At 43.5% G+C, this 85090-nt stretch carries 79 protein-coding genes and 8 pseudogenes; 63 read left to right on the top strand and 24 right to left on the bottom strand.

Going from position 1 to position 85090, the window contains the following annotated elements:
- The first annotated feature begins 440 nt into the window (after positions 1–440).
- From AC3WU2_RS27305 to AC3WU2_RS27280, 6 genes are all read left to right on the top strand, one after another.
- Positions 441–1217 carry a class I SAM-dependent methyltransferase gene (locus AC3WU2_RS27305; protein ID WP_492458097.1) on the top strand — a complete coding sequence of 259 codons (777 nt, stop codon included), beginning with the start codon at positions 441–443 and terminating at the stop codon, positions 1215–1217.
- Between the two features lie 107 nt (positions 1218–1324).
- Positions 1325–2671 carry an MATE family efflux transporter gene (locus tag AC3WU2_RS27300; protein ID WP_492458096.1) on the top strand — a complete coding sequence of 449 codons (1347 nt, stop codon included), beginning with the start codon at positions 1325–1327 and terminating at the stop codon, positions 2669–2671.
- A 170-nt stretch (positions 2672–2841) separates the two neighbouring features.
- Positions 2842–3291 carry a MarR family winged helix-turn-helix transcriptional regulator gene (locus AC3WU2_RS27295; protein WP_492458095.1) on the top strand — a complete coding sequence of 150 codons (450 nt, stop codon included), beginning with the start codon at positions 2842–2844 and terminating at the stop codon, positions 3289–3291.
- 18 nt (positions 3292–3309) lie between these two features.
- A complete protein-coding gene (locus tag AC3WU2_RS27290; RefSeq protein ID WP_492458094.1) occupies positions 3310–4503 on the top strand; it encodes an MFS transporter in 1194 nt (397 codons plus the stop codon).
- A complete protein-coding gene (locus tag AC3WU2_RS27285) occupies positions 4500–5057 on the top strand; it encodes a GNAT family N-acetyltransferase (protein ID WP_492458093.1) in 558 nt (185 codons plus the stop codon). The genes AC3WU2_RS27290 and AC3WU2_RS27285 overlap by 4 nt, the downstream gene beginning before the upstream one ends.
- A 117-nt stretch (positions 5058–5174) precedes the next feature.
- Positions 5175–6176, top strand: a complete 1002-nt coding sequence (locus tag AC3WU2_RS27280) for a protoglobin domain-containing protein (protein WP_492458092.1) — start codon at positions 5175–5177, stop codon at positions 6174–6176.
- A gap of 54 nt (positions 6177–6230) precedes the next feature.
- On the opposite strand, the gene AC3WU2_RS27275 is transcribed toward AC3WU2_RS27280, so the two are convergent.
- A complete protein-coding gene (locus tag AC3WU2_RS27275; RefSeq protein WP_492458091.1) occupies positions 6231–7067 on the bottom strand; it encodes a protein phosphatase 2C domain-containing protein in 837 nt (278 codons plus the stop codon).
- 160 nt (positions 7068–7227) lie between these two features.
- On the opposite strand from AC3WU2_RS27275, the gene AC3WU2_RS27270 reads away from it, so the two are divergent.
- Both AC3WU2_RS27270 and AC3WU2_RS27265 read left to right on the top strand, forming a co-directional pair.
- Positions 7228–7677 (top strand): DUF3939 domain-containing protein, encoded by a 450-nt coding sequence (locus AC3WU2_RS27270; RefSeq protein ID WP_492458090.1) that lies wholly within the window; start codon positions 7228–7230, stop codon positions 7675–7677.
- A 159-nt stretch (positions 7678–7836) separates the two neighbouring features.
- Positions 7837–8262 (top strand): Rrf2 family transcriptional regulator, encoded by a 426-nt coding sequence (locus AC3WU2_RS27265; RefSeq protein ID WP_492458089.1) that lies wholly within the window; start codon positions 7837–7839, stop codon positions 8260–8262.
- A 1-nt stretch (position 8263) separates the two neighbouring features.
- Here the strand turns inward: AC3WU2_RS27265 and AC3WU2_RS27260 are convergent, their stop codons facing one another.
- Positions 8264–9061, bottom strand: a complete 798-nt coding sequence (locus AC3WU2_RS27260; RefSeq protein ID WP_492458088.1) for a helix-turn-helix domain-containing protein — start codon at positions 9059–9061, stop codon at positions 8264–8266.
- A 176-nt stretch (positions 9062–9237) separates the two neighbouring features.
- On the opposite strand from AC3WU2_RS27260, the gene AC3WU2_RS27255 reads away from it, so the two are divergent.
- Positions 9238–10047, top strand: a complete 810-nt coding sequence (locus AC3WU2_RS27255) for a phytanoyl-CoA dioxygenase family protein (RefSeq protein WP_492458099.1) — start codon at positions 9238–9240, stop codon at positions 10045–10047.
- 158 nt (positions 10048–10205) lie between these two features.
- Positions 10206–11807 carry an ATP-binding protein gene (locus AC3WU2_RS27250; RefSeq protein ID WP_492458087.1) on the top strand — a complete coding sequence of 534 codons (1602 nt, stop codon included), beginning with the start codon at positions 10206–10208 and terminating at the stop codon, positions 11805–11807.
- Positions 11808–11852: 45 nt separating this feature from the next.
- Here AC3WU2_RS27250 and AC3WU2_RS27245 read toward each other — a convergent pair whose 3' ends face one another.
- From AC3WU2_RS27245 to AC3WU2_RS27235, 3 genes and pseudogenes are all read right to left on the bottom strand, one after another.
- On the bottom strand, positions 11853–13454 hold the full coding sequence (locus tag AC3WU2_RS27245; RefSeq protein WP_492458086.1) for an ATP-binding protein: 1602 nt from the start codon (positions 13452–13454) through the stop codon (positions 11853–11855).
- 147 nt (positions 13455–13601) lie between these two features.
- Positions 13602–14240 (bottom strand): annotated as a pseudogene (locus AC3WU2_RS27240) (SpoVR family protein); the annotation flags it as partial.
- A 131-nt stretch (positions 14241–14371) separates the two neighbouring features.
- A complete protein-coding gene (locus AC3WU2_RS27235) occupies positions 14372–14617 on the bottom strand; it encodes a hypothetical protein (RefSeq protein WP_492458085.1) in 246 nt (81 codons plus the stop codon).
- A gap of 106 nt (positions 14618–14723) precedes the next feature.
- Between AC3WU2_RS27235 and AC3WU2_RS27230 the strand changes: the two genes are divergently transcribed.
- The gene (locus tag AC3WU2_RS27230; RefSeq protein WP_492458084.1) at positions 14724–16202 is read left to right on the top strand and encodes a recombinase family protein; all 1479 of its coding nucleotides are present in this window, start codon (positions 14724–14726) and stop codon (positions 16200–16202) included.
- A 77-nt stretch (positions 16203–16279) separates the two neighbouring features.
- Here AC3WU2_RS27230 and AC3WU2_RS27225 read toward each other — a convergent pair.
- The 4 genes and pseudogenes from AC3WU2_RS27225 to AC3WU2_RS27210 all read right to left on the bottom strand — a co-directional run.
- Positions 16280–16414 (bottom strand): annotated as a pseudogene (locus tag AC3WU2_RS27225) (SpoVR family protein); the annotation flags it as partial.
- Positions 16415–16444: 30 nt separating this feature from the next.
- Positions 16445–17251, bottom strand: a complete 807-nt coding sequence (locus tag AC3WU2_RS27220; RefSeq protein WP_492458083.1) for a recombinase zinc beta ribbon domain-containing protein — start codon at positions 17249–17251, stop codon at positions 16445–16447.
- Entirely contained in the window at positions 17223–17693 is a 471-nt protein-coding gene (locus AC3WU2_RS27215) for a recombinase family protein (RefSeq protein WP_492458082.1), read from the bottom strand. Before AC3WU2_RS27215 ends, AC3WU2_RS27220 begins: the two co-directional genes overlap by 29 nt.
- Positions 17694–17740: 47 nt before the next feature.
- A complete protein-coding gene (locus tag AC3WU2_RS27210; protein WP_492458081.1) occupies positions 17741–17884 on the bottom strand; it encodes a recombinase family protein in 144 nt (47 codons plus the stop codon).
- Positions 17885–18069: 185 nt separating this feature from the next.
- On the opposite strand from AC3WU2_RS27210, the gene AC3WU2_RS27205 reads away from it, so the two are divergent.
- Both AC3WU2_RS27205 and AC3WU2_RS27200 read left to right on the top strand, forming a co-directional pair.
- Positions 18070–18252: a hypothetical protein gene (locus AC3WU2_RS27205; protein WP_492458080.1), complete on the top strand. Its 183-nt coding sequence runs from the start codon at positions 18070–18072 to the stop codon at positions 18250–18252.
- A gap of 453 nt (positions 18253–18705) precedes the next feature.
- Positions 18706–20853 carry a hypothetical protein gene (locus tag AC3WU2_RS27200; RefSeq protein ID WP_492458079.1) on the top strand — a complete coding sequence of 716 codons (2148 nt, stop codon included), beginning with the start codon at positions 18706–18708 and terminating at the stop codon, positions 20851–20853.
- A gap of 323 nt (positions 20854–21176) precedes the next feature.
- Here AC3WU2_RS27200 and AC3WU2_RS27195 read toward each other — a convergent pair whose 3' ends face one another.
- Both AC3WU2_RS27195 and AC3WU2_RS27190 read right to left on the bottom strand, forming a co-directional pair.
- On the bottom strand, positions 21177–21965 hold the full coding sequence (locus tag AC3WU2_RS27195) for a relaxase/mobilization nuclease domain-containing protein (RefSeq protein WP_492458078.1): 789 nt from the start codon (positions 21963–21965) through the stop codon (positions 21177–21179).
- Positions 21966–22219: 254 nt separating this feature from the next.
- Positions 22220–22728, bottom strand: a pseudogene (locus AC3WU2_RS27190) (DDE-type integrase/transposase/recombinase); the annotation flags it as partial.
- Between the two features lie 208 nt (positions 22729–22936).
- Between AC3WU2_RS27190 and AC3WU2_RS27185 the strand changes: the two are divergent.
- From AC3WU2_RS27185 to AC3WU2_RS27170, 4 genes are all read left to right on the top strand, one after another.
- Positions 22937–23542 carry a DUF6932 family protein gene (locus tag AC3WU2_RS27185; RefSeq protein ID WP_492458077.1) on the top strand — a complete coding sequence of 202 codons (606 nt, stop codon included), beginning with the start codon at positions 22937–22939 and terminating at the stop codon, positions 23540–23542.
- A gap of 15 nt (positions 23543–23557) precedes the next feature.
- Positions 23558–24625 carry a hypothetical protein gene (locus AC3WU2_RS27180; protein ID WP_492458076.1) on the top strand — a complete coding sequence of 356 codons (1068 nt, stop codon included), beginning with the start codon at positions 23558–23560 and terminating at the stop codon, positions 24623–24625.
- A 515-nt stretch (positions 24626–25140) separates the two neighbouring features.
- Positions 25141–25398 carry a hypothetical protein gene (locus tag AC3WU2_RS27175; protein ID WP_492458075.1) on the top strand — a complete coding sequence of 86 codons (258 nt, stop codon included), beginning with the start codon at positions 25141–25143 and terminating at the stop codon, positions 25396–25398.
- A 179-nt stretch (positions 25399–25577) separates the two neighbouring features.
- Positions 25578–26141, top strand: a complete 564-nt coding sequence (locus tag AC3WU2_RS27170) for a Uma2 family endonuclease (protein WP_492458074.1) — start codon at positions 25578–25580, stop codon at positions 26139–26141.
- Between the two features lie 72 nt (positions 26142–26213).
- On the opposite strand, the pseudogene AC3WU2_RS27165 reads toward AC3WU2_RS27170, so the two are convergent.
- Positions 26214–27032, bottom strand: a pseudogene (locus AC3WU2_RS27165) (SpoVR family protein); the annotation flags it as partial.
- Positions 27029–27541 (bottom strand): annotated as a pseudogene (locus AC3WU2_RS27160) (DUF444 family protein); the annotation flags it as partial. The pseudogenes AC3WU2_RS27160 and AC3WU2_RS27165, both read right to left, overlap by 4 nt.
- A 115-nt stretch (positions 27542–27656) precedes the next feature.
- Here AC3WU2_RS27160 and AC3WU2_RS27155 point away from each other — a divergent pair.
- The 5 genes from AC3WU2_RS27155 (at position 27657) to AC3WU2_RS27135 (ending at position 32282) form a co-directional block, all read left to right on the top strand.
- Positions 27657–28625, top strand: coding sequence for a BadF/BadG/BcrA/BcrD ATPase family protein (locus tag AC3WU2_RS27155; RefSeq protein ID WP_492458073.1), 969 nt, complete (start codon positions 27657–27659; stop codon positions 28623–28625).
- 39 nt (positions 28626–28664) lie between these two features.
- Positions 28665–29393 (top strand): sugar isomerase domain-containing protein, encoded by a 729-nt coding sequence (locus AC3WU2_RS27150; protein ID WP_492458072.1) that lies wholly within the window; start codon positions 28665–28667, stop codon positions 29391–29393.
- Positions 29394–29524: 131 nt separating this feature from the next.
- A complete protein-coding gene (locus AC3WU2_RS27145) occupies positions 29525–29728 on the top strand; it encodes a hypothetical protein (protein WP_492458071.1) in 204 nt (67 codons plus the stop codon).
- Positions 29683–31224 carry a recombinase family protein gene (locus AC3WU2_RS27140; RefSeq protein WP_492458070.1) on the top strand — a complete coding sequence of 514 codons (1542 nt, stop codon included), beginning with the start codon at positions 29683–29685 and terminating at the stop codon, positions 31222–31224. The genes AC3WU2_RS27145 and AC3WU2_RS27140 overlap by 46 nt, the downstream gene beginning before the upstream one ends.
- Positions 31225–31280: 56 nt before the next feature.
- Positions 31281–32282 carry a Gfo/Idh/MocA family protein gene (locus AC3WU2_RS27135; RefSeq protein ID WP_492458069.1) on the top strand — a complete coding sequence of 334 codons (1002 nt, stop codon included), beginning with the start codon at positions 31281–31283 and terminating at the stop codon, positions 32280–32282.
- A 94-nt stretch (positions 32283–32376) separates the two neighbouring features.
- Here AC3WU2_RS27135 and AC3WU2_RS27130 read toward each other — a convergent pair whose 3' ends face one another.
- Positions 32377–33228: a DegV family protein gene (locus AC3WU2_RS27130; RefSeq protein WP_492458068.1), complete on the bottom strand. Its 852-nt coding sequence runs from the start codon at positions 33226–33228 to the stop codon at positions 32377–32379.
- 456 nt (positions 33229–33684) lie between these two features.
- On the opposite strand from AC3WU2_RS27130, the gene AC3WU2_RS27125 reads away from it, so the two are divergent.
- From AC3WU2_RS27125 to AC3WU2_RS27110, 4 genes are all read left to right on the top strand, one after another.
- Positions 33685–33837 carry a hypothetical protein gene (locus AC3WU2_RS27125; RefSeq protein ID WP_492458067.1) on the top strand — a complete coding sequence of 51 codons (153 nt, stop codon included), beginning with the start codon at positions 33685–33687 and terminating at the stop codon, positions 33835–33837.
- A gap of 122 nt (positions 33838–33959) precedes the next feature.
- Positions 33960–34451: a DNA-deoxyinosine glycosylase gene (locus tag AC3WU2_RS27120; protein WP_492458066.1), complete on the top strand. Its 492-nt coding sequence runs from the start codon at positions 33960–33962 to the stop codon at positions 34449–34451.
- 213 nt (positions 34452–34664) lie between these two features.
- Positions 34665–34871 carry a CAT RNA binding domain-containing protein gene (locus AC3WU2_RS27115; RefSeq protein WP_018756133.1) on the top strand — a complete coding sequence of 69 codons (207 nt, stop codon included), beginning with the start codon at positions 34665–34667 and terminating at the stop codon, positions 34869–34871.
- Positions 34872–35104: 233 nt separating this feature from the next.
- Positions 35105–35272 carry a GapA-binding peptide SR1P gene (locus tag AC3WU2_RS27110; RefSeq protein ID WP_018756132.1) on the top strand — a complete coding sequence of 56 codons (168 nt, stop codon included), beginning with the start codon at positions 35105–35107 and terminating at the stop codon, positions 35270–35272.
- A gap of 108 nt (positions 35273–35380) precedes the next feature.
- Here the strand turns inward: AC3WU2_RS27110 and AC3WU2_RS27105 are convergent.
- Positions 35381–36043: pseudogene (locus tag AC3WU2_RS27105) on the bottom strand (DUF444 family protein); the annotation flags it as partial.
- Positions 36044–36278: 235 nt separating this feature from the next.
- On the opposite strand from AC3WU2_RS27105, the gene AC3WU2_RS27100 reads away from it, so the two are divergent.
- Together AC3WU2_RS27100 and AC3WU2_RS27095 are read left to right on the top strand one after the other, a co-directional pair.
- A complete protein-coding gene (locus AC3WU2_RS27100; protein WP_492458065.1) occupies positions 36279–36653 on the top strand; it encodes a DUF423 domain-containing protein in 375 nt (124 codons plus the stop codon).
- Between the two features lie 20 nt (positions 36654–36673).
- A complete protein-coding gene (locus AC3WU2_RS27095) occupies positions 36674–38341 on the top strand; it encodes a putative bifunctional diguanylate cyclase/phosphodiesterase (RefSeq protein WP_492458064.1) in 1668 nt (555 codons plus the stop codon).
- 44 nt (positions 38342–38385) lie between these two features.
- On the opposite strand, the gene AC3WU2_RS27090 is transcribed toward AC3WU2_RS27095, so the two are convergent.
- A complete protein-coding gene (locus AC3WU2_RS27090; RefSeq protein ID WP_018756128.1) occupies positions 38386–38694 on the bottom strand; it encodes a hypothetical protein in 309 nt (102 codons plus the stop codon).
- A 135-nt stretch (positions 38695–38829) separates the two neighbouring features.
- Between AC3WU2_RS27090 and AC3WU2_RS27085 the strand changes: the two genes are divergently transcribed.
- Positions 38830–39132, top strand: coding sequence for a YunC family protein (locus tag AC3WU2_RS27085; RefSeq protein ID WP_492458098.1), 303 nt, complete (start codon positions 38830–38832; stop codon positions 39130–39132).
- Positions 39133–39206: 74 nt separating this feature from the next.
- Here the strand turns inward: AC3WU2_RS27085 and mtnA are convergent, their stop codons facing one another.
- Both mtnA and mtnK read right to left on the bottom strand, forming a co-directional pair.
- The gene (gene mtnA / locus AC3WU2_RS27080) at positions 39207–40259 is read right to left on the bottom strand and encodes an S-methyl-5-thioribose-1-phosphate isomerase (RefSeq protein ID WP_492458063.1); all 1053 of its coding nucleotides are present in this window, start codon (positions 40257–40259) and stop codon (positions 39207–39209) included.
- Complete coding sequence (gene mtnK / locus AC3WU2_RS27075) at positions 40256–41476, bottom strand: S-methyl-5-thioribose kinase (RefSeq protein ID WP_492458062.1); 1221 nt, start codon at positions 41474–41476, stop codon at positions 40256–40258. The genes mtnA and mtnK overlap by 4 nt, the downstream gene beginning before the upstream one ends.
- Before the next feature lie 212 nt (positions 41477–41688).
- Between mtnK and AC3WU2_RS27070 the strand changes: the two genes are divergently transcribed.
- The 6 genes from AC3WU2_RS27070 to sufB all read left to right on the top strand — a co-directional run bounded on the left by AC3WU2_RS27070 (position 41689) and on the right by sufB (position 47642).
- The gene (locus AC3WU2_RS27070) at positions 41689–42276 is read left to right on the top strand and encodes a DUF1802 family protein (protein WP_492458060.1); all 588 of its coding nucleotides are present in this window, start codon (positions 41689–41691) and stop codon (positions 42274–42276) included.
- 188 nt (positions 42277–42464) lie between these two features.
- The gene (gene sufC / locus AC3WU2_RS27065; RefSeq protein WP_018756123.1) at positions 42465–43247 is read left to right on the top strand and encodes a Fe-S cluster assembly ATPase SufC; all 783 of its coding nucleotides are present in this window, start codon (positions 42465–42467) and stop codon (positions 43245–43247) included.
- Between the two features lie 24 nt (positions 43248–43271).
- Positions 43272–44576: a Fe-S cluster assembly protein SufD gene (gene sufD / locus AC3WU2_RS27060; RefSeq protein WP_492458058.1), complete on the top strand. Its 1305-nt coding sequence runs from the start codon at positions 43272–43274 to the stop codon at positions 44574–44576.
- Entirely contained in the window at positions 44573–45796 is a 1224-nt protein-coding gene (locus tag AC3WU2_RS27055; RefSeq protein WP_492458056.1) for a cysteine desulfurase, read from the top strand. The genes sufD and AC3WU2_RS27055 overlap by 4 nt, the downstream gene beginning before the upstream one ends.
- The gene (sufU, locus tag AC3WU2_RS27050) at positions 45783–46211 is read left to right on the top strand and encodes a Fe-S cluster assembly sulfur transfer protein SufU (protein ID WP_018756120.1); all 429 of its coding nucleotides are present in this window, start codon (positions 45783–45785) and stop codon (positions 46209–46211) included. The genes AC3WU2_RS27055 and sufU overlap by 14 nt, the downstream gene beginning before the upstream one ends.
- A gap of 33 nt (positions 46212–46244) precedes the next feature.
- Positions 46245–47642 carry a Fe-S cluster assembly protein SufB gene (gene sufB, locus AC3WU2_RS27045; protein ID WP_492458054.1) on the top strand — a complete coding sequence of 466 codons (1398 nt, stop codon included), beginning with the start codon at positions 46245–46247 and terminating at the stop codon, positions 47640–47642.
- 71 nt (positions 47643–47713) lie between these two features.
- Here the strand turns inward: sufB and AC3WU2_RS27040 are convergent, their stop codons facing one another.
- Positions 47714–48766 (bottom strand): HD-GYP domain-containing protein, encoded by a 1053-nt coding sequence (locus tag AC3WU2_RS27040; protein ID WP_492458053.1) that lies wholly within the window; start codon positions 48764–48766, stop codon positions 47714–47716.
- 548 nt (positions 48767–49314) lie between these two features.
- Between AC3WU2_RS27040 and AC3WU2_RS27035 the strand changes: the two genes are divergently transcribed.
- The 9 genes and pseudogenes from AC3WU2_RS27035 to AC3WU2_RS26995 form a co-directional block, all read left to right on the top strand.
- Positions 49315–50760, top strand: a complete 1446-nt coding sequence (locus tag AC3WU2_RS27035; RefSeq protein WP_492458051.1) for a bifunctional metallophosphatase/5'-nucleotidase — start codon at positions 49315–49317, stop codon at positions 50758–50760.
- Between the two features lie 134 nt (positions 50761–50894).
- Complete coding sequence (locus tag AC3WU2_RS27030; RefSeq protein WP_492458050.1) at positions 50895–51743, top strand: undecaprenyl-diphosphate phosphatase; 849 nt, start codon at positions 50895–50897, stop codon at positions 51741–51743.
- Between the two features lie 130 nt (positions 51744–51873).
- A complete protein-coding gene (locus AC3WU2_RS27025; RefSeq protein WP_492458049.1) occupies positions 51874–52968 on the top strand; it encodes an HD-GYP domain-containing protein in 1095 nt (364 codons plus the stop codon).
- Positions 52969–53026: 58 nt separating this feature from the next.
- Complete coding sequence (gene yfkAB / locus AC3WU2_RS27020) at positions 53027–54172, top strand: radical SAM/CxCxxxxC motif protein YfkAB (protein ID WP_018756114.1); 1146 nt, start codon at positions 53027–53029, stop codon at positions 54170–54172.
- Between the two features lie 28 nt (positions 54173–54200).
- Entirely contained in the window at positions 54201–55532 is a 1332-nt protein-coding gene (locus AC3WU2_RS27015; RefSeq protein WP_492458047.1) for a hemolysin family protein, read from the top strand.
- Positions 55533–55554: 22 nt separating this feature from the next.
- Positions 55555–56589 (top strand): sporulation integral membrane protein YtvI, encoded by a 1035-nt coding sequence (gene ytvI, locus AC3WU2_RS27010; RefSeq protein WP_492458046.1) that lies wholly within the window; start codon positions 55555–55557, stop codon positions 56587–56589.
- 186 nt (positions 56590–56775) lie between these two features.
- The gene (locus AC3WU2_RS27005) at positions 56776–57006 is read left to right on the top strand and encodes a spore coat associated protein CotJA (protein ID WP_018756111.1); all 231 of its coding nucleotides are present in this window, start codon (positions 56776–56778) and stop codon (positions 57004–57006) included.
- On the top strand, positions 57003–57299 hold the full coding sequence (locus tag AC3WU2_RS27000; RefSeq protein WP_018756110.1) for a spore coat protein CotJB: 297 nt from the start codon (positions 57003–57005) through the stop codon (positions 57297–57299). The genes AC3WU2_RS27005 and AC3WU2_RS27000 overlap by 4 nt, the downstream gene beginning before the upstream one ends.
- 36 nt (positions 57300–57335) lie before the next feature.
- Positions 57336–57566, top strand: a pseudogene (locus AC3WU2_RS26995) (manganese catalase family protein); the annotation flags it as partial.
- A gap of 73 nt (positions 57567–57639) precedes the next feature.
- On the opposite strand, the gene AC3WU2_RS26990 reads toward AC3WU2_RS26995, so the two are convergent.
- The gene (locus AC3WU2_RS26990) at positions 57640–57795 is read right to left on the bottom strand and encodes a hypothetical protein (RefSeq protein ID WP_492458045.1); all 156 of its coding nucleotides are present in this window, start codon (positions 57793–57795) and stop codon (positions 57640–57642) included.
- A gap of 1625 nt (positions 57796–59420) precedes the next feature.
- On the opposite strand from AC3WU2_RS26990, the gene AC3WU2_RS26985 reads away from it, so the two are divergent.
- Together AC3WU2_RS26985 and AC3WU2_RS26980 are read left to right on the top strand one after the other, a co-directional pair.
- A complete protein-coding gene (locus AC3WU2_RS26985; protein ID WP_492458044.1) occupies positions 59421–61079 on the top strand; it encodes a helix-turn-helix domain-containing protein in 1659 nt (552 codons plus the stop codon).
- Positions 61080–61487: 408 nt separating this feature from the next.
- Complete coding sequence (locus tag AC3WU2_RS26980; protein ID WP_492458043.1) at positions 61488–62006, top strand: hypothetical protein; 519 nt, start codon at positions 61488–61490, stop codon at positions 62004–62006.
- A gap of 183 nt (positions 62007–62189) precedes the next feature.
- On the opposite strand, the gene AC3WU2_RS26975 is transcribed toward AC3WU2_RS26980, so the two are convergent.
- Positions 62190–63407 carry an IS110 family RNA-guided transposase gene (locus AC3WU2_RS26975; RefSeq protein ID WP_492458042.1) on the bottom strand — a complete coding sequence of 406 codons (1218 nt, stop codon included), beginning with the start codon at positions 63405–63407 and terminating at the stop codon, positions 62190–62192.
- 382 nt (positions 63408–63789) lie between these two features.
- Here AC3WU2_RS26975 and AC3WU2_RS26970 point away from each other — a divergent pair, with 382 nt between their 5' ends.
- From AC3WU2_RS26970 to AC3WU2_RS26925, 10 genes are all read left to right on the top strand, one after another.
- Entirely contained in the window at positions 63790–64257 is a 468-nt protein-coding gene (locus AC3WU2_RS26970) for a GNAT family N-acetyltransferase (RefSeq protein WP_018759751.1), read from the top strand.
- Between the two features lie 319 nt (positions 64258–64576).
- Positions 64577–64831 (top strand): hypothetical protein, encoded by a 255-nt coding sequence (locus tag AC3WU2_RS26965; RefSeq protein WP_492458040.1) that lies wholly within the window; start codon positions 64577–64579, stop codon positions 64829–64831.
- Between the two features lie 760 nt (positions 64832–65591).
- The gene (locus tag AC3WU2_RS26960; protein ID WP_492458039.1) at positions 65592–65927 is read left to right on the top strand and encodes a YfjL-like protein; all 336 of its coding nucleotides are present in this window, start codon (positions 65592–65594) and stop codon (positions 65925–65927) included.
- Positions 65928–66288: 361 nt separating this feature from the next.
- Positions 66289–66774 carry a GyrI-like domain-containing protein gene (locus tag AC3WU2_RS26955; RefSeq protein ID WP_492458037.1) on the top strand — a complete coding sequence of 162 codons (486 nt, stop codon included), beginning with the start codon at positions 66289–66291 and terminating at the stop codon, positions 66772–66774.
- 91 nt (positions 66775–66865) lie between these two features.
- Complete coding sequence (locus tag AC3WU2_RS26950) at positions 66866–67768, top strand: aminoglycoside phosphotransferase family protein (RefSeq protein WP_492458035.1); 903 nt, start codon at positions 66866–66868, stop codon at positions 67766–67768.
- Positions 67769–67894: 126 nt separating this feature from the next.
- Positions 67895–68362, top strand: a complete 468-nt coding sequence (locus tag AC3WU2_RS26945; RefSeq protein ID WP_492458034.1) for a GNAT family N-acetyltransferase — start codon at positions 67895–67897, stop codon at positions 68360–68362.
- A 150-nt stretch (positions 68363–68512) separates the two neighbouring features.
- Positions 68513–69340, top strand: coding sequence for a copper amine oxidase N-terminal domain-containing protein (locus AC3WU2_RS26940; protein WP_492458033.1), 828 nt, complete (start codon positions 68513–68515; stop codon positions 69338–69340).
- 105 nt (positions 69341–69445) lie between these two features.
- Positions 69446–70054 carry a class I SAM-dependent methyltransferase gene (locus tag AC3WU2_RS26935; RefSeq protein ID WP_492458032.1) on the top strand — a complete coding sequence of 203 codons (609 nt, stop codon included), beginning with the start codon at positions 69446–69448 and terminating at the stop codon, positions 70052–70054.
- Between the two features lie 131 nt (positions 70055–70185).
- Positions 70186–70473, top strand: a complete 288-nt coding sequence (locus AC3WU2_RS26930) for a MazG nucleotide pyrophosphohydrolase domain-containing protein (protein WP_492458030.1) — start codon at positions 70186–70188, stop codon at positions 70471–70473.
- 329 nt (positions 70474–70802) lie between these two features.
- Positions 70803–72278, top strand: coding sequence for an amidase family protein (locus tag AC3WU2_RS26925; RefSeq protein ID WP_492458029.1), 1476 nt, complete (start codon positions 70803–70805; stop codon positions 72276–72278).
- 419 nt (positions 72279–72697) lie between these two features.
- On the opposite strand, the gene AC3WU2_RS26920 is transcribed toward AC3WU2_RS26925, so the two are convergent.
- From AC3WU2_RS26920 to AC3WU2_RS26910, 3 genes and pseudogenes are all read right to left on the bottom strand, one after another.
- On the bottom strand, positions 72698–73969 hold the full coding sequence (locus tag AC3WU2_RS26920) for an IS110 family RNA-guided transposase (protein WP_492458027.1): 1272 nt from the start codon (positions 73967–73969) through the stop codon (positions 72698–72700).
- Positions 73970–74194: 225 nt separating this feature from the next.
- Positions 74195–74846: pseudogene (locus tag AC3WU2_RS26915) on the bottom strand (FGGY family carbohydrate kinase); the annotation flags it as partial.
- Between the two features lie 181 nt (positions 74847–75027).
- On the bottom strand, positions 75028–75984 hold the full coding sequence (locus tag AC3WU2_RS26910; protein ID WP_492458026.1) for an AraC family transcriptional regulator: 957 nt from the start codon (positions 75982–75984) through the stop codon (positions 75028–75030).
- A gap of 131 nt (positions 75985–76115) precedes the next feature.
- Here AC3WU2_RS26910 and AC3WU2_RS26905 point away from each other — a divergent pair, with 131 nt between their 5' ends.
- From AC3WU2_RS26905 to AC3WU2_RS26875, 7 genes are all read left to right on the top strand, one after another.
- Entirely contained in the window at positions 76116–79094 is a 2979-nt protein-coding gene (locus AC3WU2_RS26905; RefSeq protein WP_492458025.1) for a family 78 glycoside hydrolase catalytic domain, read from the top strand.
- Positions 79091–80245, top strand: coding sequence for a hypothetical protein (locus AC3WU2_RS26900; protein ID WP_492458024.1), 1155 nt, complete (start codon positions 79091–79093; stop codon positions 80243–80245). Before AC3WU2_RS26905 ends, AC3WU2_RS26900 begins: the two co-directional genes overlap by 4 nt.
- A 279-nt stretch (positions 80246–80524) precedes the next feature.
- Positions 80525–81934, top strand: coding sequence for a UDP-N-acetylmuramoyl-tripeptide--D-alanyl-D-alanine ligase (locus AC3WU2_RS26895; RefSeq protein WP_492458023.1), 1410 nt, complete (start codon positions 80525–80527; stop codon positions 81932–81934).
- 158 nt (positions 81935–82092) lie between these two features.
- The gene (locus AC3WU2_RS26890) at positions 82093–82503 is read left to right on the top strand and encodes a VOC family protein (RefSeq protein ID WP_492458022.1); all 411 of its coding nucleotides are present in this window, start codon (positions 82093–82095) and stop codon (positions 82501–82503) included.
- A 203-nt stretch (positions 82504–82706) separates the two neighbouring features.
- Complete coding sequence (locus AC3WU2_RS26885) at positions 82707–82973, top strand: DUF3951 domain-containing protein (protein WP_492458021.1); 267 nt, start codon at positions 82707–82709, stop codon at positions 82971–82973.
- A gap of 154 nt (positions 82974–83127) precedes the next feature.
- Positions 83128–83613 carry a GNAT family N-acetyltransferase gene (locus tag AC3WU2_RS26880; RefSeq protein WP_492458020.1) on the top strand — a complete coding sequence of 162 codons (486 nt, stop codon included), beginning with the start codon at positions 83128–83130 and terminating at the stop codon, positions 83611–83613.
- Positions 83614–84417: 804 nt separating this feature from the next.
- Complete coding sequence (locus tag AC3WU2_RS26875) at positions 84418–85041, top strand: hypothetical protein (RefSeq protein ID WP_492458019.1); 624 nt, start codon at positions 84418–84420, stop codon at positions 85039–85041.
- The last annotated feature ends 49 nt before the right edge of the window (positions 85042–85090 follow it).

The raw sequence follows: 85090 nt of genomic DNA, 5'->3' as shown, positions 1-85090 counted from the left end.
TTCTAATAGAGGATCTTGGCTATGGCTCCTTCTTTTTTATGCCAATAGCATTTTACACAAGTATATGGACTTAGCTCTGCCCAGCCGAAATAACTGCAAAAATGCAGTTAAATCGCCCGAAGAGCCGCTACCCAGCTGAAATAACTGCAAAAATGCAGTTAAATCGCCGAAGGAATCGCTCTGCAGCTGAGATAACGGCAAATATGCAGTTAAATCGCCGAAAGAGCCGCAGCCCAGCTGAAATAACTGCAGAAATGCAGTTAAATCATCGAAAGAGCTGCTACCCAGCTGAAATAACTGCAGATATGCAGTTAAATCATTTAGAGTGAGACATCTTGCACGTTTATAGTCTAAAACTATCATCATTATAACTATTATATATTTCACGAATAACGAAAGTGATGCCAAAATAAACCTATACATGAAAGGAGAGGATTCATATGACAATCCATCACGGACAGCAGCAGTGGGATGCGAGAAATTATGACCGATCCATGTCTTTCGTATCCGGGTTTGGCCAGGAGGTTGTGCAATGGCTGAATCCACAAGCGGGCGAGCGAATTATAGACTGGGGCTGTGGGACAGGAGACTTGTCCGCGAAGATCGCGGAGAGCGGGGCGAAGATACACGGGATCGATTTTTCCCGGGAAATGATTCAAGAAGCGACGACGAAATATCCACATCTATCTTTCGAGCAAGCGGACGGTCAGCATTGGTCGACGATAGAACCTGCAGATGCGATATTCAGTAACGCGGCGCTGCACTGGATGAAGGATGCGCTGAGTACTGCTCGCGCTATGGCCAATGCGCTTCGTCCAGGCGGTAGATTGGTCGCAGAATTTGGCGGTAAAGGAAATATTGCGAGTATCTCTACCGCGCTTAAAGATGTGATGACTGCCCATGGGTGGTACGAAGAATCGATGAATCCGTGGTATTTTCCGAGTATTGGTGAATATGCTTCATTATTAGAACAGGTCGGATTCCGCGTCATGCAGGCGATTCACTTCGACCGACCAACGATCCTTCAGGATGGTGAACAGGGGATGGAGAATTGGTTGGATACGTTCGCGGGCTCATACCTGAATCATTTGACGAAGGAGCAACGTACTGTTGTCGTCCAAGAAGTTATTGAACAGACAAGGCCGCAATGCATGCAAGATGGACAGTGGGTCGCCGATTATTGCCGAATTCGCATTTATGCTGTAAGAAATGGTTAATTCCTTTGTGAGATATGACAAAAATGGATGAATACGCCGTTCTTCCGTTGCCAAGGATTGGCTTCTATTGCACAATGGGAGTTAACTCAATGGAGAGGTTGTTTGAAATGTTACAGAATTGGAAAAAGATTTTAATGCTCGCGATTCCTTCCCTCTTATCATTCGCGACGGCGACGGTAATCGGAACGGTCAATTTGATCATGGTGGGGCATCTCGGAGCGCTTATCATTGCCATTGTCGGCGTGTCGAACATTATTATGTATAACGGCTTCGCCATTTTCTCCGGTATCGGGCATACGGTGAACTATTTGGTCGCTCAGAACTATGGCGCGAATGATATGAGGACCGGGGTTAAACGGATGTATTATGCATTATATTTATGCACGTTTTTTGCAATCATATTATTAATTATGGGCTGGTTGTTCTCCGGCGTCATATTAGGCTGGACGGGCGGCTCTTCGGAGCTGGTATCTGAGGGGGAGTCCTATCTGCAGCTGCGATTCGTAGCGCTTGCGGTTGGGATGATCTCGTTCGTGTTTCATGGGTTTCTACGCGGGATTGGAGATACGAAGACTTCCATGGTCTTATCTGTGATTAGTAATGTCATCATTTTATTCCTAGTCTACGCGCTTGTCTTCGGACATTTTGGCTTACCGAAACTTGGACTTGAAGGCTCAGGCCTTGCGATTCTGATCGGGGAAGCGGTCGGCTTCTTGCTCGCGATCTATGTCTATTTCTTCCGCTTGCATCCACTCTACAACACTCGAACTTGGGTGATGCCGCGCTTCAAAGATATGGGAGAGATGATCTCCGAGAGTACGAAGCTTGGGGTGCAAGAGTTCTCGATGAGCTTATCGATGTTCATCTTTACCGTATTCGTCGCAAGACTTGGTACCGAGGCGCTCGCTGCAAATGAAGTGGCACTGAATGTCATGTCCTTTGGATTCATGCCGGCTTTTGCGTTTGGAGCGACGGCGACGATTCTGGTCGGGCAAGAGGTCGGTCGAGGACAACCACTGCGCGGACGACGTGCGGGGACGGATACGGCCATTATGGGGTCAATTTTCTTACTCGTGCTCGGAACCGTAGAGTTTATTTTCGCAGAGAATATTTCGAAGCTGTATAACAATACGGATCCAGGTGTCTTCCATACGGCGGCACAGCTCATTATGATCTCGGCGTTCTTGCAGCTGTTCGACGGATTCTTGAACTTCTATGCCGGTGGGTTGCGAGGTATAGGTGACACAACCTTCCTTCTACGTGCATCGTTAGTCGTCGCGTGGTGCCTCTTCGTTCCGTTGTCCTATTTACTGATTTTCGTAATGGATATGGGCAGTATTGGCGCTTGGATCGCGCTGTACACGTATTTAATGGTCTTTGGCCTAACCCTAATGTATCGCTTCTATCGAAAAGATTGGAGTACCATTCAGGTGAAAGGCGGAGTTCATGCCTAACTCGTTCATAGAATGAAAACATAAGAACTCTCGATTATTCGAACCATGAATGATCGGGAGTTTTTGTGTTGTATTCCGTGAAAATAGAGTGAAAGTAAAATAATGATTTACAAAAATTAATTGCACATACTATAATTAGTATACTAACTAATAAAATTTGGAGGTTTAACATGTCCTTGAGTATTTTGGATGATTCACTAGGATTTCGACTTGGCATGACCTATCGTAAAGCTTCACAAATTCTGACACAACGATTCAAGCCTTACGACATGACACCAGAGCAATATACACTGCTTGTGCGCTTAATGGAAGAAGACGGCATTAATCAGAAGGAGCTTGCGCAGCGAACAGCTCGTGATCAGCCAACATTGACGCGTATTTTGGATGTCCTGGAACGGAAAGGGCTTGTACGCAAAGAGACAGATCCGAGTGATCGTCGCGCATTTTTGCTCTACATAACCGATGAAGGGCGGAAGAAAACAGAAGAATTAATCCCGATTGAGAAGGCGTACGATAAGGAATTATTCGTTGGCATGACGCTTGAACAGATTACGCAGTTCAGACAGAGTCTGATGCTGCTCTACGAGAATGCTGAGAGATTAACATTGCATAATTACTAGACAGAAGAGGTGTCCTTGATGGAACTTGCACATGCTACAGAGGTGAAACCGTCCGCTGCCCCGAGGCTGTGGACGAAAGATTTTATATTATTAACCGTGTCTAACTTGTTTGTCTATCTGAACCTACAAATGATTACCCCCGCTTTACCCGCGTATGTATCGCAGAAATTTAACGTATCAAGCCTTATGATCAGTTTTGTCATCAGTATGTTCGCACTCTCCGCCATTGCCACCCGGATGTATGCTGGTGTTGCTGTCTCTCGGATGAGACGGGTACCACTGGTCATTGCAGGTCTCCTCATCTTCCTATTATCGACGATGACGTACTATGGTGTTGGGGCGATTGCCCTAATTATCCTCGTCCGTATCGTATACGGTGTCGGATTCGGGATTATTAGCACCACGTACGGTACCGTCGTCTCTGAGATCGTTCCCAAAAGAAGAATCGGTGAAGGGATGGGCTACTTCGGCTTATCGACAAGCTTATCAATGTCCATTGCGCCAGTCATTGGCTTATGGCTGCTTAATGACTATGGCTTTGGCACCCTTATTGTTGTTGCTTCGATTCTCATTGCGATCGTTATCCCGATCACATTCACGATCCAGATGAATCGACAAGAGAAGACAAGTCATACCGTGAAAAAGCCAATGAAGATCAAGTTCATGGATCGTGATGCCTTGCTTCCTTGCGTTTTAACTATTTTATTGTCGATCACGTACGGCGGATTGATTACGTTTATTACGATGTTGGGCAAAGAAAATGATATCCCGAATGTCGGATGGTTCTTCTTGTTCAATGCGCTTGCGGTTCTGCTCGTTCGTCCGATCTCAGGTAAAATTTATGACAGTAGAGGCCATGGCGTCGTTCTTCCAATTGGTTGTTTTATGGTTATTATCTCAATGCTATTCCTGTCATATACGACATCTCTTCCGATGTTGATTGTCTCAGCTCTTTGTTATGGCGTTGGCTACGGTGCGCTGCAGCCGTCATTGCAAGCTTGGGCGATTCAACGGGCGAAACCGGAGAATCGCGGGGTAGCCAATGGGGCGTTCTATAACTCCATCGATTTCGGGATTGCACTGGGCTCGATGACGCTCGGTATTGTTGCGCTGAAGACAAGTTATGCGATGATGTTTCGCCTCTCCTCGTTATTCATGGTATTATTTATAGTAATCTATGTTATTGCAAGAAGGAGACAGGAACAATCATGATTCGAACAGCAAGAGCAGAAGATGCAGGACAAGTAGTACCATTAATTCACACGGCAATTGGCCGCATTGCAAATACGCTGACGGGAACGACAGATGACCAAGAAGCGCTGAAAATCGTCGGAGAATTTTTTACTCAACCAGGAAATCGACTTAGTTACGAGAACACGATCGTCTATGAAGTGGATGGTCAAGTCGTAGGCTTCTTGCTAGCTTATCATGGGAGTCATTCGGAGGAATTGGACAAGCCTTTTGTGGATCGAATTCGATCGGTTAGCGGGAAAGAAGTTACATTTGTGAAGGAAGCCCATGATGATGAATATTATCTGGATTCCGTAGCTGTGAACGATGCATTCCAAGGTCAAGGGATTGGGAAGAAGCTGATGGATGCCTTCGAACATCTAGGCAAGGAACGAGGATATTCCAAATTAGCGCTGCTCGTGGAGATGGATAATGAGCCAGCATATCAATTATATGTGAAGAAAGGTTATCGCGTCGATGGCGAGATCATTGTCAGCGGCTATCATTTCCGGCATATGATCAAAAATTGCGAATAAAATAGACAGTTTGTCTAATAATTTCCATATTAATATTGGCGTTTCCTGTATGTTCCAGTCTTTATTCCTTATAATCAGGGGATAAACCTATATATATTATAAAGGGGCAGGGAATTTATGATCAACGTTTCGCAGCATCGATTGAAACAATTAGAATACACGGGTATCACGGATGAAGATCTGCAATTGCTTGCTTCCAATCAACCGGTTTTTCGCAAGGTGGTTCATCTCGTGGTTGAACGGTTATACACACAAATTCAACAACAGCCAGAACTGGTAGAATTGATCGGCAAGTTCAGTACCATTGAGCGGTTGAAGCAGACCCAATCCGATTATTGGATGTCGCTCAGTCAGGGGATTATTGATGAGGAATTCATCATAAACCGGGTCCGCATCGGCGGAGTTCATTCCCGAATCGGTCTGACAACGAATTGGTACTTGGGCACGTACATGGTGTATTTGAATATTGCTACCGAAGTACTTAAGAATGAATTGCCGAATCAATGGATTCAATTGGTGCATGCGATATCGAAAATGTTCAATTTTGATTCTCAACTGGTACTTGAAGCTTATGAGTTGAAGGAGAAAGATAAAATTCAAGTCATGGTGGACCAGAAGGAACATATGCTTCATCAAGTCAGCCTAGTCGTTCAAGAGCTGGCAGCGATGATGCTCGAACTGGATGCTAGTGCGCAGACTATTGCAGAGACGGCGATTACGACTGCGGAGTCGCAAGATCATGCCCATGAGCTCGTTGAGAGCTTAAATGTGGAAGTAGAGCAGATTACGGAAATGGGCGTACTCATTCGTGGCATCTCGAATCAGACGCATCTACTCGGCCTGAATGCAGCAATTGAAGCAGCGCATGCTGGCGAGCATGGTAGAGGGTTCGAGATTGTAGCGAATGAAGTCCGTAAGCTCGCGCTAACATCACGTCAAGCGCAGGAGCGAATCCAAGAGAAGCTGGAACAAATTGAATCCAAGCTGGTGCAGGTGAAGCAGGAGTCGGAGCAGACATCGGTGAATGCACGCCACCAAGCGGCCAGCTCGGAAGAACTTCATGCCTTCGTACAAATGATTGAGAAAGTTGCGATGGATCTCAAGGGATTAAATGAATAAGTGTATATGAAAAACAGAGGGCGCCCGTATATAAGGCGCCCTATTCTATGTGTGTTAGAAGGTGAGTAGAATGCCCGTCTTATCATCGGACATTTTGAACCGTTCGGATCGGGTGCAGTCAGGATCTTCTGCTTCCCATTTACATAATTGATCAACATATGCTTGCAGACCTTGGTGTATCACATCATGAACAAAGGCTTGTGTTTGCTCGGCATGATGCGGGTAGACGGCTTGCCAAGGATAGATACCGTCTGTGATCAGGAGCAAATGTTTCAGACCTAGTCGTGTTATTCGACCTGTTTCTAGATGATGTGCGAGTTCGGGCTGACCGTTGATGACGCTGTATCCGCCGGGCTGGTTCGAGAATCGTCGATTCCGCTGCAATTGTTCGGTGACCTCGTGTGGACGTTCCCCGTGAATCAGCGTCATGTTGTTTATGCTTTTCCACAGGTTGAGGGCCCGTTCATCATGTACTTCAACACTATCATACGTGATTGTCCGAACAAGACCATGCTCATACACTGCATAGATCATACAATCGCCGCTCTGCACCCAGTCAATATGATGAGGCTTCACGTGGACAACGGCATGGACCGCACTCCATCTCGCGCTTGCATCGTGGATGTCGGCCTGCGCTTCAAGCATGGTGGCTCGCAGCTGATCATTGGCCGCCATGGTTCGTTCAACTAGGGGTGTAGAATGGATGGGGGAGATGAAATGCTCCGCGACAAGCTGTGCTGCAATCTGACCTGAGCTGGTGCTGGTATGATGCGTAGGAACAAGGCTCGAGACGCCATCCACCACCCCATGAATATGCTGATCCCCGTTAATAATGATGGCATCTTCGTTATAGGTGCCTTGCCCTTTACGATGAATTTGCTCGATGTGCATAGGATATGCCTCCGTTTCTCCACGAAATGTACAATATACATTCTAACATTGCCTTAGAAGATATGTGGAAATATGGTATAATAGGAGTAAGGAAACAACGAAATCGTTATCTGTAAGTTTAGTTTGAGAACGCTTACCGACAGGCCGAGGAGGGAGTTCTATGTGGACATTCTGGAAGAGAAACAAACCGAATCAAGAGCCGGCACGTATCCAAACGACGTTGAAAGATATTGAGAAGGCTGTTATTCAATTTGAAGCCAATCTACCGAAAAATGTGAAACGTACCATTCTCGTGGACCAAGATAATCGAATTAACAGTGCACGACTCGTTCCTTATTTAGGTGGAATACCAATTGAAAATTATTATATGAGTACGCAAACGTATGAAATCTTTACAGAAGAGGATCAGTTGATTCCACATTACTTGGACATTGTTCAAGAAGCTGTCGATGCTTATGTCGATGACAATCACAAATTGCCGGTTATGCAGGATTGCGCGGATGGTCGCGTGCATTATGAATTGCTTATGCAACAATTCTACTTGAAAGAGAAACCTCCATTTCCGCTATACATTACGGATGAGGAAAATATGTTGAGCCATCATCCATAATCATGTATCATGTCATGTGTTGGCATCCAATTGAAGCAGGAGCATCCTCCGAGGGAATAGCGATGGGGATGCTCCTTTTTATACCCAAATTGACTTTTCATGGCTGTGTAACTATAATCGTTACAACATAAATAGCTGTAGACAGAGGAGGAAATGAGGATGATTAGCAGTCGTTTTTCCGTTGCGGTTCATATTTTGACGCTGCTTGAACTTCATAAATCAGGACGTATAACATCTGAACTTATCGCAGGAAGTGTAAATACGAATCCCGTCGTCATCAGACGTATGATGAGTTTATTAAATAAAGCAGGATTAATCCATTCCAGTCCGGGTGTAGCCGGCGCAAAGTTAGTCCGTCCACTGCATGAAATTACGCTGCTGGACGTATATCGCGCGGTTCAGGTTGGCGTTCAAGAAGAGCTGTTCGCGATTCATGAGAATCCGAACCCTGCTTGTATTGTGGGCAAAAATATTCAGAGTACCTTAGAGATGAATTTCGCCAAAGCGCAGCAAGCGATGGAACAAGAGCTTGCACGCGTGACATTGGATCAAGTGGCGAATGATATTTTGCACGCACAGTCATAAATTATTGTTGTTCACGATACGCGCTTGGCGTCATGTGTATATATTTGCGAAATTGATTAATGAAATGATTATAGTTGTGAAACCCCACATCCTGACTCACTTCAAATGCGCTCCGATCGGTATGCCTAAGGAGCAACGCAGCTTGACGGATCCGCATTTGATTGAGCATCTCGACGATGGAGCATCCCGTATTTTCTTTAAATACATGTGATAGCCTTGAGGAAGACAGTCCGACTTTTCTCGCGATAGCATCTACCTTCAGGGGTTCGCGAATATGCTGTGAGAGGAGGTATAGCACTTCTTCCACACGTGCATCTCGCTTCTGCATGTCTCGTTGTGCGAGTAGCATGAGGATTTCACGTAAGGCATTATAACCGAGCTCCTGGGCATAGGGTCCACCTTCCGTAGAATCGGTGATAATCCGCTCGAATGCATGACTTATCCGGTTCTGGGCGGATTCATTCTCTATCGATTGTTGATGGATCTCTTGATGTGGCAGTAAATGCTTCTCAATGCGTTGATCGGAGAAATGTATCCATACCATGTCCCAATGTGCACCTTCTCGTGTTCCGTAGTGCTGCGGAATATCTGGCTTCAATAGCGTCACATCGCCAGCCCGGCAAGTTACTTGCATGTTAGGCGTGATCACGTAACCCTCACCGCCGAGCGTATAGATCATGAGCCAATCCTTCCGTCCGTGTGGCCGCTTGGATACATAAGTGTCTGGTACATCGAAATGTCCAGCAATGATTAAATCTTGTTCCGCCTCGATCGTCCTCTTGGTCCGCTCCTGATGCATTCGAGCCCCTCCATCCGCATATAACGTATCTTCATTATCATATGATGCAGCAAGGCTATCGACAAGAAGAATAGCAGAATTGTGTGAGAGATTAGCAGGATCGATGATTTAGATCCAGCGATCTCTAGAATATACTGTAGGAAATGATGGAAGGAAGCTCAAGGGAGGCGCTGATGATGTCGTACGAGATACGCGTGTTAACGAAGGAACAGAAGGATCAGTTTGAGCAAGAAGGATATTTGATTGTGAAGGGTTTATTCACGGATGTGGATGTGCGGACCATTGAAGAGACATTTGACATCATAAGCAGACAGATGATTCCTGGACATTTTGAACCCCAATTGGATGCGGATGTGAACGACCCATTAGCACGCTACCCGCGTGTAATGCATCCCCATCGATTTAATGATACAGCGAAGAATTATATGCTTTATTCCCCTGTACTGGATGTCTTAAGGGACCTCTACGAGGAAGAACCGCTTGCGGCACAGAGTATGTTCTACTACAAGCCCCCAGGCTCCAGAGGACAAGCGCTGCATCAAGATAATTTCTACTTGAAAGTAGAGCCAGGCAACTGCATCGCCGCGTGGACAGCGATCGATGCGGCGGATGAAGAGAATGGCGGCATGCTGATCGTGCCGAAGACGAACCATTACGACATTGTGTGTCCTGATCGAGCAGATCAACAAGAATCCTTCACGACGCATTACGTCAAACCGCCCAAAGATCAGAAAGCGATTCCAGCCGTGATGGATAAAGGCGACGTATTATTTTTCAACGGGAATTTAATTCATGGTTCCTATCGTAACAAATCGAAAGATCGGTTCCGGCGAGCGTTCATTTGTCATTATGCGAACGCTTCAGCAGCGCAAATCGGTGAATTCTATCGGCCGTTATTCCGCGCAGACGGGACAGAGATGGACCTCGGAATCAATCCGGATGGGGGACCGTGCGGCATTCTATTCGACACGGCGTATCCGCATTAATCGCAATATCTAATAAAACAGATTACGTCAAGGATATGACTTATTTCCTATTCGAATTGAAGAATCTGAATATTTTGGAAGTTTTATTTCAATAAGTATGGTATTCTTTGAGAATATCATACTTTTTTTTGTGTTGGATGAAAGGAACGGAATGACCCATGGAAGCTTCATATATTGTCGAATCCAAAAAAAGATGCCTGGAACAAGGAATGACACCGAGCGCCATTCCCTTCTCGAAGAATCGCCTCTGTGAAGAAGAACTTCTTCGAATTCGGAATAACTATCGTGAAGTGATATCGGTAATGAATTTTTTCGGCGAGAAGACCAGATCTCAACTTGATGGGATTCCGATTCTCATCGCGCTAACCGATGGTCAAGGCTACATTATTGACTTTGTCGGCAATGAGAAAATTCGAAGTCTAGTGAACGAGATCGGGATGGAAGTAGGCACCCTGATGGGCGAGGAAGATTTCGGGACCAATGCCGTACATCTTGCGTTGCAGGAACAGAAACCGATTGAGCTTCTAGGCTGTGATCATTTTCACGAACATATGCATATTACCGCTTGCTATAGTGTTCCTTTTCAAGTTAATCAGGCAGATCATTTGGCAGGTACAGTCTCCATGATGACCTTCGTTGAACATCATAGTCGGTTTACGCTTCCACTCCTCTCGAATATGGTTGACTCGATGGAACGTGAAATTGAGCTGCGAAGAACGAACCATAATAAAGATATTATGAATCATACCTTAATTAGGAGTGTCAATAACGGCATCATTATTACCGATGCAGAGGGGTACATTACGGAATGCAACCAATTGATTGAGCGGATTATGAATCGTAAGCGTACTTCGATGATCGGAAGATGGATCTGTGACGTTGAACCCTTTGCGAGTTATATGTGTGATGTCATCCTATATGGTAACCGATTTGAAAATCAAGAATGCACATTCTTGCTATCTGCGAATAAGCGCATTACATGTATACTCGATGCGATACCCGTCGTGAATGACCATCAGGAATTAACAGGGGCCTACTTGCAGCTTCGCGATATTACGGAGCGTAATGAGCTTGAGAATCAGATGTTGACGTATGAGAAATTCTCAGCCATCGGGAAGCTTGCTGCCGGCATTGCGCATGAGATCCGTAATCCTCTCACATCGATTATGGGCTTCATTCAATTGCTTCGCGAGAAGCCGTTGTCTCGTGAAATGCATGTTCGTTACCTGGAGATTGTCTATGGTGAATTGCTTGATCTGAAGCGGCTGGTGTCTGACTTCGTACTCATGGCTAAGCCGAGCTCTCCTGAGAAGAAGGAGCATATCCTGCAAGATGTCGTGATTGAGACGATGCAGTTCATGACCAGCCAGGCGAATTTCAACAACATCATTCTAACGACAGATTTATACGAGTCACCGCTTCCGATTTATATCGATTCGGTTCAAATTAAGCAGGTGCTGATCAATCTAATCCAAAATGCGTTCGAAGCGATGCCGAAGGGCGGTCAGGTCGATATTCGACTGACCTGCAATAAGAAGCAGAATACGGCGGTGATTACGATTCGGGATTACGGGGTCGGGATCTCGAAAGATCAGATGAAGAACGTCTTTAACCCCTTCTTCACGACGAAGGAGAATGGGCTTGGACTTGGACTATCGATCTGCTATCGCATTATCGAGAACCATAATGGCAAAATACAAATTAAAGCCAGCGAGGAGCGAGGGACGAAGTTCAGTATAACGCTCCCACTGCCTAAATAAAGATAGAGCCTGTACACCATGCGAAGCGTGGTGTACAGGCTCTTATTAATTGATAGCCTCGATGAGCTCTACCTCATCCAACGGGAGATTTACGCGGAAGATCGAGCCTTCGCCTAACGTACTTCGAACTTCGAGCGAACCTCCATGATCTTGGGCGATTTTCTGACAGAGGGATAATCCAAGGCCTGTGCCGTTATCTTTGGTGGTATAGAACGGATTGAATATTTTGGTGAGATGATGTTCCGCGATTCCGCATCCCGTATCCCGAATCTCGATGATCACCTTATTATGAATCTGCGATACTTGAATGTAGATATCCCCGGGCTCCTCCATCGCCTCAAAGGCATTACGGACAAGATTCAATAACACCTGTACAATTTTGTCACGATCCATATGGATATGTAAGGAGACACCGATGGGCTCATAATAGATGCGGTGACCGCGGAATGCGGCTTCTGACTCCACGAGATATAACAATCGATCCATCACATGTGCGATGGGCTCAGGCTTCATATTGCCAATATGAGGCTTCGAGAACTGCAAGAATTCCGCGGTTAGTTCATTCATGCGCGTTATCTCACTCATAATGGTATCGAACCAGGGGCGAATATTGTAATCATGATGCATCGAAATTTGCATGAAGCCTTTGATTGTTGTGAGGGGGTTGCGAATTTCGTGTGCCATCCCTGCAGCGAGTTCACCGACGGCTTTGAGCTTCTCAGTTCGGAACATATTCTCTTCGCGTTTGAACCAGAGCTTGCGTCGATTCTGGAAGAGCTTCTCTTCCGCGAATGTGATAATCTCTTGTGCGCTTTCGGCTTCTTGCGGGAAAAACGTTGTACTGTGTGTGACTTGGAACCCAAGCATATTCGAATCGAGAACGTCCGTAATTTCTTGATGAATATTATCGAAAGGGGGCAGGACAAGCGCGAACCGGTCTCCTGCATATCTAGACATCGCTTTGGCATTCGGAAAATACGAGCGTAACAACTGAGCGATTTTGGCCAAAATTTCATTGCCGTTCTGTGTACTCTCGTGGTTGATGGATTTGAAATCTTGCAGGTCTAGGAGGAGCAGCACAAAAGGTTCTTTGCGTTTCACATCGTTCTGAATGGATTTCATATAGCCTTCATAATTGAGTAGTCCGGTGACAGAGTCGTGGGTGCTAAGGAATTGAAACTTCTCACGAAGTCGTTTCTTCTCCATCTCGGAGACGTGAACAAAGTAGTAGAGGAGGAGAACGATTACAAAGGTTAGGATATCAAATATGGACACGAGCATCTGGTAGGTATTAATGGGTCGATAAGTTAAGTTAATTAACGTATATTGCATGGCATAGAGCAGCGTGGTGAGCACCGAATCTCTGAATTTATTCTTTCGCTGTATGGTGATAATGATCAGAATACAGTAGAGAAGTTGACACCAATTCAGACTGCTGCTCCAATGGAATACCCCGAGTAGAATGATCTGGAGCGGCTGCAATCCTGGGAACTTCTTGTCGAGAAGGATACTGAACACGAATAGACATCCCGTGATGATTAAGAGATAGATGTTCGTTGCTGTATGAAGAAAGATGGACGATAAAATGACGAATACACTGATGGAGGGAACAAAAAATTGTCTGATTATATTAATAATCAATCTCACACACCCCAGACTCGCAAGGATCGATCAAATCTACTTCGATTCTATTATAAATGAGAAAGCTTCAAAAGAATATCGAAAGTTGTCGAGTCTTTCGGCATAAAAATACGATCTCCTCCATAATGGGAGAAGACCGTAAATAAGTGTCGGTTAAAGAAATTTTCGCGCTTGTTTTCTACCATCGTAGGTAAATAGAACTTTTTTATCTTCGACAAAAGTTTCGAGGTGAACGGGTTTGCCCCATAACTGATAAACAAACGGCAGCGTCCGCTCCAAATACTTCAGATCCAGCTCAATCCCCTCATACTGATGCTTCAAATAGATTTCTCCGGTCCGCATGAAATCGCCATCCTGTACGACAAGGAATGGGAACCCGCCATTTACTCTAGAGTAGACCAATTGATCCCGAATATTCATCCATGCTTTATCGGTAATTTTCCACTCGCTGCCTTTCTTCTCGAACACATAAAGATCCAGATCCTCTGTTAGCTGCTTCGTCAAATAATTGCGGATGAACGATGTATCGGAGTCCAGCTCTCTGACTTCAAATAGCTTTGCCCGTCCCTGTCCTGGTACGCGGTGCAGCCGATCACGTTCCTCTTGCGTTGGCTGATCCCAACGGCGCTCGATATCTTCGAATATTTTGAGCCCTAAGTAATAAGGGTTGAGGCTGTTCTTCGACGGCTGAACGACCGATGAATTCAGCTTCGCAAATTCAACGGTCTCTTCACTCGTGAGGTCAAGTTCGCGGAGAATGCGTTGATGCCAGTAGGAAGCCCAGCCTTCGTTGCGCTAAGGTGCTTTTTACATAGTTTGTTGAGGTGGAGCAAGGAGTGGAGCTGTTCATAGCTAGATCATCCGACATCCATTAAGCGATAAGGAAAGCCTAACCCCTGTATAAGGAGTTAGGCTTTTGGCGTTCAGTCCGTTATGTCTGGGGTTGGATTATTTTGCGCCATCGTTATTTGGTAGTTTGAATCGCTATCTCTACCGAGCTTCTGCTGTAGCCATATGTCTGCCGCTGCACGTTTTAGACGAATTTCAAAATCATTGAGGCGATTCAATAGAAGTTCTGAGAATGAGTGCATTTGCAAGTCGGATAATGATGTGAAGCTGCTCTGTTCGTTATGATGTTCAATTGTAAAACGGACTTTGAGTTGCCCCATAACATCACCTCGATCTAATCTATGCGGCAAGGTCGAAGGGACAACCCTATCATTTAGCATATATATAAGAGGACAGGCATAGGTATGACATGGGGGGGGGGAAGTCATGAGCGGAAAACAACGGAAAAATGAAGCATATAATATCCGTTCTGTGGCTTTATACTGCCGGGTTTCTACCGATGAGCAAGCAAGAGAGGGCGTCTCACTGGATGAACAGCAGGAACGGTTAAAAGCTTATTGCCGGGCAATGGGCTGGACGGATCAGGTTCAGCTTTTCGTCGATGACGGTTATTCAGCTAAGAACTTGGATCGACCAGAGTTAAAGCGGTTGCTGCATGCGGTAAAGAGTGGACGCGTATCTCGCATCATGGTCACCAAGCTCGATCGGATGAGTAGGCGACTGCTAGATTTGCTGAATCTAATCGACATGTTTCAAAATTGCGAGGTTTCTTTTGTATCCATTAGCGAATCTTTTGATACCAACACACCATCTGGTCGCCTTACGCTACAGGTTCTAGGAGCAGTTGCTGAGTTTGAGAGGGAACGTATTCGTGAACGCGTGTTTGAAAATATGTATCACGCCGCCACCACTGGAAAATGGTTAACGCAAAGTCCGTATGGGTATGACCTATTGGATAAGTCCTTAGTTATTAATGAAAAGGAAGCAGATATAGTAAGGCGGGTATACGACTTGTACCTGAATGAAGGGCTCGGGTTTTATTCCATTGCGAAGCGATTAAATGAGGAGGGCATTCCATCCAGACAGCGGAAAGAGTGGTCAATTCGAGCGATTAAGTTGATGTTAACGAATCCTGCTTATAAAGGTACATTGGTCTGGAATCGGAAAGATTCGAGCAAATCAAAGCGTAAAGATAAGGATGAATCGGAGTGGGTGAACGTGGAAGATTGTCTACCGGTCATTATTGAGGAGCCAATATGGGAAAGTGTGCAAAGACGAATGGGACAGACGACGATGGCTCCAAGAGCTCAGACAAGTCCTCACCTGTTGGGCGGTATGCTAAGATGTGGGAATTGTGGGTCGGGAATGAGTATTGGCTTCTCAGGTTCTCCTAGTAAACGATATCGTGTGTATCGCTGTTCAGCGAATAAGAATAAAGGTACTTGTACGAGTAAGCAATATCGTGCCGATTCGGTAGAGGAATGGTTTAAAGATGGATTGCTGCAGATCGTTGAAGATACTTCCGGTATCCTGATAATCATGGCGAAGGAAGCGGTTGTGAAGTCGGAGAGGGATCAGCTTGAGCAAAAGGTAAACACTGCTAAAGCGCGCTATAAGCGGAAAGTCGAAGCCTATACTTCGGGCTTAATTGAGCTGGACGATTTAAATGAGGAGAAAGCAAGGCTAGATCAGATTTTATCTGGGTTGGAGAAGATGGATCATGGGGAAGTCGAAGCGGTAGATATGGGACAGGTTCAGAAGGAGTTAAACGAAAAAGTGAACAATATCATTAGCGCAATGAATTTGCTTCCGGTCGAGCAAGCGAAAGGAATAATTCAAACGTTGATACAATATGTGATCGTGCATGGAGATGAAGATATTGAGATGAAATTACAGCCACTATAAATGCTGTTAAGAATGCCCCCGCCGGATACGGACGGGGGTTAAGTTTATTCATTTTGTGGTTGAGGAGGTTCATCGTCGAGCATTTCATACAAAACCTCAGTATCGTTAGGTAGATCGAAGGCGTAGCAGGGGGTGGAGTTGATGACAAGCTCGTAAACTTTGCTCAGTCCGAAGTCGTACTGCATCTTCATTTTGTTGAACGTCTTATCGAAGTATAATTAATATGAAAAATAGGGGAGGGTTTATTCGTAGTTCCAATCGATTGTAAGGGGGCCTTTTTTTCCTCTAAATATAACGTTCTTGATGATTTTTTTAACAGCTACCTTTTGTTCTTGTTCAGTGAACGAGTCCCAAGACTCGCCAATCTCTTTCATTAAGATTAATGCAGCTTCGGAGTCGATAACCTCATCCGATGCATCAATAATGTCATCCATATCATTCTCAATGGATTCTGCCTGTTCTTCTAACTTTTTTATTCGATCACTGACAGCGGATGCTTTTATATCTCCGTTTTGGATGGCATCGTATAAATTTTCTAGACTTGTGTTAATCTTTTCGAGCTGCAGCTGTAATTGCTCTAATCCATTATCCTTGTTCTCATCGTGATCAAGCTTATTCTCATTCAACTTGGCAATGAATTTTTCGGGGTGTACAGCAATTGCTTTTATTTGACTAACTACATATGCCTCTACCTTTTCTCTACTCAAATAACCAACTCTACATCTCACGTCGGTTTTTAAGTCCTTACCTCTCACATGTTGTGATGCACAAGCATAAAGTTCATAATCATAGACCTTATCGCCTCTTTTCGTTACACGCTTAACATGGACTACATTTCCACCACAATTGCCACACTTCAATAATCCAGTTAATAAGTATTCTCCAAGTGGTGTAATTCCTTCTTTTCGTTTTTTCACCTCCTTTTGTACGGTTTCCCATGTATCAACATCAATGATGGGATCGTGTAGCCCCTTTACAATTTTACCTGCATTACTCAACATTCCTTTGTAAACGGGGCGACTAAGCATATCTCTCACGATGTTGGTCAATTGTTCTATTCTTTACTCTTTTCTGAGCCCATTCCGCAATAGCTAATCTTGAATGTCCTTCAAGATATTTTTTATAAATTTCTCTGACAATTCTTGCTTCGGATTCAATGATAAGCAGCTCCTGAGTTTCTTTATTCCAGTCATATCCGAAAGGGATCCTTCCGCCGTACCATCCTTCGTTCACTCTTTGTCTTCGCCCCAATGTCAATCGTTCTATAATCATGTCACGATCTAACTGTGCGAAAACAGCCAAAACCCCTAGTATTGCTTTTCCAAATGGGGTGGATGTATCAATTTTTTCTTGATGCGAATTAAAAGTTACGTTGTGGTTTTCAAATTCGTCTTCAATCAATTGAAGTATATCCTTCTGTTTCCTGCTCAATCGATCTAATTTATAGACAAGAACAGAATTGATCTTTTTTTCCTTGATATGCCTTAGCATTCTTTTGAGCGCTGGACGCTCCGTATTTGTCCCCGTATAACCATCGTCTATATAAAGCTTATAGTCTCATCCCAACCGTTTGATTTACAGTATAAAATTAATTTTTCTTTTTGTGCATCAATGGAAAAGCCGTGTTCTGCTTGTTCATCAGTCGAAACCCTAATATATAAAGCTACAGTCAAATAAATCACCTCATAAATTTATGACTATGATTCTTAGTTGGACGAAGGTTGTTCTTTAGAAAGCTTATTCGTCGACATCCCAAAATAGTTGTATTTAATCATCCCTTTCCTGGGGTGGCTGTCACTAATTACAAAAAGTTTAAGGGCAGTCCACATCCATCACTATCATATCTTTAACTGAGGGAGGGGTTGGGATGCACATTTCTGAATTTTCGCAGGAAACACAGGATTTAATTTATGAGTTATGTTTCAGAGCAAGAATGCGGGCGATCAAGAATGGAACATATCCCCCTAAAGAAGCTGTTGCTCAAACTGGCACAAATGAATCGACGGTGGTTACAGATGAATCTGAAGGATCAATTATCTCCGCTGGTTAGCGGGTCTTTTTTTAATAGACAAGCTTATTGAGTGATATGGAGAAATTATCTTCGATTAATGGGGAGACTGTTACGGGGAATCTTACTCTTAATGGATTCTATCATTTCTGTATGTTTAAGTGTATGGAATGTATTAGATGATATGGATGTCAGTCCGCTTCAAAGAGATAGGAAGTTAGGTAAGTAGGCACTTGTCTAGAGTGTGATCATTATTAAAATAATGATTACAAATTTATGATAGTGACGAGAGTGTTACGCAAACACAAGTAATGATGGTAGTGCTTCGTTTGAAGTTAAATGAATAATTAACATATTATTCATTTTGAATTTGAAAAATTTATTGCACAGAATTATAACTTTTGAGCGGAATTGAATTTGCATACATTGTAAAAAAAGGTATAACAAAATATGCTATAATATGCGTATATTAACTAATAGTTGAGGGGATATTAAATGAGCGACTCTACTCAAAGGTTTACTGAGTTTGATAAAGATAGTTTTCTAGATGCTGTTGAATCATTAAAAAAGTACCGCAGAGCAGATTTAATTGATGACAAAGGAAGAAATTTATTAGATGTACTTTACACAGATTTACTTCCAAATGATCACATATTAAAAAAATCACTAAGAGATAATACTACTTTTCTCATAGGTAGAAAAGGTACTGGCAAATCAACGATTTTTTTAAAAATGGAACGAGAACTAAGGAAAAAAAAGAATTATTTACCTTGTTATATAGATGTTAAAACAGTATTTGAATCATCACAGACGCAATTAATAAATTTAGATTATTTAAAGGATCAACTTAATCCTGAGGGGCTTACAAAATACTTAATTGAAAGAACATTTATTCAAAACATCCTCTTAGAAATTACTAATGAGATTAGCAAAAAATCTACTTCTTTTTTTGGAAAGATTGCTAATAAACTATCAATAGGGAAATCTGAGCAAGTAAAACAGAGTTTGTTAAATCTTAAACAAAGAATAGAGGATAATGAATTTTTAAAAGAGATTGAGATTCCTGTATTTATGGAAAAAAACACAAAAAGAAGGCAAAGTGATCAGAATTCAACCCAAAAAGCATTTAAGTTAGGTTCTTTTGAATACAATTCGAGTAAAAAAATTGGTGTGACAGAAACAAAATTGAAATCAGATTCTGGATTTGAATTATCGAAGAATAATGCTACTTCTCAAGAAATTGAAAATGAGTTTTCCGATATACTTTTAAAAGTATTTCAGATTAAAGAGATTATTACAGAAATTAAAGACATACTTAAAACAATTGAAATAAAACATTTATTTGTTTTGTTAGATGATTTATCAGAAATTGAAGATGATTCAATAAAAACATTTGTAGATACAATTATTGCTCCTCTTAATAATTGGTCAGAAGAATTTATAAAATTTAAAGTAGCAGTTTACCCAAATCGTATTCATTATGGGAAAATCGATCCGGGAAAAATTGACACAATAAATCTTGATTTCTATAACCTATATTCTGAATTTGATAGAAATAAAATGGAAGAAAGTGCTGTTGATTTCACCAAAAGATTAATCGAGAAGAGAATTAAGCATTATACTGGCAATGAAACGGAATATTACTTTGATATTTCAAAGGTTGATATTACAGAATATTATGAACTGCTATTTCAAGTATCAATGAATGTGCCACGAATTATAGGGTATATCCTTTCTTACTGCCATCAAAATAGACTAATATTTGATAAATTAATAACAAAAAGTGATATTGAATCAGCGGCGCAAAAATATTATTTAGATAAAATTAAACCATTTTTCTTTACAACAACATACTCCTTGATGTCAATAGATGAAAAAGTCTCAACTCTCCAATTAAAAGAGTTGGTAGAAATAATTGTGAATAAATTGAGTGATATCAAAAAGAGAATTCAAGTAAAGGAGTTAAGAGGCACAACCTATGTTTCAAATTTCCCATTTGCAAGTCATTTTCATTTTGATCCAAGACTAGAAAAGTTTCTGAGTACTTTAGAATTAAATTATTTTATTAGCAAGTATTCTGAACAAAGTGATAAAGATGGAAAACACTCGTCCGTATATTGTATTAATTATGGGTTAGCTATGGAAAATAATTTACTGTGGGGTAAACCAAAAGGTTCTGTTTATAGAAAATACTTCATTGAGAGACCATTTTATTTTAGTAAATACATTGAAGAATTTTTGAAAAATTCAAAAAAAATCCATTGTATTAATCCTGAATGTAGCAAGTCGTTTGATATGTCTGATCTACCATTTATAGAATTTAATAATAACAAATGTAATGTATGTAGCTCACCTGTAATAGTGGAATCTATATCTGACAGTATAATTGAAGAGATCAATGAAATTGACTCAACTAAATTACTTCCGCCTCAAGAAATGAAAATACTCCTAGAATTATCTAAATCTGATGAATATAAGTTAGCAAGAGATATTGCTGAGGAATTAGACTATCATTCAAATTTAGTTGCAAGAAGAGGTAAAATACTTGATGAAAAGGCAAAGTTAATTGAGCGTAAAAAAGATACTAAGCCATATAAGTATAGAATCACAAAAAAAGCTAAAGAGTTATATTTTAACAATTAACTTTCGCTATTTAAAATACCGACTTCCCCTTAGAATAGTTTGAAAGTCCAAATCGCGAACTTTGTCTGCATTCAAGAAAAATAATCCCGCCGAGAGTTCGTGGATCACCTGTTTTCAATAGCTCAAATTCCATAACTAGATTAGCAGCTGAATTCAATTGGCTGGTCACTCTAAAATTTTCTTCGACATTGTCCGTAGAGACAATGTCGAAGAAGGTTTAAGTATTATTAATTTAATGTAGTAATCTGCATAATTAGAAAATAACGCTCGTATAAGAGCACCTGCTATATCAATTTTATATTTTAAATAATCGATTCTCATCTTTACAAAAACTTCCTTGTCTGCTTCCGTCCATCATACGTAAACTGCACTTTTTTATCCTCTACAAACGTCTCCAAATGAATTGGTTTCCCCCACAATTGGCATACAAACGGCAGGGTCCGTTCTAAGTATTTGAGATCTAGCTCAATGCCTTCATAGTGATGCTTTAAGTACAATTCTCCTGTACGCATGAAATCTCCATCCTGCACGACTAAGTATGGAAAGCCACCATTGACACGCGAGTACACGAGTTTGATCATCGCTTTCCTGGAAGTTCCGCTCTTTTCTTCTTTCCACTCTTTATACGATTTTGAAACAGCGTGTTTATTCTCTGGAATAATGTCGAGATTGTATTCCTTAGCCAACTCATCCGATAAGCGTCTCGCATCTTTTAAACTTTCCTTACAGGCATTAAATTTCTTGCCGCGCAACGATACGGAATTGATAATAACGTGATTGTGCAGGTGCCCCTTATCGATATGCGTGCTGATGATATACTGGTATTGATCACCGAACATTTTCTTCGCCCACTTCAGACCAATCTCATGAGCTCGGTATGGACTCTGGATTTCATGTGGTTTAAAGGACTGTACAAAATGAAAGCCTTGCAAGCCGTTTTCTTTGCCATAGTGCGTTTTGATTTTCATCATTTGCTTATAGGCCAGTCGATCATTGGTTGCATAGTTCATACCGGAAACTAGACAGCCATACTCTGTTTTTTTGACGTTGACGATATATTTTAAGGAGCGATTTAATGTTTGGCGAATCGTAATTTGCTTTACGTAAGGCATGGAATCACCTCTCTGTTAAGTCGGGGGTTAGGGGCACACCCCTAAAAAATCCGGAAGTGTGGCTACACTTCCAATGCTTGCTATCCCTTCCCCATCATTCTTCCTACTCTCATCATATTTGCAGCCAAATAAAGAAAGTCCCATAACATGGGCCTTCCTTCAAAGAGAAATATATAACTAAGAAATCAAAGGGCTAAATCGCCCATGGTACTGTACCCCGTATGTGAGACAACAATCAAAACACTTTACATGATTCATGCGACCAGTCGTCGGAATTGCACCGGCGACTGGTTATTTAGTTTTGTTTGAATACGAATTGAGTTATAGTATTTGCAGTCTCGAACGGTCTGTTCAACGATTGCCGTCTATCTACGGGTGAGCTCTTCGAGATAGAAATAGAGCATTTCAGACTTAAGCGAGAAATGAAACGATCTTATGGGGTATTATCACTGGGCGTTCCCTTTCGGAACATGCTCATGGTAATGCCTTTTTCTTTTACCGTCTTTTGATACGCCTCAGAGGTGTAAACACTGCCTTGATTGCTATGCAGCATCGTTCCTGGTATTTAAGGCAGTTGATGTAATCTATCTAATATAAATGTGGTATCCTATGTATTTGTTATACTGTACGCCACGATCTAACCGTTAAACAAGTCAATTATGTTTGAGAAGTACAGCAATTTTCTGCCGAGTGGTAAATAGGTAATGTCAGTTACGTGTTTCTGCATAGGTTTCTTAGCTTGAAAATAGCGTTTAAACAAGTTAACGTTTTTTTCTCTGATGTAGAGCGCCTTGGTTTTCTAGAAAGACCTAATCTATTCATTTTAAATTATACAGTCATTCTGTTTGGGGGATATAGAAACACGCGAAGAGTAGTATTTTATTATATATGGAAGTTTCAATCTTTTTCCTTTAAAATAGTTGAGAACAGTTTGTTTGTTCTGGCCATTCAAACTGAAGAATAGAGGGGATTTGGAATTTAAAGACCTATGTCAAATATTCCTTATTTTTACGAGCTATAAAGCTAGCAATACAGCTAGAGGAAAGGAATCGGAATTAATAGTGATAAATATTCCTGATTTTTTTGATGATTACCATTTACCGGATGGAGAACACGAGTGCACAATCAAGGAAATCGAACATAGGTTTCTATTTACTGCAGAGCGACATGAAGTTTGGGCGAAATTCAAAGATTTTCTTTCACGTCTTCAAAATTTAGGACTTCAGCCTGAATGTATACTAATTGATGGAAGTTTTGTGACTGGTCGCCAAAAGCCAGGTGATGTTGATTTTGGATTACTTATACGACCTGAGATTATGGAAAGTGCCTTACAGTCATGCAGCGAAGAAGACAAGATGTTAATAAAGTATTTAATGAATCCAGATAATCAGTATGAAATTTCTCGCCAATTTGGAACACATTTATGTTTAGCTTTCAATAATGAATTACTCGATGATATATCGTATATATTTAGAAAAGGACTATTTGATGAGTTGCCCGCCCCAAATCCAGAACGTGATCCTTCCTGGGTTAAACGCCCTAAGGCTAAGGGAATACTGAAAGTAATTCTTTCATGAAAGGGGTGCATAAAAATGAAGGATCATCTGCATGAGATTCAAGAACTTTCAGAACGGTTAAAAAAATCTAAACAAAATTTATCAGATTTGCGTGAGAAATACCGAGATAAACCCGAGATATTAGCAATTTATGAACCCTCGACCATAATGGTAATAAATCGTTTAGAGAACCATTTGAAGGAACTTTTAACTAATAACCTAGGCATTTCTGTCGAGCCTTCAATTGTAAACCAAGCTGATTTTTGGGTAAGTATAGAGGGAGAAGAGTTTCAAAAAGGGTCCGGTCCAATAGGCCAAGTAGGGGTATATCTGACTAAGTTGAGTAATGCTAATAAGCAAGCTATTGCCTTAATAAAGGAAAAACTCGGACTTGATTTTAAGTCAGCTGAACTCCCATCATTAAATCTATTTGCTACTGCGCCTGGGAGTCTCAAACTTGGTTTGAAACGTTCAAGTATAAAAGTCCCGGAACCCCAATATCAACTAGATTTTTTTGAGGAATTTAAAGGTCCCTGGGAATTAACAAAAGAAACATTAGTTGATAATAATATTGTTACCGAGGGTTTTCAACTTCTTGTAAAAGCAATTGCTTCAATTCAAGATGATGAGGTTTTAGAAGATCTAATGAAGAAATATGAAGAGAAGGAGTTAATTAAAATTCTCCATTACGCTAAGGAGTTGGCTCCTTCTGCGCGATCACCTATCGAATATGTTAAGTTTGAAGGTGAAAGTCTTGGCATACGTAATAACATGATAAAAACTGATAAGCATACAAGGAAGTTAATAACAGATAGAGCTAAAAAAATAGACCCGAATAGAGAATACATTGAAGGTGTTGCGTTTATTGATGCGGCAGATATAACTCACCGAGTGGTAATAGCTCGACCATTAAAGTACGAGGACAAAGTTCATGATGAGATACGTTGTACTTTCTTAAAACCGTTATCGACGGAAGAATTTAAATCATTATTTGTTAAGCAACAAGTAGGTGTTGCTGGATATATTGTGTATGACAAAAATAATGAAAAGCTGCTTCGACTAGAGATTGATCAAATAAGTTTTCCGGAAGAGGGTATAGAGTAATACAAACAATAATGTCCCGTCTCATTATATGGAGGGAGATGGAATGTCTCTTATTAAAACATTGTGAGAATGAGGATCAAACAATTAATATTACATTATTTTTCTCAATCGATGTTATAACCCATTTGAAAATCCTTCTTCTCAAGATGAAGATACCAAACTATCCAATCCTAATAATGCTGTGGATGCTGAAAATACGATAACGGAATACATTACTGACTACAACTATGAACGGTTATACAAAAAACAAAGCGATCGCCCCCTGTTGAATTCATTCAGGGAAGCGATCGCTTTTTATTTAATTTGATTTTATCTGACTACATAACGTGGGAAGAATAAAAATGTTTTCATATACATTCTGGTTCGCCTTGCTGAAGCTCCAATGGGTAAAGTGGGTAGGCATACCGTATGCTCTATACTATTTTGAAAGTCTAATGATCCTCCTGCAACCATCCATTCATGAGGTTGAAAGCTCAGTGTGTTGGACAGGATGGAAGCTAGAGGGAGTGATGGAAATGACCATTTTATTCAGCTTGGCGTTCTTAACAATGTGTATGTTGTGGTATCTGTATTACAATCAAAAAAAGATGTTAGAGAGCTACCGAGCAAATGCACTCGATGCCTTCTCGTCTCACGAGGATATGAAAGAAACGCTTCGGATTGGTCTGTACAACCGATTTAAACGAGATTTGGAGCAGCAGAAGGAGGAAGATCCGTTAGTTGGTAGAGTTATGGCTGCAGCATTTGGAAGTGCAGCGAGAGAGTATTGCTAGGTTGAATCCGGTTCCGCAAACGTAAGATAATCAGCGAACGGCATCATCATTAATGAGATACACTCGATGTATATGCTATAATTCAAGGAAGTTGGAATCCCATAAGTTCGCAACGGCTTGCTTAAACATGTTACAATTAGTTAAGTGTTAAACACATAATCAGAAGGAGGTCGAACATCGTGTCAAATCCGGATGAGAAGAAAATCCATAGCTATCAAGATTGGCTTACATGGGACGGAACATGGGAGTTAATTGATGGAAAAGCTTATAATATGTCGCCGGCTCCAACCTCATTGCATCAATTTATTGTAGGAGAGCTTCATTTCGCCCTTCGGACATTCTTTCAGAATCGGAGCTGCTTTGTGTTCGTTGCTCCATTTGATGTATTTTTCAGCGAAAGTGAAGAATATGAGTCACCTGATCATGTCACTCAGCCGGATCTTTCGGTTGTATGCTCGAAGGACCAAATATCCAAGAACGGCTGTCACGGTGCGCCGACTATAATCATTGAAGTGCTGTCGCCTTCCACCGCATTGAAGGATTTTAATGAGAAGTTCAACTTATATCAAAAACATGGGGTGCAGGAATACTGGATCGTCGATCCTGGGAATCGAACGGTTCATGTATATGCGCTACAGGATGGCAGTTACCAGGTACGTCATTTATATACGGAGCAGGAAACGATCCAATCCATCGTCTTTAAAGATTTACATGTGCCTATGAACACACTGTTCAGTCTATAATAACAAACACAATCAGCCGGCGAGATCAACTCTCGACCGGTTTTTTTGTGCTCGAATCAAAGCACCTTAGTCGAACGAAGCCCAGCCTTCGTTCATGATCTTCGTCTCCATCTGCGGCCAGAAGTAGAGCATCTCCTCACGCAGCATCGACATAATATCGCGCTGCCAATCTTCTAGAATCGGTGAGTGTTCTTGAATGAACCAGACGATATCCTTCTCAGGTTCCGGCGGGAAGGTTCGATTGGCAGGGGTATCGCTTTTGCTAAGAATGTTCTTCGGGTCCAGATTCCATAGATCATCGTATTCGCCGGGTTCCTTGTACCCATTAGCTTGATCTTTTGTCTGCTGTATGAGCTTCTCAGTATAACGTTTCTTATCGAGACGCTGCGGCTTAATAAGCTGCGGATCAATATGCTCCTGAATGGCGAGTACGGCATCAATGAAATTCTCAACCGCTTCTGTGCCATGCTCAAGCTCGTAGCGACTTACCCGTTCCGCCGTGGCGGACATGCTCTCCACCATATTGCGGTTCGAATTGGAGAAACGGACGTTATTCTTGAAAAAGTCGCAGTGTGCGAGAACGTGAGCAACGATCAGTTTGTTCTGGATGAGGGAATTCCCATCCAAGAGGAAGGCATAGCAGGGGTTCGAGTTAATGACGAGCTCATAAATTTTACTTAGACCAAAATCATATTGCATCTTCATTTTATTGAAAGTTTTTCCAAAGCTCCAATGCGAGAATCGCGTAGGCATACCATAAGCGCCGAACGTATAGATGATGTCGGCCGGGCAGATCTCATAACGCATCGGATAATAATCGAGGCCGAAGCCGTCAGCGATCTCCATAATCTCGGCAATGGCAAATTCAAGATCTCGGATTTCCTGCGTCATGATCGTGTCGCCCCTTCCGGTGATTTCTGAAAGAATGTCTTGAGCGCCTTGTAGACTTCGTTCTTCTCCTTAATGACGTAATGCATGAAATGGGGTTTATTGATATGCCGGTAAGCCGACATGAGCGTACTGCTCCGATTGTATTGGTTCACTTCGCCGTAACCGAACATATTGCACCGCTTCAGCAATTCATCGATGAGTTTGACACAACGCTCGTTATCGGACGTAAGATTGTCGCCATCAGAGAAGTGGAACGGATAGATGTTATAGTTCGCAGGCGGAAAGCGACGATCTATAATTTCAAGTGCTTTGATATAGGCGGAGGAGCAGATTGTACCGCCGCTCTCGCCACGAGTAAAGAATTCATCTTCGGTGACCTCTTTCGCCTCTGTATGATGCGCAATGAACACAATTTCCACTTTCTCGTATTGTTGACGGAGGAAGCGGGTCATCCAGAAGAAGAAACTTCGTGCGCAATATTTTTCGAAGCTGCCCATGGAGCTAGGGGTCTCATAATGAACTATTTTTAAATGTGTACTAGCTTTGTTCTGTCCTACATATGTATGGATGAAGCTATTTTACGGTATACATGCGTGTCTGACGAATCCAAAGGAGGAGCCAAGGATGCCATACTACTTGAGCGCAGATGGTGGCGGGACGAAACTCACGGCCGTTCTGTTCAATGATCGGTACGAAGTGCTGGGCGTTGGGCGTGGACAAGCTATTAATTATGCCTCTCAAGTAGATATTGCAGGTTCCATTGAGAACTGTCTGGCCTCATGTCTGCAAGGATACAGTGGGATTACCATCCAGAAGGTCTATTATGCCATGCCAGCTTCGATTGACGTGTTCATGACCATCCTTCGGCAGCATGTGATCGTTCATGAGGAACAATGGCTTAGTGAAGGTAAGATGGCGCTACTCGCGGGGATTGTGCAGCATGAAGGCATTGTTGCGTTATCGGGGACGGGATCCGGTGTGTTCAGGGTTGCCGAAGAAGAGCAGCATCTAGGCGGCTGGGGACATCTGCTCGGCGATCTAGGTAGTGGATATGAGATCGGCCAAGATGTGATTCAAGCCGTATTAAGGAATTTCGAAGATCGAGGCCCAGTTACGCGATTGAAGCAGCTGCTTATCGATGCTTGGCAGGTGCAAGATCGACTAGCGCTCATCCATCATGTCTACCAAGCTGCGAATCCACGTCGACAGATCGCCTCTGCGGCGATCTTGGGCGCAGAGGCAGCTGCTCAAGGCGATGAGGTAGCTCGGCGGATATTCGAGAAGGCCGGAGAAGCGATGGCGGTGCAGACGAATGAAATGTTGGACAGGGATCAGAAGGAATCAGGGGTCTCTGTTATGATCGCAGGCAGCGCATGGAAAGGATGCAAGACGATGTACGATCGATTCTGCGAGAAGGTTCATGAAGAGCATCCTTCAGTACAGATCCACATGCCACGATTCGAGCCGGCATTGGGTGGGTTATTCGCCCAGTTCTATGCTGAAGATGCAGGAAGTTCGGATCGACTAGCCACCTCCGTAGCACAGCTTATTGAAGATCGGCATGCTCCGCTGATGTATAGAGTTTTATGGTAAGTCATGACACATGCATTCACCGAATGGGGAGGGGTATTTATGTTAATGGATCGATATTTTGAAGCGGTTGAAACGCTGCAGGCGCGTATTCGCTCGACGCAGCAGACACCGATTGTTCAAGCTGCGACAGCGATTGCGGAAGCATCCGCGGTGGGACAAGCTGTTCATCTCTACGATACGGGGCATATTGTCGATCATGAATTGATTCGAAGGGCGGGAGGATTACTGCTGATGAAGCCGCTTCGGGCAACGCTTCATGTCGACAATCCTGTGCGGAAGCGTGACTTGTATGGTAAGGAAAAGTCGATGGAAGGACTGGGAGAATATTTCCTACGTGCTTCGAATGTGATGCCTGGCGATGTGCTCATAATGGGTTCGGTTTCAGGTAAAAGCGTGGAGGCGGTCGACATTGCACTGGCGGCGAAAGAAATGGGTGTCACATTGATCGTCTTGACGTCCTTAACCTATTCGTCTCAAGTGAAGTCCATGCATTCATCTCATAAGAGGTTATTCGAGGTCGGTGATATTGTACTCGATAACGGTGCGCCTCTTGGGGATGCGCTGCTGCAGGTGGAAGGATTAGGGACAGGGATTTGCCCTGCTTCAGGGTTGTCCGCGGCTTATATCATGTGGGCGGTAACGGCCGAAGCCATCGATCAGCTGCTGGCAAAAGGTCTTACACCGTCAGTCTATAAGAGCTACAATTATGCGGACGGTTGGGAATACAACGATGTGCAGGAGAAGGCATACGCCGAGAGAGGCTATTGATATGCATTTATGAACGCCAGGGGATCCCCCTGGCGTTTTTGGTTTTGCTGTAGAAGCCTAAAGGACAGGACGCATGAGACAAGTTCGACTGTGCATACACTTCAGTATGACAATCAGGGGAGGCGAGTCCCTTGCCATATACCGTAAGTGAAAAATTCGGCGACAAGCCAATAGCTGCGTGGATTGGAACACGGTTCAAGTCTTATGTGTTTGAGCATTACGGTGTGGAGATTGAGGTCAATAGGGTACCGGTCCCCGTTGAAATAGACTCGAATAGGAGGGCGGACGCATGCAGCCAGAAACTCGAAATCGATGCGCCATCTACGCGAGGGTAAGTACAGATCAGCAAGGGGATTCCATTGAGAACCAGATAAGTCAATGTGAAGAATATATCCATCGTCTTGGCGAGCATTATGATACTTCGGATATTATGATTTACCGAGATGAAGCTGTATCGGGATATTATACGAGTGTATTCGACCGGCAGGAGATGAAGCGAGCTATTCAAGCAGCCCGTGAGCAAGCGTTCAAGCTGCTCGTCTTCAAAGAGGTCAGCCGGGTCGGTCGGGATAAGCAGGAGAACCCGGCGATCATCGGCATGTTCGAGCAATATGGTGTGCGCGTGGTGGCGATCAATGATAACTATGATTCGCTCAATAAAGATAATATCACTTTCGATATTTTATCCGTATTATCTGAACAAGAGAGTAAGAAGATATCGTCCCGGGTTAGTAGCGCCAGGAAACAAAAAGCACGCCGCGGGCAATGGAGCGGGGAACCGCCCATCGGTTATCGTATTCAGATCGCTACACATCGGCTTGAGATTGATTCAGAGTACAAGGAAATTCCTGCACTAGCTTTTACACTCTATGTGGAGCAGGGACTAGGAACATTCCGTGTGGCAGCGGAGCTCAACAAGCGGGGATACCGCACGAAGAACGGGAATAGGTGGACGCGGGAGAATGTGAATAAAATGCTGCGAAATCCGGCGTACATCGGACATGTCGTCTATGGTACGCGGCGAAATCAGCTGAAGCGGGAATACGATGATGCCGGCAAAATGTCCAAGCGTAAGGTACAAGTCCGCATTCCCGTATCCGAATGGCAAATTATTGAGCGTGCACATGAACCGATTGTGGATGAGGAGATGTTCCAAGCCGCGCAGCGCATATTAGCGGGCAGAGGGCAGAAGGGTGCGCCACGGCGTGCCTATCATCCCCTTACCGGGCTATTATATTGCGGCCAATGCGGGAAGCGCATGGTCTGTCAGAAGCGATCATCCGGCGTCAAATCGTATCGATATTATGTCTGTTCGACGGCACACAAGTATGGCCGAGAGGCTTGCTCGCAGCCGAATGCGGAAGCGGATCAGCTGGAAGAAGCTGTACTGGATGCTATTCGGCGACAATTGGCACAGGTAGCGCAGGATCAATTTCGCTTCACCTATGATCGTCGTCAGGATCTAGAACGCCTTCGAGGAACGTTAAGCACCAAGTTGACCTTGCGGGCTAAACGGCATAAGGATCAACTGGATCTATTCCATCAGCGAGAACTATTCGATACGAATACGTATGAGCAGCAGATGCGATCGTTCAGAGGGCAGCTTGAGCAAGTCGATGAGGAAATGAAGGAGATTGAATGTCAGATCTCAGCATTGGAAAAGAGTCCGGCTGCGGATACGGCACTCCAGGATTATTATGCCTCATTTATAGCGTTGAAGCTAAGCAGTGATGCAGCTGCGCGGGTATTGTTCCATGAGCTATTGGAGCGGGTAACGATCGACTCTGAACAGTTGATGATTGCTTATCAGGTTTATTTTTGCAGTGAATAGGTCTGTCCCTTATACTGAAAGTAATGAATGTGTTTCGTGGAGGGAGAGGAAGTTCAATGCATAATAAGCTTCAAATAGGGATTATCGGGTGTGCCAAAATAGCGGTTAAATCGGTAATGCCTGCGATTGTAGAATCGGAGACAAGCCGATTGGCGGCTGTTGCTAGTCGAGACGAAGCAAAAGCCCGTGAAGTTGCGCAGCAATTCGGCATCGAGAAGAGCTACAGCAGTTATGAAGCCATGCTGGAAGATCCAGAGATCGATGCAGTGTACATTCCGCTGCCAAATCATTTGCACCGCGAATGGGCGATTCGTGCTGCGGAAGCAGGGAAGCATGTCCTCTGTGAAAAGCCATTGGCTTTAACACCGGAAGAGGCAGAAGAGATGGTTCGTGCAGCCGACAAGGCGGGCGTTAAGCTGGCTGAAGCCTTCATGTACCGCCATCACCCGCGGTGGGACCGGATTCGTGCGATCATCGCAGCAGGTGAAATTGGTGAGCTTCGAGCGATTCGTGGAGCTTTTACGTTCAATGGCGCTCGCATGGATCGGGGGAATGTCCGGTTCCGCTCGGACTTTGGCGGCGGTTCGATCTATGATGTAGGCTGTTATCCGATTAGTGCAGCGCGGCTGATTACGGGGCTTGAGCCCGAAGCAGTATCAGTACATGCGCAATTTCTGTCCGAATTCGGGGATGTGGATATGATGGCATCCGGATTGGTGGAGTTCGGAAATGGTTTGTCATTAACCTTCGATTGCGGTATGCTCGCGAGCTATCGGAATTTCGTAGAGATTGTCGGGGCAGACGGACGAATCGAATTGGAACATGCGTTCAAACCGACGGATGAAGGTACCCACGCTTTTACCGTTGTGACGAATGGGGAGCGTCGTGAAGAGCGGTTCGCATCGTGCAATCAATATGCGCTGATGGTGGATGATTTCGCGCGTTCCATCTGGGGAGAGCAGTCCCTTCGATTCCCACCTGAGGATGCCACTCGCAATATGCGTGTAATAGAAGCCTGCATACGTTCGGCAAAGGAACGTACGAGAGTTAAGCTGTAGGATTTATATCACAAGAACGCCCATTGCATCTGTTCATTCAGAGGCGATGGGCGTTCTTGTGTTCGTATAGAAATGTTTACGTTTTTGGCGTGTTTTAAGCGTTACAGGCAAGGACAATACCGACGGTCTGCGGACCACAGTGGCTGGCGATAACGCAGCCTGTCTCAGCGAGCAGCACTTCGCGTACCTTCGTCTCGCGCAATAAAATTTCACGGATCTTCACGGCTTCCTCCTCCGCGAACGAATGGGTCACGGAGATGGTAGCGCCATCCAGTTGGTCTTTGTATTTCAGCGCATTTTGCAGCAGCTGATCAAAGGCCTTTTCGCGTTTGCCGCGGATCTTGGAAGCAAGGATCATTTTGCCGTCGACGACCTTTACGACAGGGCGGATCTTAAGCAAGCTGCCGATGAAGTTCTGCAGACTGGAGCAACGTCCACCTTTATGCAGATAATCGAGCGTATCGATGATGAATTCTACTTCGATGCGTTCGCGTGCCTCGAGGATCATTTGCTCGATCGCCTGTAAGTTATGTCCAGCTTCGGCAGCACGGACGGCTTGAAGCACGAGCAGGCCGATGCCGGTCGATAAATTACGTGAATCGATGACGACAACACGTCCTTCAGGGAACTCGTCGGCTGCTATTTTTGCATTCTGGCACGCAGATGATAACTCGGATGAAATACCGATGAAGACCACGTCATGACCTGCTTCAATGGCAGGGGTGAACGCCTTTATGAAGTCACCCGGTGAAGGTGAAGCTGTCTTGGGAAGACTTCCAACGACATCAACTTTTTGATAGAGCTGAAGCGGGGTTATATCCTCGCCATCACGAAGAGCCTCCTCACCAAAGGTTACATACAAGGGAATAATACCGATTTGATATTGTTCGCGTAACTCAGGCGGCAAGTCACAAGTGCTGTCTGAGAAGACCCGAATGTTAGACATGAAGAACAACCTCCTGAAATGAAAATATGTAAGAACAATGATCTCATTATATACTACGAATCCAGAATTAGAGTAGGGAAATGTTAACAATAGAATTGTGTGAATCTATTAGGACATAAGAACAATCCGAATGATTCAGAGATTCATATTTTAGTAGTATATCGATCAGAAAGAAAGTGTTCGGTCCATGGCTGAGGTGAAATGGAGTATATGGGATCATGTCCGTCGAGTTCGTCGCTTTGTTAAGAATCATGTTGGAGATCGTGTACTTGTAAGTTTGTTTGATGGCACCATTCATAGGGGGCGGATCTTATCTGCAGGCAGAAGATCTTTCCGATTGCGAGTGAGACGGCGCGGGCTCAATGTTATCATTGTGATTCCTTTTTTCCGTGTGAGATTCATTACGTTGTTATAGGATCGTCGGAAACCTGCGTAGGAGTAAAAGGGGATGAACTTATGTCACGATCTATGACGCCATCCGATATTCGTGATTTTTGCAAAAATAATGTCGGCAATCGTGTGAATGTGGAGCGATGGATGATGTGGAATTGGAGCCGTGCTAGGGACAAGTCCATAGGATGGACCGATTCCATCATAATGAATATGTAAGAAGCCCGTTCGGATTCGAACGGGCTTTGATATGATAAGACAATGTTCTGTTATCAGTCAGGTTTTTCCTTCAGAGTGTTTTCGTTATAATGTTACTTACCATATACAAATAAGGAGAACTTATGCGCGTCCAATCATTTTCACCCATCGTCAATGACCAATCCAATATATTGATTCTAGGTTCTATGCCAGGCGTTGTCTCGCTTGTGCAGCATCAATACTATGCGCATCCGAGGAATCATTTTTGGAGGATCCTCTATGACTTGTACCAACTCCCGCTTGAGATAGATTATGATCAACGCATTGCATTCGCAAGTTCGAAAGGGATCGGCTTGTGGGATGTATTAGGAGAGTGTGTCCGGGAAGGGAGTCTGGATTCGAATATTCAAGAGGCCGTGCCGAATGACTTCGTTTCGTTATTCGCATCGTATCCTCACATTACCCATCTACTGTTCAATGGAACGAAAGCTTATGAGGTGTTCATGCGACAGGTGGCGCCGCATCTCGATCTGGAACATATGACGCTGCACAAGCTTCCTTCGACGAGCCCGGCGAACACAATGTCCTATGCGAGGAAGCTTGAAGCATGGAGGAATGAGATCGACTGGATATGACTTCCATCTAATTTCCGTATGGGAAAAAATGAATTTATCGCCTCGATTGCGAAGGAATTTAAGTTAGGCTGTCGAAATAACTTAGAAATATTGCTGCTATCTTATGATATAGGGGGGGACGAATCCAAGGCTAGGTCGATTCCAAGTACTGCAACAATGCTAACGCGTTCAAATGGAGAGTGAAAATGACTATCACTTTTTGGAGGGATGACGATGTCGGATCGTAAAATTACTCAAATTTTATCCCATAATACCGTGATTGTAAGTAGTTCAGCGGGGACAAAGTCCATTCTTTTTGGAAGAGGGATCGGTTATATGAAGAAACCGGGGATGGTCATTGACCAAGAGGAAATTGCAGAAGAATATTTGCTGCTGCCAGTCTACCATGCCTCCAATGTCGCGATGAAAAGCTGCGTATAGCAGACTCAATTGAATAGAGAATATAGCCTGTACTTGCAGAACCTGAGGTTCGTGGTGCAGGCTTTTTTGTTCGTATTGCGTAATACGTGTTCGGGGGCCCCAGCAGAGCACTTGGATCAGCTTTGGAGCCAAAGTTTCACTTTATGGTAATATATGGAATGGTACGACATCGCCTTCGCATATGCTTCTAATGAAGTCTGATTTTAACCCATTACATGAAGGAGTGAAAGTGAATGCCAACGCATGGCGACAGCTTAAAGTTTGGTGTTGTTCTCTGCAAACAGTGTAATGAAGTGATTGATGAGATTGATGCGTACAAAGTAACGATTCTGTATAGTCTGTGTGACGGTTGTGAAGTGCACGAGCCAATGGAATCGAATACCATAAGCCAAGTGAAGTGACGAGTCTAATATGTAGAAGTCATCTGACCTGAATAACGAACTGTCTCTGTGATGTTATGCAATCGCTATCAATAGGAGAGGGGGGAGTATCCTATTGGTTCATTATGAGTTACCCAAGGAACCGGAGGTATCCATCATGGCGATGATCACGGCATTGGAATGGGGCGTCACGATCTCTTCCCAGGTCTTATAACGAAGGTCTTCTGGAGAAATGCCATGAATACCGGGATCGCCTGCTGTGGCGTTGCGGCGCAAATTCTCAAGAATGGTGCGTTTCTTATCAATGTTGGACATGATTCCGGTCTTGCGGATATCATTGAATCGAATTTCGGTTGTCTCCAACTGATCTTTGTCTTTCTGCTGCAGATTGGGAAGTTCGAGTTCTTCGAATAACATCGTCTCCAATTCTTCGATACTCACTTCGGCCTCGACAAGATCTTGGCCTGGCTGATCTCCAGCTTTGTCCCCTTTGCCAGGTCCGCTCTTCGGATCGGTCCCGAGGACATCGCCGACTTGACTGTCTCCATCCCCTTGGCCGACATGCTTCTTCTTATTGTAATTATAAATAAACCGAAACTCATCCAGACTGCGGATGGGGACTTTAATGATTTGCTTACCGTCTGACATGATAATGTTCTCTTCGGTGACGAGATCGGGTAAATTCTGTTTAATCGCGTCACGGACTTTTTGCTGATGGCGAGATTGATCTTGGAACCCTTTTCGATGCAAAGACCAGTCTTCTCGCGACACGATGGACATCACTTGATCCATTCTATCCATACAGGAACCCCTCCCCAAAAAAATCGTTCGCGTGCTTGATCGCCTGTTATTCTAATATATTCAGAAGAGTGAACGATATGTGACCGCATTCAGCGAGCGTGGATCAGCGGAAGGATACAATCATTGTCGTTTTCGTGGAGGATCTGGAAAATTACGACGTTTTTTATTATGATAGATGAGGTTAAGCTAAGTTTAAAATATGGAAAGCAGAAAAGGAGATTCGACCATGTTACGTAAGTACGTCGTGATCGGCAGTCTAAATTTACTTGTTGCCGTAGCTCTGGGTGCATTCGGTGCCCATGGCTTGAAATCCATATTGACGGAGTCGCAGCTCAATACATATGAGACAGGCGTTCATTACCATATGATTCATGCGTTAGGTATCCTCGTCATTGCGCTTCTCTCAGGGCAATTAAAGATGTCGCGTCAATTGTTATGGTCAGGACGACTTCTATTTACAGGCATTATTCTATTCTCCGGAAGCCTGTATCTACTCAGTGTTACAGGCATTAAGGTTCTAGGTATTATTACACCGCTCGGCGGCGTTGCATTCCTGCTCGGATGGTTGTTGCTAGCAGTAGCGGCTTTACGTAACTCATAGATAAAGAGAGGATCGTGGCAATGGAGGCGAAGAAGCTATCTTCTAATGACCAGCTGCTGAGGGCGATAATGGAATATTACCCGATCTCTGTGATTGAATTAGAGCTGAACGGGAAGATCGCAAATGCCAATCATCATACCTGTGAGTTGACCGGATATGAAGAACATGAATTAATCGGCATGGATTATCGGTTGTTGTTAAGTGATGAGCAGATTCATGCCAATATTTTGCAAGGGAAGGCAACCCAGAAGTCGACCTATTTCGATGATAAGAGAGGTATCCGAATCGATCTGCAAATGGTGATCTATCCGATCATGATGGAAGACCGGCTTGAACGTATAATGCTGATCAGCCAGGACGTAAGTGATCGGCGGCGTGTGAATGATCGTATTCGCTATATGTCCTATTATGACGATATGACGGGCCTTCCGAATCGGCGATTGTTCTTGGAACGGCTTACAGATCTATTGGATGCGACACGTTCCGCGGATGTGGGGGTCGCCGTCGCCTATATGGATCTGGATCGATTCAAGCTCGTGAATGACTCCTTCGGTCAAGATTTCGGGGATATGCTGCTGCTTCAGATTGCAGAACGGCTTACCCGGATCGTAACGGAATATGATTTCGTTGCGAGAATGGACGGGGATGAGTTTATTTTTTATTTTGTGAATATCAGTACGGAGGAAGAAGCGTTTCAGAAGGGTATGCAGATTGTTCAAGTGCTCGATGATCCGTTTATTTTGAAAGATCAACCCATCCATCTGACGGCGAGCATAGGCTTATCCATGAGCAGGGGACATCAAGGCGATGCGAGACAGCTGATCAAACAAGCGGATATTGCGCTCTCCACCGTGAAGAATAAAGGGAAAAATCATTATCAGATGTACTCTTCAGAGATGTCGACCAAGTCCCTAGAGCGTCTGACCTTACAGCATGAACTACGCAAAGCGATGCGAAATGGAGAGTTCCTGCTCTATTACCAGCCGCAAGTACATATGGAGACCGGACAAATTGTTGGCGCGGAGGCGCTAATTCGCTGGAAGCATCCTGAGAAAGGGCTGATCCCACCGGACCAGTTCATTCCTCTGGCTGAAGAGAATGGCTTGATCGTCCCGATGGGCGAATGGGTGTTAGAAGAAGCGTGCAGACAGAATAAAGCTTGGCAGCAAGCGGGATTGCCGTCGATACCGATCTCTGTTAACTTATCGATGCGTCAATTTTTACTTCAGAATTTGAATGAGAAGGTTGGCCAAGTGCTAGAAAAGACGGGACTCGAGGCGAAGTATTTGGATCTCGAGATTACAGAGAGCATGACGATGGACGTGGATCATGCATCCAATTGTCTGAAGGAGCTGCGTGAGCTAGGCGTAGGGATTAGTATCGATGATTTTGGTACCGGATATAGTTCATTCAGCTATTTGAAAGATTTCTCGATCAATCGGCTCAAAATAGACCGTTCTTTCGTTCGCGATATTATGGAAGACCGAAGCGCAGCGGCCATCGTGGCGTCGATTATCGCGATGGCGCATCATCTGAATTTGCAAGTCATCGCCGAAGGTGTCGAGTCTGAGGAACAAGTGGACTTTTTGAAGGCGCACTGCTGCGATGAAATCCAAGGCTACTACTATAGTCCGCCTGTACCTGTCGGTAGAATTGAAGAGATGCTGATCGAGAATGTCGTGTCATGATAGATAAAGGGAGCTCCTGAGGGGCTCCCTTTTCGCTGTCTGCTTTAGACGATAAATTCATCGATTTCCGTGAGGTTTAGAATGTAGACCTGTTTCTCATCCACATGATAGACATGGATCAAGGACCGGCTTGGGTCAAAATCTAAGATGCGTCCAGGAATACTCTGCTGAACGCCGCGTCCTTTGTTCACAATGAAACGAATCAATTTCGATTGGTGTATGGCTGCTAGAATAATGTCTGCGATAGATAGCTGTACATCCGTTGGATTTTTAGGCGATAATGCTTGGGCCAAATCAACTTGGTTCAAGTATCCTATTGGCTGTGATGTGTCTGATCGTGAATTGTTATCCATAATGCCTATATGCCGCCTCCAACTTCGTTGATAAAGAGTAGTGCTATTGTACCACGTTTTTGAAATCAGATGTAGAACTAAAAGTGATGAATCGCATATATTATAAAAGTCGCGATATGAAGGAAGTGATAAATGATGGTTCGGGTTGAGCCGATTCAAATAGGTAGCGTGACAGTCATCGGGGTTGAAGTCAAATTGCCGAAGACGACGCTGCTTGCTGTGACAACCGAACGTGGCTACATTATGTGCGGCGCGTTAGATGTTGGACTACTCAATGACAGATTGAAGGACCGGAACATTATTGCTGGCAGAGCCGTTGGTGTTAAGACCTTGACTGAATTGTTAGAAGCCCCGCTAGAGTCCGTGACCCATGAAGCAGATGCGCTTGGTATTCATCCCGGCATGACAGGGAAAGAGGCTATTCTGATGATGGTATAGTCAATTGATGATGAACAGAAAAAAGGTACAGAGGTTTCATGATGACATGAATGCCTTCTGTACCTTTGGTGTATTTAGTTAAATAACTTCGGCAAGTTCACATGGAAAGGCGGTTTAATAATTCCTTTTTCCGTGATAATCGCACTTACATATTCATGTGGCGTCACGTCAAAGGCAGGATTGAACACCTTGATATCCTGAGGTGCAGTGCGCTTCCCAAATCCCTCGGTAATCTCCGAATCCGGGCGTTCTTCAATTGGAATATCCGCGCCGCTGGCCGTATTCAGATCAATTGTAGACAACGGACTCGCAACATAGAAAGGAATGTTATGCGCCTTGGCAAGAACAGCAACGCTGTACGTACCAATCTTGTTCGCGACATCCCCGTTCGCCGCTACGCGGTCGGTACCGACGATTACAGCCTGGATCCAGCCCTTGGACATCACATAACCGGCCATGTTATCACAGATCAATGTGACATCGACGCCGGCTTGTTGGAGTTCGAAGGCCGTTAAGCGTGCGCCTTGCAAGACAGGGCGTGTCTCGTCCGCGAATACTTTCAGATGCATGCCTTGCTCTTTGGCAAGATAGAATGGAGCGAGTGCCGTACCATACTTCGCTGTAGCAAGACCGCCGGCGTTACAATGCGTAAGCACGCCGATGCCATCCTCGAACAACGTTAATGCATGCTCACCGATGAGGCGGCAGACTTCTTCATCTTCAGCTTGAATGCGATTCGCCTCTTCGAGCAGCGCAGCATTCCGTCCTGCAAGTGTTGAACCATCCGTTGCGACACCTTCAGCACAACGTTTCATGCGGTCAAGCGCCCAGAACAGATTGACTGCCGTCGGACGCGAAGTTGCGAGGTATTCTGCTGCCTTAAGAACTTCTTGCAGCCATGCAGCAGGTTCTTCCGTCTGAAGAGCCCGGCCACCCATGGCAACGCCGTACGCTGCTGCGATTCCAATGGCAGGCGCGCCACGAACCGCCAGGTGGCGGATCGCTTCCCATACTTGCTCCACCGTTGTAAGGGGAAGCATTACGATTTGCTCAGGAAGCAGTCGTTGATCCAATAAATCTAGATGTGTATCCGCCCAGCGGACGGATTGCAGAGGTGCGTTCGTCATGATGTATGAACTCCTTCTATGGCTTGTTCTAGGGTGTCAATAAATGTATCAAAGGTCTTCGCTTGAAGGTGTCCCATAATAAGCGTGCGACCGATTGCAAGTGCAAGGCGTTCTGCACGTTCTTTCACAGCCGTATCTGCTATGGTATCGATATCTGCGACATGGGCCAGTCCAATCGTGCGGCGGATCATTTTGCACCCCGCGAATCCAATCGCATCTTGCAATAACCGCTGCATGTAGAGGTCTTGATAGCCCGGCGTATTCGCCAGTGGGTCTACAGTATGTTCATTCCAAAGGGCACGGAAGTTCGTGTCAAATGCGGACCAGATCTCGCGAAGCGTCTCGGTGAGATAATCACGATAGGATTCACGAGCCTCACTCGTCTTGCTCCAATAGGCTTGACCAATGTAATTCATGGCAAGGTTTGAGATAACGGCGGCAATATCGAATCCCATCGGACCGTAATAAGCGAATTCAGGATCGATCACTTTGGTCGATTGTTCCGTTATGAAGATGCTGCCTGTATGAAGGTCACCGTGTAAAAGGGCTTGTGCCGAAGTAAGGAATTTCTCCCTTAATTGAGCAACTTCCAGCTTGAGCGGCTGATCGGCCCAGAGCGCTTCAACCGCATCACGGATGGCAGGGTTGAAGTTATTGGTCTCGCTATCGAAATAAGGATCAGCGAAGATGAGGTCCTCTGTAATTTTGCATAGCTCGGGATTAATGAACTGCTTGACGGCTTCTTTCTTCGCCTGTTGGTTCTTGCCAAGGTCGGAAGTGAAGAAGAGCGTTCTTGCGAGAAACTCCGCAATATGGCCAGCGAACAGGGGGTAACGGTTACCCTCAATTAAGCCTTTACGCATAATCGTGTGATCGCTTAAATCTTCCATGATTGTCATGGCGAGCTCTGCATCATAGCGGTATACGGTAGGTACAAGGTCAGGACATAGCTGATGCTCTAGGAGGAGTGCTTCGCTCTCAATTCTTGCACGGTCCAAGGTGAGGGGCCACGATTCCCCGACGACTTTGGCATAAGGGAGTGCTTGCTTGAGAATGATGCTCTTATTCGATGCTGCATCCGAAATATGAAAGACGAGATTCAGGTTGCCGTCTCCGATTTCACGTGCTGACAGATCGGCTTGTTCATGGAATAAATCTGGAATTTCTCTCGCGATTTGAGTCGCTTCTTCGAGGGTTAAAGGATGATATGCGGACACCTCTGCCCCACCTCCATAATTCAATATTCTCCCATTGGAATGGTATAGTTGTCCATAAGTATACTGGATAAGAACCAATGTTAAAATAGTTAAATTGTGACGATGTGACAAAAATCATGGCGAATTTTCAGGAGATTTGCTGGCGAGAGATGAACTCTTGTCGAAATCAAGGTATAATAGAGATATTGTTGGTGAGAAAGGCGGTTACTTACATGCAGAATAACGCACAACCCGTCGCATTAAAAGAGTGGGCCGTCGCCATAGAAGCTCTTGCGTCAGGGAAGCAAATCTTGCTGATGCGCAAAGGAGGAATTGTAGAAGAGACACGGCATTTTGAACTGAAGAGCCCGTCCTTTTATGTGTATCCTACCTATGAACACCAGCGCAGAGAGCTGCTGAAGGAAGCGAATCAATCCGATCTCGATGTAACGCTGGCTGGATGGTCGAATGATGATACAATGGTAACGCTTCGTTTGTATGCGGAGGTCATCGAAGATATCGAGATTCATGATCAAGAGACGCTGAATAGGCTTCGAGATTTCCATATCTGGACGGATCACTTTGCAGAAGAACGGCTGAAATGGAAGAAGAAGCTTCCGCTGCATGTCTTGCTTCTGCGTGTCTATAAGCTGGATCCGGGACTTTCAATTGAGATTGAAGAAGAATATCTAGGTTGTAAGTCATGGGTAAATCTGCCGACGCAGGTGACATCCATTGAGCGGAGTCAGCTCGTCCCCGTATTATCGGATGAAAAGTTTCAAGAGCAGGTTGAGTCGATTCGGAAAGCGCTAGAAGCGTGAATTGAGCCGTAATCTTACATGGACGGACAGGTTGCGCGCCCCAAATTCTGTTTCATTGCTTTCAAGATGAAAATAAAGTAAAATTACTGTTGATAATCAGTGAGAATCACTTTAGAATGATTATAAAGTAATATTTGTTTTGATGTTCAAAAAAATAAACATAGATGCTCGAAGGGAGTACCAAAAACATGGCAACACATTTTAAAATTGACGGTTTGAAGGCTGAGATCGAAGGAAAAGAGATTCTGAAAGGTCTTAGCTTGGAGATTAAAGGCGGCGAGATTCATGCGATCATGGGTCCGAATGGTACAGGTAAAAGTACATTAGCTTCCGCATTGATGGGGCATCCTAAATATGAAGTAACAGATGGCAGCGTAGAGCTTAACGGTGAAGACGTGCTTGAAATGGCTGTAGATGAGCGCGCTCGTGCAGGTCTATTCTTAGCGATGCAGTACCCAAGTGAAATCGCGGGTGTAACGAACTCCGACTTCTTGCGCAGTGCAATCAATGCTCGCCGTGAAGAAGGTAACGAGATCTCCTTGATCAAGTTCATTCGCCAAATGGAAGGTAAAATGAAAGAGCTTGAGATGAACCCTGAATTCGCACACCGTTACTTGAACGAAGGCTTCTCCGGCGGTGAGAAGAAACGTAACGAAATCCTCCAAATGTTGCTGCTTGATCCGAGCATTGTGATCCTTGATGAGATCGACTCCGGTCTTGACATCGACGCACTCAAAATCGTAGCAAACGGTGTGAACACGATGCGTAGTGAAGATCGTGGATTCTTGATTATTACGCACTACCAACGTCTACTTAACTACATCAAACCAGACTTCGTACACGTTATGATGCAAGGACGTATCGTGAAATCCGGCGGTCCTGAGCTTGCTGAGCGTCTTGAGAACGAAGGCTATGATTGGGTTAAAGAAGAGCTAGGCATTGTTGACGAAACGGTTGGTCAAGAAGCTTAAGCGAATAGAGGAGGAGCAAAGAAAATGACAACACAAACAATCCTTCCTATTGACCGTGAGTCGTTAGCGGCGTTATCGCAAAGCAACAATGAGCCAGCTTGGCTGTCGGCGTTACGTTTGGAAGCTTTGGAGCTTGCAGGTCAATTGGAATTACCCATCGTAGAGAAACAAAAAATTAGCCGTTGGAATTTAGATACCTACGGAACATATACGAAATCCCCAGCGATTCAGTCGGTGAATGAATTGCCAGAATCCTTGCAATCTCTTGTGAAATTAGAAGAGAACAGCAGCGTTCTAGTACAGCGTAACTCGAGCGTTGTGTTTCAGCAATTATCTGCTGATCTCGCGGCGAAAGGTGTTATTTTCACCGATTTGCAGACAGCGATTGAGAAACATGCCGATTTGATACAGAAATATCTATTCCAAGCTGTGAAGAAGGATGAGAATCGTCTTGCAGCATTGCATACAGCAATTTGGAACGGCGGCGTATTCGTCTATGTGCCGAAGAATGTTGAAGTGGATTTGCCATTGCAAGCCGTATTGATGGCAGATGATGCGAATGCAACATTTGCACCGCATGTTCTACTTATCGCAGATTCGAACAGCCGCGTAACCTATGTTGATAATTACTTGTCGACAGACGCTATTGGCGTAGATCAAGTCGTTCATAATGGCGTTGTTGAAGTATTTGTTAATGCTGGCGCTAACGTACGTTTTGCTTCCGTTCACCACTTGAATGCAACGAACGTGACATACCGCCGTGCTGTTGTAGAGAACGACGGACGCATTGAGTGGATTATCGGTGAGATGCACAATGGTAACGCGGTATCGGAGACGATGTCCGTTCTGAAAGGAAATGGCTCATCTTCGGATGCGAAAGTCATCTGTGCAGGAACGAATGACCAGAAGCTTAGCATTACGACGAAAGCCGTTCATTTCGGTAAAAGCTCTGACAGCCAAATGTTCACACGTGCGGTTATGCGCGATCAAGCTAGCGCGATCATCAACGGTATTACGAAAATTGAGAAGGGTTCAACAAAAGCGAATGGTGAGCAGACAGAGAAAGTTCTTATGCTTAGTCCGAAAGCTCGTGGGGACGCGAACCCGATTCTTCTCATTGATGAGGACGATGTAACGGCGGGTCACGCGGCTTCTGTTGGACAAGTAAATCCTGAGCAAGTCTACTACCTAATGTCTCGCGGAATTTCGAAGCAAGATGCTGAACGCTTGATTATTCATGGATTCTTGGCTCCGGTTATTTCCGAGATCCCACTTGAGAATGTTCAAGAGCAACTTCGCAGCTTGATGGAAAGGAAGTTAGGACAATGAACAGTGCGCAAATTCGTAAGCTCTTCCCGATCTTAGACCAGGAAGTTAACGGACATCCACTCGTCTACCTCGATAGTGCGGCTTCATCACAGAAGCCCATCTCGGTCATTGAAGCGGTGAAGCAATACTATGAGCATGATAATGCCAATGTGCATCGCGGCGTTCATACGCTAGGATCTCGTGCCACAGATGCTTACGAAGGCGCGCGTGAAAAAGTGGCCCGATTCATTAACGCGAAGCGCTCGGAAGAGATCATATTTACGCGTGGAACGACCACTGCACTGAACCTAGTAGCGAGCTCATACGCTAGGCTCAACTGCCAAGAAGGTGACGAGATTGTGATTACCCCGATGGAACATCACAGTAATCTGATCCCTTGGCAGCAAGCAGCCAAAGCAACAGGAGCAACGCTCAAATATATTCCCTTGCAACCTGATGGTACGATTCTTCTCTCCGATGTGGAGCAGATCATTACGGATCGGACGAAGGTCGTCTCGATGACTTACGTATCCAATGTGCTAGGCGTTGTAAACCCGGTGAAACAAGTGGCTGAAATTGCACACCGCCATGGCGCAGTCATGGTTGTGGATGGTGCGCAGAGTACACCGCATATGAAGGTCGATGTGCAAGATTTGGATTGCGATTTCTACGCTTTTTCAGGACATAAGATGTGTGGTCCGACGGGAATCGGCGTATTATATGGGAAGAAGTCTCTTCTGAACAACATGGAACCGATCGAATTCGGCGGCGAAATGATTGATGAAGTAGGACTTTATGAGTCCACTTGGAAAGAGATTCCTTACCGCTTCGAAGGCGGAACGCCGATCATTGCTGGAGCAGTCGGCCTAGGAGCAGCCATCGATTTCCTCGAGGAAATCGGAATGGATGAGATTGAACGCCATGAGCATCAGCTCACGGCGTACGCGATGGAGCGATTATCTGAAATTGAAGGGATTACGATCTATGGGCCGCAGAAGCGTGCGGGCCTTGTGACCTTCAATCTAGGCGACGTTCATCCACATGATGTTGCGACGGTGCTCGACGCGCAAGGAATCGCGATTCGTGCAGGCCACCACTGCTGTCAGCCGCTTATGAGGTGGCTGGAAGCAAGTTCTACAGCACGCGCGAGTCTTTATCTGTATAATACAGAAGAAGACGTAGACCGTTTAGTGAAGGGTCTAATCCAGACGAAGGAGTATTTTGGTTATGCAATTGGATGATTTATACCGCCGAGTTATTATGGACCATTATAAAAACCCGCGTAATCGTGGAACGTTCGACGAAGGCGCGGTAACGATTAACTTGAACAATCCGACTTGTGGCGACAAAATTTCGCTGCAGCTGCAGATGGATGGGGATGTCGTCAAGGCAGCTAAATTCTCTGGAGAGGGTTGCTCGATTAGCTTATCCTCTGCGTCGATGATGACGGAAGCTGTCAAAGGGAAGACGATCGAAGAAGCTTTGGAACTGGCAGATCGGTTCTCTGGCCTAATGAAAGGTGAAGCGGTCGAGTTCGAGGAACTTGAAGATATCGAAGCGTTGTCTGGAGTTAACAAGTTTCCAGCACGTATCAAATGTGCAACTTTAGCGTGGAATGCCTTGCGTAAAGGGATTGAACACGATCATCAAGCATAGAACAATAATAAGGAAAAGGTAGGTGTATCTCGCATGGCAAAAAAAATGCCTGAAATGGAAGAATATAAATACGGCTTTCGTGATGAGCACAAAGCGGTTTTCCAAACTGGTAAAGGCTTAACAGAGGAAATCGTTCGTGAAATTTCGAAAATTAAAAATGAGCCGGAATGGATGTTAGACTTCCGTCTTAAATCGTTGAAACAGTTCGAGAAGATGGCTATGCCAAAATGGGGCGGAGATCTGGATGACCTCGATTTCAATGACATCCAGTATTATGTTCGTCCTTCGGAGAAGCAAGGGAAGACATGGGAAGAGGTTCCTACAGAAATCAAAGAAACCTTCGATAAGCTGGGTATTCCAGAAGCGGAACAAAAGTTCCTTGCAGGGGTATCTGCGCAGTACGAATCCGAGGTTGTCTATCACAGCATGCAGAAGGACCTTGAAGACCAAGGCGTTATCTTCATGGATACGGACACAGCACTTCGTGAGCATCCAGAGATCTTCAAAGAATACTTTGCTACGGTTATTCCACCAGCAGACAACAAATTCGCAGCACTGAACAGCGCAGTATGGTCTGGAGGAAGCTTTATCTACGTTCCAAAAGGCGTAAAATGTGAGATTCCATTGCAAGCCTATTTCCGGATTAACTCCGAGAATATGGGACAATTCGAACGTACATTGATCATTGCGGATGAAGACAGCTTCGTACACTATGTTGAAGGCTGTACAGCTCCGATCTATAGCACAAACTCGTTGCATAGTGCGGTTGTTGAGATCGTATGCCGTAAGAACGCACGCGTTCGTTACACGACGATCCAGAACTGGGCACCGAACATCTACAACCTCGTTACGAAACGTGCGGTTGCAGAAGAGAATGCGACGATGGAATGGGTTGACGGGAATATCGGTTCCAAGTTAACGATGAAATACCCTGCGGTAATCTTGAAAGGCCGTGGCGCGAAAGGTAGTGTTCTATCCATCGCGGTTGCTGGTAAAGGCCAACATCAGGATGCAGGGGCGAAAATGATTCACCTTGCGCCGGATACAACTTCAACAATCGTATCGAAATCGATCAGTAAGCATGGCGGTAAAGTAACATACCGTGGTCTTGCATCCTTCGGTCGTAATTCGGAAGGCTCCAAAGCGAATATCAAGTGCGATACGCTGATCTTGGATAATGAGTCGACTTCAGATACAATTCCATACAATGAAATTATGAATGATAACATCACGCTGGAGCATGAGGCAACGGTATCCAAAGTATCGGAAGACCAATTGTTCTACTTGATGAGCCGTGGTCTAAGCGAGTCGGAAGCGACACAAATGATCGTTATGGGCTTCATCGAGCCATTCACGAAAGAATTGCCAATGGAGTATGCGGTAGAGATGAACCGTCTGATCAAGTTCGAGATGGAAGGTTCCATCGGTTAATATCGCGGTTTGTATGATAAAGTGAAAGCCGCCCTTCATTGAGAGGGGCGGCTTTGTTTATTTATGTAGTCTCACATATAAATTTCGGTAATCTCTAAGGAATGATCCATCGATAAATCAACAAAGCGATCATTTAAATGAATGAGCGGTCGGAAATAATCGGAGTTGTTCGTCATGACGATCTTGCCGGTCTCTCCGGAATTTAGTAAGACGTTCTTGCCGATGAAGTTCGGAATCATATGCGAGATGAAGATATGCGTAATCGTAGGGTCCAGCTTCGTGAAGCTCATCTCATGAAGCTCCTTCAAGACGGACATGAGATCTCGCTTCTGCTGATATATTCGATCTGTAATCATCGCACAATAGACATCCGCAATACCGACAATTTTCGAATAAGGATGAATATTAGATCCTAGCAAGTGGTAAGGATAACCGCTTCCATCCATTCGTTCATGATGCTGTAGTGCTACGATGGCAATGGAGTAAGGATAGATGGAATTCCGAATAATCTCATAACCATGGATCGTATGTTGTGTCATCATTCGGAATTCGTAATCGTTTAATCGACCCGGTTTATATAAGATAGCATCATCAATACGACACTTGCCGATATCGTGCAGATAACCAGCCTTACCGATCAGCTGGGCTTCTTCTTCGGCATATCCCATCCAAGTGGCAATAAAATAGGATAGGAGACCGACTTGAATGGAGTGCTGTAGGGTATAGTCATTCTTGCCATTCAGCATGAGCAGCAAATTCACGACATCGCGTTGATCCTTAATTTCGTTCGTTAGTGGAATGAACGTATCTTGGACAATCTCGTCATTAATGTACCCATTCTCGAGCGCTTCTTCGAATAGGGTGCTAGTTCCTAATATCGAATGGTCAAAGAGGGGTTTGATCGACTGCAAAGAATCTACAGTAAGCGTATTTAATAAGTTTGTCGCTGGTTCAATAGGTTCACTCGGTTCAACATCTACATATTCAACTTGATGTAAGATTAATTTAGAGATTTCTTGGGAACTTAGAACAGTTCCGCGCGACAGAACATGGAGTCCGTAGGAATTAAACGTATCGTTCTTTAGTCGATCTCCGATGCCTAAATCCATGACATGCACTCGCATGGGGGTGCCCACCTTTTTCACATTATGAGGTATGGTTTTACTAGAAAAAAACATTAAGTTCATCATATCACAAATGAAAAAAATGACAATAAATGAGCCTTTTTGTCGATGAAAACACGACTTTAGTACTAAGGCTTTGGTAGTGGGTTATTTTTCGTTTTTGATAGAATCATTATTCGGCTGGGTTCCCTGGACCTAATCGAAGTTCTCCTTATACAGAACTGTCTTCCCATATTTTTGTTTTTCCAATAGGGAGGATTGCTTGAGTTATCGGGTAGAAGACCGACTTGCGCTTACAATCTCGTTGTGTTCAATGCAGGGGAGTGCTCGCGGCGCAGCGTCAAAATGGAGTGGGTACATCATGGGCTTTTTAGGAATATCACCCGTATCATAATGCGCTGGATAATGGTATGCTATGACTTGGGCGTAAATGTAAAATGATTGGAAGATTTACCCCTTTCAATGAGAAGAAGAATACGATGCTGGTGGCGAAGTTGATCGATACTTGTGATAGAGTACATAATAATAGACGGGCTTAAGGAGAGTTTATGGATAAAGAAAGACGTAGCTTTGTGCTGTTCCATTCTAATGATATTCATAGTCATCTGGAGCAAGCGGCTAAAATCGCAACGGTCATTGATCTGGAGCGTGAAAAGCGAGCCTCTGATGCAATGCTTATTCTAGACATCGGTGATCATATGGATCGAATGCGTGTGGAGACCGAGGGAAGTACAGGGGCTGTCAATGTTCATATTTTGAACCACATCGGTTATGAAGCGATTGTGCTAGGCAATAATGAAGGATTAACTTATACCCCCGAGCAGATGGATCAGGTATATACGGATCAAGCAACCTTTCGGATTATTGGCAGCAATATTCGGGAAATGGCAAGTGGAGAAATTCCGGCATGGATGGTCCCGTATGAAATTCTGCATAAAGGCGATTTGCGCATTGGTCTAATCGGCGTCACAGCCGCGTTTACAGAGTTTTATGAGCTGCTCGGCTGGAATGTGCTGCAGCCCTATGATGTCATCGCGGAGTTAGTGGCTGAACTGCGTCCGCAAGTCGATGTGCTCATCGTTATGTCGCATCTTGGGATTAAGCATGATCGAGTGATAGCTGAACGTATCCCTGGAATCGATCTGATTCTAGGCGGACACACGCATCACCTATTTGAGGAAGCGGAGAAAATCGAAGATACCTATATCTGTGCCGCCGGGAAATTTGGTTCCCATCTGGGACGTATTGAACTGGAGTTTAATTCGGATTCAAGACGTTATGATATCACACGTGCCGTAGCGGTCTCACTAGAAGAGGTTCCGCCAGACCCTGGGATTCTATCCATCATTGATCAATACGGTGCGATAGCAAGGCAGAACCTGAGCAAGGTCGTAGCGAGGTTGGACCATAGGCTGACGATCTCGGAAGAGAAGGAATCACCACTCGCGAACTTGCTGGCTGCAGCGCTTAAGGCATGGACAGGTGCAAGGATTGGCCTCACGAATACTGGGCAATTGCTGGATGCGCTTGAAGCTGGGGATATCACCCTTGAAATGCTACACCGCATATGTCCATCGCCGATTAATCCTTGTGTCTTGAATCTTACGGGGGCGCAATTACTGCAATCCCTAGAGGAGTCGCTTCTCCTAGAATTTCAGCAGCGGGCTATTCGCGGGTTCGGATTTCGAGGACGAGTACTAGGTACTCTCGCTGTGGATGGTCTAGAGATCTATTACGATGTAGACAAGCCACCGTATGAACGGATTCAGGAAGTTATTGTTACCGGGACGGGGGGCCGACTTCAGAAAGATGAAGTCTATCAGGTGGCAACACTTGATATGTTCACTTTTGGCGTTGGATACATGGCGCTGAAGGAAGGGATCGATAGACGATATTATCTTCCGGAGTTCATCCGGGATCTGCTGGCTTGGGCATTAAGTCAGGAAGCTTTGCTCTCTACTTGTCCAACCGAGCACTGGCATTTGTTGAAATAGAAGGAATGATAAGTTGCACACATCTTTTTATATATTTCTCGCTTAACGCTTTACTGTCCTCGAAAGGACTCCGGAGGCGTTAATGCTTGAATATGGAATAATAATATAATAAGAAAAGAGGAGTACGAACCATTATGGATTCCATTTTAGTAGCGATTATTCTCGGGATTGTCGAGGGTCTGACAGAATTTATTCCTGTCTCATCCACAGGTCACATGATTCTAACTGACCAACTTATTCATCCCAATGTGCCGCGTGATATTCTAAGTTCGTTCGAGGTCATCATTCAGCTTGCTGCGATCCTTGCCATTGCAATTGTCTACCGTGAGCGCATTTACCGTCTATTCGGATTGAAAAAAGCACCTGCAATGCCATCCACTTCGACGGCTGGGGGGCGTGTGCGTAAATCACAATTAAACTTAATTCACGTCTTTCTCGGGATTGCACCCGCGTTAATTACCGCTTTTTTCTTAAAAGACTATATCAAGAGTAAGTTCGATTCTCCGGCTACAGTCTTATGGGCACTCGTTGTTGGTGCATTGTTCCTCTTATTCGCAGAGTTCTTCTCGCGCAGTCGTGTGAAAATTACGGCGAAAGACATGGATGACATGACGTACAAGCAAGCGTTCCTGATCGGTATCTATCAGATCTTGTCCGTGGTATGGCCTGGATTTAGCCGTTCCGGTTCGACGATGTCCGGAGGGATGTTAAGCGGTCTCAGCTACAAAGCAGCAGCCGATTTCTCCTTCTTAATGGCGATTCCGATTATGTGTGCGGCCTCAGGATACGAGCTGCTAAAGAATTATAAGGTGATTCTTAACGGTGACTGGATGTTCTTCCTCGTCGGATTTATTGTCTCTTTCGTTGTTGCTTATATCGTCGTCGTCGTTTTCTTGAAATATATTCAGAAGATCCAACTGCGTCACTTTGCTTATTATCGTCTCATCATTGCATTCTTGTTCTGGTTCTTTATCCTGCGTTAATAAGCGAAAAATCATCTAGGCAATATGATCTAAATTGTAGAACTGATGCTGTAAATATGTCATAATAGGATGGTTAATCATTTTTTATAATCGTTGATATGAATCTTTAAACAGATCAGAGGTTTTTAATTTGCGACTAATGCCTATTCAATTTTGTCAGCCAGGCATGAAGCTTGGGAAGAAGATATATAACGAAGATGGACTCGTTCTCTTATCTGAGCATATCGAGTTGACTCCGTCGATGATCCTGCGGCTAGAGCAACTCGGGCTCCGATACTTGTACATAGAAGACGCAAGAACAGACGATATTCGGATTCCTGAATTAATCTCAGAAGAGACCAAGCGGGAATCGATGTATGAAATTCGTAAGAACTTTCGTGAATTAATGAATCAACCTTTCTCGGAGAAGCAATCGGCATACCCGAGTCTCGGGAAAAATTTTCGCAAAGTCATTACGAATCTGATCGATGATCTGAGCAGTCATGAGGATGCCATGATCATGCTGTCGGATATCAATTCAACGGACTTTTACTTATATCGTCATTCCTTGAACGTGTGCATTTATACGGTAATGATGGCTCTGTCGAAAGGCTACAATTCGGAAGAGCTAAATACAATTGCGCTCGGAGCGCTGCTGCACGATATTGGGAAAACTCAAATCCCGATGGAAGTGCTCTTGAAACCGGATAAGTTAACGAATGAGGAATATCGCATTATTCAACAGCATACTGAATTAGGGTATCGCATTCTGAAAGATGAAGCGAATATTCCGTTGCTCGCAGCCCATTGTGCATTTCAACATCATGAGCGAATTGACGGGACAGGATACCCGCGTGGCATTAAAGGCGTAGAGATTCATGAGTATTCCAAAATGATCGGCATTGTCGATTCCTATGATGCGATGACAAGTCATCGGATATATCGGTCTGCGATGATGCCGCATCAAGCATTAGAAATTCTCTACACGGGATCAGGTACGCTCTATGAGCAGGGGATGCTCGAACTGTTCCGGGATCGGATCGCCATCTATCCGATTGGCGTCACGGTCAAATTGAATACAGGTGATATCGGCGTCGTCGTTGATTTGAATTCAACATCACCGCAGCGACCGATCATCCGGATTCTGTATGATGAAGATGGACAGGAGCTTAGCTCGATTTATGACGTTGATTTGTCCGTGAAACTCAATTTAATGATCGTTGCTGTTTTAACGGGCGGAGTATAAAACCTGGACATTGGACCAGGTTTTTTTAGATCAATACGAAGTGTAGGGGGATTTAGACATGCAATCAAGAAGCATTTTATCATCAGAAAGAGCAAGTACACTGCCAGTATTATCACCGGCATATGACCCTTGGGATCCCATTCGCTCACTTGAGCAATACGGCAAACATGTATTGACAAGTGTTGAATTTACGATAACGAATTTATGCAATATGCGTTGTGAACACTGTGCAGTAGGCGATTCGTTAACGGTCATTGAACCGGACAAAATTCCGCTTACCAAGCTGCTCAAAGCATTGGATGAAGTTGAGCATTTGGAGACGATAAGTATTACAGGCGGCGAGCCGACCTTCCATAAGAAGACGGTGCAGGATTACATGGTGCCGCTCTTGAAATATGCACGTGATCGCGGGGTTCGATCACAGATTAACTCGAATTTAACGTTAGACTATGATCGCTATGCAGTGCTCGCACCCTATCTGGACGTGATGCACATTTCTTTTAACTATGTGAGCCCGGAAGACTTCCATGAAGTGGGCTTCAAGCACGCGGGGCATTCCGTAAGCCTCGAGGCGGCAACGAAGTTGTATGACCGGATGATTGAGAATACGCGTCGACTTAGCCGTGAAGGGATGTTCATCTCCGCAGAGTCGATGATTAATTATCGTACCCATCACAAAATTACTGAGATTCATGAGCTGATTCGTGAGATGGGCTGCCTCCGTCATGAAGTGCATCCGATGTACCCTTCCGCATTTGCAGCGGATCTCCCTGTTCTGTCGCAAGCAGAAATGCGCACTGCGATTCATCGACTGCTTGATACACGTGATCAGAACATGTGGATGCTGTTCGGGACACTACCGTTCTACGCATGTAATGATAACGAAGAAGATCAGACGCTGTTGCGTCGTCTTAGAACGGAACCGAATGTTACGCTTCGGAACGATCCGGATGGCCGTAACCGTGTGAACTTGAATGCTTTTACAGGCGACGTGTTTGTGACGGATTTTGCAGATATCCCTCCATTTGGTAATATGGAGAAAGAGAAGCTGGATGATATCTTCAACCGCTGGTTGCATGAACATCCACTGAATCAACGCATTAATTGTCATTGTAGTGCTGCAAAATGCTGTGGTCCGAATTTATTGGTCGCAGATATGTATTATAAGAATGTGGATTTCAAGTCAAGAAAAGCAATCATCTAGATTCGCTACCGTGAAGAGGAGTTAGAGTATGACCCATTTTGAGCCTGGCGCCATTTTCCTTCATATCCTGCTTGTATTGGTACTCGTCTTATTGAATGGATTTTTTGTTGCGGCAGAATTCGCACTTGTCAAAGTGAGACAGACTCGTTTGACACAGTTAGCGAATGAAGGCAACCGTCGAGCTCATTTTGCCCTGAAAGTGAACCATCGCCTAGATACCTATCTTTCTGCGACACAGCTTGGAATTACACTTGCCTCTCTCGCGCTCGGTTGGGTGGGTGAGCCTGCCATTTCCCATTTGATCGTAGAACCGCTGCTTGCGAAGCTTGGCGTGGCTGATCCGACAATTACGCAGACGATTAGTTTCGTCGCTGCATTTTCTGTCATCACCTTCCTACATATCGTACTTGGCGAGCTCGCACCGAAGACACTGGCCATTCAGAAGGCAGAAGCTGCATCATTATGGTTGTCTGGACCGCTGTTATTGTTCTATAAGGTATTCATGCCTGCCATATGGCTCTTGAATGCGGCAGCGAATGGCTTCTTGAAGCTATTTGGGCTGCAGCCCGCTGCCGAGTATGAACTCGCGCATACGGAAGAAGAAATTCGCATCCTTGTGAGCCAGAGCGCGCTGAGCGGGTTTATTGATAAAGATGAAATGACGCTTATGGACAATATCTTCGATTTCTCTGACCGATTGGCTCGTGAAGTGATGCTTCCACGCATAGATATGGAATGCCTCTATACGACCCATTCGATTGAGGAGAATATGGAGATCGTCTTTGAGACAAAGCATACGCGGTATCCGGTGGCCGTAGAAGATAAAGATCAGATTATTGGTTTCATTCATATCTCTGATCTCTTCATTACGCCTCCGCAATCTGTAGAAGCGATGCAAGCGCTGGTAAGGCCGATCCTGAACGTCCCAGAATCGATGGAAGTTAGTCATGTCCTTCGTCTCATGCAGAAGAATCGCGCGCAGATTGCGCTTGTTGTAGACGAATACGGCGGAACCGCTGGCATGCTGACGACAGAAGAGATTCTTGAAGAGATCGTCGGCGAGATTCGTGATGAATTCGATGAGGATGAGCGGCCAAATGTCGAGACGACGGATGGCATTATCTCGGTGGATGGCCGGATGCTGCTTGAAGATGTGAATGCGATGCTCGGCGTTACGATTGAGGATGACGAGGTCGATTCCATCGGCGGATGGTTGTTCAAGCAGCTCGAAGGAAATGTTGCGGAAGGCAAGAAGATTCTGATCGACGATGTCTGGTTCGAAGTGGCGGAAGTCGAACGATTGCGGATTCTTCGAATACACATTTATCGTCAAAAGGGAGGACAAGATCCAGTCACGTGAGAAAGGAGATAGACGAGGAACGATGCAGATCAAACAATTGATATTAATCTTGCTGGGCCTTGCTTTTCTGTATGGATTGTTCACGGTAGGAGCGCCGTTCTTGCTTGCCTTTATTTGCGCCATGCTATTGGAACCGATCAATGGCCTGTTGATGCGTAATTTAAAAATGAAGCGGATCGTGGCATCTTCTATCACCTGTACGTTGTTCATGCTCATCTTTTTGGTGACGATTTATCTCCTCGGGCTTCAAGTATTAGAGCAGACGATGAACTTCCTTTCGAATGCACCAGCTTATTTCGAAGGGGTTCAGGCCTATATTCTCAAATTGATCGAACAGGGGCAGGGATTCCTGGATACCATGTCACCGGATATCGCGAACCGTGTCATCGGGATGTTATCGAATTTAACGGATTCCATTAGCGGTGTAGTGAATAAGTTATCGCAGATTCTCTTGTCATTTGCTTCAGGCATTCCTGGCTTCTTCTTCTTCTTCCTATTCTTTATCGTTGCGGTATATCTGTTCTGCTTCAACATGGACACCATGCGTAGATCCATGCTGACGTTATTCGAAGAACGCTCTCGCGACCAAGTGAATGAGGTGCTGAATAGTCTTAAGAATTCGGTGTTTGGATTTATTCGTGCACAAATTATTTTTAGTATGTTTACTTATATCACGACGCTGATCGGTTTGTTAATTCTTGGTATTAAATATCCGCTTGCGATTGCACTCCTCGTGACAATTGTCGATATTCTCCCGATCCTTGGGGTTGGTTCGGCGCTCGTTCCGTGGGGAGTATATTGTCTGCTGACGGGGAATATTTTCACAGGGATCGGACTCATCGTCTTGTTCCTCGTGATTACGGTATTGCGTCGTATTATTGAACCGAAAATTCTTGGGGATGCGGTCGGGATCGGTTCCTTATCGGCCCTGATCAGTCTCTATGTCGGGATGCAGCTAGTAGGAGCGATTGGGTTATTTCTGGGACCACTGGTCGTTATTGTCTATTCAGCGATGCGTAAGGCAGGATTGTTCCAGATCAAGATTAAATTTGAATAATGTGATTCGGATACGCATTAGAAGTATGAGCGAAACCGTCTAAGTATAAGCTTGGGCGGTTTTTTTTGTATATATTTAGAATCACGTTGCAACTAAAACATCACTTTGTGGGTTAATTTCTGGTTCACATCCCTAGGCGAACGACATATGTTAGGAGAGTAAGTCGAAGATGAAGGAGGGTTTGATATGAACGATCAAGTCCGCGTCTGGTACCCCTTTATTGGTCCGAACAATCCGTGTCCACCCATTCGGGTGAAGACATATGTCGTGCCTCCGAATCAGTATATTCAATTTCAACCGCTCGATCTACCGCAGTTCACACCGCAGGAAGCTTTGAGATATGGAACACTATGGCCGGCATTATTCAGTCCCTATGAACCAACGAGAGGGTCAGAAGGAGGAGAATCGACGTCATGAGTGATAAAATGAACGCAAATGCGAACACGAATACCAAGCCGATCGATGATGAGTATTACAAGCTGCTGCATGAGCTGCAGGCGGTTGATTTTGTGCTGCTCGAGTTGGCGTTGTTCCTGAACACGCATCCGAATGACATGAAATCCATCCAACAGTTCAACCAGGGCGTGGAACAACGCCAGAAGCTTGCGTATCAATACGAGCTGAATTACGGACCGCTCTTGCAGTATGGTCATAGTTATTCAAGGTTCCCGTGGCAATGGATCGAGACGCCATGGCCGTGGCAGGTGTAACGCGGATTTACGATTCGAAGGGAGGCTAACAACGATATGTGGTTGTACGAGAAGAAGTTGCAATACCCGGTGAATGTGAGCAAATGCGATCCCCGTATGGCGAAGCTGCTGCTAGAACAATACGGAGGTGCAGACGGCGAGCTCGCAGCGGCCTTACGATACTTAAATCAGCGTTATTCGATCCCTGACAAGGTGATTGGCCTACTTACTGATATCGGTACAGAAGAATTCGCTCACTTAGAAATGATCGCCACGATGGTCTATAAATATAACATTACCAATATGCAACAATTAATATGGGCAAAAAAAGGGGACAATAGCCGTCTAAGCTATTGTCCCTTTATTTCCAAAATGATGGTAAGTTTAAAGCCACCTCAATGAACCTCTTCATATCCAATTCCCCAATGCTTGTAGCTATGCCAATTCCTTCTACGATAACGGTTTTTTCATCATCTATGATTGCTTGTGATTCTTCCATTGTTATCGATTCTTCCATGGTGAGAATCTCCTCTCATGATGGTGATATTAAGATATATGAATGTTCCGCTTGTCTCAATTCGAGGTTTCAATCATCACTTATATTTTTTTCATGTCATTCGCTTAGTTAGTTCGTCGCTATATTTTTTGTTTTTCTGACAGACGTTTGACATTGTGGTATTTGTTGAGGGGAGGAGCATAAGGGTTAATAGATGTATAAGAAAAATTCGGCATGGATATGGGCGGTATTGGTTGCATTGATTCTATGTTATCCAGATCTATATATAGCTTCTAGTCTCAATGTGGCATCGGCAAATTCAGCAGCTTCAACAGTTTCTGATCGCAACTGAGGTTTGGGTGAATGGAGTTAAGTTAGACAAGCATTCCAATTTCACAGTTAACTCGATTACCACAGCCTTGATGTTTAGCGCTAAGGCTGTATTTTTAATATCGGAGGTATAACCTACATAAGAGCCATCCGGACTTGATGAGCACACTTTATCATCCATGACATCTAGGATCATCGTTATCAAAGGTCGGGGACTTGATACTAAAGATGTAATAAAAGAGATCCGTTTGGGGAACCTGGATTATTTTAAGAAGACAATGATAGCGAAGCAGAGGATAATGATTCGAATAACAGGGATGAAGAGGGTAAGAATACTTAAGCTAACGGGACACAATAGCGTAGTAAATAACTAAAACGTGACTGCCGGTATGGATCGGCAGCCGCGTTGTACTAAGTGCGCCCGGCATGGGCGATAACTTGGCAGTGAAAGTCCGCTACAGACTTGGGCAGTAGGAACTGTTAGCTAAAGGTAAAGGGTGTCCGCCGTGAGGCGGAATCTGAAGGAAGCCGGAGGCAAACCCTCGGTCTGACGAACAGAAATCATATAGAAGGCATCAAGGGACGGACGAGCTTGCTTACCAAAGCAAAGTCCAATACTGCCCGAATCCCATGAACGCTGAATGAAATCTTGATAAACGCCCAATAATTGGTTATTATACAAACATTAGGAACCGGGGCGGGGCCAGCAAGGCAAGCCCACGAGACTCGAAACCGTCGGTCTATTTTCCGTCTCTACTTAATTACGTATAATACAACGTTTGATTAAATAAAGCCGACAAAACACGCAATATTTGAAGCCCTGGGTCGAGTGGAATGGATCAATGGTCTGGCGCAATATACTCTTCATTTCAATAAATTTTCTCTTTACCCACTCATAGAATTTGGTATCCAACGAATGCACCTTCCTCATCGCATCTTAGTCATATTACAAATTCAAAATAGTAAAGTTGATAGATATGGATCCAGTAAAGGCTGCCCCAGAAAGGGGATAAGTCTATCCCAAATTCGCCTTAATCATGCAATCTGATCATCTGACCTGAAATTTTTGAAAATCCAACCACTTATCCTGCCTGCCTATGCTTCATGCAAATGAATTGTGAAAATAACTCTATCAATCAGATATTTCGAAATTATAAAGGGTGAATGTTGGACACTGTCGAATGATATTCTTATGAAATATCGGGACTTAAGTTAAGTAGTCATCATAAGTTGAAATTTTGGCATAAACGACAAGTTTAACGTAATTTTGTTGAACGGATTGCAGGCAGAAATTTGAGTTTATAGAGGTGACAGATATGATCAACATGATGATTGTAGATGATGAGCACCATATTGTTAATTATTTTTGTGAGCTGTTCGAAGAACAGCACGATTTAGAATTATGTTTGTCCAAAGCTTATTCAGGTGTCGAAGCCCTACAGTGCCTGACAACGTTAAAAATTGACATAATACTATTGGACATTAATATGCCAGGCATGTCTGGTCTTGAGATTGCAGAGAAGATATCTATCGGATGGCCGAAATGTCGTATTGTTTTTTTGACCGCATATGACAGTTTTTCGTATATCTATCAAGCGGGAAACATAAAAAATAGCACCTATCTCCTGAAAACAGAAACGGATGCCGCAATATTGGAAAGAATAAAAACCAGTATCAACGATGTGCTAACGGATCGGGCAAATTTTATGCAACTCAATGAGGCAGAGGAAAGAGCATTTCTTTTACAACACCTTTTGCAGCAAAGTATCCTTAAAGGAATTGCCTTGGGATGGGAGCCTTCCAAAATAGAAAAAGAGATGCGATTTTTAGACTCAAGTATTCCAATATGCAACGATTCTCCCTCCTACCTCATATATATCTGCCCTTGCAGCGAGTCCGAAGGAACCGAGAAAGGTGCATTACAATTCGTGCAATATCTGAAGTTGATGGATCAATTACTATGTGGCCGCTTTACAGTTTCTGTATTAGAAAACGAGGACGGCAGTGCTTTATGTTTTTTCCAAAGCAGCAGTTCCATATCGCAAGAAAAACCAATTTCAACAGATGTAGCTTTTTTGAGAGGGGTTTCTGAAGACTTTATCAACCAATGCTGTTCAGCAGCTAAGCGGAAATTTCAATTGATCTTATATCAAGAGCCGCTGGAAACTAATCGCATCGCTGAAATTTATAGGCTAATGAGGGATTATGGAGAAAACATCTCGCAATCCTCAGATTCCTTTGTAACTTTTTATCAGAATCATAGATCAGAAACAAATCGACAAGCACATACAATAATGACAGAATCTCCGGGAAATATGGCTAGGCAACTGCAGGGTTACCTTTGTGCAGGAGACGAGATTCATTTTTTAGAAATGTTGCGTTCTCTTGGGAAGGTTTGCGTCGACATCAAAAGCATGCGCAATTTATCTGCCATACGCATATATGCTTCAATTGCTCTCGTTTTAATAAATTATATCGAGCAGAACAATTTACAAGAAAAATTATCTTTGAAAACCACGATTTATCAATTGCATTTTCCGGAATTTTTATCTTGGGAAGCTGCTTTTAATTATTTACAGGAAACCGCATTGCAACTTTTTAAGCTCATGCCTGCTTCACATAGGAAAAGGAACGAAGAGATCATTAACAAAATAAAAGGCTATATAGATGAACATATTAATGAAGATCTGACATTATCATGTCTTTCCAACATTGTGAATTATAATGAATCGTATGTGTCACGCTTATTTAAACAAACTACTGGTGTAAGATTATCTGAATACATTACATCGGTCAGAATTCGCAAAGCAAAGGAGCTATTGCGTAATACAGATAATTCGGTGCAAAATATTGCCGACGCTACAGGCTTTGATACTTCCCAATATTTTTCTATTGTTTTCAAAAAGCATATTGGAACTTCCCCTAGCGAGTACCGTCTACAGAAGACTCTGTCGAGTAATGAATTTTCTCGTTAGTATGATTGCATGCCATAAGCCATAGACAAACAGAAACCCTTAAGGATAAAAGACTTAATTTACTTATTCAGAAATTAAGTCTTTTTATTTTGACGATATGGTGTCCGCCTCTACCAATCAGTGTAATGATGAAATCTCTTCTCGTGTTCGCAAAAAATAAAGTATTTTCTTAGTGCTTAGGTTAAGATAAGTCCCCTGTTTAAGCACTACATGCTACCCGCGTACGTTCTTTAATAGGTGATTGGAAATGGGCAACATTTTTTTCTTATTACGCTAACGAGACACGATACCATCATGACGAACAGGCAGCGGCGTACAACGGTAGCCTCGTTGAGCTAACGGGCAGATTAGCGTGGAACATACTTAGATTCCACATTGTGGTAATATAGTGTTAAAAGGAGTCGCAAAATGAATAAAATCTCAATGATCCTTCTTGTTATTTGTTTTGTATTAGCGGGTTGTAACTCCGATACAATCGATACGCCTCTCTACGAAGGCAAAAGCTTAGTTATTGGCGTTATAGGAGATGCTCCGAACATAAGAGAAGAAAATGTGAACTTCAAAAAAATAACTTTTAGCCAGTTAGAGGATCAGAATCTTTCGCCTGACTTTGATGCCATTTTCATTATGAAGGAACATCTAGCTGAAGCTGCAAATCAAAAATACGCAAAAAAATATATAAATGAAGGTATTCCTTTTTTCTTTATGGAGTCTAAGAAATCGTATATCCCGTTTATATACGAAGAGTTATCTTACGATGATGTTCCTGATCTTAACTCGGGTATGTATGCCACAGGCTACTTTCAATCTGATAAGGAATATCAATATTGGGGCTATGGATTATACAACGATAAAGCAAATGAACACAATATTGAGGATGTCTACACACGAATTTTTACAACAATCGAGTCCCTTGAAGTAACGTGAAGTAAGGATTTTATAAGTAACAACAGGGTGAGCTCGCCAAATAGCAGCCCCTTTATTTTTCGTTGAACTCCCATGAAAATTAAATCTGCAGTTGCAGAAAAGGGCAGCAGTAAAGAAGACGCAGCACATTCATTTTTTAAATAAGTACGCGCTTTAATTTATGTGGTATTCGAAGTAGATGAATTAAGAAACTTCAGAGATTGCCACTGAATAACCTAAGCTTTCGAGCCGTCGCACTGCATATCGAACAATAGATTGTTGCTTCTGTTTATCAAAATAATCTTCGCCTAAATCCACATACATTTCTTTACGCGTTAAGAGATAGTAGGCTATTCTCAACATCGAATGGGCAACCGAGATTGCTGCTCTTTTTCTACCTTTTCGTGCTGCCGTTCGTCTGTACATAGCTCCAAGATAGTTTTTTGAAGCGGCAACAGAGTGAGCAGCTTCAACTAAGGCCGACTTCAAATATTTGTTTCCGTTCTTAGCTTTGGTTGATTTCCTTTTTCCAGCGCTCTCGTTGTGGCCGGGTACAAGTCCTGCCCAAGAACATAAATGAGCTGCACTTGGAAACTGTTTTTTCACATCTATCCCAATCTCTGCTAGGATTTGTTCCGCCATTCGTGTAGCTATGCCTGGAATTGAATCTAACCGTTTAATATCGTCCTCGAAAGGGGTTACTCTTTGAGTTACTTCGTGATCCAGCAGCCCGAGTTGTTCATTTAAAAAATCAATGTGGGTTAATATGGTCTTTATCATAAGACGTTGATGAGGATTTACATAGCCATGGAGAGCGAGTTCAAGATCATCCTTTTTTCGTTTCATCGTACGTCTAGCGAAGTTCGCTAGTTTTTCAGGATCAACTTCACCATCTGCGATGGCATTAAGCATATCACGAGCTGAAACCCCCATAATATCCGAGACAACAGAGCCGAGTTTAATGTTTGCTCCTTCTAAAACCTTTTGAATGCGATTGTGTTGTCTAGCCCGTTCTTCAATGATACTGCGACGATAGCGAACAAGTTCACGCAGTTCCCTTTGATTACGATCTGGAACGAAACTAGGTTTGAGTAATCCGTGACGAAGAAGCTTCGCAATCCATTCGGCATCCTTGACATCCGTTTTACGACCAGGGACTGCTTTCATGTGTTGAGCATTTACTACTAAGAATTCAATGCCTTCAGCTTCTAATAAATTAACAATGGGTTTCCAGAATACGCCTGTGCTTTCCATGGCGACATGCGTGCACTCATTTTGCTTAATCCAATCGATTAATTGTAATAGAAACATCGTTTTCGTGGAAAACGTTTGAATCTCCTTTCCCTTAGAAGTTAGGATACAAGCGGTAATATTATCCTTATGAACATCCATACCGCAGGCCCGTTCAATAACCACTTCCATAGAAAAACACCCTTTCTACGGCGTTAATCAAAAAGAGAGACTGGTGCAGCAACCAGAGTAGGATTAATCTCCCATGAGTGCTTCCCGAAAGGGAGCGACAATCTGTGATGCACCGTGGTCGTTGGAGTCAGACTAACGGATGGGCTCATAGGCACCATAGTTCATCGACCTTCCTCTCCAGCCGTAGTAGCAGTATTGACGGATCCTACCATTTTCATCATCTGTGGTGCGGCGCGTGCGCTGCATGTGTGGCTAACGGGACACGATAGCTCAATAAAAACACTTGAAGACATCCGGATTCTTGATGGATGCATTGTTAGTTGAACAGTGATAAGGTGAAACAGCATCAATCATGGATTTTCCATAAAAAGGAGTCTCAACCGTGAATGAAAAAAAACCTATATATTCGTCTAACCTCGTCATTAGAAGCGCAGTCGACGATGATGTCGATATGCTGCGCGACGTCTTTCGCCGTGCGTCGCTGACAATCGAGGGCGACCGTGATCTCATCGCTACTCACCCTGAATGGCTTGTGTGGGACGACGCGATGTTGCCGTTCGCACGTGTCGCTGTTGTTGACGGGCGGGTCGTAGGCTTTGCGTCGGCACGTCCAGTCGACGATTTCCTCGAACTCGAGGATCTGTTCACTGATCCAGATTGGATGCGCCAAGGCGTCGCGAGTGCACTAATCGAAGACATTGTGCGGCGCGGTGTACGAGTAGAGGTGACCGCCAACCCGCACGCGATAGGGTTTTACGAGTCCGTTGGCTTCGTCGCCAGCGGCGTCGCCAACACACAGGGTGGGACGGCGCCACGGATGGACCTCGATGTCACGCGTGCTCGATTTTGAAATCATTAGAGATATAGAACTAAGTCAAATCAGATATCAAAAAGCACTTATATAATCACAACTCATTACGCTAACGGAACACGATAGCTCAATAAAAGACATTTGAAGGTAGCTGACTTCTTGAGATCGGCTACCTTTTCTCAACTACTATGAAAGAACGGATTAACTTTCATTCTCTGTGGTGCCGAGCGTTCTGCGAGGCATGGATGGCTAACGGGCAGTTTTCTTCAACAACAAACACCATTTGTATGGTGAAATATGTAACAAAATCATCTTACGGTAATATGGTGATAGAGATATGCCCAGGGAGGTAGATTTTTTGAAAAGGTTAGGAATTGCATTATTGGTTTCGGGTATAGGTTTAATTGGTTTAAGCGGATTAGAAAAGGTGTTAATCTTTGTTGCTGTGTCAAGTAAAACAATCCAAATCGAGGTAGTGAAGGGTTTAACTCCACCGTATATTTGGGGTATTACAAATTTGACTTTTTTTATGGGGTTATTCCTTAGTATATTAGGTTCTGTATTTTTTGCTCGAAAGAGCGAAGTGATCAACTCAACTAACGGGACACGTTAGTTGAAAACATCATGGAGCAGTTTGCCGGTTGGCAGCTGCTCCATTTTCATTAAGCTAACGGGCAGTTTAGCGCAACAAAGTGTTATTTTTATGATACTGTTCACCGTAAATTAGCCTATATCATATCAGATTTGTTGGTTGATTTTGTATTTCAAAATATGGTGTCCTAAATATGAATCGTCGTTTCAAAAATGTTTATCTATCTTACGAAAAATGCAGAGTCACCAAAAGTATAGTTTTTGACATTGTGAAGATGCGGAAGTGGGAATAAACTGACTTCGATTCTTTGATCTAATTACTGTCGTGTGCCTACAAGCTGTCAGGGTGGATTCTAGTCGGTCTGATGAGGTTTTAGGAGCGGGGGGATGTTGACATCCTCTTCGTGTTTATCGTTTTCAGATATGCCGTAAGCACTTCCATCGACCGACTATGAGTTTATTTTGAGACGATGTGAACATAAAAATTCCAATATATGGTATAATGCAATCATAGTAATACGATGATGAAAGAGCAATTCTATTCATGAAAGATGGTAGATTGCTGAGAAAAGAATAATTTTACATATATGTACGTTCCTTCTGTACTTAGGCGTTTCTTCATTTCTTAAATCGTTGGGCTAGTTGCCAGAGCCTATAAAAAATAACGGTTGGACAATGTTCGTTCTTATCGGAATAATAATGGCATTATTATATTGGTCTTGGCTTAAACACAAACATAAATAAAGCATGGATTTCATTAAACAAATATTTTTGAGAGGTGCATGAATATAATCAAGTTTAGAAATATCGTTTCAATTGCTATCGGATTAGGCGTTATTATTGTTGGATTTGTCATTTATTCATTCCTTTATGGTAATCCCTTTTTAAAATATAAATTTAATAATGAAATTCGAAGCTACTTAAACAGTCGGTTTAGTGAACAAATGATTATTACATCCATTAAATACGATTTTAAGGAATCTACATCATTGAGTGACCAGAAATTTATCGTAGTAGTTTACCCTAAAGATAATCCATCAGATACATTAAGAATATTCAAGGGTTATGATGGTCAATTCAGAATTTATTCCAATAGTAAGAAAATGTACATTAAATAAAAGAGGTTCTATACAAAAAAACCACCCCATTGTCAGGAGTGGCTTTGTCTTTATATACTGATGTATATTTTGTGGTCAAACTGTACTTTGTGTTTAGATACATTACGGTGAACCGTACCATAGATGACAGGTCATCATTACGCTAACGGGACACAATACTTGAGGAACTTGCCGCAGGCAGTTCCTTTTTGCTTATTGAAACTGGCAGCATAGTTTAAGATCGTACTCGGTGTACCATACCACAAGTAACGGCAAGTTTTTTTGGAGAATCAAGCGTGCTTTAGCAGGGGAAATATGGATAGTAATCGAAATGTTATTTTATGCCTTTTTATTCGATTCAGAAACCGAAAGGAGAAACGAAATGAGCGAACTAGGCGTTAAAGATAACATGTGTAGAGTGGTCAAAAGAGGATTCTCAGCAGTTGGAACAAGGCATGAAGCGAAGTATTCAGAATACCCAACCGTAATTCCGCAATCATTTGACTCTTTAATAAGTCGTATGGAGGAAATCCAAAATCGAACTGGTGAAAAATTGGCTCTATACGAACCAGGTAATTATGCACCCGATAACCTTGGAACCTACTATACAACCGCTCAAGTCACAGAGATTGGTTCTATTCCACAAGGAATGGTAAGCCAGACCATTCCTGTGTGCACTTATGCTGTCTATACGCACAAAGGTGAGATTTGGAAAATAGGTGATGCTTATGGTTCTCTTAACCGTTGGATTGATGAGAATGGCTACAAACATAGTAAAGGTTGGGTAGTGGAGTTGATGGACGAAAGATTTAATCCGACTTCACCTGAAAGTGAGCTAGAGATTTATACGCCAATCGAAGAGAAATAGTCGATGAAAGAGGAGTGACCCTCCAAACTATCGTTTGTGGGTCTTTCTACGTTCTGGCAACGCGACATTTCTTTGCAGGGAGGATTGTTAATTGCAACAACAAGTTGTTGATCTGATTCATAATATTATGGGTGTAGATATATTAAATATAACTAGAATGACCTATGGAGAAATGAATACAGTTTATGATGTTCAGTTGCCTAATCAAGAAATCATTTTCCGTGCAAACGAGATTACGATGCCTTTGGAAGGTACAAAGAACAACATAACAATTTTATCTGAGTTAGGTCTTCCCGTCCCTAAGGTATTACACGTTGATGTTACGAAATCAAAATATCCCTTTGCGTATATAATTCTAGAAAAAATACCTGGGCAAGACCTCCGATATGAACTACCTCATATGAATAGACAACATATTTCAGAACTGGCTCAGACTATAGTAGAGATACAAAAACTAGTAAAAACGTTGCCTCTTGGACAAGGTTTTGGATTCGCAGCAATCAACAGACAGGCGACTTCAAAGTCTTGGACGGAAATCATTGAATGGGATCTTCAATGTGGTATCCCCCATATTGAAGTCACGGTTGGGCAAGTTGGGATAACTCGTTTAATGCAACGAGCCAACCGTTACCTCTCCTATTTCAATCAAGTACAACCCGAATGTTTCCTAGACGACATAACGATTAAAAATGTCATCATGCATAATGGTAAATTACAAGGGATCATCGATCTCGATTGGGTTTGTTACGGTGATCCTTTAACAATGCTCGGGTTAACTCAAGCATCTATTATTGCTGATGTAAGTTATGATGCATTAATTTATCTGGATGAGCTTTGTCATTATTGGGGTGTAACAGCAGATCAGCGTGAACTTATTGACTTTTATTCAGTAATTCATGCCAGTAATTTAGTAAGGCTTCGACGAAATACAAATGAGTTGGATTCTGTTGAGAGGTTGGAAGAATCCATTTCGCGATGGATCTCTACATTTTGAAATTGCGATCAAAACATTAGCTAACGGGATACGATAATACTACGAAAGCAGGCTGCCGCACAAAACGGCAGCCTTTTCTACTACCGGGTAACGCAATATTCTAACGTGATGAAGGGAGTTTGATTTATGGAATTTAAAGAGATAACGTGGGACAACTTTATCGAATGTATTCAGCTACAAGTTTCAGAGGAACAGAAAAGCTTTATATCCTCCAATCAACATGCGCTCGCAGAAGCTTATATTGCCTCAAAAGAGGGTCAGGTAATTATTACATTTGCTATCTATAAGAACGAGAACATGGTCGGCTTTATTATGATGTATTATGACGATGGAAATGGTAATTTTGAATACAGTAGTTACGGAGTTTTTAAAATCATGATTGATGGAAGATATCAGGGCAAAGGGTATGGCAAAGAAGCGATGATAAAAGCTATAGAATTTTCGAGGGCATTTCCACATGGAGAAGCGAGGGTCGTTGAACTTTCATATAAACCTGAAAACGTGGTAGCCAAAAATCTATATACATCACTCGGTTTTGCTGAGACGGGGAATAATCAGCCTTCTGGTGAAGTACACGCCGAACTTGTCCTATAATAGCCCATTTATGTTGAACGGGGAATGAAAGCTTCCGTTAAATATAACGACAGCCTCGTTACGCTAACGGGTAGATTAGCGCAACATTACTTCATAGTTCTCGTCTATAGTATAGTTCGCCAAAATATGCTAAGAAAGGAATATAATATCATGAAAAAGGTTCTCATAGGAATTTTCGCTGCATTAATTTTATCTATCTCTTCACCTGCCTACGCGGCGGCAAATATGCAAATAAAAGTTGAGGGTATTACTATCGCCTCCGATGTGAAGCCCGAAATTAAGCACAATCGTACGATGGTGCCTTTGCGTTTTATTAGTGAAAATTTGGGAGCCAAGGTCAACTGGTCGGGTTCGAAAGTTACGCTCGTAAAAAACGATATGCAGGTCATCTTAAAATTGAAGAGCAATACAGCGGTGAAAAATGGTAAACCCGCGCTACTCGATGCAACACCCTATATTAAGAATAATCGCATCATGGTTCCACTTCGCTTTATTGCAGAAACGTTTAACTGTAGCGTCGAATTCAGAAATTCAACAGTATCTGTTGAACCTGCCCCATTTGTACTAGACGGCGTGACAGTGAAAGCATTGCAACACGAAGTTTACTATACAATGGGCAGCATAGTAAAACAAATGAATGTGAGTTCCTATAACGAAGCGATTTATCATATTTTTGAGAACAAAGGGAGTAAGGTGAATGCCCCTGCTAGATACACTTCGAGCGTTATAGAGCTTACACCGGGGGACTATTACATGAGTGGACAGTTTGATTTCTTGGATCAAAAAGGGAACAGCATTAAACGATTTAATCTTTATACTTTATCACAGTCCAAGGGCAATTCCGATGTTATGCTATATGATGCGACTGAAAACCAATGGTATTCGTTTACCTATTCAGCAGTTCAATCGATTTATCAGTTCATTGATACTGCCGGACAGAACGGTTTTCTGACGACGATCAGTGATACAAATCCATAAGGCAACACTTTTTTCTTATTACGCTAACGGGACACGATAGTTAAAATCATAATATGGTACTGCTTAGTTAGTTTTATTGAACGCATATATCAATCGAGGTGAAAAATGGATAAAAATAAAATTAATCTTTCTAAATCATATGATATTGATTCGCATCGTAGGGCAAATACTAAACCAGTTGAGTGGAAGCTGGTCGAAAGAGAAGAATTTCTGAGTAAGTTACTATCGTCGGATAAAAAAAAGTTGCTTGAAATTGGTGCTGGTACTGGAATTGATAGTATTTACTTCAAAGAAAACGGTATTGAGGTAACTAGCGTTGATTTATCCACTGAGATGATACGATATTGCAAGGAGAAGGGACTACAAGCATATGTTATGGATTTCTACCATTTAGACTTTGCAGACAACACCTTTGATGCAGTATATGCCTTAAATTGTCTGTTACATGTTCCCAAAAGTGAAATCAGCGATGTACTTCTAGGAATAAGACGAATAATGAAACCAGGTGCATTATTTTATATGGGACTTTATGGCGGGAACGATTCAGAAGGAGTGTGGGAGAACGACTGGTGCGATCCTAAACGTTTTTTCGCATCATATTCTGATATTTCCATAAGGACGTTGGTAAGAAAATATTTCAAAGAAATAAGTTTTAATACAATTCCATTACAAGATGGGCAACCGCATTTTCAGGCACTCATTTTACAGAAATAATAATCATTGAGAATGAGAAAATCTAATCTTGCCTTTTTTATTAAACTAACGGGCACCATTCCGATTAATCGATACGTATGGACGGAGCAAAGGTTTTGTACTGGTGAACAATTTTATCTGGGGGGAAATAGGTGTCTGATTTAACTCTGAAGCAATTGCAACAAATACTTAAAGAAAAGGACTATAAGCCTGAACTTAAACAGGCATACTTCCTTAAATTGATCGAGGAAATAGGCGAATTAGCTGAGGTTTTAAGGAAAGATAAACGGCTAACTCATCAGGACACGATAAAAGGAACCATTGAAGAAGAACTGTATGATGTACTTTACTACGTTACTTGCTTAGCTAATGTGTACGATATTGATTTAGAGAATTGTCATCGATTAAAAGAAGCGATTAATAAAGAAAAATACAGCTAAGGGATTAAGCTAACGGAGAACGATAGCACAATAAAGACATTTGAAGGCAGCCAGTTTTTGAACTGCCAACTGCCGGGCAAGATAACGGAATGACTAGTAAAGTGTAAAATCAAAAGGGCAAGAACATGGACGTATTTCCGATTTTTAATATTTCGCTAAACAGGTGTAGGAAATATCATCAAGAGGATTAGGTAATATTTGATTATAAACGAATATGACCTTTATTGTACTTATTCGAATTAGTTATAATTTACCCCATCAAACTGTTCATCATTAACGAAATGGAAACTACTTCCAAAATTCATCAGTACCGGAGGGTATCTTACAATATGAACATCAACTTGCATGATTGGATTCAGAATGCAGATTTCATGAGCATTCAAAAGGCAATGGCTATGGGTGAATGTACTTCTGAATCCCTTGTCCTTGCATATATCGAAAGAATTCATAGGTATAATCCATTAATCAATGCTGTATTAGAGATTAATCCAGATGCGGTTGAAATCGCAAGGAATCTTGATCGTGAGCTAAAATCAACAGGAAGTCGGGGACCTCTGCACGGAATTCCAATTCTACTAAAGGATAACATCGATACACATGACCAAATGCATACGAGCGCTGGTTCACTTGCATTGGCTGAGTCGTTTGCTCATGAAGATTCGTTCATAGCTACAAAGCTCCGCGCTGCCGGCGCAGTTCTCTTAGGAAAAGCAAATATGACCGAGTGGTCAAATTTTATGTCTAGCCGTATGCCAGCTGGATACAGTTCTAGAGGCGGTTATGTACTGAATCCATATGGGCCTGGCAAGCTTTTCGTTAGCGGGTCAAGTTCAGGATCTGCTGCAGCCATAGCAGCAAACCTAGCAGCTGCTGCAATAGGAACAGAAACCGCAGGTTCGATTATTGGACCGGCCAGCCAACATTTTCTCGTCGGGATTAAGCCTACGGTAGGGCTCGCAAGCCGTAGCGGTATTATCCCGATATCTTTAAGTCAGGATACACCGGGACCAATTTGTAAAACAGTCGCTGACGCAGCAGCTTTACTCGGAGTAATCGTTGGATATGATGAGAAAGATCAGGCAACTTGGAATAGTCCACATCCTACTGATCATGACTATACAACTTACCTCGACAAGGATTCTCTACGCAATGCTCGTATTGGAATTCCTAGATATTACTATCAATCCTTAGATGAAGAAAGACTTTCAATTATGGAGTCCGCTATCAATGTTCTACGAGAGCAAGGTGCTACAGTTATCGATCCAGTAGATTTACATCTGGAACAGCATCCATGGAACAATGATGTTATCTGTTACGAATTCAAAACAGGCCTAGATCAGTACTTATCTAAGTTGAACCCGGATCTCCCCGTGCATTCTCTACAAGAATTGATTGCATATAATCAGAAGCATGCTGCTTCTTCATTGAAGTTTGGCCAAGACAATCTGATACGCTCTGAACAAAATGCTCTAAAAGAAGCAACCTATCAACTAAAACGAGAAGAATATAACCATCCGGCTATAGCGGAAGGGATTGACTACGCACTCGATCAACACAGATTAGATGCATTAATGCTACCTGGTGACATTGATGGAATGTACATTGCTGCACGGTTAGGGTATCCTCTAATTACAGTACCAGCCGGTTATTCATCAAAAGGAATAATTGATGAAGATGGTGATTCGACGCAAGGTCCCTTTGGTGTAGTTTTTTCCGGGAGGGCTTTCAGTGAGCCAACACTAATCCGAATCGCCTATAGTTTTGAACAAGCTACACTAGTTCGCCGTCCACCAAATTTGAACTAGTTGATGTAGTTTCAGCTCGACGCAATGCGTTCAACTCCCTCGGTACGATTTAGTTTTCTCACGAATACTCGCTTATTCGCAGGATTTCGCCCTCGCTAGAAATACGGAACGATAGTTAGAGAAAGCTAGTTGAAGACCAGGACAATATGAAGGCGGGAGGAAATAAAGGGGGAGGTTAAAACCCCATATTCTTCCATATGATGCACACATTCTCCACGCCGCCCCTGGAGGTTCTCACTCCCATGTCTCAACGGGTCTTTGCCCTCTCATTCCTTCGTTACGCCTGTCCAAGGGGTGGAGGCCGGTCTTGCTAACGGTACGGGTCGGTGCCCTTTGGTTGAATGTATCCGGTACTCCGTGCTTTCTTTGAAACCCTGCGAATAAGCCAAAATTCGTACGACGAAACGGTTATCTTAAGCTTAAGCTGCTAGTTGAATTGGCATCGTTTTATGAGGATTGTATGCCTCGTTGCTACGAGCCATCCCTACGAGAATGCGAGCTAATTTACCACATAGTTTCATCAGGGACCTCATTTTCTTCATCTTTTTCACTTGAACATTGTACGTATGGATCGCTTTGAATTCCGGATTGTTCGCAACTAAACTCATGGCCATCATAAAGATGAAACGACGGAGGCGAGATCGTCCACGTTTACTAATCTTCATCTGACCCGTCCATTTCCCAGAGCTTGCTTCTGCGAGGTTAAGGCCAGCATGCCGCAGTAGAGCATTGCCATGAACAAATCCGCTTAAATCGCCGGCTTCACCAAGAATTCCAGCGAGTGAAATGGCGCTAATCCCTTTGACAGCAAGCATGGATTTAGCAAAAGGAATGCGATCTAACACGGCGATAATCTCCACTTCTACTATGCTTAACTGCTGGCAAGCAAGGTCGTATTCATCCAGTAACTGCTTCAAGTGAAGCTTGTAGGCATTCGTGGCTTGTCTAGAACCTACAGAGCTACTAGCAAGGGCGATAAGAGATCGAGCTTTCCGCTCACCAGAATGACGCTTCATCAGTGATTTCCAGCCTTCGATGATTTCTTTTGGCTGTAGTTTTCGAAGTTCTTCAGGTGTAGGAAAAAGACGAAGTGTGGCCAACGAACCGGTGCACATGAGGCTCTTAAAGACCTGCCGCAACTCGGGGAAAACAATGTCAACCCAACGATGGATTTGGTTTTTAGCACTCACGAGTCTCGTCACGACAGAGTCGCGGTTTGAGAGATAAACACGCAGCTCTTCAAAGGCCTCAGGCGTGCTGCGAATGAAAGAGTAATAACCGTTTTTGACCATATCTGCAATAACAAGTGCATCCTTTTTGTCACTCTTGGAAGGCGTATTGTCACGGTTTTCTTTGTTCTTCTTCACGAGATGAGGATTGACAAGAACGACTTCGATTTGGTGATCCGAGAGCCACTTGGAAAGGTTAAGCCAGTAGTGACCGGTAGGTTCCATCCCGACAATGGCTTTAGTTAGACTGTGTGATGCTTGTAGAGATTGCACCCACCGAAGGAGATTGTGAAATCCTTCTTCATCGTTTGAAAAGGAAAGGGGATTCCCAATAGTGATTCCTCGAAAGTTCACCGCACGTGCGACATGAGTTTGCTGGGCGATGTCGATCCCGACGACGAGGTGCTTGGCGGTAATCTTTTCAATGAGTTGATTTTGTTTCTCCTGTGCCTTAAACTTCATAGTAGAGCGTCCTCCTGGATGATGGGATTTTAAGGGCTATGACCCGTTGCGTACTCCCATCGTACCGAGGCGCTTTTCTTTTTGCAAAGACGAAATTAATCCATCTACAGGAATGCTAACGGGACACTATAGCTTAACAAATAACTAAGACACGGCTGCCGACATGGATCGGTAGCCGTGTTACGCTAACGGGCAGGATAGTTGAATCTTATTAAAGGGATATTCATCCATTTCTCGAATACTCCAAGTTCCGCTGCTTAGATATGCCCATGGGCGGTTAATCTGGATTGGGACCCCAACGACGGCAGAAGCCGTATCATGTGTGGGCACGACGACCAGTTGACAGTCCGGCAAGCGATGCGCGTGGACAAGATCAGGCAGAATAGAACCCAAGAATTCACCCGGTTCCTGCAAACTGGCGAACTGATCCTTGCGCAGTTGCAGCAGGCCCAGCAAATCTTCGTCAAAATCGCCCGTCTTCACGTTCAACAGTTGCGTCGTGGAAGCATTTGTGCGCTCATTCATCCGCCGGCCCGATAACCGGTAATATAAATAATCGGGTACGAGCAGAATACTGCTTGCACGGGACAATTCATTCGGACCATGAGCAAACAGCTGATATAGCGTATTTAAACCGCTGTTCCTGAATACCCGTCTTCGCATAGACTATTTCTCGGCTTATCCGTTGATGCAGCCGATCCGGTATATCCTCCGTGCGGTGATCGCGGTAAGCATAGACCTCGTGCATGCGAGACCCGGCATCATCCAGCAGCACATAATCTACGGCCCACGTATCGATCCCCAGAGTGCACGCTTCAATCCCTTGCTGCTTGGCCAGCTGCAGCCCCTTCACGATTTCCTGGAACAAGTACTCGATTTGTAACGCTTTCATCTCAATCCATCCTTTGCCTCAATGAATTTTGAATTGCACAAATTAAGTGTACATGGGAGTGGATGAGATGTCTTTGCACGTTATATCCCTATCAGGAATGGTTCAGAATTAGGGATGAGCAATAGGGCGGTTATATCGGCTAGAGGTTTGCACGATATTGACATTTTTACGTATCGCTTTCGCCTCCCATTTCATTCCATGCCGCGGGATGCGCCATGCGATAATCATGGGGCGTCATGCCCGTCAGCTTTTTGAACAGGCGATTGTAAAATTTGAGATCCTTGTAGCCGACTTGCTGGGCAATCGTCGTGACTTTGTCCGTCGTTGTCCTTAATAATTCGCAGCTCTGCTCGATTCGCCACTTGTGTACATATTCGAGGAAAGTCATGCTGAAGCATTCCTTAAATCTTCTTCGGAAGTGACGCTCGCTGAGACCGGCTTCCTCCGCACAGCGTCTTGCGCTGTCTGGCTGGAAGGAATTCGCTCTCAGTTGCTTTGCAATCGTGTATATAATCTCATCTGTGTCCCTTCTGCGCTTGGCAGGCTGAACGTGAGGGGAGGCTTCCAGCAATGGAGCGCGCGTCATGTAAGTAAGCAGACGGACCAGCTCCGCTTGAATGAGCGGGATGTAGTTGGCGCGACACCTTTGGAATTCCTCAAGCATGATATTGAAGCTGTGCTGGAACAATCCGTCGTGGTCATGGAACCTTTTCCATGATTGCTCCGGGAACTCTAATTGGAGCAGCCGTTGCACATCCTGATCAGGCTCGAAGGCACGGATCAACCGTTCCGAGAATGATTCGTTAAACAAACAGTTGTAGACGATAAGCCGTCCCTCCCCAGGGGCAGGCGTTGACGGTCGGAAGACGTGAGATACCCCGATTGGAAGGTAGAACAGGTCTCCCTTAGACACCGTAATCGTAGAGCCTTCAATATAATGATAGCCTCTGCCTTCGCTCACGTAACAGAGCTCGATAAATTCGTGTCGATGCTGCTCCAGGAGAAATGACTCTGAGACACGGTTTACATATACGGGCTGTTCCGGGAACAGGTACATACTGCTGCTTGTCACAAGCACGTTTTTTTTCATGGAGTTCCTCCTCTGATTTCTGTCATAAGGCATACTTATGTCCGAAAACAACCGATGATTGGTCCGAATCGCCCCTTTTATCCTTCATTTCTTCAATTATAATAAAAGTTGTTCTGGAATGGCATCATGAATCCGCTCAATACATTTGGAGAGGAGATCCTATTATGAATCAAGCCATATCATCGGATTGGCAAGCAGCATGGATATGGGGTTCTGGCCAACAGAGCCCGAGGAACGAATGGCGCTGCTTTCGCCGCTCCTTCATACCTATGAATCCTATCGAAGGGTCCACAGTGCGTATTACCGCCGATTCCCGTTATGTCTTGTTCGTTAATGGCAAGCAGCTTGGACGAGGTCCTGTACGCTCTTGGCATTCCGAATGGGCCTATGACGAATACGAAATTGAGCATCTGCTGGAACCAAGGAAGGAAGCGGTCATTGCCGTGCTAGTCATGCATTACGGCATCTCAACGTTCCAATATTTGCGAGGCCGCGGGGGATTATTACTGCAGTTGGAAATGCAGCAGCATGGTGCAGACACGGATAAGTTTATGGCGAACTCCTCCCGCATCGTAACCGATGCATCCTGGAAGACCGCCATCCATCAAGGATACCAGGCCAACTCCTCCCGCATCTCCTGCCAGCTGGCTTTTACCGAAGTCATCGATGCAAGGACTTGGGATGCATCCTGGATACAGCCCGAATATGACGATAGCGATTGGGAAGAGGCAACTGTTATCGGACCCGCAGGAATGGAGCCCTGGGCGGGGCTGGTAGCTAGAGATATCCCATACTTGACGGAGGAGCCTGTATACCCTTCTCGTGTAGAGAGCATACTCGGCGTGAAGCCGCCTGCCTGGAGCGCCGTCGTGGATCTATACGCATTGGTATCCCCGAATAGCGGCAACCATGCTAATAACGTCGCCTTCTGCGGCTACTTGGCGACGAAGCTGATTCTAGAGCATGCTGCTGTATTCACGATCGGCATCCCTGATTCAGGTCGCATTGACCCCGTCATCCGAATTGATGGGCGACTGTATCCAGTGGATAGCTATACAGGAGAAGAGCCCGAGAGGTATCTGACCGTCCATCTGGAGCCCGGAGATCATTTCATCCTGATTGATGTAACCGGTTGCAGTCATGGGCATGGTTTCCATATCGGCTTCGACTGCGAAATGCCATTTCAGATTCAAACGCTTGGATTAAAGGACGGGGAAACAGGCACATCGCCGTTTAGCCTCATCGGCCCGTTCGATGCGGTCGAGATCATTGATCATCAGCAGGCGAGAGACCTGGTCAAGTTCCATTCCGTTTATGAAGCGATCAAGACGGCCTCATCCGCTGCCGATATGCAGCCGTTCGAAGCTTGGATTCATCCGATCGCTGAGCAGTTCGTGAACCTAAATGACGTCTTCACCTCTTGCATCTGGAAGAAGTGCGAGGTGCCCCAACCCATGACGTCGTCCTTGCAGCATGCTGTGACAGCCGGGGCAGACGCTGCCTTGTTGCCTGTTATCCACGGTATGGATACGGAAATCGTCATTGATTTTGGACGGGAGCTGTCGGGATACATCGCATTCGAGCTGAATGCTGCGAGTGGGACCATCGTCGACCTGTATGGTTTTGAATATATGAAGGAGGGTTGGCGCCAGCATACCTACTCGCTGGACAACACAATCCGATACGTATGCCGTGAAGGCAGGCAAACTTATGTATCCTTCATCCGGCGCGGGCTGCGCTATCTTACGCTGACCATCAGAGAGGCCTCTCGACCGGTAAAGCTGTACGAGGTGAAGCTGCTCCAGAGTAACTATCCAGTTGCTAATGTCGGCGGCTTCCGCAGCAGTGACCTCATGCTGAGCGACATATGGGTAATTAGCCGGGACACGACCCGCCTGTGTATGGAGGATACGTTCGTGGATTGTCCAGCTTATGAGCAGGCGTATTGGGTGGGCGATGCCCGCAATGAAGCACTCATCAATTATTATACCTTTGGGGCCAGGGAGATCGTAGAGCGGTGTCTGAAGCTGGTACCAGGCTCCGCTTCCCAGACGTCCCTGTATGCTGACCAAGTGCCAAGCGGATGGAACAGTGTAATCCCGAACTGGACCTTCTTCTGGGTAACCGCTTGTCTGGAATATTATCGTTATGATGGCCGTCAAGCGTTCCTGAATGAGATTTGGCCTCATGTGAAGCTAACGATGGAAGCGTATCTACACCATATCAAGGACAAGGGTGTATTTGTGTTCCATGGCTGGAATCTGCTGGACTGGGCTCCATTTGAGCAGCCGAGGGAGGGAGTCGTCACCCCGCAGAACATGATCCTCGCAAGAACACTGCGGCATGCTGCCGAGATTGGAGCACTAGTCGGTGAAAGAGATCAAGTGTCACGTTTCGAAGAGGAGGCTGAGAAGCTGATCCGCGCTATCAATGAGTACCTATGGGATGAAGAGCGGCTTGCTTATGTCGACTGTATCCACAGTGACGGCAGCTTATCCTCTACCCTGAGTGCTCAAACGCAGATTGTAGCCTTTCTATGCGATATCGCGAAGGGAGACAGACTGGAGATCATCAAACCATATATCATTGAAACGCCGAAAGACTTCGTGCAGGTCGGGAGTCCCTTCATGTCCTTCTTCTATTACGAGGCTTTGGCTAAGATGGGACGTCTTGATATGCTCATGAAAGATATGCAGTGCAATTACGGATTCATGATCGAGAATGATGCCACCACGTGTTGGGAGATGTATCCTTGGAGCGGGTTCTACACGAATCCAAAGGTAATGACGCGCAGCCATTGTCATGCTTGGTCGGCGGGACCGGCTTATTTCCTCGGTGCTTATGTCCTTGGTGTTCAGGGTGTTACCCCGGGGTGGTCCAAGGTGAGGGTTGCTCCTGAGCCCTGCGGGCTGCGATGGGCTTCCGGCTCTGTGCCACTGCCTCATGGCGGACGTATTGATGTCTCCTGGAGGGTCGAAGAGGCAGGTCTGTTAAAACTAAGAATTGAAGCGCCGCCGGAGGTTGAGATCATAACTGAAGCACCGAAGGGCTACGAACTGAGGGTGGAATACCGAAGTAAGAATTCATCCAATAGAGAGGTCGAGTCGAAACGAAGGGTATCGGAAAAGGATTGGTATCCTTGATGGTTCTGATGGGAGCACTCTGGTTTGGCACGAATAACGTTCATGCGCAAGATGAATCTATACAGGACAGTGCGTTCACTTTCTTCAATGGAGCAGCGCGAATGGCTGACTCCACGGCACCAGACCAATATTCCGCCCGAATGGCTAACGATAATACGGGATGGAATATTCAGTATATGAATTGGGATTTCTCTCATCTGAAGCCTGGCACGTTATATGATGTCTACGTGAAGGTTAAGGTGAAGCATGCAGCATCCAATCCGTCAGGCGATGCTTTCAAAATAGGTGTTTACGATATCACAGATCAGAATTTTACGATTTCGGAGCAAACGATCACTGCGTCGGAAACGGAGGATAACGTATGGACGGATGTGAAGATCGGCATGTTCAAGCCGAACGCCTCTGTAAACTGGTTAAGCTTTTATGTATCGGGAACCGCCAATCTAACGCAAATATCGGATATTTATGTTGACGCTTTCATATTTAAAGAACATGAAACTTATACGATTGAGGACAATCTCTTCTTTAAATTTAACGATGCGGCTGCAGTTGTCGACCCTATGGCGGTCGATAATAGCGCGATCCGCATGACGAATGGATCGGGAGGTGGCTGGAATATTCAGGCTAAGATCGACGGATCCCGACTCGAACCAGGCAAGTCTTATACAATCTCCATGCAAGTAAAGCCGGAGAGATCGAATTGGGAAACTTCGACGGGAGATATGTTCGGCTATCTGGTTTATGATCTTACGGCGGAAACCTATCTGGTCAATCCGACAAGAATCCCATCGACATCCTCTTCTAAAGTTGCTTATTACCCTCAGTGGAATACCGATCCAATCGTAATGGATCCTGCTCATGATGTTCGTGTATGCTTCTTTCCTGTAGACAACGTGGCTAATTTTCCAACCTTCAAAGTCGATCGCGTCAGTCTGTCTCAAGTACCAGCGGATGAGAGCGCCGCGATTCCTATGTATGGAATATTAATATGGACTTATTTTTGCCCTGAGGAAAGTTTATTATGGGGGAAACGATGGATGTATAAAGAAGAACCTGAACTATCTGAGGGGGCAATTCGTTATGCAAAAGTAGCCTCATTGACAGGTATTGTGGTACTGACTATTATATTTGGAGTCCTAATATTTAGTTAGCATCAACATCCGTTTGTACTTTTTTGATTCTCGTGATACCTCAATCTTGTTCAAATAAAATCAAGGGTTGTTCCAAATAGTATGCAAAAAGCGGTTAAACTAACGGGACACGATAGCTAAATATTACACGACAGCAGCTGAAATTGATAAACGGTGGTTGTTTTTATCCAACTGACGTGAATCGATCCTTGAGTGTAAGAACCACCCAATGCTGAAAAATCCTTTAAGATGGTTCTTTTTTTCTCTCCTCATCCATGTCATTATTAAGAAAAAGGCTCAATGATAATTAAATTAATGTCAATTGGTGGTGCTGTGATGATTTCTCATAAACTAAAAGCAATTGAACAGATGGCTGAAGGCGATGGGTTATCACGAGAGTTTGAGGAACTTTTGATTCAAGGAGTGTCTATCGACTCCAGAACAGTGAAGCCAGGTAATTTATTTGTCCCAATTATAAGAGAGTTAGATGGTCATGATTATGTAAAAGAAGCAATATCTAAAGGAGCTTTGGCATCTTTTTGGCAGAAGGATCATCCAAACCCGCCTGTTCATTTGCCGCTAATCTTTGTAGATGATTGCTTAAAATCTTTACAAGAATTAGCATCTAAATACCGAAAAGAACTATTAGTTAAAGTAATTGGTGTTACAGGTAGCAATGGAAAGACAACTACAAAAGAGATGCTCAATTCAGTTTTGCAAACAAAATTTCGAGTTTATAAAACCGAAGGTAATTTAAACAGTCAAGTAGGTGTTCCATTAACGGTTCTGGGGATAAATAGGGATGCCGAAGTTGCAGTAATTGAGATGGGGATGAGTGAAAGAGGTCAAATTGATCAATTATCTCGAATTGTCCAGCCAAACATAGCTGTAATTACAATGATTGGAGTTTCCCACTTATCAAGCCTCGGCTCCAGAGAAGAAATAGCAGCAGCAAAATTAGAAATTGTAAACGGTTTACAGAATGGGGGATGTCTTGTTTATAACGGTGACGAGTCGTTATTAACCACAGGACTCGACAATATTCAAAGAAATACCTCAATACAAACCATTAGTTTCGGTCAAGGGGAGTTTAATGAAATTAAGTCTGAAAATGCAGTAGTAAACTCCAACGGTTCCTATTTCTCTATTGGCAATAATAAATTTTACGTACCACTTCTCGGTGCACATAATATTAATAATGCACTTGCTACAATTGCAATTGCATCAAAGCTGGGCTTAAATTCGACAGAAATTAACGAAGGATTTCGTACTTTAAAAATGCCAGATATGAGAATGGAAAAGATTTATTCTCCTTTGGGATATACAATAATTAATGATGCATGGAATGCTAGTCCTGATTCCGTAAAAGCAGCAATAAAGACTTTTCAAGAACTAACTGGTTATAGAGAAAAGTATTTAGTTTTAGGTGATATGCTTGAACTCGGTGACCAAGAGAAAGAGTTTCATCGATTAATTGGCAGAAACCTTGATCCGCTTAAAATAAATTATTTATATACATTCGGTGCTCTAAGTAGCTTTATTGCATTAGAAGCCGAAAAGAAATTTCCAATTGGCTCTGTACAGACATATATGGATAAAATGGAGTTGGCTAAAGCATTAAAAAGTATGATTAAGAAAAATGATGTGATTTTGTTAAAAGCATCAAGAGGAATACAAATCGATTCAATTCTTCCGATATTAATGCAGTAACGATTAAGCTAACGGGACACTATAGCTTAATAAATAACTAAAACGCGGCTGCCGGCATAGATCGGCAGCCGCGTTTCGCTATCGGGCAGGATTGTTGAAGCTTGCTAAAGGAATAATTCATTCGCTTCGAGAACTCTAAACTATTAGGTGGTAACCTTTTGTCAGATCCTAAAACTTTTTCAAAGGAGATAAGGGATATGTTTTTTTCTGATGTATGTCTAATTACAGAGGATGTAACAACTTTAACTAAGTTTTATGAAGTTATTTTACATGCAAAAGCCGAAGGGGATCATATCCATGCAATATTTCAAATGGAAGGGGCTGGATTGACGATATATTCGAAACAAACTGCAGAATCAGATATGAAATTTGATTTTTCAAGATATTGGGGATCGGGTAATATTACACTGAGTTTTAATGTTGATGATATTGATGTGGAGTATGAGCAACTAAAAGCATTTGATGTTGAATTTGTAACTGTGCCTACAACCTATCCATGGGGAGCAAGGTCCGTACATTTTCGAGACCCTGACGGCAATATCATATGTTTTAGAAGTAAATCAAAATGATTAAAATATAGAGAACATCTAATACCGTAAGTCTTCACTAGAGTAATTTTGTATTGAGCTAACGGGACACGATAGCACAGCGGTGGAACCGCTCCATAGCTTGTTTGCATTGCTGTAAATCCTCTCAGTTAACTGGTAGCGAGACTGAAACATGAAATTGTTTAGACGTTGTTTGCAAATCAAATGGAGTCACGGGGGTATAAATGGACATATACACAGCCTTTTCCATAGCCTTAACTATTGTTTTTCCTGGAGGCTTTGTTTTATTATTTGGTATTATCATTATAAAGGTCTTTATAAAGAAGAAACTACCTGATAACAATTACACTCCTTTTGATTACATAACAGCACAAACCAACATTGAATTTCATATAGAAAAAGAAGAGAAGGAAGAAGAAGCTGACAAGGGCGATGATAAATATAAGAATAGAAAGAAACATTCAGAAGACTTAACTAACGGGGAACGATAGTTGAATTAGACAGGGAGCAGATCGCCGTGGCAACTGCTCCCTTCTTTATTGAAGTAACTGGCAGGATAGTTCAATAAAACTGTTTTTTACACACTTCTTTATAGGGTTCAATGATACAATTTGCATATCTCTAAAGAGGATAGGTGAAAATCGGATGACTATTCAGCTTATACCAGTAACATATGAAAAAAAAGAAACGTTACGAAATCTAGCCGAGCTTTATATGTACGAATTAAGTCCTTACTTAGATACTATTGAAATCAATGAATTCGGTCTTTTCGATTATCGCTATTTGGACCATTACTGGACGGAACATGAACGTCATCCTTTTTTTATTTATGCTTCAGGAAAGTTAGCAGGTTTTGTCTTAGTTAGAGAATTTGAGCGGCTTGAAGAAGGGGAAATTAAATGGCTGATATCAGAGTTCTTTATATTAAAAAAGCATCAAAAACAAGGGATTGGTCGACTAGCTGCCCAACAAGTTTTTGATAAATTCAAAGGAAAATGGATTGTAGCGCAAATCGAAAGCAATATTATCTCTCAATTGTTTTGGGAACAGGTAATTTCCGAATATACCAAAGGAAAATATATAAGAACGAATCTGGGAAAACAACCAGCACATGAGTTTGAATCAATCTGAAAGGCTAAGGCTAAGGCTAAGCTAACGGGACACGATAGTTGAATCATGATATAGAGGCAGCTTGTCAAACGATTAGCTGCTGTTTTCATTGAAGTAACGGGCAGGATACCACAACAAAAGAAGGGTTGGGAAAGTTATAAATATTATATATGTTCATGTTCGACACTGGCTTTTTTGGTATGGAGTTTACGGATTATGTGATAAAAGTTGTAACGATGAAATTACACTTTATGCTGATAAAGAGAAAAATGACTTTTTAGGGTATTTCGAGCTTACAACTGAAAAGTGCCTAAAAAATCTGTTAGAAAAGGAACTTGATAAGACAGAGGATAAGAAATACTGTGATGAAATTGAGGAGTTCTTAAATAGTAAAAGCGATATTCATTACAGCTATATATATCCAAGAGATAGTGAAGATGTTTTAAATCAAGTTAATCACTTTGCCCCATTGAATGAAAATGGTCACAAACCAATTTACATTAATATGTGGTCAAAGCTATCAACAACTTGGGACGTAGATGGGATTAGGAAAAATGTAAGAATACTTATGGAAGAATTTTTACACATGGATATAAACAATGTAGAGTTGCTGGAGATTCCGACATATGAGGAAACAAGATTATCGTTCCAACAGGATTATGAACCATTTATTTAAAGCTAAACAAAACATCTTGGCATTGAACTAACGGGACACGATAGCTTAAACAAAGGCTGCCGAAAATGGATCGGCGGCCTCATTACGCTAACTGGTATATTTGCTGAACTACACATTTGTAGCATTATGTGAAGCAAGGATGTGAATGTATGTTTCAAGATGGATTTCCAAACCTTTTGAGAGACGATGTAAATAAAGCGGTTAGACTGATTCCCCATAAAACTTATAGTAACGTCACTATTGGTGTGTCCCAGGATATTATTCAATATTTTCAAGATAACAAAGTGATTAGGTTTCCTTATCGTATCTACTACATTGATATTTCAGATGAAGTTATACAAAATTTAAGTGTACGACAAAAAATGATTTTGCATTGCATTTATTCAAGAAGTTGTGACGGGTTTGTTCGCCAAAAGCATATATATTCGTTGCTTCAGATGGATTATGAAGATTGGACAATTCCTTATATCGTAAAAATATGTGATGAATATGTCGTAGAAATATTAGAAATGAATTATGATTTCTTAAAAGAAGAGGATACAGAACGTATTAAGAAATTTTGTCTTGAAAATAATGAATCGTTTTGCAAAAGCTATAATAGAATGACTAGCTATTGGAACGAATATTACAAATATAAATACAAAAATTTCCAACATTATATAGGCAGGAAGTTATTTAGAGAATGTTTTGGTTACTCTAGATCAATGGAACGTAGGAAAAAAGGAATTTATGAAACAAATAATAAATTGAACTACTATGAAAGAACGGATTAACTTTCATTCTCTGTGGTGCCGAGCGTTCTGCGAGGCATGGATGGCTAAC

This window comes from Paenibacillus sp. EB106-05-06-XG162, assembly GCF_058791655.1.
This window is presented reverse-complemented; position numbering and strand designations above follow the sequence as displayed.

Excerpts from the sequence above, each read along its gene's own strand:
- AC3WU2_RS26910 (WP_492458026.1), bottom strand. The coding sequence starts at position 75,984 with ATGCCTTATGACAGAAATCAGAGGAGGAACTCCATGAAAAAAAACGTG.
- AC3WU2_RS27290 (WP_492458094.1), top strand. The coding sequence starts at position 3,310 with ATGGAACTTGCACATGCTACAGAGGTGAAACCGTCCGCTGCCCCGAGG.
- AC3WU2_RS26945 (WP_492458034.1), top strand. The coding sequence starts at position 67,895 with ATGGAATTTAAAGAGATAACGTGGGACAACTTTATCGAATGTATTCAG.
- AC3WU2_RS27110 (WP_018756132.1), top strand. The coding sequence starts at position 35,105 with ATGCCAACGCATGGCGACAGCTTAAAGTTTGGTGTTGTTCTCTGCAAA.
- AC3WU2_RS27070 (WP_492458060.1), top strand. The coding sequence starts at position 41,689 with ATGCAGAATAACGCACAACCCGTCGCATTAAAAGAGTGGGCCGTCGCC.
- AC3WU2_RS27055 (WP_492458056.1), top strand. The coding sequence starts at position 44,573 with ATGAACAGTGCGCAAATTCGTAAGCTCTTCCCGATCTTAGACCAGGAA.
- AC3WU2_RS26935 (WP_492458032.1), top strand. The coding sequence starts at position 69,446 with ATGGATAAAAATAAAATTAATCTTTCTAAATCATATGATATTGATTCG.
- sufD (WP_492458058.1), top strand. The coding sequence starts at position 43,272 with ATGACAACACAAACAATCCTTCCTATTGACCGTGAGTCGTTAGCGGCG.
- AC3WU2_RS26990 (WP_492458045.1), bottom strand. The coding sequence starts at position 57,795 with ATGGAAGAATCGATAACAATGGAAGAATCACAAGCAATCATAGATGAT.
- AC3WU2_RS26875 (WP_492458019.1), top strand. The coding sequence starts at position 84,418 with ATGTTTCAAGATGGATTTCCAAACCTTTTGAGAGACGATGTAAATAAA.
- AC3WU2_RS26955 (WP_492458037.1), top strand. The coding sequence starts at position 66,289 with ATGAGCGAACTAGGCGTTAAAGATAACATGTGTAGAGTGGTCAAAAGA.
- AC3WU2_RS27135 (WP_492458069.1), top strand. The coding sequence starts at position 31,281 with ATGCATAATAAGCTTCAAATAGGGATTATCGGGTGTGCCAAAATAGCG.
- AC3WU2_RS27295 (WP_492458095.1), top strand. The coding sequence starts at position 2,842 with ATGTCCTTGAGTATTTTGGATGATTCACTAGGATTTCGACTTGGCATG.
- AC3WU2_RS27265 (WP_492458089.1), top strand. The coding sequence starts at position 7,837 with ATGATTAGCAGTCGTTTTTCCGTTGCGGTTCATATTTTGACGCTGCTT.
- AC3WU2_RS26895 (WP_492458023.1), top strand. The coding sequence starts at position 80,525 with ATGATAATTAAATTAATGTCAATTGGTGGTGCTGTGATGATTTCTCAT.
- AC3WU2_RS27285 (WP_492458093.1), top strand. The coding sequence starts at position 4,500 with ATGATTCGAACAGCAAGAGCAGAAGATGCAGGACAAGTAGTACCATTA.
- AC3WU2_RS27000 (WP_018756110.1), top strand. The coding sequence starts at position 57,003 with ATGAGTGATAAAATGAACGCAAATGCGAACACGAATACCAAGCCGATC.
- sufB (WP_492458054.1), top strand. The coding sequence starts at position 46,245 with ATGGCAAAAAAAATGCCTGAAATGGAAGAATATAAATACGGCTTTCGT.
- AC3WU2_RS27195 (WP_492458078.1), bottom strand. The coding sequence starts at position 21,965 with ATGCCTTACGTAAAGCAAATTACGATTCGCCAAACATTAAATCGCTCC.
- AC3WU2_RS26980 (WP_492458043.1), top strand. The coding sequence starts at position 61,488 with ATGAATAAAATCTCAATGATCCTTCTTGTTATTTGTTTTGTATTAGCG.
- AC3WU2_RS27280 (WP_492458092.1), top strand. The coding sequence starts at position 5,175 with ATGATCAACGTTTCGCAGCATCGATTGAAACAATTAGAATACACGGGT.
- AC3WU2_RS26880 (WP_492458020.1), top strand. The coding sequence starts at position 83,128 with ATGACTATTCAGCTTATACCAGTAACATATGAAAAAAAAGAAACGTTA.
- AC3WU2_RS27205 (WP_492458080.1), top strand. The coding sequence starts at position 18,070 with ATGCACATTTCTGAATTTTCGCAGGAAACACAGGATTTAATTTATGAG.
- AC3WU2_RS27150 (WP_492458072.1), top strand. The coding sequence starts at position 28,665 with ATGTTAATGGATCGATATTTTGAAGCGGTTGAAACGCTGCAGGCGCGT.
- AC3WU2_RS27260 (WP_492458088.1), bottom strand. The coding sequence starts at position 9,061 with ATGCATCAGGAGCGGACCAAGAGGACGATCGAGGCGGAACAAGATTTA.
- AC3WU2_RS27125 (WP_492458067.1), top strand. The coding sequence starts at position 33,685 with ATGTCACGATCTATGACGCCATCCGATATTCGTGATTTTTGCAAAAAT.
- AC3WU2_RS27215 (WP_492458082.1), bottom strand. The coding sequence starts at position 17,693 with ATGCTAAGGCATATCAAGGAAAAAAAGATCAATTCTGTTCTTGTCTAT.
- AC3WU2_RS26940 (WP_492458033.1), top strand. The coding sequence starts at position 68,513 with ATGAAAAAGGTTCTCATAGGAATTTTCGCTGCATTAATTTTATCTATC.
- AC3WU2_RS27200 (WP_492458079.1), top strand. The coding sequence starts at position 18,706 with ATGAGCGACTCTACTCAAAGGTTTACTGAGTTTGATAAAGATAGTTTT.
- AC3WU2_RS26920 (WP_492458027.1), bottom strand. The coding sequence starts at position 73,969 with ATGAAGTTTAAGGCACAGGAGAAACAAAATCAACTCATTGAAAAGATT.
- AC3WU2_RS27140 (WP_492458070.1), top strand. The coding sequence starts at position 29,683 with ATGCAGCCAGAAACTCGAAATCGATGCGCCATCTACGCGAGGGTAAGT.
- AC3WU2_RS27255 (WP_492458099.1), top strand. The coding sequence starts at position 9,238 with ATGTCGTACGAGATACGCGTGTTAACGAAGGAACAGAAGGATCAGTTT.
- AC3WU2_RS27175 (WP_492458075.1), top strand. The coding sequence starts at position 25,141 with ATGACCATTTTATTCAGCTTGGCGTTCTTAACAATGTGTATGTTGTGG.
- AC3WU2_RS26885 (WP_492458021.1), top strand. The coding sequence starts at position 82,707 with ATGGACATATACACAGCCTTTTCCATAGCCTTAACTATTGTTTTTCCT.
- AC3WU2_RS27230 (WP_492458084.1), top strand. The coding sequence starts at position 14,724 with ATGAGCGGAAAACAACGGAAAAATGAAGCATATAATATCCGTTCTGTG.
- AC3WU2_RS27305 (WP_492458097.1), top strand. The coding sequence starts at position 441 with ATGACAATCCATCACGGACAGCAGCAGTGGGATGCGAGAAATTATGAC.
- AC3WU2_RS27270 (WP_492458090.1), top strand. The coding sequence starts at position 7,228 with ATGTGGACATTCTGGAAGAGAAACAAACCGAATCAAGAGCCGGCACGT.
- AC3WU2_RS26985 (WP_492458044.1), top strand. The coding sequence starts at position 59,421 with ATGATCAACATGATGATTGTAGATGATGAGCACCATATTGTTAATTAT.
- AC3WU2_RS27300 (WP_492458096.1), top strand. The coding sequence starts at position 1,325 with ATGTTACAGAATTGGAAAAAGATTTTAATGCTCGCGATTCCTTCCCTC.
- AC3WU2_RS26905 (WP_492458025.1), top strand. The coding sequence starts at position 76,116 with ATGAATCAAGCCATATCATCGGATTGGCAAGCAGCATGGATATGGGGT.
- AC3WU2_RS27155 (WP_492458073.1), top strand. The coding sequence starts at position 27,657 with ATGCCATACTACTTGAGCGCAGATGGTGGCGGGACGAAACTCACGGCC.
- AC3WU2_RS26960 (WP_492458039.1), top strand. The coding sequence starts at position 65,592 with ATGAATATAATCAAGTTTAGAAATATCGTTTCAATTGCTATCGGATTA.
- AC3WU2_RS27235 (WP_492458085.1), bottom strand. The coding sequence starts at position 14,617 with ATGGGGCAACTCAAAGTCCGTTTTACAATTGAACATCATAACGAACAG.
- AC3WU2_RS27115 (WP_018756133.1), top strand. The coding sequence starts at position 34,665 with ATGTCGGATCGTAAAATTACTCAAATTTTATCCCATAATACCGTGATT.
- AC3WU2_RS27275 (WP_492458091.1), bottom strand. The coding sequence starts at position 7,067 with ATGCACATCGAGCAAATTCATCGTAAAGGGCAAGGCACCTATAACGAA.
- AC3WU2_RS26975 (WP_492458042.1), bottom strand. The coding sequence starts at position 63,407 with ATGGAAGTGGTTATTGAACGGGCCTGCGGTATGGATGTTCATAAGGAT.
- AC3WU2_RS27035 (WP_492458051.1), top strand. The coding sequence starts at position 49,315 with ATGGATAAAGAAAGACGTAGCTTTGTGCTGTTCCATTCTAATGATATT.
- AC3WU2_RS27120 (WP_492458066.1), top strand. The coding sequence starts at position 33,960 with ATGCGCGTCCAATCATTTTCACCCATCGTCAATGACCAATCCAATATA.
- mtnA (WP_492458063.1), bottom strand. The coding sequence starts at position 40,259 with ATGACGAACGCACCTCTGCAATCCGTCCGCTGGGCGGATACACATCTA.
- AC3WU2_RS27130 (WP_492458068.1), bottom strand. The coding sequence starts at position 33,228 with ATGTCTAACATTCGGGTCTTCTCAGACAGCACTTGTGACTTGCCGCCT.
- AC3WU2_RS27040 (WP_492458053.1), bottom strand. The coding sequence starts at position 48,766 with ATGCGAGTGCATGTCATGGATTTAGGCATCGGAGATCGACTAAAGAAC.
- AC3WU2_RS27030 (WP_492458050.1), top strand. The coding sequence starts at position 50,895 with ATGGATTCCATTTTAGTAGCGATTATTCTCGGGATTGTCGAGGGTCTG.
- AC3WU2_RS27005 (WP_018756111.1), top strand. The coding sequence starts at position 56,776 with ATGAACGATCAAGTCCGCGTCTGGTACCCCTTTATTGGTCCGAACAAT.
- sufU (WP_018756120.1), top strand. The coding sequence starts at position 45,783 with ATGCAATTGGATGATTTATACCGCCGAGTTATTATGGACCATTATAAA.
- AC3WU2_RS27095 (WP_492458064.1), top strand. The coding sequence starts at position 36,674 with ATGGAGGCGAAGAAGCTATCTTCTAATGACCAGCTGCTGAGGGCGATA.
- AC3WU2_RS27085 (WP_492458098.1), top strand. The coding sequence starts at position 38,830 with ATGGTTCGGGTTGAGCCGATTCAAATAGGTAGCGTGACAGTCATCGGG.
- sufC (WP_018756123.1), top strand. The coding sequence starts at position 42,465 with ATGGCAACACATTTTAAAATTGACGGTTTGAAGGCTGAGATCGAAGGA.
- yfkAB (WP_018756114.1), top strand. The coding sequence starts at position 53,027 with ATGCAATCAAGAAGCATTTTATCATCAGAAAGAGCAAGTACACTGCCA.
- AC3WU2_RS26925 (WP_492458029.1), top strand. The coding sequence starts at position 70,803 with ATGAACATCAACTTGCATGATTGGATTCAGAATGCAGATTTCATGAGC.
- AC3WU2_RS27015 (WP_492458047.1), top strand. The coding sequence starts at position 54,201 with ATGACCCATTTTGAGCCTGGCGCCATTTTCCTTCATATCCTGCTTGTA.
- AC3WU2_RS27180 (WP_492458076.1), top strand. The coding sequence starts at position 23,558 with ATGAAGGATCATCTGCATGAGATTCAAGAACTTTCAGAACGGTTAAAA.
- AC3WU2_RS27250 (WP_492458087.1), top strand. The coding sequence starts at position 10,206 with ATGGAAGCTTCATATATTGTCGAATCCAAAAAAAGATGCCTGGAACAA.
- ytvI (WP_492458046.1), top strand. The coding sequence starts at position 55,555 with ATGCAGATCAAACAATTGATATTAATCTTGCTGGGCCTTGCTTTTCTG.
- AC3WU2_RS27090 (WP_018756128.1), bottom strand. The coding sequence starts at position 38,694 with ATGGATAACAATTCACGATCAGACACATCACAGCCAATAGGATACTTG.
- AC3WU2_RS27100 (WP_492458065.1), top strand. The coding sequence starts at position 36,279 with ATGTTACGTAAGTACGTCGTGATCGGCAGTCTAAATTTACTTGTTGCC.